The organism is Sorangium sp. So ce375 (assembly GCF_051473855.1).
Lineage (GTDB): Bacteria > Myxococcota_A > Polyangia > Polyangiales > Polyangiaceae > Sorangium.
Genome location: NZ_CP150335.1, coordinates 4,224,560 through 4,339,902, shown reverse-complemented (window position 1 = coordinate 4,339,902; position 115,343 = coordinate 4,224,560). Strand labels below are relative to the sequence as shown.

The window sequence follows — 115,343 nt, the reverse complement described above, 5'->3', positions numbered from 1 at the left end:
CGCGCGCGGGCGCGGAGGATCCAGCTCCACCCGGGCTCGTCGACGAAGGGGACGGGCACGCGCGCCATGGCGACGCCGGCCGCGTCGGTCGTGACCACGGCCGTGTGCCGCGCGACGCCGCCCTCGAGCAGGCTGACCTCCACGGGGACCCGCGGCGCCGGCTGCCCCGAGGCCTGGCTCTGCACCGTGATCCACGCCGACATGGCGCTGCCCGGCACCACGCGCGTGTCAGGGACGTGCAGATCGACCTGGAGCGGCGCCTGCCGCTGCACGGTGATCGTCCGGGTCCGCTGCCGGTCGCCGGCGCGCACGCCGAGCAGCAGGTGGAGCTCGCGCTCGGGCCCTTCGGGGATCGGGACGTCGAGGTGAGCGCGCCCCTTCGCGTCGGTCGTGACCCGCACGGGCGGCGGGACGGCGCTGACCTTGCCGAGGTGCTCCGGATCCCAGGTCGCCTCCACGGTGGCCGCCTCGAGCGGCCGGAGCGTGACCGCGGAGGGGAAGCCGAGCGCGAGGACCTGGACCGGCAGGGTGGCGCCGGGCGCGCCGCGCTCGGGTGCGTGGACGAACAGGTCGAGGCCGCGGGCGACCGCGTCGCGGCCGACGGTGGCCGCGTCGGAGGTCGCGGCGGCGCCGAGGGCGGCGACGATGAGGAGACCGGCGAGCCGAAGGGAGGGCCTGGGCATGGTGCCTTTCGACACGGCAAAGGGGCGCAGGTTCCCCCCGGCCGCCTGGCAACCGCGCCGGCGAGATCGTGGGCACACCGCACAATTAGTTGCATTGACAATTAAATGCGTCGCGCTACGCTCGGCCATCATGCGCGACCAGTTCACCGCCGACGGGGGGATCGTCCTCGACAATGCGCTCGGCTACTGGGTGGCGCGCGTCTACCTCGCCTCCCGCGCCGCGATGTACCGGCGCTTCCGCGCGCACGGCGTCGAGATCACGCCCGAGCAATGGATGGTCCTCGTCCGCCTGTGGGAGCAGGAGGGCGTCACGCAGACGCACCTGGCCGAGCGCACCTTCCGGGACGTGCCCACGATGAGCCGGATTATCGGGCTCATGGAGCGCGACGGCCTGGTCGAGCGCCGGCTCGACCCGACGGACCGGCGCGCCCGGCTCGTCTACCTCACCGCGCGCGGGCGAGCGCTGCGCAAGGCCCTGTCGGGCGAGGCCATGGCCCTCGTGGAGGAGACGCGCGCCGGCATCCCGGAGGACGATCTCCTCACGACCCGACGCACGCTGCAGCGCATCCTCGCGAACCTCGAGCCGGAGGGCTGAAGATAGCCCTGCCCTCCGGGCGGGCCTTTTCATCGCCAATTAGTTGCATAGACAATCAATTAAGGAGACCACCGAATGAGCCAGACCGCGGCTTCCCCTCACTTTCCTGCGCACACGCTCGACACGGCGCCCGCGGCGGCCCGCCCTGCGCTGGAGCAGGCCTCGCAAAAGTTCGGCTTCCTGCCGCTGCCCTTGGCGCGCTTCGCGACCTCGCCGCTCCTTGTGCGCGCCTTCGACGAGCTCCTCTCGGTCTTCGAGGGGGCCACGCTCTCGCCGGTGGAGCGCGAGGTCGTGGTGATGGTCGTCGCCGGCGAGAACGGCTGCGATCTCTGCCGCGCGATGCACCGCGGGCTGCTCCTCCGCGCGGGGGCCTCCCCCGAGGTCGCCGCGGCGCTGTTCGAGCGAAGGCCGGCGCCGGACGCGCGCCTCCAGGCGCTCGCGGCGTTCACCGAGGCGACGCTGCGCGAGCGGGGCCAGGTGCCGGACGAAGATCTCGACGCCTTCCTCCGCGCGGGCTTCACCGCCGAGCAGGCCCTGGAGGTGATCGTCGGTATCGGCACCTACACGCTGTCGACGTTCGCGAACCGGATGACCCGCACACACGCGCTGCGCTGATGCGCCCGCGAGCGCGGGGCCGAGCCCGAGCCGTCCGGGGCAAGGTGCTGCACCGCCGAGTCGACGACCTCAGGGATGAATTCAATTCTCCAGGGAGGGTGCCGACAAGCTAATCATACACGGGCGACCCGCGCTGTCAGCCATGACAGCGAGTGTCCCAGCCGCGCAGAAACGCCGGGAATATTGCTCAAAATTGAGCACTACCGCCCCACGGCGGGCGAACTCAGGGTGTCGAGATTTCGTTGCACGTGAAGAGGGGGCTGGGGAGGCAATCGCCGCTCGCGCAATCCTCGTCTGCGTCGCACTCCTCGCCACCTACCAGCTTGCAAAAGCCCTCGCCATCGCAGACGTTGATGCCGCTGCAGTCCGACCCGTCCTCGCTGCCGAGCGGGACGTTCGAGCACGTGCCCTCCGACCCCTCTACGTTGCAGGCCATGCACGCCGTGTCGCAGGCGGCGTTGCAGCAGACGCCGTCGACGCACAGCCCGCTGGCGCACTCGCCCGCCGCCTCCGTGCACGCCTGACCGTTCGCGGGCTTGCACTCGCCCGCGGCGTCGCACGCCTGGCCCTCGTCGCAGCCCAGGCCCTCCGTGCCGGCCGCGGCCAGCGCGCAGGCGCCGTCGTCGTTGCACTCGTGGCACCGCGCGCAATGCGCGTCCTCCGCGCACTCGGTGAAGCAGGCGTTGGCTTCCGGATCGCAGGCAAACTCCTCGCACTCCGTCTCCTCGCCGGGCGCGCACTCCACGCTCGCCCCGTCGCAGGCGCCGCGGCTCGTCGCGACGCCCTCGGAGCACGTCGCCTCGCCGCACTCGGCCTCGGCCTTCGAGGGGCCGCACGTGCCGTCCTCGTCGCCCGACTCCTTGAGCGCGGCGGTGCAGGCGTCGCAGTCCGCGTCGCAGGCGGCGTTGCAGCAGACTCCGTCGGCGCAGAAGCCGCTCGTGCAATCCTCGGCCGCCGCGCACGCCTTGGCGATCTCGCACTGCGGACAGGTGGAGCCTCCGCAGTCGACGTCGGTCTCCTCGTTGTTCCTCGTGCCGTCGTCGCAGGCGTCGCCGCCTCCGGCCCCGCCGCCGCCGCCGTTCGCTCCCAGCACGTAATAGCCGTCCTCCAGCCCGGCCAGCGCGGCGCATCCGCCGGACGCGGAAACCACAAGTCCGACCACGCCTATTGCCATCCACGCACACACCGCCGCTTTCGAGCCACCCATGGCGATGGACGGTCATGGGTTAGCCCGCCAGGTGTCAAGAAGGCTGCGACAGTCCGCCGTAGGCGGGACGTGACCATCGGGCGACCGTTCCCATGGCGGCGCGATGGGTGACGCGAGAACGGGACGGAGTTGCGGCGCGGCTCCTGCACTGGATCGGCCGTCGAGACCACGGCAGACCGGTTGCTCGAAATTGAGCATCACCTTCGGCGGCTACACGTGGACCTGGTTCGCCATGCTGCGCCCTCACCCCGGCGCCACGACCACCACCGCCGCGCGCTCCCCGCCGTCGCTCCCGGCGAGGGAGACGGCGCACGGGTGCGGCGCGAAGCCGCGCGCGAACGCCTCCGACGCGATCGCGAGGTGCAGCGGCATGGCCGCTGCGCCCAGCGCGCCGATCCGCTGGGCGGGGCACTCCAGCTGCTGCGGATCGCAGAAGAGCTGCTGCGTGCGCACCGACGCGGCCTGGAGCTCGAAATGGCGGAAGGTCTCGAAGGTGAGATCGGTGAGCACCCAGCCGGCGCGCACCCCGCGGTCGGCCATCGGCGCGAGCGCTGCGCGGAGCGCGGCGGTGAGGCCCGCTGCCTGGAACGCGGACTCGTCGTTGTCCGGGCGGGCCCGCTCGTGCGCCGTGGAGACGCCGACGATCTGCCCCAGATCGCGGAGGAGCGCGCGCCGCGCGATGTCGGGGCGCGCGAGCACCACGAAGGCCGCGCACTCCCCTGGGACGAGGGCGTCGAGGTTGTCCGACCGGAAGAGCCGGCCCGCGGCGTCGAGCGCGGCGATGCGCGCGGGGTCGTAGTCCGTGTGTACGCCGCCCAGCAGCGCCGCGTCGATCGCGCCCCGCGCGAGCGCGTCGCACAGCTCCGGCAGCAAGTACCCCGGCGCGGCGGGGCCGCGCGTCGAGACCTTGACCACGATCTCCGGCGCGTACGCCTGAGCGCGCGCGGCGAGCTCGGCGGCGACCCGCTGCGCCGGGGCCTCGCCCCCCAGCGGGCGCTGCCCGAGGTGCTCGTCGAGGCACAGGCCCATCTGCATGCGCAGCCCTTGCGCCGCGGGCCCGAGCTTCTCGAGCGCCTCGCGGAGCGCCCGCTCCGCGAGCAGGACGGCGCGCTCCGCGCCCGTGACCCGCGGATCGAGCGTGGGCAGGAAGCACATCGTGACGGGCTCGCCCTGGCCGTCCACGAGCGGCGACTCGCGCATCGCCGCGGCCGAGGCGCGGTGCGAGAAGGCGGTGTCGATCGCGCGCAGCCCGATGGGCGTGACCGCCCCCGCGGCCACCATGACGGCCAGGGGCCTCACGCTCGCCCCCGCTCGCGCACGATCACGCGCGCGTCCTTCATCCGCCGCGGCGCCTTGACGTGCGCGCGCCAGACCATCTCGACGGCCACCGGCTTCTCCGGGCCGGTGGCGTAGAGGTCGACGAGCACGGTGTCGAGGTGGGGCGCAAAGGCGACCGGCGCGCGGTCCTTCACGTGGAACTCGATCTCGACCTGCACCTTCGGGAGCTCGAAGCTGAGCGCCCCGTCGGGCGTCAGGTTGAGCGCCCGCACCGGCTCGCCGCCCGTGAGCGGCGGATCCGCGATGAGGCCGGGCGAGGCGCAGAGGTTGAAGCGGTGGTCGAAGTCCTCGGGCAGGAGCGGCGCGCGGAGCTCTCGCCACGCGGCGTCGTACGTCCCGGCGTACGCGCGGCGCGGCTCCCAGTGCCGGCCGATCGCCCCGATCCCCGCGGGCGGCGGCGCGGTCTTCGCGGTCCTGATCGGGTACGAGGGATCCTCGATGGCCGGCGCCGGCTGGTGCGTCAGCGAGGCCGGCGCGCGCGTGACGCCCGTGCCGATCGGGTTGCGCGGCTCCTCGAGGGGCGCCGCGGGATCCTCGTCGTCCCGCCCGCCCCACGCGTGGTCGTAACGCATGTCGATCTGCTCGATGGGCGTCGGCGCGGTGAGGGCCGCGCCCTTGTCCACCCAGAGCCGCTTGCCGAACACGACCAGCGATTTCCTGAGCGGGCCGACCTCGACGCGCACGTCGAAGGAGGGCGCCGCCTTGCCGTTCGGCGCGTACGCCGTGGCCACGAAGATCACGTCGGTCGCCGGCTTGAAAAGGCAGATATCGGCCGGGTACGCGACGCTCTCGGGCTTCTTCTCCTCCCAGGGCAGGTCGGCGAAGCGGACCCCGCGCGTACGCTCGGGCGGCGCGACCTCGAGGCTGCCGTCGTCCTGGAGCTCGAAGCTCGCCTTGACGATGGTGACCAGCTGCTCGCCGTCGCGGTCGATGAGCAGCTGGGGGTGCGCGGCGAAGTCCGTCTTGTTGTCGAGCGGGGGCTGGCTCATCGCGGGCGCATTATCGACAGGATCGGAGCCGATGTCTCTTCGCTCGCGACAAAGACGCGCGCGATCACCCCGCCGGCGCCGCGTCGGCGGCGTACACGTCGAGGCCGTGGCCGCGCAGCGCCGCCTCCACGAGCGCGATCGGCTCGGCGCAGGCCGGGTCGTCCGCGCCCGCCCCGGCGACGACCGCCGGCAGCGCCCGGGCCACGACGAGCCGCACGGCGCGATCGCGCAGCGCGAGCGAGAGCGGCACCGCCCCGAGCAGGAGGCGGTGGCCGTGCAGCGCCGCGCGGAGGTAGAAGCGCTCCCGGTCGGGGGCGCGCGCGGGCGAGAGGAGCAGCGCGGCGAGCACGTCGTGCTCGGCCAGCGCCAGGGTCGCGTCCGCGATCCACTGCGTCGCCCTCCGGGCGAGGTCCAGCTCGCTCCGCCAGGCGGCGTCCTCGCGCGCCCGCCGCGCCGCCCGGCCGTGGAGCGCCGCGAGCCACGGCGCGAGCGCCGCGGGATCCAGCGGATCCGGCCGCTCGAAGCGCGCGATCGCCCCGCCGGTGAGGCCCTCGGACTCGAGGGCGGCGGCCAGCGAAAAGAGGCCCGCGGCGACGTCGGACGGGGGCGCTGCCGCAGCGAGGCGCCGCGACCAGGCGACGACCTCGGCGCGGGCCGCGGTCGCGCCGGGCGCCACCTGCGCGCGGTCCGGCAGCCGAGCGATGTCGATGCGCTCGTCCAGATCTCCCCGCGCGACGAGCCGCGGATCGAGCAGCGGCGCGCCGCCGGGGCGGCCCACGCTGGCCAGCACGCAGGCGCACTCCACGGCGACCGAGACCCGCACCGACTCGCCGTCGTCGGCGAAGCTGGTCGGGAAGGTGCGGCACCCGAGCGGCTTGGCCTCGGGCCCGCCGCTCGCGTGGAGCGAGCAGCGCCCCTCGCCCTCGAGGTACGCGCACCGGCCGTCCCGCATCGCCACGACGGAGGCGGCGCACGGCCACGTCCCGCGCTCCGGCGTGAAAGCCCGCTCGTGCCGCGCGCCCCCGCTCAGCACGTCGGGCCGCAGCGCCCGCGCCCGCGCGGCCTCCTCGGGGTCGAAGAGGATCGAGGCGTAGATCCGGCAGCAGCTCCCGCCGCCGTCGCAGTGCAGGCCGAAGTCGGGCAGCACCTCCAGCGGGCGCTCGCGGGGATCGCGCTCCCCCGGCTCCAGCGCGGGCGCCGCGGGCATCGCAGGCCCCCAGGGCGCCGCGTCCTCGCCGCCGTCGTCCGCTCCGAGCAGCCCGGCGGCGTGGAGCTCCGCGAAGAACGCCTGCGCCGCGGGCACGCGCGCGTGCGCGCCCTCGCGGGCGGCCGCGATCACGATGCCCTCGACGTCGCGCGTCCCGTCGGCCGCGGAGAGCAGGACCCACTCCCGCGCGCCGAGCTGGAGCAGCTGCCCTGTTCGGACATCGTGGAGGATGACGCGCTCCTCCTGGCCGACCAGGTGGCGCCGCGCGAGCACGTGCGCGGCGAGGCGAGGGCGCGCCGGCGGCGTGCTCGGGCTCACCCGGGCACGCTATCCGACGCCGGCGGCCGCGCGCCACCGAAACGAGCCGCGCCGGCCATCGCCGCCGGACGCCGCCCGCCGCGCTCCCGGGCTCCGCTGGCGGGGCGCGGAGGCCGCGGCAGCCTCCTCACCGCACGCACTTCACCCACGCTGCCGTGAAGTAGTTCCACTTGCCGCTCTCTCCGGCGTTGAACCCGGTGAAGCCGTCGTCGAAGTTGAGCGCCCAGGCCGCCGAGGCGTTCCCTGCGGCCGCGTGAGAGCCCCAGTACCAGTCGTTGCTGCGGGCGCCGTACTGCGTGTCGGGGAACATCGTCCGGTTGATCGACGGCGCCACCTGCGCTTCGTCGACAAGGGTCGCGAGCTCCCGGATGCTGGGCAAGCGCCACGTGTGGCCGTTGAGATCGAGCGTCGCGCAGTAGCTCGCCGCCTCGGCCCAGGCCAGCGTGGCCGGCGAATACCCCTTCTGCCAGACGAGGCCTGTGTACTTGTCCATCACCTCGCCGGGCGACACGACGGTGTACTGGTCGGGCGGGGCCACGGCCGGGCTGCTCGGCGCCTCCCCCTCGCCGTTGCCTCGCACGCAGCGCAGGCTCGCCGCGGTCGCCTTGGAGTAGGCGTTGCTGACGATCCCGTCGCTCAGGTTGAAGGCCCAGGCATAGTCGCGCCCCGCGCCGGCGCCGGCCTGGCGGATCGTGAGGATCCAGTCGGACGAGGTCTTGTGGAAGCCCCCGCGCGCCCCCGGGAACGCGCCCCTGTCGATGGCCGGGCTCCGGGTGAAGTCGACGATCGACGTCATCTCGATGCGCGTGGGAAGGCGCCAGTCGGAGGACCCGCCCAGCGTCAGCTCATCGCAATAGCGGATCGCCTGCTCCCACGTGTACGCCTCGGAGGGAGGCGTCTCCTGCCATTCGAGGCACGTGACGTTGTCGCGCACCACGCCGCCCCCCACATCGGTATAACTCGCGGGGTTGGGCAGGCCGCTGCCCGCCGGGTTGGGCATGGGCCAGCACGCCCACTTGTGCGTCCCGCAGGCAGCGGCCCTGCTGCATGGTTCGGGCGCTCCGCCCGCCCCGCCGCTGCCCGGGCCACCGCCCTCCCCGGCTCCTCCGCCTTCCCCCGGCGCGCCGCCGCTCGCGGTGCTCTCCGCGCCGCCGCCCTCCCCGGCCCCTCCAGCGTCCCCCGGCGCGCCGCCGCTCGCGGCGCTCTCTGCGCCGCCGGCCCCGGCGCCCGTCTCCGAGGCTCCGCCCGTCGCGAGCGCGCCGCCCGTCCCCCGCCCGCCGCTCCCCGCGATCGCATCGCGGTCGCCGCCCTCCTGGCCGCACGCCGCGGCCGCGAGCACCACGCCGAGCGCGACCCCCGTCCGGGCACGCGCCGCGGGGACCGACATCACCCAGGTCGCGTCAACGACCCACCGCTTGCTTCGATTCACAGGCACCTCCGCGCGCTCAGGCCAATGCCACAAGATAAATATGTTCGAACCGCACCAACCTATCACACGCTGCGCCGGGATCGTCAACGCACGTACCGGAAGAATGTATATTTCCTGCCAATCGACAGAAGACAGAAAATTCCCAGCGTCGTCATCTCAGCTCATGCTCGTTGTGCTGAGTGCTGAGTCGCAAACCCTACCCGCCTCCGGCAGGCGCAACGCCCCCGATCGCACCGGGCGACCGCGCGTTCCCGTGGCCTGACAATTCTTCGATCAGCCTTAACCCGTGACGTCCCGCGCGCACACCATCCGTCGATCGGAGTTGACACAGAAAATGTGAACGCTCACAATGAATTCCAGCGGGCATTATTTGTCCTCCAGATCCATTCGCGCGCATCGGCTTGTCGGAGGTGACGCGCGAGGGTCCGATGGTGGAGACCAAGGAGTGGTTCGGCCTTTGGGGACGCGGAGGGTGGACCCCAGCCACGGGGGCGCGCTGTGGAGAGATCGCGCCGCCAGCTTTGCGGCAGATCACGGGGACAACGGCCGGGGACGGGCGACGCCACGCGTGATGTCAACACGTTCTTGAAAGTGAATAAGCAAGGAGACCAGCCGTGAAAGAGACGAAGTCCTGGGGCAAGGGTTGGGGGGTCGTAGCGCCCTTCCTGTTGGCGCTGCTCGCGATGGCGGGGTGCGACGAGAAGAGCGAGGGGACGGGCGCCGCGCCAGCCGAGGGCGGCGGCTCGAAGCCGAAGATCGTCAAGCTCGCCTTCGTCACCAACAACGCGTCCGAGTTCTGGAAGATCGCTCAGGCGGGCGTCCGGAAATACGAGCAAGAGAGCAAGGTTCAGGTCGACGTGAAGATGCCGTCGAACGGCACCACGGAGGAGCAGAACCAGATCCTCGAGAACCTCTCGAGTCAGGGCTACGACGCCATCGCCGTGAGCGCCATCGCGCCGGCCGATCAGGTCCCGGTGCTCAACAAGGTGGCCGAGAAGAGCAAGCTCATCACGTTCGACTCGGACGCCCCGGCGTCGAGCCGGCTGCTCTACATCGGCACCAACAACCACGAGGCCGGCAAGGCGCTCGGCGCCCATATCGTGAAGCTCCTCCCGGACGGCGGTAAGATGGCCGTGTTCGTCGGCACGCTCTCCGCGGACAACGCGAAGCAGCGCCTGCAAGGCATCCAGGACGCGATCGCCGGCAAGAACATCGAGATCGTCGACAAGCGTGAGGACAACACCGACCGCGCCAAGGCGCGCTCCAACGTGGAGGACATCATCAACGCGCACCCGGACCTGAAGCTCGTCGCAGGCCTGTGGTCTTACAACGGCCCCGCCATCGCGGCGGCCATCGAGGCGCTCGGGAAGAAGGGCAAGGTCCTCGCGGCGGTGTTCGACGAGGAACAGGAGACGCTCACGGCCATCGAGAACGGCACGATCTCGGCCACGGTCGTCCAGAAGCCGTTTCAGTTCGGTTACCTGGCGAGCAAGTGGGCGCACGAGCTCGCGACCAAGCCCGACACGGCGAAGGCGCAGATCCCGGCCAACAAGAGCATCGACACCGGCATCGACGTGATCGAAAAGACAAACGTGGCGACCTTCAAACAGCAGCTCGCCGAAATGAAGAAGTGAGCGTGACCGCGTCCGCTCCGGATCTGCTCTCGATGCGCGCGATCACCAAGCGGTTTCCCGGCGTGGTCGCGCTCCAGGGCGTCTCTCTCTCGCTGAAGCCGGGCGAGGTGCTCGCCCTCATGGGCGAGAACGGCGCCGGCAAGAGCACGCTCATGAAGATCCTCGGGGGCGCCCTGCAGCCCGACGAGGGCGAGATCCGCATCGATGGGAAGAGCGTCGCCATCGAGAGCGTGCGCGCCGCCAAGCGACTCGGCATCGCGCTCATCCATCAAGAGCTGATGCTGGCGCCGAACCTGGACATCGCTGCCAACATCTTCCTAGGTAACGAAGGCGGCGCGACAGGGCCGCTCCTCCGTCCGCTGCCGAAGGGCGACATGGTCGCCCGCGCCCGGGAGCTGCTCCTGCGCGTGGGCTTGCCGCTCCCGCCCTCGACCCCGGTGTCCGCCTTGACCGCCGGTCAGATGCAGATGGTCGAGATCGCGAAGGCGCTCGCCCTGAGCGCGCGCATCCTCATCATGGACGAGCCGACTTCGTCGCTCACGAGCGGTGAGTCCGAGCACCTCTTCGGGATCATCCGCAAGCTCCGGGCGGACGGCATCGGCATCGTCTACATCTCGCACCGCATGGAAGAGGTCATGACGCTGGCGGACCGGGTGACGGTCCTGCGCGACGGCCGCTTCGTCGGGGACCTCACGCGCGCAGGAGCGACGCGCGAACAGATCGTCTCCATGATGGTGGGCCGCGAGCTCAGCGCGCACTACTTCCCGGAGAGACGGCCTCGCAAATCGACCGAGCCGGTGCTGGTGGTCGAAGGGCTCGTCGTGCCCGGCGCGCCCACGCAGATCTCTTTTTCGGCCCGACGCGGGGAGATCCTCGGCTTCGCCGGCCTGGTCGGCTCGGGCCGCACGGAGCTCATGCAGACGATCTTCGGGGTGACGAAGGCGCTCGGGGGGCGCATGACGCTCGAAGGCAAGGAGTTTGCGCCTCGAAGACCCAGGGACGCCATCGACCGCGGCGTCTACCTGGCGCCGGAGGATCGCAAGCGCCACGGCCTCGTGCTGCCGCTCAGCATCGCCGAGAACACCTCCCTGCCCAACATCGGGAGCTACAGCCGCTGGGGCTTCCTGAACAGGGAGAAGGAGCGCCGGGTCGCCGAATCAGAGGTGGAGCGCTTGAGGACGAAGACACCCGGCATCCGTCAGCCCGTCGTGAACCTCTCCGGCGGAAACCAGCAGAAGGTGGTGCTAGGGAAATGGCTGGCCATGAACCCGCGCGTGCTCATCCTGGACGAGCCGACGCGGGGCATCGACGTCGGCGCCAAAGCCGAGATCTACCGCCACATGACCGCCCTCGCGGATGAGGGCATCACGATCTTGATGGTCAGCTCGGACATGGAAGAGATCATCGGAATGAGCGATCGCGTCGCCGTCATGCACGAGCGACGCATCAAGGGCGTGTTGCCGCGGGAACGGCTCAGCCAGGAGCGGATCGCGACCTTGATGACGGGACACGCCGACAAGGAGGCTTTGTCGTGAGGCGCGAGCTCGGGATGACCATCGCGCTCGTCGTGATGTGTCTGGGCCTCTACATCTCGAACCCGGATTTTCTCGGGCAGTCGAACTCGATCAACACCCTGCGGCAGATCTCGATGCTCGGGATCTTCGCGATCGGCATCGGGTTCGTCATCATCGCCGGCGGCATCGATCTGTCGATCGGGTCCGTGATCGGCCTGACGGGCGTCCTCATCGCCAAGCTCTCGTCGAGCCAGACCGGCGGCCTGGGTTACCCGTTGTGGATCGGCATTCCGGTGGCGCTCGGCGTGGCGCTGCTGATCGGCCTCGGCCAGGGCTTGTTGATCACGCGGCTCAAGCTGCAGCCGTTCATCGTCACGCTCGGCGGCATGTTGTTCTTGCGCGGCCTGTCGCAGACCATCGCCCAGGGGGGCACGCTGAGCCTCGGTGGCTCGCCGCTGCTCGCCCTCGCGAACGGCGGGCTGCTCAAGAGCGGGAGCGACGCGCTCGTCCCGTACCCGCTCCTGATGTTCCTCGCCGTGAGCGGCGTGGCGACCTACGCGCTGCACTTCACGGTGTTCGGCCGTTACGTTTATGCGATCGGCGGCAATCGAGACGCGGCCGAGTACTCCGGCATCAACGTGCGGCGGGTGGAGACGTCTACCTATGTGATCTCGGCGGGCCTCGGCGGCGTGGCTGGCGTCTGTTACGCGTCGTACATCGGGCAGATGTCGCAACAGGTCGGCATCGCGTACGAGATGTATGCGATCGCCGCGGCGGTGCTCGGCGGCTGCTCGCTCCGCGGGGGTGAAGGCACGGTGCTCGGCATCATCATCGGCTCCGCGGTGATGCGCGTCATCGACAACGGCATCAACATGTTTCAGCTGCCGTACGAGGACGCTGACCGCATTCAACGCATCTGGCGCCTGGACCCGAACTGGACCTTCATCATCATCGGCGCCGTGATCCTCGTCGCCGTGATTCTCGACCAGATCGTGCACATGGTGCAGACGAAACGGCGCATCCGGCACGCCTCCGCGGCCGCCGCCGAGGCGGCGCCGAGCCTACAGGCGGCCGCGGCGGTCAGCGCAGCGGAGTCGCCTGCCGCGCGAGCGCCAGATCACGAAGGCGCCTGAGCTTTCCGGCGATGGGGGACGAACCGGCAAGTCGCCACGAGCGCCCCGCCCTGACCGTCAGGGAAGTCGTCGCCTCCTCGGCCCGGCGGTCCGGCCTGAGCAGCGCCGGAGCTCGTGACCCCTGTCGCCCGCCCTGACTCGGCGCCATGGATGGGCGCATGTCATCACCTACAAAGAAGACGTCTATCGGCAGCTCCAGCAACAGCAGGCCGAAGAACAAGAACAAGCGGCATCACTGGAAGCGCTACCGCGGCCAGGGCAAGGCACATCACGGGTGATCGCCTTCACAGGGAGGTGAGCCGACGAGCGCAGCCCGCCGCCCGACCCACGAGCGCGGCGGCCGCGACCACGCCGCGCGACCGCAGCGTCGCCGGCGGCAAGCGCGCCTCGGGCGGCGGCGCCAGTTAGGCCTCGGCGGATGGCGGCGCCAGCACCCCGCCGAGGTCGAATAGCGCCAGATCGGAGACCCCGGCCGCCGCCGCGACGGCCACGTCCTCGCGACGCTCGGCGACCAAGCGGTAGACCGGCTCGTCGCCAAGCGCGCCCTTCCCGACCGCCCGCGCTCGGCTCGAGCGGCCGCACGGCCTCGCGCCGCGCCCAGGCGAGCCGCGCAACCGCACCCTACCAGCCGAGCACGCCGCGCGCCCCGCCCGCGCGGCGTCCCCTGCGCTCTCCGCGGGCGATCGCCGAGCGGATTGAGCGCGCCGCGCGCTCCCGCGAGCGCCCGACGCACCGCCGCGAGCGGCCGGTCGAACGAGCTCCTCCGCACCGCTCCCCTGGCGCCCACCAGCCGCCGGCGCGCCCGCGATACCTTCGGACTCACCGGGCTCGCTTGCGGACCGCCGACGTCGCTCGCCACCCGAAACCGCAGCGACGGAATCCGCATGCCGCCGTGAGCAAGGGGCGGCTCGCGGCGCTATTGCATGGCGCGAAGCGCCCGAGCGCGTGCGTCCCGCGCTAGACACACAGCGGGACACATGGGTATCATGGCGAGAGTTTGCACTCACAGCCCACGTGCCGCGCGAGCATCGCGCGGGAGGAGCTTGTCGCGCATCATGGAAGCGCCGGTTCGTCCAGGGGATTTCCTGCTCGGCAGGTACCGCGTGGAGCAGGTGATCGGACAGGGGGGCATGGGGGTGGTGGCAGCGGTCCGCCACCTCGAGCTCGGCGAGCTTTTCGCCATCAAGTTCCTCCTGCCGCAGGCGCTCACCAACGCCGAAGCCGTCGAGCGATTCCTGCGCGAGGCACGTGCGGCGGCACGCCTCAAGGGAGAGCACGTCGCGAAGGTCTATGACGTGGGTCGCCTCGAGACGGGGGCGCCGTACATGGTCCTTGAGTACCTCGACGGCGCCGATCTCAAAGCGGTGGTCCGAAGCGCCGGTCCACTGCGCTGGGAGGACGCGGTGCTCTACCTCCTCCAGGCCGCGGATGCGATCGCCGAGGCCCACGCGCTCGGCATCGTTCACAGGGACATCAAACCCGCCAATCTCTTCCTCATCCGGCGGCCCAACGGCGCGCCCTGCGTCAAGGTGCTCGACTTTGGCATCTCGAAGCAGATCGCGCCGGACAACGTGGATCTCACGAGGACCGGGACCATGCTCGGCTCCCCCCTGTACATGTCGCCCGAGCAGATGATGCGGAGAAAGGACGTCGATCTCCGCAGCGACATCTGGGCGCTGGGCGTCGTGCTCTACGAGCTTGTCACGGGCAGGGTACCCTTTCCGGCTGAGACGTTGACAGAGGTCGTCGGCCGCGTACTCCAGGAGGAGCCGCCGCTGCCGAGCCAGCTGCGCCCGGGCCTTCCGTTGGAGCTCGATCGAATCGTCGAGCGCTGCCTGCAAAAGCGGCCGGAGCTCCGCTTTCAGCACGTCGAGGAGCTCGCCGGGCATCTGAGGGCGCTGCTCGGAACCTCCGGTGCCTTCGAAGGCGTCGCCCATGCGTCACGGCCAGATGCCCGTGCGTCACGGCCAGATCGTGCCAGCCATCCAGGCATGATGCTGCTTCCGGGCGCCGTGGTGCCTTCGCAAGCGTCACAACCGGGTCAGGGGGCACAGCCAGGGGGCACCCCCGCCGAGTTCCATTCACCTGAGCGCGTATCTGCCCCGGGGGTCACGCCCGCCGTGAGCGCGCCGTTCCCTATGGCGAGCACCGGCGCCTCGACGTGGTCGAAGACAGGCGCTTCTAGCGGCGTATCCCGGGGCCGGAGAGTTGCCGGAGCCGGCGCCGCCGCCGTGCTGAGCGCGGCGATGATCGCAGCCGGTGCCGTGTGGCTCACGCAAAGGCAGGCCACACCGAGCTCCGGTGCTGCGACGTCCGTCAGCCCTGCGGCCCCCCCGGAGGCACCCTCCACTGAAACGCCGACGCGCTCGCCTTCCACAATGAACGTGTCGGATGCGCCCGACACGCCAACCGTCCGTACCACCGCAGCAGAGCCCGTTGCGTCGGTGGTGTCACCGTCGGCTGCGAGCGCTTCTGCAAGCGCTGCCGCGTCACCGCCGACGGCGCTCCCCTCGACGCAGCCAGCCGCCCCCCTAGCGCCTCGACCGCTGCGCGGGAGCAGGCCGGCCAGCACCGCTACAGCTGCGCGCGCCCCTGCGCCTACCGTGACCGCGACACCGCCGTCGACGGCTAGCGCTCCTGCCCCGCCGCCGATCACCACCGCGCCGAGGAGAGAAGGCGTCTTCTAGCGCCGGCGCCCGGAGGACACGAACAGAATGGGAAGGTCTTTCAGTTGTCGAGCGACGACGATGCGAGCGCTCGTCCTCTGGCTCGTCATGCTCTCTCCAGCCGCGGCTCACGCGCAGTCGGTGGATCCTCAGACGGCGTTGGCCGCTCAGGCGCTCTACGAACAGGCGTCCGCCGAGATGGACGAAAAGAACTACGTCAGCGCCTGCCGCAAGCTCGAGGAGGTGACCCGGCTCGTGCCGGAGGGGCTCGGCGCCAAGCTGACGCTCGGCGAGTGCTACGAGGCGCTCGGCAAGCTCGCAAGCGCCTGGTCGCAGTATGCGCTCGTCCAGGCCATGGCGCCGAAGGCGGGTCAGATGGAGCGCGCGGAGCGGGCCGCGGCCAAGGCGGGGGCTCTGAGGCCAAAGCTCGCCACCTTGACGATCGAGGTGCCCGAGGCTGTGGCGTCGACGCCTGGGCTCGCGATTACCCGCGACGGAGTACCGGTCGGAGCGGCGCAGTGGGCTGCGCCGCTACCCATCGACGCCGGCGGACACGAGATCGTGGCCATCGCGCCGGGCCGCAAGACGTGGAAGAAGCAGGTCGAGATCGTGGCCGATGGCGCCCAGGTCAAGGTCGCGGTCCCGCCGCTCGATCCCGAGAAGATCGCGGGCACCGCAGGGCCCGCGCCGAGCGCCAGGCCCGAGCGGCCCTGGCAGCGGCCGGCGGCCTTCGTAGGGATGGGGCTCGGCGCGGCCGGCCTCGCAGCTGGGGCGGTGCTCGGAGGTCTCGCGGTGGCAAAGAACGGCGAAAGCAACGAGCAGAACCACTGTGACGCGCAAAATCGCTGCGATCCCACGGGGATCTCGCTGCGACACGACGCTGTGGGGCTCGGGAACGGCTCGACGGTAGCCTTGGTCGTCGGCGGCCTGCTGGCGGCGGGTGGCGTCGTGCTCTTCGTGACGACGCCTTCGGCTGGCGCGAGCGGTGAGCGGGCGGCATCGCGCGAGGCGCCGCTGACGGCCAGCATCGCACTCCTACCAGGCGGCGTCGCGCTGCGAGGGATCTGGTGATGAAGAGGAAGCTGATACGCGCGGGCGCGGCGGCCACGGCGCTCGCCATCATGGTGGGCTGCAACCAGATTGCGGGCATCCGCGAGGGGATCCCGCGGGACGAAGAGGTGGTGGCCTGCTCCACGGTGGATGACTGCAGCGTTGCGGAGCCGGAATGCCGCGCGGCAGTGGCGTGCGAGCAAGGAAGCTGCATCTTCGACGATGCCATCGACGGGACGCCGTTGCGCGAGCAAATCGAGGGCGACTGCGCTCAGGTCGTCTGTGACGGCGCCGGGAAGACGAAGCTCGTCCCGCTAGAGAGCGATGCGCCCGACGACAGCAACGTCTGCACGCTCGATACGTGCGAGGGCACGCTGCCGAGGCACACGTCGCAGGGCGAGCTGCCGTGCTACTCGGGCCCGCGGGCGACAAAGGGCAAAGGCATCTGCAAGGACGGGCTGCAGCGCTGCGACGAGGCAGGCAACCCAGTCGGCGGATGTGAAGGCGAGGTGCTTCCCCAGGCCGAGACATGCGTCTCGCTGTTCGATGAGGACTGCGATGGCGAGGTCAACGAAGAGGGCGAGGCATGCGTGTGCCGACCTGGAACCATCGAGCGATGCTACACGGGTCCCCAGGGCACGGAAGGCGTCGGCGTGTGCAAAGGCGGTACGTGGACCTGCACCACCGACGGGCGGGCCTGGGGCGCCTGCCTCGGCGAACGGACGCCCGAGAGAGAGACCTGCGACGCCGCGGAGGCGGACGAGGACTGCGATCGCGAGGTCAACGAAGAGGGCGAGGCGTGCGTGTGCCAGCCTGGCGCCATCGAGCAATGCTACACGGGCCCCAAGGGCACGGAGGGCGTCGGCGTGTGCAAAGGCGGTATGAGGAGCTGCAACACCGACGGGCGGGCCTGGGGCGCCTGCCTCGGCGAACGGACGCCCGAGAGAGAGACCTGCGACGCCGCGGAGACGGACGAGGACTGCGATGGCAAGGTCAACGAAGAGGGCGAGGCGTGCGTGTGCCAGCCTGGCGCCACCGAGCAATGCTACACGGGCCCCCAGGGCACGGCGGGTGTCGGGGAGTGCGCGGGCGGTACGAGGAACTGCAACACCGACGGGCGGGCCTGGAGCGCCTGCCTCGGCGAACGGACGCCCGAGGCAGAGACCTGCGACGCCGGTGAGACGGACGAGGACTGCGACGGCGAAGTCAATGAGGAGGGGGCGGACTGCCGGTGCGGCGACGGGTATGTATCGAACGGCGAGGAGTGCGACGACAACAATACGAGCAGCGCGGATACATGCGCGGAGTGCGTGATACAGCAACCGGTGCAAGTGGCCACTGGTACCTACCATACGTGTGCCGACATCGGGCGCGGGAAGCTGAAATGCTGGGGGAGTAACGACTCTGGCCAGCTCGGCCTCGGGGATACCGGAAATCGTGGCGATCAGACAGCGGAGATGGGCGCCAACCTCCCCATCGTAAATCTCGGCGTGGGCGCTGCCGCGGTCGTCATCGCCGCAGGTAATAATCACACATGCGCACGCCTCAGCGACAGCAGCGTCAAGTGCTGGGGCAGTAACGACTCTGGCCAGCTCGGCCTCGGACGCAGCGACGCCTACGTAGGCCGCGCCGCATCCGACATGGGCGACAGCCTCCCGCCTGTCAATCTCGGCACCGGGAAAACGGCAGTCACCATCACCGCAGGCGATTATCACACATGCGCAATCCTCAACGACAGCAGCGTCAAGTGCTGGGGATACAACAACTATGGCCAGCTCGGCCTCGGACGCAACAACACTAACATGGGCCGCTCCGCATCCGACATGGGCGACAGCCTCCCGCCTGTCAATCTCGGCACCGGAAAAACTGCAGTCGCCATCGCCGCAGGCGGCTCTCACACATGCGCGCTCCTCAACGACAGCAGCGTCAAGTGCTGGGGATACAACAACTATGGCCAGCTCGGCCTCGGACTCGCCAGCACCTACGTAGGCCGCGCCGCATCCGAGATGGGCGACAGCCTCCCGCCTGTCAATCTCGGCACCGGGAAAACGGCAGTCGCCATCGCCGCAGGCGGCTCTCACACATGCGCGCTCCTCAGCGACAACAGCGTCAAGTGCTGGGGATACAACAACTATGGCCAGCTCGGCCTCGGACTCAGCAGCACCTACGTAGGCCGCGCCGCATCCGAGATGGGCGACAGCCTCCCGCCTGTCAATCTCGGCACCGGGAAAACTGCGGTCACCATCGCCACAGGCGGTTCTCACACGTGCGCACTCCTCAACGACAGCAGCGCCAAGTGCTGGGGACACAACATCTATGGCCAGCTCGGCCTCGGACGCAACAACACTTACATAGGCCGCGCCGCATCCGACATGGGCGACAGCCTCCCGCCTGTCAATCTCGGCACAGGTAAAACTGCATTCGCCCTCGCCACAGGCGGTTCTCACACATGCGCACTCCTCAACGACAGCAGCGTCAAGTGCTGGGGACACAACATCTATGGTCAGCTCGGCCTCGGACTCAGCAGCGCCTACGTAGGCCGCGCCGCATCCGAGATGGGCGACAACCTGCCAACGGTCAAGCTCTTCTCCGATGTCTGGTAATGCACATCTACACAGGACGAGCTGACGGCGATAGCCGATGCTCGACTCGGCGAGTGCTCACCGTCATCGAAGAAGCGGCGTAAATCACACGCACCCCATCCCGACACGCGGGAGGAGGTCGCGCTGGCATGCCGCTCCGCATCCGAACCTGAGAAGCCACGACGATACCTGCGACACTCTCCGACACGCCTGTCCGATTAGGCCACTCCTATCGAGCCGGGGCGAGCGCTGGTCCGTGGATTCGTGCGGTGGCAGGTGCCTCCCAGCGCTCGGGGAGGCGCCTATCTCCCTCCAGTTCACTAGACTTCGGGCACAGACCAGCACTGGGCAGGCGCTCCATGCTTGAGCGATCAAACCGATCTTCGCCGTCGAGGAAGCGCGCCGCCCCCTCACACCCAGCCCGCCGCCCGACCCACGAGCGCTGCTGCCGCGACCACGCCGCGCGCCCTCAACGTCTCTCGGGGCAACCGCGCCTCGGCCGGCGGCGCCGTGAACGCCTCGAGCCACGCCTCCGCCGGCGGCCGCGCCAGCACCCCGCCAAGGTCGAACAGCGCCAGATCCGACACCCCGGCCGCCTCCGCGACGGCCACGTCCTCCCGGAGCTCCGCGACCGAGCGATAGACGGGCTCGTCGCCGAGCGCACCTTTCCCCACGGCGCCCAGCGAGACGCCCGCCCTCGGACCGAACCGCCGGGCGGCGGCGCGACACCCCCAGGCGAGCAGCGCCAGCGCGTCGTCCCGACCGAGCGCGCCGCGCGAATACCCCGCTATCAACGACGTATACAGCATCGCGCTGACGCGCCCCCACGGCGGCGCCGACACGGGCGTGCCGAGCAGCCGCTCCCAGCCGCGCGCCGGCCCGTCGACCAGGACGAGCGGCACGATCGCGGCCGACGTCGCGACCCCACGCGCGTGCAGCGCACCGGCCAGCTCGGAATACGTGCGCTGCGCGTCATTCCACCGCGCGCCCCGCCCGTGCGCTGTCTCCCGCGCTCCCGGGGCCGCGCCGCCGAGCAGCTCGAGCGCGCCGCGCCCCCCCGCGAGCGCCTGCCGCACCGCCGCGATCGGCGGCTCGAGATCGAACACGATCTCCGCCGCGGCGAGGCGCCGCGCGTCGAGCGCGTCGAGCAGCCGCGCGACGAAGGCGCCGAACGCCGCCGCGTTGCCGGCGCTCGCCCAGCGCCCGTCCTCGTCCGCGATCATCGGCCACACCGCGACCGCCACCCCCGCGTCCGCGCACGCCGCCACGAGATCCGGCAGCCCCGCCGCCGTCTCCGGCCGCACCGCGATCGAGAGCTCCAGCGCATACCGCCGCAGGAGCGCGAGCGTCCCGGGCGCCCGCACGACGTCGAGCGGCAACAGCTCGCTCCAGATCCGGCGGCGCGACGTCACGCCCGCCGCCCGCGCCGCGGCGCCGCCTGCGCCCGGCCGCCGCACGCGCCGCAGCGGCGCCGTTTCCTTCCGAATGCGACAGGGCCCCCGCTACACTCGCGCGTCATGAAGATCCTCTATGGCGTCGTCGGCGAAGGGATGGGGCACGCCATGCGCTCGCGCGTCGTGATCGAACACCTGCTCGCGCAGGGACACGAGCTCGAGATCATGGCGTCGGGCAGGGCGACCGACTTCCTGTCGAAGCGCTTCGCTGGGGTGAACCGCATCCACGGGCTCCACATGATCTACGAGGAGAACCGGGTACGGCGCGGCAAGACGCTCTGGTCCAACGTGCTCTCCGGCGCGACGGGCACGCCGAAGAACATCGCCGCGTACTTCGAGCTCATCAAGGACTTTCGCCCCGAGCTCACCGTCAGCGACTTCGAGTCGTGGACGTACCTCTACGCCAAGCTCCACCGGCTGCCGATCCTCTCGGTCGACAACATGCAGATCATCAACCGGTGCACCCACGACCCGGAGATCCTCGCCGGTCACGAGGCCGGTTTCCAGCTCACACGCGCGTTCGTGAAGAGCAAGCTGCCGTTCTGCAACCACTACGTCATCGCCACGTTCTTCCGGCCGCCGGTCCGCAAGCAGGAGACGACGCTCGTGCCGCCGATCCTCCGCCCCGAGATCATCGCCGCGAACCGCCGCCCCGGGGAGCACCTGCTCGTCTACCAGACCGCCGAGGGGAACGACGCGCTCTCGGAGACGCTCGCGAAGACCGGGCTCGAGTGCCGCATCTACGGGATGCGCCGGAACATCACGGAGGAGCAGGTCGAGGGGAACCTCCGCTACCGCCCGTTCAGCGAGGAGGGCTTCATCGACGACCTCGCCTCGTGCCGCGCCGTCATCGCCGGCGGGGGGTTCACGCTCATGGGCGAGGCGGTCTACCTGCGCAAGCCGATGCTCGCCGTCCCCCTCGGCCGCCAGTTCGAGCAGGTGCTCAACGCGCGCTACCTCGAGCGCGAGGGGTTCGGCCGCGGCGCCGATTCGCTGGACGACCCGGCCGTCGTCGCGGATTTCGTGAAGGCCATCCCGGCCTGTGAAGAGAAGCTCGCGGGCTACTCCCAGGACGGCAACCGGCAGCTGTTCGAGGTGATGGACGGCCTGCTCGATCGCGCCCACGCCGGCGTGCTCTGAGCGCAGCGGCCTGCACCGCTGCGCCGAGCGCCGCGGCCTGCCCCGAGCACGCCGGCTGGCGCTGAGCGCGGCTCGCCCAGCGCGCGCCGCGGGAGGCGTCCCCTACTTCGGCCTGCAGCCCTTGAGGTCCGAGCTGGAGACGCCGTTGCACTCCTGATCCGCGGGGCAGTCCGACTGCTCGACGCACGTCTTCAGGCACTGGAGCTCCGCGCTGTCGTCGGGCTTGCCGCAGACCGACCCGCCCTCGCACTCGCCCTCCGCGCCCTCTTCCTCGCACGCCTCGCCGAGCGCCGCCTCGCCGCTACAGCCCCACACGAGCAGCGCGCCGACGAAGAGCCCCATCCCGATCCACCTGGTTCGCATGCATGACCTCGCTTGTCTTCTGCCCAGCTGCACGCGGCAGGGGCGCAGCGGCGCCGCTCACGCGATGGCGCGGCGTGCTCTCGGCCCCCTCCGCACGTCTCCAGATGCTACCGCGCGTTGCGGCTCTTGACGCTCTGGCGTTGGCTCCACGACGCCGATGCGGTCTCCTCGATCCGGATGAGCACGGCGGTGATGTTGTCGCGGCCACCGTTCTCGTTGGCGCAGTCGATGAGCTTGCAGCAGGCGTCGGCGAGCACGGCGTTGTCCTCGACGATGCGCGCGATCTCGCGGTCGTCGACGAGCCCGTGGAGACCGTCCGAGCAGAGGAGGAACACGTCGCCCGCCTCGACGCGCTCCGCGCGCAGGTCGACGTCGACGCTCGGGCCGATCCCGAGCGCCCGCGTGATCACGTTGCGGGGCAGGTAGGCGAGGTCGCGCTCGGTGAGGTCGGGCCGCTCGAGGAGCGCGTCCGCGATGAGCGAGTGGTCCCGGGTCAGCTGCGAGAGTTCGCCGTTCCGGAGGAGGTAGCAGCGGCTGTCGCCGGCGTGGGCGACGTAGAACTTCCGCTCCCGCGGCGAGAACGCCGCCGCGACGACCGTGGTCCCCATCCCGCGGTAGAACCGCGAGTCGTCGGCGTGCGCGAAGATGCGGGCGTTCGCGTACGTCACGGCGGCGCGCAGCCTGTCGCCGGTCGACGCCTTGCGTCGCTTGCCGTTCCCCTCGCGGAAATAGCCGGCGATGGCGCTCGCGGCGATCCGGCTCGCGACCTCGCCGGCCTCGTGCCCGCCCATGCCATCCGCGACGACGTAGACGTTGAACTCGGGGAGGAGGATGTATCGGTCCTCGTTGTGGACCCGCTCCCTGCCGACGTCCGATAGACCTGCCGCGGTGGCGCGCATTCGCCCCGAGTCTAGACGACGCTTGGCCCCTCAGGGAACTAGGTTAATCTCCCCGCCATGTCCGACCTTGTGATCGACAACCCCTATACCCTCGACGAAGCCGTCCGCCGGCCTCTTGCAGACGAGACCGCCGTGGACCGGCTCCTCGACACCGCAGCCGCGGCCGCGCGGCGCTTCTCGCGCACATCCATCGCCGAGCGCGCCGCCCTCTGCTTGCGCGCGGTCGAGCACATCGAGGCCAACGCGCCGTCGATCGCCGCCGACATCACCCGGATGATGGGCAAGCCCCTGCGTCAATCCCGCAACGAAATCGCGGGGATGGCCAAGCGAGCCCGGCACATGGTCTCGATCGCCGAGGGCGCGCTCGCCGACGTGATCCTGCCGGAGCTGCCTGGGCTCGAGCGGCGGATCGTGCGCGCTCCGCTCGGCGTGGTCTTCAATCTCCCGGCCTGGAATTATCCGCTCCTCACCGCCGTGAACGTGGTCATCCCCGCGGTGCTCTCCGGCAATGTGGTGCTGCTCAAGCACTCGCCGCGCTCGCCCCTCTGCGGAGAGCACTTCGCGACGGCGTTCGCGGAGGCGGGCGCGCCGCCCGGCGTCGTCCAGGCCTTCCACTGCGACCACCCCACGTCCGAGCGCATCGCGTCGGACCCTCGGGTCAACTTCGTCGGGTTCACCGGTTCCGTCGAAGGCGGACGCCGCATCTATGCGGCCACATCGAAGAAGGTCGCCGTCGACGCCGGCCTGGAGCTCGGCGGCAAGGACGGCGCCTACGTCGCGGCCGACGCGGACCTCGAGAAGGCCGTGGACGGGATCGTCGACGGCGCCTGCTACAACGCCGGACAGAGCTGTTGCGCGGTCGAGCGCGCGTATGTCCACCGCGATCTGTATCCGAAGTTCGTGGAGGCGGCGCTGGAGCTGATGAAGCGTTACGTCCTCGGCGATCCGACCGACGAGCGGACGAACCTGGGTCCGATGGCGCAGCCGCAGGCGCCGGCGTTCCTGGAGGCGCAGGTGAAACAGGCGCTCTCTCGGGGGGCGCGGGCGCTCTGCGGCGGTCGGGCGACCCAGGTCGACGGCCGCGGGCGCTTCTTCGAGCCGACGCTCCTCGTGGACACGGCGCCCGACCTCGACGTGATGCGCATCGAGTCGTTCGGGCCGGTGCTGCCGATCGTGCCGGTCTCATCCGACGAGGAGGCGCTCGCGCTGATGAACGACAGCGATCTCGGGCTCACCGCGTCCGTCTGGACGCGTGACCGCGAGCGCGCCGCGCGGCTCGCGCGCGAGCTCGACGTCGGCACGGTCTACATGAACCAGTGCGACACCCTGGATCCGGCGCTCCCCTGGACGGCCGCGAAGAACAGCGGCAAGGGCGCGACGCTCTCGACGCTCGGGTTCCTGCACCTGACGCGGCCGAAGTCGATCAACTTCAAGATCGGCTGAGGGATCGAGCGCGCGGCCCTCGGCGCGGCGCCGCGCGTGGCCGCGAGCGGCTGAGCTCGAATGAGCGGCTTGCGCCGCGGGCGATGTGCGGTATCCCGAGGCGATGGAAATACGAGAGATCTATCGCGGGCGCCTCATCGATCACGTTCAGCTCGTCGTGGCTGATCTTGCGGCGAGCAAGAGGTTCTATCGGGCCGTCTTCGAGGCGATCGGGATCCCGATAAGCGGCGAGGCCGACGATTACTTCTGGGCCGACGAGCTCTTCATCTCGAGCGTGGGCTCACCTTCCGCGGCAGGCGTCCCCACCGGCCGGACGCACCTCGCTTTCCAGGCGAACGACCGCGCGACGGTCGAGCGGTTCCACGCCGCCGCGGTCGCCGCGGGCGGCAAGGACAACGGCGCTCCGGGCAAGCGCCCGTACCATCCCGGCTACTATGCGGCGTTCGTGCTCGACCCGGATGGGAACAACATCGAGGTCGTCCACCACGGTCGGGCCGACAGGTCGGCAGACGCGATAAAGATCACGTTCTGACCGCGAAGGTGTCGCGAGATCGTTGAAGAGCCGACAGAGAATCGATTGAAATCGGCACGGGCGCCAGCGCACCACCGCTGATCCTCCCGCGCTTCTTTTCCTGCTTCCCTCTCGGCGCCTCCTCGCTTCTACATCGGTTTCCGCCCACCTCTGCACCATGCAAAGCAGAGCGACGGTCTCCCGCACAGGAGACGGGCCCAGATCGGCGTTTTCGGCGCGGAAGCGCACTCCGGTGCGCTGAGCACCGAAAACGTCGAGGTGGGCCCGTATCCGAAGCGGGAGACCGTCGCTCTAGACGGACTGCCCCGCTGGCTCATCGACGCAGATCCGCTTCCTGGCGACGGGCCTCGGCGCGACGTCGTTCAGGACCACGCCGAAGATACGGCGATCCCCGAGCTGCTCGGCGGCCCTCGTGAGCGACGACGCCCGGGTCAGCGAGGCGCGCGCGACGAGGACGATGCCGTCGCAGGCGTCCTCGATGACGTTGGCGTCGCCCGAGCCAAGGACCGGAGGGCCGTCGATGACGACGTAGTCGTGATAGCGCCGCAGCGTGCGCATCGCGGCCTCGAAGTGGACCGAGTGGAGCGCCGCGGGGTAGCTCGCCTCGAGCGACGGCTCCGCGAGCACCGAGAGCGACTGGCTGACGGCGATGACGCCGAGAGGACGGGTCTCGCCCGCCATCCGCCGGCGGAGCTGCTCCGAGAAGCTCGCGTGCGCGGGGAGCCGCAGGCCGAGGGTCGCCGCGACGCGGGGGCACGCGAGGTGGCCTTCGACGAGCAGGACCCGCGCGCGCTCGGCCTCGGCGAGCGTCATCGCGAGGCGGACCGCGAGCGCGGTCTTGCCCTCGGCCCGGCCGGGGCTCACCACCGCGACAGCGAGCGGCTCGCCCGCCCGCCGCTGATCGAGCCGGTGCCGGAGGACCCGGAGCGCCGCGAGGGCGGGCGCGGGCGCGCCCCGGAGCAGCTCGAACACCCCGTGCCCGTCGGGGTCGAGGTCCGCGCCGATGATCTCCACCTCGGGCCCATCGAACGCGGGGCTGCTGGCGCGCGCGACCGAGCGCACACCCACGCGAGCGAGCGGCGCTTCGGGCGCGCTCCACGACGACCGATCGACCACCTCGCCGTCACCGGGGTCGAGTCCGTCCCGGGGCGCGTCCTCCGCGGCGGAGCCGGCCGGAGCGCCCTCTGGCGACGCGCCGGGGGGCTCTGCGCCGTACCCGGCCGCGCCCGGTGGCTCCGCCCCGTACCCCGCCGCCCCGGGGGGCTCTGCGCCGTACCCCGCCGCGCCGGGCGGCTCCGCGCCCCCGGCCGCCCCGGGGGGCTCCGCGCCGTACCCGGCCGCGCCAGGTGGCTCTGCCCCGTACCCGGGCCCATCGAGCGGCTCCGCGCAGTACGCGGGTACGACGGCGCGCTCCCGGAGCGGCGGGCCCGCCGGGAGCTCCGGCATCGCCGCCAGCAGGGCGGGGCCGCCGAGCGCGTGGATGTCGCCGCCGTCGTAGAGCGTGTCGTTGAGCAGCACCCGGGCCCCGGCGACCCCGAACACGAAGAAGAACGTCACCGCCGCGCCGGCGAAGAAGACACGGCCCCGCCCACGGTCGGGGCGGCTCGGCAGGTAGGCGGGGTCGAGGACGTCGAGCTCGGTCTCGCTCTTGTTCTCGGCGGCGTCCGCGGACAGATCCGCGGCCCGCTCGTTGGCCTGAACCGACTTCAGGTACTCGCGCGCCCGCTCCAGATCGAGGCGGAGCCGGTGCCACTCGGTCTCGAGCTCTATCACGCGCTCCTCGGCGCTCCCGTCAGCGGCCCACGGCGCGCGCGGCGCCTCGCCCCTGGCCGCGCTCTCCGCCGGCGCGCGCGGCGCCTCGTCCCCCGCCCTGTCGCCTCCGGCGCGCGCGCGCAGGCCAGCGATCTGCCGGAGGAGCGCGGTCCGCTCCGCCGCGAGCGCCGCGCGCCGCGCCGGCGTGAGCGCGCGCGCCTCGGCGGTCGGCGCCTCGGTGACGCCCGCGCGGACGAGCCCGAGCGCGCTCTCGGCCGCGGCGAGCTGGCTCTTGGCGGCCTCGACGCGGCGCTTCGCGGCGACGGCGTCCGGGTGGATCGGGGTCACGGTCGTGAGCTTCTCGGCGAGCGCCGCCTCGGCCGACGCGACCGCGGCGACGGCGGCGGCGCGGGCCCGCTGCGCCTCGACGACGCTCTGGGGCAGCGGCTGCCCCGGCGCCGCCGCCGGCGACCGCGCTGCCCCGAGCAGCGCCTCGACCCGGGCGAGCTGCCGCTCGAGCGCCGCGAGCTGCGGGTCGACCGGGCGGGCCGGCAGCGCTGGCAGGGCGCGCGCTCCAGCCGCGGGCGCGGGGGCGCCGGGCGAGCCGAGCGGCTGGGGCGCCGGCGCGTACGGCGAGTCGTTGAGCCCCCACTGGAACTGCGGGTTCCTGGCGAGGAACGTCGCCAGCGCGCGGCTCGCCTGGTCGACCTTGGAGCTGGCCTCGGCGAGCTCCTTCCGGAGGAAGTCGCGGGTCATCGTCGCCGTGCCGAGGCTGTCGCGGCGGTAGTCGTCGAGAAGGATCTGCGTGAGCCGCGCGGCGACCTGCTGCGCCACGTGCGGGTCGTCATGGGTGAAGGAGATGACGTACGTATCGCTGCTCTGCGCGCGGAAGCCGACGTGGGTCTTCATCTCCTCGACGGCCTCGACCATCGAGCGGGCGGACTTCTCCGGGTAGAGCCCGAACGCCTCGACGACGCCGGCGAGCATCCCGCGCGCCGCGAGCGCGTCCTTCAGCTTCGACCCGAGGCGCGCCGCGCGCGCGGTGCTGCTCTGCGAATCGCGGCCGGTCTGGATGGTGTCGCGGTAGAGGATGGTGGCCTCGCTCCGCCACACCCGCTTCGTGACGAGCGCCAGGGCGAAGGAGATCGCGAGCCCGACGGCCATCATCGCGGCCGCCCCGCGCCAGTACATCCGGACCCGGCCGAGGATGCTTATCGCGCGATCCAGGCGCTCCCGGGGTGTGCTCTCCGTGCTCAGGCTGGCCATGGTGTTCCTCGCCCCGTGGGCAGCGCGTCCGGCGCCGCGCGGCGCGGAGGGCGCGCGCGGGGACGCTCCGCCCCCGCACGGCAAGGCGCGTGCTCACGGGCGCGTCACCCCGGGACGCACCCGGCTCGGAGCGACTGCGCGCGCTGACCGAGGGAGAGAGGGCGATGGTGACGAACGCCATGGACATTCCGCGTCCGGCGAGCGCGACCCGCTTCACGGACGCATCCGGGGAAACGGGGCGCCCTCGCCGGGTCGGGGGAGGCCGGCTCGCCGGCGCGGCGAGCCGCGGTCCTCGTCACAGCCGCTGGGAGTAGTACTCGATGATGAGCTGAACCGCGATGGGGAACGGGATGCTCGTCTCGTCCGGGAGCGTGGCCACGCGCGCCTGCCGGGCGTCCTTGTCGACCGCGAGCCACGCGGGAGCTTCCATGTCCGTCCTCGCGAGTCCCTCCACGACGGTCCGGTGGTCACGGCGCTTCTCCGTCAGGCTCACCGTCTCTCCGGTGCTGACGCGGTAGGACGGGATATCGACGCGCTTTCCGTCGACGAGCACGTGCCCGTGCGCCACCAGCTGCCGCGCGGCCGGGATGGTGCGCGCGAAGCCCGCGCGGAAGACGACGTTGTCGAGCCGCCGCTCGAGCAGCTCGATGAGCTTCATCCCGGCGGCCAGGTCGCTCCTTCGCGCCTCGAGCATGAGCGTTTTCAGCTGCGTATTTGTGAGGCCGTAGTTGAGCCGGACCTTCTGCTTCTCGCGGAGCCTCAGGGCGTACTCGCTGAGCTTCTTGCGGGCCTGGCCGTGCTGCCCGGGTGGGTAAGGCCTCCGCTCGGTCTTCTTGGCCGAAAGCCCGGGGAGCTCGACCCCGAGCGCGCGCATCACCTTGACGCGAGGTCCGGTGTAACGGCTCATGTCCGGGCTCTCTTCAGGGACGCGCGCGCGTCGCGAGGGTGGAGCGCGGCGCCGTCCAGCGCCGGTGCGTCAACGTATTCCTGGAGTTTCATCGAGCTTCACTGTCCTTGTTCATGGGTCTTGCGATTGCCTGTTACCGAGGCTGCTATCGACGGCTCACACGCGCCGGAGGTGGCGGAGGATCGGGAACTGCGCTCTGCGGAAGAGGCGCGCGAGCCCGTTCGTGGCCCGGATGCGGGCGCCGAGCGGCTCGGGATAGTCGTTGTCGTCGAGGATGCGCAGCCATGGGAACGTCTCCACCACCCCTCCCTCTCGGTGGAGCTCCGCGTGACGCGTGCCCCTCGCCGCAGCGGGACGGAGCTCCAGGCGCGGGCTCGCGTCGAGCAGGAGCTCCACGCCCTTGGCGAGGCGCAGGGAAACCTGGGTCAGGAAGGCGGCGATCCGCTCGGGGCCGAGCTGGGAGAAGAGGCCGAGGCCGAGGATCAACGTGGGCCACTCCTGCGCATCGGCGAGCTGATCGATCCAGTGATCGCAGCCGGGGGACGCGGTGGCCAGCGCATACCGCGGCGTCTGCGGGGCGCGCCGGGACTTCCACGCGACCACGCGGGGAACGTCGATGTCGATCCAGTGGAGCAGCCCGTTGTCGACGCGCGAGAATCGGGTGCACGGCCCGGAGAAGAGCCCGATGGCCAACCCCTCCGGGTGGCGGCGGAAGAAGTCGTCCACGACGTCGTCGACCAGCCGCGTACGGGTCGCGAGCGGACGGAGCTCCTGTTCCGTGAAGCCCGCGCGCTCGACGTCGAGCACGCGGGCGAGCTGGCGCGCTTCCTCGTCGTGGAGCCCGAGGTCAGGAAACGCGTCGGAGGCGTACGCGCACGCGGCGACACCCGCGAGCTCGCGTCGAGCAAACGAAGGAGCGGCGTCGATACTGAAAATCATTTTCAGTTTCATTACAGATACGTTCGTCCTATGTCAAGCGGCGAACCGCGCGCGCGACCTCACCCAGGTTGAGCCGGGCCGGGCCGACCCCACCCAGGTTGAGCCGGGCCGACCTCACCCAGGTTGAGCCGGGCCGACCTCACCCAGGTTGAGCCGGGCCGACCTCACCCAGGTTGCCCTCAGCGCCCTCCCCCGCCGCTGCCTGGTGCGGCCCGCGAGGCCCCCCAGCTCGCGCTCATCCGCCCGCCCCCTTGACGGTCGACAGTCGCGAGCTATCGTTTAGATATATCTTTTAGAATATCGACCCGGCCGCCGCAGGGCTACCGGGCCGGGAAGCCGGGGTGGTCTGCGCACGAGCGCGCGGCAGCTGAGTGCTCGTCGCCGTGGCGGTCCACCGCCGAGCCAGAGAGGGATTTTGTCTATGTTTTGGGGACATGAACACCATCACTGCGCGGGTCCGCGAGGGCCGAGGGGTCCATTCGGGAGGGGTCGGCACGGCATGGGCGGCGGCCCGCCGGGCTGGTGGGGCGACTGGTTCGGAGGGCCGCCGCTCCGCGCCGATCGAGGCGGCGTGCGCTACCTCGTCCTCGACGTGCTCGCCGAGCGAGCTCGCCATGGATACGAGGTCATCCAGGCGATCGAGCAGCGCAGCGGCGACAGCTACCGGCCGAGCCCCGGCGTCATCTATCCGACGCTGCAGCTGCTCGAGGAGCTCGGCCACGCGCGCGTCATCGAGGCCGAGGGGCGGAAGATCTACGAGATCACCGACGCGGGGCGCGAGGATCTCAAGGCGAACCGCGAGTACGTCGACGAGTTCTACGAGCGCTTCGTCGAGACCTCGTGGGAGCGCTTCGCCGAGGATTTCGGCGACGTCATGAAGCGCATCGGCTCGCTCATGAAGATGCTGCGCCACGCGATGCGCCGGGGGCGCCTCACGCCGGCCGTGCTCGCGCGCACCGTGAAGGTGCTCGACAAGGCGGCGGCCGAGATCGAGGAGCTGCTCGCCGAAGATCCGGAGACGCGCGGCGGCCGGCGCCCCTGAGCCGCGCCGTCATGAATCAGCGTGTGACGCGCTCAGGCACGCTCTCGAAGCAGAGCACCCGCCAGGCGTTCGGCTGGCCGGGACGCTCGAGCTCTGTCGCGGCGCCGTTCGTGAACTCCGCGACGACGCCGCGCCAGAACGCCAGAGCCCCCCGGTTCCCCTCGGACACGCGCACCGTCCACTTGCCCGGAAGACCCTTCCATAGGAGGAACGCCGCCTGCCGGCCGACGCCAGAGCGGCGATAGCGGCGAAGGACGAAGAACTCGGCCACATCGAGGACGTCCGGGTCCTCTACCGCCGGCGAACCGCGCGTCGCCAGGACGAACCCCGCGACGCGCCCGCCGCATCGAATGAGGAACGCGAACCGCCGCTCCCGCTCCGACCAGTAGAGAGGGAGCTTGGGATAGCCGAAACGCCCGTCCTGCCCCAGCTCGATCGCAGGGAACACATCGCTGAGATCGTGAATGTACAGCTCGAGAAGGTTGGACAGGAGCACGGCATCCGCTGGCGTCGCCGCATCCAGAGAGACGGTCTGCAACTCTGCCATCTCCACTCCTCCCGTCCGTCCGCCAGCGCCGAACCTCGGGCGCTCCTCGGCGGCGCGCAATACCTCATCGCCCATGCGCCGGTCCGTGCCGCTAGACCCCCTCGCTCGCCAGCCGCGCGCCGCGCGCGGTGCTCCTGGGCTCAGCCGAGGAAGCCGCGCGCACGGGCGATCGCCTCGATCGCCGGCCTCCTCCGCTCCAGCTCGTCGACGTCCTTGACGGGCAGGAACCGGGCCTCGATGCCGTCCCGCGGCACGCGCACGAACCGGGCCGGCAGCCCGAAGGTGATCTCGTTCAGGATGCGCTCGAACTGGATCGCCTTGCGGTCGTCGACCTTCTTCTCGACCTCCACGTAGATCCAGTCCATCGCGAGCGCGCTGAGCGCCTCGGCGCTCGCGATGAAGGTGTTGGTGTTGAAGACGGGCACGACCTTCGGGTCGAAGTCGACCGGCAGGCGGAAGTCCTCTGCCATCACCGGTCTGCCGTTCCATCGCAGCGGCCCGCCGCCCTTGTCGCCGCCCTTGTCGACCACCTCGACGGAGAGGGGTCCGCCGTGCCCGAGGTGCCAGCCCAGGAGGACCGGGTCGACCGTCGCGCCGAGGTTGTCGAGGTTGGCGATCCAGACGATCTTCCCGCCGCGGGCGATGAAGCGGCTGAGGAGGCCGCTCTCCCGGAGGGCGTCCGGGAGATCGCCATGGCCGGTGGCATAGACGCTCGGCTCGCCCGCCTCGTCCAGGAACAGCCCGCCTTCCGGGGTCAGGCGCAGCGAGACGTGCTGCTCGAACGTGGCGCAAAGATCACCCGGCTCGTCGAGGCGCGCGCCGAGCGCCTCGCGGATCGGCCCGTTCGTCGCCTCGCTGGTCATCAGCCACAGCGGCACCGGCACCCCGGTCGTGCGCCGGAGGTGATCGCTCTCGGCGAGGCGCAGATCGAGGAAGGTCCGACCGGGCAGCACCTCGACGAGCGCCTTGACCACGCCGCCCATCCGGGTGGCCATCCCGCCCGCGAGGACGCAGAGGGCGACCTCGCCTCGGCGTAACGCCGCCAGACCGGCTTCGCGGCAGCGAGCGTGCTCGGGCGTGCCTTCGGCGGGCAGCTCGGCGACATCACCCGGCGCAGGCGGCTCGACCGTGCCCTGGAGGCGGTTGCGGGCGTCCCGGTCCTTGCCGATGGACGCGGCCCACCGGGCGACGCGGTCGGGGTCGAACCCGCGAGCCAGGAGGCGAGCGAGGAGCGGGCCAGGGAGCGCGGCGATCTGCTGAGCGAGGGAAGACACGGTGTCCTCAAAAGACCACGATGTGATGCTCAAAGCAATGGCATCGTGCAGCCGGTCACGCCTGCACGCCGGTCACGGAGGAGGTCACGCACCAGCCCCGGGCAAAAGGTGGCACCCAGCCAAATGCGCTCACCCTGATCTCGATCATCTCGTATCTCGCCTTCCGGGAGCACCCCGTCGATCTGTAGATCTGCGATTCCATTCCAAGAACGGACCATCTCCAGGAACGAGGAAGGACAATCTCCAGGAAATCACGTCGACCGCATCGCCCGGTCAGGCTTCTGTCAGCCGCTGGCCAGCTCGCTGAACAGCTCTTCCGCGGCCGCAGCGGTCGCCGCCCGCTGGAGCCAGCGTCCCAGGACGTCGACATCCGTCTCACCGAGGATCCGGCCTCTCGCCTCATCGCTCGCCGGGACGCCGCGCGCATCCAGCAGCATCAGGATCGCCGCCGACAGCCGTCCCACCGCCTGCTCCGCCCGCGCCTGCTCCTGCTCGATACGGGCCTCCGCGGCCTCGATCATCCCCTCCAGCTTGCCCACCAGCTCGCTGGCGGTAACGAGCTCCGCAGTGTCCGCGTAAAAGCGGAGACGCCCGGCCTCCACCGTCAGATCCAGCTCGAGGACCTCCGATCTGTACCGCCCGGCGCGCGACGGGATGCTCTCGTAGCGCCGCACGCCGGTGGGCGGCAACCGATGAGCTTTGAGGTGCCCACGCGGGATGTCGTAGATGAAATACTCGCGGATCCCGAGGGACGCGTACCGCACGACGTTGTCGACGAAGTCCTTCCGCCAGTTGCCCGCGTAGTGCACCTCGATCGCGAGGTCGATCCCCTTGCCCTCGGCGCTGACCATCCAGCAGAGGCGCGGGCTGGGCTCGACGTCGGTCACCGCGATCACGTCGGGCGTGAAGCCCTTCTCGCCCGGATAGTGGACCTTCATCTCGGAGCCGATGTAGATGCGCCGCCCGCGCCGGCCGAACCAGGCGCGGAGCGTGTCGCGGGCTTCCACCTTGGCGTCGAAGTGCGGGTCGCCTTCAGCCATGGCCAGGCGCTCGTCGATCTCCTCCTGGGACACGGAGTCGACGAGCGCCGCGATCGCCTGCTGGCGCTGAGCGGGCGACATCGCGGCCCACTCTGCCTCGGTCGGGGCGCGCGGCGCCTCGGCGGGGATCGGCGCGGCGGTGGGGTCGACGGGCTTGCGGATGGGAGCCGACATCCCGCCCAGCATACCACCGTTCCAGGGCGCTCCCGTCGCACGACCTGCGAGGCCGCGCCGCCGCCGCCCCGGGGCGCACGGCGCCCGCAGGCGCGCTCACCCGAGGAAGCGGAGCAGGACGTTGAGCAGCGCGAGCACCACGAACATCCCGCCGCACACGAGCGCGACTTCCCTCCCGGACACGCGCACCGAGACCCGGCTGTCCTCGGCCCGCGCGGCGCCGTACAGCGCGGCGGAAGCACCGAGCGCCATGTAGAGGATGTCCTTGTAGGCCCACGAGAGGAAGAAGATGCCGATCAGCGCGCCGCACAGGCTCACGAAGATCGCCGGCGCGAACCGCCTCGCCGTGGGGCCGACATCGACGTCGCCCAGCCAGATCGACAGCGGCACCTTGATCGACGCGTACAGGACGAGCGCGAACAGGCACATCCCGAGCAGGCCCGTCTCGGCCGCCGCGAGGAGATACGAGTTGTGGGCCGTCAAGCCGAGCGACGACTCGTCGCCGAACTGCCCCGCCCCGACGCCGATCCCCTTGGTCCGCCGGATCATCTCGAACGCTTCCCGGAGCAGCTCGACGCGCTCCTCCGAGCTCTCGCTCGCCTCGTCGCCGCTCCGGCCGCCGAGCAGGAGCATGGGCGGCCCGACGAAGCAGGCGGCGATGACGCCGAGGGTCCCGATCCGCCGGATGAAGCTGATACCGAGGACCGCCAGGTACACGATGACCCCCGAGCGCGAGCGCGACAGGACGACCATCGCGCCGATCGCCGCGATGACGACCGTCACGGGGAGCGCGCGGAGCGCCGCGGCCACGCGCGAGAGCAGCCGATCCGTGAGCAGGACGGGCAGCGTCGGCGCGCGGCGCGCCCCGGCGGGCCTCGTGCCGCCCGGCGCAGCGTCAGCGCGCGGCGTACCCCCCAGCGCAGCGTCAGCGCGCGGCGTACCCCCCAGCGCAGCGTCAGCGCGCGGCGCGGGCCGCGGAGCAGCGCCGCCGGGCGGCTCGCCGTCCGACGGCGGCCCGCCGCCGATAGGCCGGCGCTGCCGGCGCGGGCCGGCGCGGCGCTCGGCGAGCGCGATCGCGAGCGGGATCGCCATGCCGGCCATCAGGGAGAGCTCGTTGGGATCGGCGAGCGAGCCGCGGTAGCGGACGCGGCCGTCGATTGTCGACGTGCCGAGCGGCCCGGGGCGCTCACACCGGTAGTTGCCGTCGGGCACGGGCGCGTCCACGCGGCAATCGAGGTTGGTCTCGCACGGCCGTCCATCCGGCTCGAGCTCGCCCTTGCCTTCCCAGTCATCGGCCGCGGCGATCATGCAGCCGTGGGGCTGGAACGACTGCACGATCGCGACCACGGTGGTGAGGACGGCGCAGCCGACGAGCGTGATCGCGAGCGCGCGCAGCCCACGCGGCGAGGCGGCGGCGACGGCGATGGCGACGAAGATGCCCGCCACGGTCGCGAGCTGCATCCCGCGCTCCTCGAGCGCGTCCGGGCGCTTCAGCGCGGTGGTCAGCGCCGCCCAGGCGAGGAACGCGAGCGCATAGACGACCTGCGGCGCGAGCGACGGCTTGAGCCGCCGCCACAGGACGTCTAGGGCGACGCAGAGAAGGGTGAGCCCGAACGCCGCGTGAACGAGCGGAATCCCCGCGAGCGCCGGGATGAACTCCTGCGGCTTGATGATGACGAGCGCGCACAGCGCGCACACGACCCACGCTGCCATGGTGTGGCGCGCCGTTCTCGTGGCGCGCGCCGCGCGCGGCGGCCCGCGGCGCGCCCTCGTGACGGCCGCGGAGAGGCGCCTTGCGCGAGCGCGATGAGGCCCGGCGCGCATTCCCCCCTTCCGCGCGACGGATCTAGCACCGCGGGTCCGACCGGCACGCGGGAAGAGCGCCAGTGCGCGCGCTAGGAGCAGGCGCGGAGCGCGGCCGCGGGATCGGCGCTTGCTGGAGCGCGATCGCATCAAGGAGGCTGGAAACCGCATGTGCTCCCGCTGTGTCCGGATTGCCCTGCTCTGCTCCGCGCTCACGGTCCTCACGGCGCTCCCGGGCTGCGGCGGCGCGCGCGCCCCGCGGGTCGATTTCGAGGCAGAGCGCCGCGCGACGAGCGCCTATGCGGTCGGCCCCGGCGACGTGCTGGAGGTGCGCGCCTGGAAGAACGAGGCGCTCAGCCAGCGCGTCACGGTGCGACCCGACGGGTTCATCACGATCCCGCTCGTCGGCGACGTCATGGCGTCGGGGCGCACCGTCATGGGCATCGCCGAGGACATCGCGACGCAGGCGGCCAAGTTCTATCACGAGAAGCCGGTCGTCAGCGTGGAGGTGGCAGAGCTCCACAGCTACCGGGTCTATGTGATGGGCGAGGTGTCGCGCCCTGGCGAGTTCACGCCGAGGGCGCAGATCACCGTGCTCCAGGCGCTCGCCCTCGCGGGCGGTTTCACGCGCTTCGCCGATCCCGACGACGTGGTGATCGTCCGGCGCGACGCCGTCGGCGAGCGCAGGATTCCGTTCGCGTTCGATGAGGTCGTCGGGAAAGGCGATCTCCGCGGGGATCTGCCGCTGCAAACGAACGATACGGTGGTGGTGCCCTAGCGCCTCGCACCGGGGACACGCCGAGCCGGAAGCAGGCTTATCCGCATGGGGCAGAGCCGCGCGCGGGCAGGCAGGTAGGCAGAGCTCACGTCGTGGAGAGCCCATTGCACCTCGCCGCGCATCTTCCCCTGCCCTGACGGATATCGCTTGATGATCGTTGCACGATATTCTGGCATCCTGGGCAGGATGCGCTCCGAGGCCACGCCGCCGCTCGTCGCCGTAGTGACCCTCGCGTTGCCGATGCTCGTCGCCGCAGCGTGCGCCCCCGCGAGCCCCGGCCCCCCTGGCCCCGCCGGCAAGGCCGCGGCCCCGCCGGGCTCCCAGGTCCTCGCGGCGGCCAGCGCGCCTTCCGGCCCGGGCGGCCCCGTTGCCGGCGCGGCGTCCGCGGGGACAGCGCGGGCCGATGGCACCGCGCCCTCCCCCGCTGCGGCCGAGCCGCCCCCGGCCATCTCGGCCGACGAAGCCGAGGCGCTCCTGTTCCCGGACGACGCCGCCGCCCACGAGGACGGCATCGACGCCTGCCGGCGCGGGAGCGCCGGGACGACCGCCGCGCCCACCCCCGGGCACGAGCGCGTCCGCTGCCTGCTCGCGCTGCGCTATCAGGGCGACCCGCAGGCAGCAGCGAGCGCGACCGCGCTCTTCGACCAGCACGGCAGCGTCGCCGGGCTGGAGCGGGAGCACATGATGGACGGCGGCTACCGAGGCATGCTCCACCTCGTCCCGGAGCTGCCGGTGCGCGCCGAGCGCCGCCACCTCGAGTGGACGGCCTCGGCCATCGCCGACTTCGACGCCTTCGTCGCGGAGCTCGCGGCCACGGCCAGCTCGCCCGTGCGCTACCGACACCGCGCCCTCGCGCTGCGGTACTTCCGGTCCGTGCGGGCACGGACGCCTTCCGCCTACGCCTCGGGCTGGACGGTCGCGTACAACCTGTCCGGCTCGCTCCACCGCTCCGCGGACGCGGTGCGGGAGACGCTCTTCCACGAGATCTTCCACCTGAACGACGCCGCGCACGGCGGGTGGTCCCAGGCGGCGCTCTCGCCGATCTACGACGGGATCGTCGCGCGCTGCGGGACGAGGATCTCCTGCCTCACGCCGTACTCGCCGAACGAGACCATCGTGAAAGGCGGCACCTACTACTCGTTCCAGCCTGGCAACGGCGTGGTGGAGTACGCCGCCGAGCTGGCGATCCGCTACTACCGCGAGCAGCGAGCGGCGCTCCGCGGCAAGCGGCTCGCGAAGGCGCCGTTCAAGTGCGGCCCGCCCGAGAACGCGCGGGCGTGGTCGCTGCTCGCGCGAGAGTTCTTCGGGGGCGCCGATCGGGTGGCGCCTTGCCAGGGCGCGGCCGCGCAGCCCTGAGAGCGCCTCCGGACGCGATGTCGCCGTCCCGCGCGCCGCGGACCGTCATGATGGAGCGCACTCTCCGCGGGGCGCTTCATCACGCGCGGGCGCATCACCCCATCTGCGGCCGGTGGACGGTCGGGGGTCGCGGCAGATCGAGCGGCGGCAGGGGATCGAAGAGCGAGCGCTCCGCGTCGGCCAGCTCCTCGGCCGAGAAGGGCCGGAGGGTCTGGCAGAACTCGACCATGATGCCATTGGGATCGATCGTGTAGATCGAGCGGTAGAAGTCGTGATCCCTCTCGGTCACCTCGAGGCCGTGAGAGAGCCACCGCGCGAGCATCCGACCATAGAGCTCGCCCGTCGGGGCGCTGAAGGCCAGGTGGTTCATCCACACCGGCAGCCCGAGCCCTGTCGAGAGATCCGTCCTGAAGCGCCCCCGCAACGTCTCTTCGTGCAGATCCCAGAACACCAGCAGCGGACCATCGGGCTCGCTGGTCCGATAAAAGACGTGCCTCGCCCAGCCCCCATTGCGACTGCCCTCGTACGGCACCGCGGTGGCCTTCACGAGACGGAACCCCATGACCCGGGTATAAAACCGGTGTGTGGCGACCAGATCGCTGGTCGCCAGCGCGATGTGATGCACGGCCATCGTCCCCCCCTTTGCGTGCATGATGAGGATGCCACGAGCCGGAGCGCTCGTTCAAGCTGGATTCCGCGCCATCGGTCGAGCGATCGCCAACCGAGGCGCAGGCGGTGACCTCGGTTAGATCGGTTACGTCGGGTCCCGGTGTCCCACCCCATCGCGCGTGAAGGACCCCGGCGACAGGCAGTCCACACCCATGATGTCGGCCCGGCGCTCCTTGCCCTGGACGCTCGAGGGACCCTGGTCAGCGGGGCGGCAGGTGCCCCAGACGGCCCGGAGAGATCGAGCTCGGCGGGATCGGCGCCGGGTCCACGGGCGGCTGCGCTATCCTCGGCGCACGCCATGTCCGACGGCGATCTCGTGTTCGCATCCATGCCTGCGGGGCTCATCGCCTTCGCCTCGTCGTGCGGAGTCCCGCCGGAGGATCTCCTCCAGGCGGCCGGCGTCGCGCCCGAGGTGCTCGCCGCGCCCGACGAGCTCGTGCCGTATGCATCGCTCTTCTCGCTATGGGAGCTCCTGCTCCAGCGCCTCCCCGGCGAGCCGCTCGGGCTGCGTTATGCGCGCTGCATCCCGGTGTCGGTCGTGGGCATCATCGGGCACGTCCTTCGCCACAGCGAGACCGTGCGGCAGGGCGTCGCCGTCTACGGCCGCTTCTGCCGGCTGATGGACCCGTACCTCCGCATCACGCTCGAGGAGCGCGGCGCGGTCGCACGCTTCGCGCTCGAGCACGAGCCGCGCGTCGTCGCCATGGCCGAGCCGATCGAGATGATGATCGCGACGCTCGCGCGCTTCATCGCGCTCTACCTCGGCGGCTCCGCGCGGCCGATCGAGGCGCTGTTCCGCCATCCCCGCCGGCACCCGCCGTCGCTCTACGAGGAGGCGATCGGGGCCCCCGCCCGCTTCGAGGCGGGCGCGACGGCCCTCGTCTACGACGCGCGCGTGCTCGACGCGCCCCTCGTCGGCGCGGACCCGTCGGTCCGCGATTACCTCGTTCGCCACGCCGAGCAGCTCCTCGCCGCGCGCGCCGCGCCCGCCGGCGCCGCGCCGCTCGACGCGCGGGTGCGCGCCCGCATCGACGAGCGGCTCGACCGCGGCGACGTGGACCAGGAGGGGATCGCGCGCGCGCTGGGCATGAGCACGCGCTCGCTCCAGCGCGCGCTCAAGGACCTCGGCACGTCGTTCACGGCGCAGCTCGACGAGGCCCGGAGGGAGAAGGCGCTCGACCTCGTCCGCCGGCGCGATCTCGCGCTCCAGGAGATCGCCTTCCTGCTCGGCTACGGCGAGCCCCGCCACTTCTACCGCAGCTTCCGCCGCTGGACGGGCACGACGCCGGGCGAGTACCGGCGCGCCCGCATCCGCTAGCGCAAGCCGGAGCCGAGCCTCGCGGGTCGGTCAGGATGCAGTCGCCGTACCCGCGATCGCCCTGGATCCCTGCGCCCGATCCGAAGTACAGGATCGCTCATGAGGAACAGGCCTCGGGCTGCAGGTGATCACCGCGTTTCCTCCCGCCGTCGCGGCGCGCTCGGCGCCGCGCGCGCGGCGTCGTGCGCCCTGTTCGCGGCGCAGATCGGCTGCGGCGCCTCCATCCCGCAGGCCGCCGACACGGTGCTACGGAATGGCTTCGTGTACACGGTCGACAGCGCGGACTCGGTGCATCAGGCCGTCGCGGTGCGCGCCGGCAGGATCGTTTATGTCGGCACCGACAGCGGCGCACAGACGTACGTGGGCGCTCGCACCGAGGTCATCGATCTGGCGGGCCGTATGCTGATGCCCGGCCTGGTCGACGGCCACATGCACGTGATGTCCGGCGGGGTGCAACGTCTGAAGTGCAGCCTCGACTACAAGACGTGGACGATCGCGCAGATGCAGCAGAAGATCCAGGCTTGCCTCGACAGCGAGCCGGCCAAGGAGCCCGATCGCTGGCTCGAAGTGACGAGCTGGGATCGGCAGGGCACGGTGTCGGTGGACGCCGATCCGACGCGGGCCGCGCTCGATGTGCTCAGGACCAAGCGGCCGATCCTCGTGCACTCCACCGACCACCACAGCGTGCTGACAAACTCGCGCGGGATGGCGCTGGCGGGCATCACCGCCGCCACGCCCGATCCGGCCGGCGGCAAGATCATCCGCGACGCAGGCGGTCAGCCGACGGGCATCTTCGAGGACGCCGGCAGCACGCTGGTGTCGGGGGCCATCCCGGCGCCGACCCACGAGGACGATGTGCGCAGCGCCAAGGCGGCGCTCGACGCGATCCGCCGCCAGGGCGTGACCACCTTCATGGACGCGTCTTCGGACGAACGTACGCTGAGCGCGTTCACGGCCGTGCAGCGCGGCGGCCAGCTGACGGCGCGGGCGTTCTTTGCCATTCTGCTCGATCCTGAAAAGGTCGGGAAGGATCCGGAAAAAGCGATCGCCGCGGTCCGGGCGCTGGCGGCCTCCCACGACCAGGGCGCCGCGGTGCCGACCCCCGGCATCGGCGCGCGCCACGTCAAGCTCATGCTCGATGGTGTCTTGCAGGCGCCGGCCCAGACCGCGGCGATGCTCGCACCTTACAACGACAACGTCGGTACCGACGGCGCGCCGAAGTGGGTCCCGGGCACGAAGCGCGGTGACGTTTACTTTCCGCCGGACGTGCTCGATTCCCTGGTGCTCGCCGCGGTCAAGGCCGGGCTCGATCCGCACGTCCACGCGATCGGCGATCGCGCCGTGCGGCAGACGCTCGACGCCTACGAGCACCTGCGCGCGCAGCTCCCGGGCAAGGACGTGCGCCCGGCGATCGCGCACTGCGAGATGGTCGATCCGTCGGACTTCGGCCGGTTCAAGGCGCTCGGCGTGATCCCGGTCATGTCGTTCCAGTGGGCGCAGGAGGCGCCTTATTCGGTCGACGCGATGAAGAACCAGCTCGGACCGGAGCGCTACGCCCGCCTGGAGCCCGAGGGCAGCCTGCTCAACGCTGGAGCGAGGATCGCCTATGGCAGCGACTGGCCAGTCGATCCGTTCGCCGAGTTCTTGGCGTTGAAGATCGGCGTCACGCGCCGGGGCGACCCCACGCACCCGGGCAGCTTCGGTCCGAAGTATGCCGGCCGGCTCAACGACGACCCGCTGCTGCCGCGTGGCGCCGCTCTGCGCGCGATCACCATGGGCTCGGCGTACCAGCTGCGGCTGGAAGAGGTCGTGGGCTCGATCGAGACGGGAAAGCTCGCCGACATGATCGTGCTGGACCAGAACTTCCTTCAGATACCCGAAGACGATCTCGGCAAGATCCAGGTGCTCATGACCCTCGTCGGAGGAAAGGTCGTCTTCTCCGCCGACTCACCGCGGCCAGCGCGGGCACGAAGGCCATGATCGTGGCGTTCAAAGCGACTTCAGGTATTCCACGAGGTCGTGCCTCTCGGCGCGGTTGAGCCCCAGTCCGAAGCGGACGTTGTAGCTCCGCACGACGTCCATCAGCGTCGCGAACCGGCCATCGTGATAGAAGCGCCCCTTGTTCTCCTCCTTCATGAACAGCCCCAGCTCTCGGACGAAGAGGGCGGATAGGTTCATCGTCTTGTACGAGTTGCCAGGCGCGCGGTCCGCCTGGAACGAGTCGATTTTCATCTCCTCGGGCGTGTGCAGGTTCCAGCCCGCATCGGTCCAGAGCGGCTTGTTGTGGCAGTCGGTGCACTTCGCCTTGCCGGTGAACAGCCTCGCGCCGCGCTCGGCGGCCTCTCTGTTGAAGTCGACCCCCGGCTTCGGCTCCGGCGCCGGGAGCGCGAGCTGGTAGAAGTGCAGCGCCGGGAGCTTCGGCGTGACGAGATCTTCCTCCGGATCCACCGTCACGTTCCAGATCCCGGTCTCCGCCGCGTTCGGGTACTTGACAGGATCGCTGAGCCTCGGATCGAAGAAATTACCCCTCCCATGCATCTGGGTCACGGCGACAAACGCGTTCCAGTAGGGGACCGACCCCCAGTTGCCCGTCCAGGTGTGCTCGTTGGTTCCGGCCATGTTGAACGCGTTGGGGAGCAAGGTCGCGCCGGGGGTCTCCTTGTCACACTGGAACGCCTTCCCGTCGAGGAGCAGCTGGGCGTCGTACTTGCCCGGCCCCCAGCTGCGCAGAATTTTCCTTAAGCCTTCCTCGGTGATGCCCTCGGGCACACGCGGCAGCAGGCTGACGATCGGCAGGAGCGTCGGGGCCGTAGCGATGATGGCGCCGACATCCAGATCGCGGTTGGCCCAGCCGTCGAGGCGCCTGCCGATGCCTTGAGCCACGGAGTCGTCGACCGTGGAGTGACAGAACGCGCACTGGAGCCCGATCGAGATCAGCTTGTCGTGGTCGTCGAAGAAGCCCGTCACCCCGAGGATCGCGTCGAACAGCAAGAGGCGCAGCGTGACGGCGGGCTCGTCGAGGTCCACCTCGCCGCGCGCGATCTGCTCCCGTAGCCGCCGCGGGAGCGCGTCCGCGTCCACTTTCAGCCCGAGCGCCAGCGCCTGAGCCGGCGTCACGCCGGCGATGCTCTCGTGCAGCCGGAGCTCGCCGCCCCAGAACGCCTCGTCACCGAAGGTGTCGAATCGGAAGATCTCCTGCCCTCTCCGGAGCAGGTCGCGCGTATTTCGCTCCGTGAGCTCGTCGAAGTCGCGGAATCGCCCGCGGCGGGGCAGTTCGTCCTCGGCAGAGGCGACGTGCTCTGCCCCCTCGCCCCCGTCGGTCGAGTTGCAAGAGAGCGCGGCGAGGCCGAGCGGGACCGTCAGTCCAGCGAGCACGAACAGCGTGGTGAGATGTGTCGTCATGGCAAGACCTTTCGGCGTCTTCACGTCATACCGCGAATCCAAAAGTGGTTTACCTGCCTCCATGAGCAAGTAAGAGAGTCCATGATCATCTCATCGGGCGAATCGCCCATGTGCAGATCGCGAGCCGGCAACACGCATCGAAGGCAGAAGCCTCGCGGCGCTCTCGGGCGTTGTTCCCCGTTCGTGCCGACCGGGGATTCGACGAAACTGGGAGTTGGCGGATTGTCCTTCAGGCGATGGACGTCTTGCGCCCTGCACAAAAGGCGCTGCGTCGGGCGTGACATCGGCGGCCTCGACCCCTGCTCGACGGGCCGGAGCGAGCGCTCCACCTGGCGCCATCCGTCGCAACATTGGCGCCCGACGCCGCTGCCGGGGCGGCGCGCCGGGCCCATCGTTCCATCGATCCCGGCGAGGCGCCGCGCGCCCCCGGGATCGAGCTCCTGCCGAGGTACGCCATGAGCAAGTTGCCGCGAGGCCCGCGTGGCCGCATTCTGACGACCTACAAGTTCCTTACACGTCCGTTCGAGTTCCTGTCCGAGTGCGCCGCCACCTACGGCGATGTCTTCAACGTGCCCGTGGTCAACGGCGATGTCGTGATCGCCGGAGACCCCGGCTCGGTGCAGGACGTGATGACGGCGCCGGCCGAGACGATGGCCCCCTACGCCACAAAGGCCATCGCGCCCCTCGTGGGGGCGCACTCGATCCTCATGCTCTCGGGCGAGCGCCACAGGCGCGAGCGGAAGCTGCTGACACCGCCGTTCCACGGCGATCGCATGCGCGCCTACGCCGCGGCGATGGCGGACACCGCCGCCCGTCGGCTCACCGAGGCGGCGCGCGCGCCCCGCGCCGTGGCCCAGGAGATCACGCAGGCGATCTCGCTCGACGTCATCATCCGCGCCGTCTTCGGGGTGGAGGAGCCGTCTCGAGCGAGCGCGTGCGCCCGCGCCGTCATCGCCATGACCGACGCGCTCACCCCGGCGCTGACCTTCCTGCCGTTCTTGCAGCGGGACCTCGGCGGACTCGGCCCGTACGCTCGCTTCCGCCGGCGCGTCGACGACCTCGAGGCGCTGTTCCGCGGGCAGATCGAGCGGGCGCGCGCGGCGCCGGGCGACGACATCCTGAGCCTCCTGGTCTCGGCCCGCTACGACGACGGATCGACCATGAGCGATCAGGCCATCTTCGACGAGCTCCGGAGCTTGCTGTTCGCCGGGCACGAGACCACGGCGCTCGCCCTCGCGTGGGCTTTCGATCACGCGCACCGCAACCCCGGCGTCCTCGCGCGCCTGCGCGACGAGATCGACGCCCTCGGCCCGGAGCCCGACCCGGAGCGCCTCGCCGCCCTGCCCTACCTGGACGCCGTGTGCAAGGAGGCGCTGCGCATCTATCCGATCGTCACCGAGTCGCCGCGCCTCCTGGCGCAGCCGTTCCGCCTCCGAGGGCACGAGCTCCAGCCGGGGACGGGGGTCGCCCCCTGCATCCTGCTCGTGCACCACCACCCCGATCTCTACCCCGAGCCGTCCCGGTTCAGGCCGGAGCGCTTTTTGGAGCGCAAGTTCTCCCCGTTCGAGTACCTGCCGTTCGGCGGCGGACACCGTCGCTGCATCGGCGCGGCCTTCGCGATGTTCGAGATGAAGATCGTGCTCGGCGTGGCGCTGTCAGCATGGGAGTTCCGCCTGCTCGACGAGCGGCCGCCCCGCCCCGTGCGCCGGAACTTGACGCTGAGCCCCTCGGGCGGCGTCCCGCTCGTCGTGCGCGCCCGCGGCCGCAGCCGCCTCCACGCCGCTGCCTGATCCTGGCGCGAGGAGGCGCAGAGAAAGCCCCAGCACGGGAATGCGCCGCCCCGGCCGGCACGACACGGCGGACATGGAGGAGAGAGAGAAGATCACGACATAAAAGCTCCGTGCTCTCTTCGCTTCGGCGATCGCCAGGGGTGGATCTGGAATAGAGGGGCTCCCCCGCTTGCCGCACCGCCCCCCATGCTGAGACGCCTCCTCCGCGCGACCGCCGCCTCCTCTCCCTGTGCATCTCCCTCTTCGCCGGTCGTCCCGATCGACGCGAGCACGGGCGCCCCAGGGCAGCGCGCCGCAAGCGCATCGCGCCGCCCGCGGCGGCTCTCCCGGCTCGGATGGGCCGCCGCGCTGCTCCTGGCGGCGTCCTCGTGCGAGTCGGTCACCACCGCCGGTTCGCCGCGCCCGTCCGGAGCCGCGCGAGCCCGGCTGGAGCTGCACGCCGGCGATGCCGAGGTCTGGGCCTTCAGCGCGCGCATCCAGGGCGCCCTCGCCGGCGCGGGCACGCTCGAGGAATGCGCGATCCGGGTGGGTGGCGACGTGTTCCCCGCCGCGATCGAGCAGCAGCGGTTCTTCGCGGACGTCCCGCTGCTCGAGGGCGAGAACGAGATCGTCGCGCGCTGCCGGGAGGCGAGCGCAGGCGACCTGGACTCTCCGCCCGTCACGTACCGCCTCCGGCTGGAGGACACGCCCCGCGCCCGCGCCCGCTCGGCGCTGGCAGGCGGCAAGCTCGTCCTCGACGCGACGAGCAGCGAGCCCAGCGAGCGCTCGCGCGCCGAGATCGTCGCCTTCGAATGGTTCCGCCTGCGCGACGACGCTGCGCCGGAGCCGCTCGGGCAGGGCGCTCGCATCGAGCTGCCGGCGCCGGACGCGGGCAGCCAGGCGCTGTACGAGCTCAGGGTGCGCGACGATCGCGGCCGGGGCGACGCCGCGCGCGTCGCGCCGCCGGTCGCAGCGTCCCCTGGCGCGGCAGCACCGGCGTGGATCGACGATGCGGTCCTCTACGGCGTCGTGCCGCCCTTCTTCGGCGATCCGCCGCTCCAGAGCGTCCGCGCCGCCCTGCCCGCGATCGAGGCGCTCGGCGTCACGGCGATCTGGCTATCACCCATCTTCGCCGCGCCAGCGGGCGACTTCGGGTATGCAGTCACCGATTACCTCAGCGTGCGCTCCGATTACGGGACCGAGCGAGATCTCCGAGAGCTCGTGGACGACGCGCACCGGCGCGGCCTGCGCGTGCTGCTCGATCTCGTGCCCAACCACACCTCGGCCGAGCACCCGTATTTCCGGGAAGCCGAGCGGCGCATGCGCAGCGCCCACAGCTTCGGCTTCTACGATCGCGACGACAGCGGGGAGCCGACGCACTACTTCGACTGGGAGCACCTGCCGAACCTGAACTACGACAGCGCCGAGGTGGCGCGCTGGATGCTCGAGGCGTCGCTGCACTGGGTGCGTCGGTTCGATATCGATGGTTACCGCGTCGACGCCGCGTGGGGCATCAAGCAGCGGCGGAGCGGGCTCTGGTCCCCCTGGGCCGCCGAGCTCCGGCGCGTGAGCCCCCGCCTCGCGCTGATCGCCGAGGCCTCGGCGCGCGATCCGTACTACCTGCAGCACGGGTTCGATGCGGCCTACGACTGGACCGAGGAGCTCGGACACTGGGCCTGGAAAGACGTGTTCGGCGCGCCGCGCGGCATCGCGGCCCGGCTCGGCGCGGCGCTCGCCGCCACCGCGGCGCGCGCCGAGCGCCCCGAGCGCACGCTCAGGTTCATCAACAACAACGACACAGGCGCTCGATTCGTCACCCGCCACGGGCCGGGGCTGACGCGCGCCGCCGCGGCGGCGCTGCTGACCCTGCCGGGTATCCCGTGCGTCTACACGTTCGACGAGCTCGGCGCCGAGTACGAGCCTTACGGCGGCCTCGCCCCTGTCTCACGGCCTCCGCCCGGCCAGCTGGCGCGGCACTACGAGCAGCTGATCCGGCTCAGGCGCTCCGTCCCGGCGCTCCGCTCGCCGGGGCTCCTCACGGTGCACGCCGGGGGGCCGGACGACGAGGTCTTCGCCTATGTCAGGCACGGCGACGACGCGTCCCGCTTTGCCCTCGTGGTCCTGAATTTCAGCGAGCGACCGGTGAAGAAGCGGCTCACCGTCCCCGAGCCGTTCGCCGGCCACGCGCGAGGCGGCCTGCGCGACGCGCTGAGCGGCGCCGGCGCGCACCTCCGGGCCGGCTCCCTCGCGCTGGACCTCGCGCCCTGGGACGTCCGCGTCCTCGTGCCGCGGTAGGCGCGGTCCAGCGTCTGCCAGGCGCTCCCCGCGCCCTCCCGCGCCGGGCCACAAAAAACAGAGCGCCCATTCGACGGCGGGGGGGGGAAGCCGTCACGGGCGCTCTGCCCTGGTCACCTAGCAGGACACGGGCCAGGGCTTTCCGCACTTCCTTTCATGGACTTACCCGACAGGGGGCTCCTGAAGCTTTCGATCCTGAGATCCTCGCTTGCAGACCTGACGGATGCACTCGCGCCGCAGCCCTAACCCGCCCAAACACCGGTCGATGGCGAGCGGTCGCCGGAACAGCGGAAATTTTCATGGTTTCCGCCTGTCTCGCCGCGGAGGGCGGCCCCGGTGTGGCCCAACGGGGCGCCCTCCGCCGTCTGACGCCGAGAGGTTCGAGGGAGCGATTGGCCGTTCTTGTCGCGGCGCCGCGCGCGCGTGGCGAGATGGGCCTGTGTCCGGAGAGAGTGAGCTCCGCTCTAAGGCACCGTGTCCCGGCGGGAAATCGACGAAGAGCGGAGGCCAGCTATCTTCGCGTCGACCTCGGCGGACGACAGGATCGCGTCCTCGGCGAAGTAGACCCAGTCGACATCCTCGTGGTACGTCCGCGAGCTGCCCTGTGCGGCATCGAGCTCATCGAACCAGAGGTTGAAGAAGATGAACTGATCCACTTCTGGGACGTACATGGAACCGTGCGTCGCGCGGTGCAATCCATCGATGTAATAGCTGATGGACGCGCTGGTGACCTGGACGACGAGCGTGTGAAAGCCGTTGAAGTTCGCGGAGACCGAGTCTGAGACGTTCACGTCCGACGTCTCCCACGAGGTCAGCCACATCGTGCTCGTGTTGCCCTGTCCCCAACCGCCGTTGGGCATGTACTCGAAATCCTGCTCCGAGTAGTCCGGGTCGCCGGCGGCCCACTCGGTCAAGGTGAAGAAGGTCTCGACGGGCTTGTCGGCGTAAAAACGCGCGCCGGACAGCGGGGTGTCGTTGAACTTGACCTTGGCCGCGTAGGTGCCGAAGCGGAACTTCTGGGCATTGGTAATCACCTCGGCCTGCGAGGTGGTCGCTCCGGTGCCGCTCGTGCTCGCCTTGAGACGCATCAGCTTGTTCGTGGAGCTCTGCGGATCAGCGACCAGCGAGACGTTGGATTCCAACCACGCCGCGCCGCTCACCCCTGGCGCCCCCGACCAGCTCCGCAGCGACCACCAGCTCCTGAAGTTGGCGTCGCCGGTCCCGTTGTAGCTGAAATCGTCGAAGAACTCGGCTGTGACCGCGCTGCCGGCCCGGGTCGTCGCGCTCGCCTGATTGGAGGCGGCAGACGCGCCGCCCGCGTTCAGGGCCGTGACTTTGTAATAGTAGGTGGTCGACGCGGACAGGCCGGTGCTGTTGTGGCTGGTAGAGGTCACGCCGCTGGCGATGCGGTTCCCCGTGCCAGGCGTGAAACCCGACGTGGTCGATCGGTAGACGTCATAGCTCGTCGCACCGCTGCTCGCCGCCCAGCTCAGGGAGATCGCGCTTGCGCTCGACGCCGTGGCCGTCAGGGAGATCGGCGCCGGAGGCGGCGACACACTGCCGCTCGGCGGCGTACCGCTGCGCAAGCCGCCCGTGGGCGCGGAGCCGGCGTCGTGCACGGTGATACGGCCAGAGTTGGAGAAGGTCGTCTGGTTTCCATACGAGTGATCGTCGGTCTCGACGACGTTCGTGTCGAACTCGATCCCGAGGTCGATCGGCTGGGTCGTCGCCCCCGCAGCCAAGCTCCCGGCGGCGCTGGTGAATCCGATCTGCACGTAACGGTCGGCGCCCGTATAGGACACTGTCCCGGTTGTCAGCGTGATTCGGCTGCATCCCGGGCTCCACCACCAGCACGCCGGGGTCACGGTCGTCGCGCCGTTCTTCGTGAACCAGTAGCGTATGACGATGCTGCTCAGCGGTATCGAGGCAGCGGTGTTGTTGCGAATCTTTATCCCGGCCTCGATGATGGTGTCGTTCGGCGCGGCGGCGTCGTAGTTGCTGTACTGAACGGTAAAGTCGGTCGTTCCGGCGAGACTACCGCTCGAGTGGCCGCAGGTCGAGAGCGCGACGAAGAGGCTCAAGCACGCGAGGCGGAGGGCACGAGTCCGCAAGAAATGGGCCATATTTTCGAGGAACGTCGCGCGTCTGCGTCGACCGGTCCGTCTCGCCTGCTCGACAGCATGTAGAGATCTCGAGTTCATGATTGTCAATCGTGCTCCTTTCACGCCCGTATCGCGCGACATCGCCGAGCCGCGGTCGACCCCGCTCCTCGCGTCGAGCGGCGTCCGCTGCGCGCAGAGATCCAGAGCATGGACACTCCTGCTGCGCCGCGTGGCGCGTGCTCCTGTGCCAAGTAAAAAGAAACGTGGCGTCGAGCTGCGACCCCGGGATGATCGCGGCCGCGCTGGGCGCGACGGCCGACATCAAGCAGGACGTGTGCCAGCGCTGAGCAGCGCCCGGTTGGGCTTCGGAGCGACAGGATCAACGGATCATCGCCGGGAGTGCGTACCATGGTGATCCCGGCGATCCTCCGGGTGCGATCTCCGGGGCAAAGGCGCGATCGACGGGATCGCACCCGCCGTCGATGGCGGTCGCCCAGCGACTCGGGGGTCCCAAACGCTGGATAATTTCAATGATGCTGCCAAACCACGCTCCGCATCGCGCGGCGCCGCGTGACGCCGGCGCGGAGGCCTGCTGAGATGGATGGATGCTCCCGCTGAGCGACAACGACGCCGCCTCCACCGAGCTCCTTCCCGGGCCGGTGCGCCCCGCCGCGGCCGCGGCCGAGAGCTTCGCCCTCTCCATCATGGCGGGCCCGGACGAGGGCCGCCGGTTCACCGTGGCGCCGGGGCTGCCCGCCCGCGTGCTCGCCGGCACCAGCCCCGCCTGCGACATCGCCCTCACCGACCGGCTCGTATCTCGCCGCCACGCCGCCTTCGAGCTCGCTGGCGCCCGGCTGCGCGTCACCGATCTCGGCTCGACCAACGGCACCTTCGTCCAGGGGCTCCGCATCGGCGACATCTACCTCCAGGGCAGCGAGCTCATCCGGATCGGCGAGACGGTGCTCCGCGTCGAGGCGCTCGGCGTCACGCAGGCGCCCGACCTCTCGCCCGCCGTGCAGTTCGGCAGGCTCGTCGGCGCCAGCGAGGCGATGCGGCTGCTCTACCCGCTGTGCGAGCGCCTCGCGGCCTCGAGCGTCCCCGTGGTGATCGAGGGCGAGACCGGGACCGGCAAGGAGGTGCTCGCCGAGGCGATCCACGAGCAGGGGCCGCGCGCCGCCGGGCCGTTCGTTGTGTTCGACTGCACGGCGGTGCCGCCGACGCTCGTCGAGTCGGTGCTCTTCGGGCACGAGCGTGGCGCCTTCACCGGCGCGAACGAGACCCGCCGCGGCGTCTTCGAGGAGGCGCACGGCGGCACGCTGCTGCTCGACGAGATCGGCGATCTCGATCTCGCGCTGCAGGCGAAGCTGCTCCGCGCGATCCAGCGCTCGGAGGTGCAGCGCGTCGGCTCGAACAGGTGGATCCGCGTCGACATCCGGGTGCTCGCGGCGACGCGGCGCGATCTGGAGCGCGAGATCCAGGCGGGGCGGTTCCGGGACGATCTGTTCTTCCGGCTCGCGGTGGCGCGGCTCGAGCTGCCGCCGCTGCGCGAGCGGCGGGGGGACGTCACGGTGCTCGCGCACCACTTCTGGCGGCAGCTCGCGGGCCGCGGCGCGCCCTTCCCCCAGGGGTTCGGCGAGCGGCTCGAGGACTACGACTGGCCGGGCAACGTGCGCGAGCTCTACAACGCCGTGGCGCGCCGGGTGGCGCTCGGCGAGGCCGCGCCGATCGAGACGACCCGGGCCGGGCTCGCCTCCCCGGGCGCGCCGGCTCCGCCCTCCACGCGCGGGGGCGCAGAGCCCGGGACATCCGGCGACGTCGTCGAGGAGATCCTCGCGCTGAACCTGCCCCTGCCGCGCGCGCGGGAGCGGATCGTCGATCACTTCGAGCGGCGCTACGTGCAGCGCGTCCTCGCGCAGCACGGGGGCAACGTCAGCAACGCGGCGGCCGCGTCGGGCATCGCGCGGCGGTACTTCCAGATCCTGCGCGCCCGGCGCTCCACCTGACCCCCGCGGCGCCGGCGCGCGGGACGACAGGCGCGCGACAGGCGCGCGGCAGGCCGCGGATGAGCTCCAGGCGGCGCGAGAGCGCCGGATCGCCGGGGGCGATCCAGGAGTTCCCACGCTCGCGATCGAGGCGATCGCGGTGCGATCTCCCCGATCGCCCACGCGCCCCTGGCTTGCCGGGCGCGATCGCCGCGCTTCGGCACCAGGAAGAGCTCAGCGACGGGCTGCCGCGACGCCGTGCGCCCCTCGTCGGAGCCATGATCACGACTGGTACATCGCTTGCTCTTCTCTGAAGCAGCAGAAGCAGCGCAGCTGCATCGGGCCACGACGACCCGGCCGCGCTCGGTACCACGATGTCCCCATCAACGGGTGGTGATCGAGGTCGAGCCCAGCGGCGAGTCACGGCCCAGCGGCGCCGGATCGCAGCATGGCAATGCTGCGTTCGGCGAGACCACCATCGGCGATCGTTCATCTCTCGTCGAAGAAAGGCCACCATGTCTCTCCATCTCTCTAAGATTGCTCCCAAGCTTTCACTTCTCCTCGTCGCCTTCACCGCGAGCGGGCTCGGATGCCTTGCTTCCAGCTCGTCGGAGGAGCTCGAGGTGGATCAGAACGAATCCGCCGCGTGCGCAGACTTTCCGGAGTGGCAGGAGGGTCAGCCGTATGCCGCGGGGGACATCGTGAATTACGAGGGGTCGGCCTACATCGCCAAGTACGACAATCCCGGCTACATCCCGACCGTCAGCACGTACTTCTGGGAGCCGTACTCCGGCTGCAGCGACAGCCCCGAGCCCACCGAGGGCTCCAGCCCCGAGCCCACCGAGGGCTCCAGCTCCGAGCCCACCGACGGCTCGTGCAACTATCCGCAATGGCAAGAGGGTCAGCCGTATGCCGCGGGGGACATCGTGAATTACGAGGGGTCGGCCTACATCGCCAAATACGACAATCCCGGCTACATCCCGACCGTCAGCACGTACTTCTGGGAGCCGTACTCCGGCTGCAGCGGCAGCCCCGGCGACGACGGCAGACCCCGCGCGGGCGGTGGGCTCCCCGCAAAGATCGTCGCTGGCTACTACCCCAACTGGACGGAAGCGCCCGTCCGCATCCGGGACATCAACAGCAATTACAACGTGATCTATCTCTTTGCCGCGAAGCCCTTCGGAGGATCGCCCGGCACCACGGGCGCCGTCTACTGGGAGGCGCCGGGTGATGGCAAGGGAGCAGCGACGAACCTGAACGCCGACATCGAGTACGCACGGACGATCCAGGATCGCAGGATCATCCTCTCCGTCGGCGGCGCCCACAATGGTATGAGCTTCCCGACGCGCGCGAAGTCGAAGACGTTCGTCGATAGCGTGATCGGGATCTACGACAGCCTGGGTGGGTTCGACGGCCTCGACTGGAACACCTTCGAGGCCGATCAGGCCCCCGACACCTCCGAGATGATCTGGATCAGCCAGGAGCTGAAGCGGCGCATCCCCGGCTTCATCATCACCGCGCCTCCGGCCCCCTGGAACAGCCGCGACAAGACGTTTTGCCAGCAGATGGTGGACGCCGGCGCCTTGGACTACGCGGCCCCGCAGTACTACGATGGCCCCGATCTCGCCGAGCAGTCTTACATCGTGAACAGCGTGAACGAGTGGGTCTCGCTGCTCGGTCCGACGCACGTCGTCGTGGGGTTCGGGATCTCGGACCGGCAATACTACATGTCGATCGACGACGCGATCCCCACGTGGAATCAAGTCGAGAGCAACCACCCGGCGCTCCGCGGCGTGTTCGACTGGGAGATCCACATGGACGAGAGCAAGGGGTGGCAGTTCGCCAACGGCGTGGGACCTCTCGTCACGGACTGAAGCGGGATCGCGTGGAGCGCGCGGCGATTCCGCCCGCCGATCGCGGACAGCGCGCGCTCCCCTTGATTGAAGGAGATCTGCGCCTATCGGTAGAAGGCGACGTCGTCGATCCAGATATCGAACGCCAGCTCCTTGTCGAAGAAGAACTCGATGGCCCAGAGCCGGTCCAGGGCGGGCGCCAGCAACTGGTTACCGTAGGGCTCCTGCTTGAGGCACTCCACCGGAATCTTGAAGTGCTTCCAGTCGGTCTCCAGCATGACCGGCTTGTGGAAGTGATTGTTGCATCCCTCCTCGGCTTCGTTGCAGATGCCCCCCAGGTGATAGGTCTGCTGATCGATGAACATCACCTTCATCTTCCTTGTGGAGCCCTCCTCGGCGCGGGCCCAGAACGTGAGGCCACGGTACTCGGATGCGTCGTAGTAGCCCTCGTCGTCCAGATGGAAGCCGACGCCGGCTCCCCAGAGGACGAAGCCGTCATCAGCGCTCGTGTGCAAGGCCTTGATGCTGGCGCCGCGCGGAGGGTCAAGGGTGCTCACGAGGTCCGCCGGGTCCGCAGGATCCTGCTTTCCTTGCGGTGACTCGTCGTTGTCCTCGAACCAGAACCCTGCCCAAGGGTTCGCCCCGTTCCCTTTGGAGATCCGGGTATCTCCGTCTTCCATGTCGTCGATCATCGACCAGGCGAGGGTCTCCCCGGGCAGCACCGCGAGGATCTCGCATGGATTCCCCGCGCCGCCGCCGCTCCCGGCCGCTGAGCCCGCTGCGCCGCCGCCTCCGGAGCTCTGGTCCTCGGGCTCGTAGATCTTGTCGAAGCCGAAGATCTGCGCACATCCGAGCCCGAGCAGCGCCATGGCACATCCGCCGGCGCACCGGACGAGAGCCAGCATCGTCTTCATTTTCATGGGGAATTTCGCGAGTTTTTGGTCACGGAGGATATGAGGTTGGCCGCCGAAATGGAATGATGCCCCCATCAAGTCACACGTCGGTCACCGATCAGTCACCGAGCGGCCACCGGCCATTCCGCCGCGCGATGGCGCAGACCGACGGAGCGCGCCCTAGATCTTTGCTGGGACATTGTAAACAGCGCTCCGATCCGTCAGTTCCTGAGTGCAGGCGTCGCGTACGCTGGTGTATAAGTTCGCCTGCTGGTGGAACCCATGTCGCTGAGTCTGGACGACGGGAGGCTGTTTGCTGGCAGGTACCGCGTGGTGCGCGGAATCGCCAGCGGCGCGATGGGCGCGGTCTACGAGGTTCTGCACATCGAGACGGAGCGCCGGCGGGCGCTCAAAGTCATGCACTCGCACCTCGCCGCCAACCCCGAGTTCCAGGCCCGGTTCAAGCTGGAGGCGCGCGTCGCCGCGCGCATCGAGAGCGACCACATCGTGGAGGTGTTCGACGCCGGTATCGATGCCGAGACCGGCAAGCCGTTCCTCGTGATGGAGCTGCTCCGCGGCACGCTGCTCGACGAGCGCCTCCGCCACGCCGGGCGCCTGCCGCCGGAAGAGGCCGTCGCCTTCCTGCGCCAGACCGCCATCGCCCTCGACAAGACACACGCCGCGGGGGTGGTCCACCGCGACCTCAAGCCCGCCAACCTCTTCCTGGCCGAGACCGACGACGGGGCGCCCAGGATCAAGGTGCTCGACTTCGGCATTGCCAAGCTCGTCGTCGAAACGGCGACGGACTCGGCGGCGACCGCCGTCCTCGGCACGCCGCTGTACATGGCGCCAGAGCAATTCAGCGGCGAGTCGGTCTCGCGGGCTGCGGACATCTTCGCCCTCGGCATGATCGCGTACACGCTCCTCGTCGGCAAGGCGTACTGGCTGAACGACAGGCGGAAGTACGACAGTGCGCTCGCGTTCGCGGCGCTCGCCGTGCACGGCCCGCAGGAGCCCGCGTCCGCGCGCGCGAACGCCGAGGGGGTGGAGCTGCCTCCGGCCTTCGACGCGTGGTTCGCCAAGGTGACGGCCCGCGCCCCCGAGGCGCGCTTCGCCGCCGCTTCGGCCGCAATCGAGGCGCTCGCCGAGGTCTTCGACCTGCCCGCCGCGCCGGTGCGATCCTCGCGCCTGCTCCCCGCGGAGACGCCGAGCGGACGTGGATCCCCGAGCTCCCGCTCGTCGCCGCCAAGCGGCATCCAGCTCCCGACCGCGGCCGTGGTGACCGCGCTGCCCCCCACGAAGCAACGGAGCCGAGCCGCGATCACCGTCGCGGTGCTCGTCCTCGTCGGCGGCGGCGTTGGCGCCTTCGCCTCGCTGAGCCGCGGCGCGCTCCTCGCCGACGGGAGCGCGAAGACCGCGCAGACCGCGGGGGACGCGCGCTCGCCCGCCTCCGCGCCCCCTGAAGTCCATCCGACGCCGCCTCTCCCCGACGCCTCGGCGACAGCCACAGCGCCGGACGTCGCGGCGCCCGCTCCCACGCCCTCCGAGCCGCTGGGCAAGGGCAGCCGCGCGCTCGCCCCCGCGACGGGGGCGGCGAGCGCGTCGCCGCCGCCAGCGCTCGGCTCACGGCGCAGGGTCACGCCAGCCCCGTCGGCCGCAGAGACGAGCCCTGAGTTGCTGTACAAGCCGGACTGAGCACGATGGCAGGGCGGACACTTCTTCGCCGGGAGCGAGCGGGAACGATGGTATTTGGCGGCTCACTCATGCGCTTCTCTTGGTTCCGGTCCATCGGTCTTGGTGTGCTGGGCGTCGCCGTCGCGACGCCGGCCGGCGCGCAGGCGCTCGCCGTCGCGGAGTCGCACTTCGACCGCGGGCGCGCCGACATGCTGGCAGGCCGGTACGAGACCGGCTGCCCTGCCCTCGCCGAGAGCCAGCGCCTCGATCCTCGCCCGGGGCGGCTATTCACGCTCGCCGAGTGCGAGGCCAAATGGGGGCGTATCGCGACCGCAATCGCGCGCTACAACGACTATCTCGCGATGGTTGATCGCATGAGTGAGTCCGAGCGGGTCAAGCAGGCGGCGCGACACAAGATCGCGCTCGGGCAGCGCAGCGCGCTCGCGCCGCTCGTGCCGCAGCTCACGCTGTCGCTGCCGCCGGGCACGCCGGCGGGGACGCGCGTGCAGTGCGACGGCATCACGCTGGAGCAACCCTCGCTTGGCGTCGCGCTCCCCGTCGATCCCGGAGAGCACGTCGTGACGACGCAGGCGCCGGGAGGGGCCATGGCCGAGACGCGGTTCACGATCGACCGGTCGGAGTCGAAGGCGATCGTGCTCGAGGTGAAGCCCCCGGCCGCCGCCAAGCCGCCGGCGCCGCCGCGCGCCAAGCCGCCGGCGCCGCCGCCGGATCAGGGGCCCAGCGGCCTGCGGGTGGCCACCTATGTGGCGGGCGGGCTCGGCGTGGCCGGGCTGATCGTCGGATCGGTGACCGGGTGGATGGCGCTCGACGCGAGCGGCGTCGCGGCCGACAACTGCAGGGACGTGAGCCCCGACCGGGCGCGATGCCAGCCCGACGGGCTCGAGGCTGGTAACCGCGCGAAGCAGCTCGGGCTGGTGAGCACGGTCGGCTTCGGTGCCGGCGTGGCGCTCGTCGGCGCGTCGGCGCTGGTCTTCCTGCTGGAGCCATCCCCGCGCCGCCAGCCAGCACCCGAGGTGAGCTGGGAGCTGACGGCGGGCCAGGCCGGTGGCGGCGTCGTGGTGCGTAGCCGCTGGTGACGCGGCTCGCGCGCGCCGCCGGCCCATGAGCCGGCCAGCACGCCATGCCCGGGATAGGAGATCACTGCGATTGCCTTCTCCCCTGCCCCGCCACTTGCGGGCAGCGGGGCAGGCGGCGTCTGTGGACGAGGGGGGCCCTATCGACGATATCGCCTCTCCAGGCGCTCGACACGCTCGCTCATCCCAGGCCCTGAGCGGCGGTGCCAGAACATCGATCACATTAGAATCTCGAAAAATCAGCAGAAGAGAAGAAACCGCAAGGGCGCGAGGGGCGCAAGGGAAGAGAGGAAGCCATCTCATCTCTCATCTCTCATCTCTCATCTCTCATCTCTCATCTCTCATCTCTCATCTCTCATCTCTTGCGTCCCTTGCGCCCTTGCGGTTATTCTTTCCCGCATTCCCTTGCCTTGGAGCTTGGTCCCAGCAGATCGTTGGGTTTTGCAAGCCATTAAAATTAGACGACTTTCAACCTGTTCGGCGTTTTAGGGCAAGGTGTCCACGAGGGCGATCGAGGACGCTCGGAAACCGGTCACTTGCGCGTCGACCTCGGCCTGCGACAGGAGGACGTCCTTCGCGAAGTAAACCCAGTCGACGTCCTCGGCGTACGTCCGCGGGGCGGTCTGTCCGGCGGCGAGCTCGTCGAACCATAGGTTGAAGTCGAGGTGCTGGTCCGTCTCGGGGACGTAGGCGGCGTCGTGCGTGCAGAGCAGCGCGCCGTCGATGTAGTAACGGATACCGGACGCGTCGACCTGGAGGAGGAGCCTCTTCCAGCCCGACTGGTCCCTCGCCACCTGGTTCGACTGCGTATTCTCGAGCGTGGCCGTCTCCCACGAGGTCAGCCACAGCGTGCTGGTATCGCCCTGCCCCCACCCGCCGTTGGGCATGTACTCGAAATCCTGCTCCGAGTAGTTGGGATCGGTCTCGGGATCGTTGATCCATGGGCTGATCGTGAAGAACGTCTCGACCAGCTTGTCGCCGAGGTGCCGGGTCCCGGTCAGGGGCGTGTCGCGGAATCTCACCCTGGCGGAGTAGGTCCCGAGGCGGAACCTGTCGTCGTTGGACTGGATCTCCGCGTGCGAGGTGCTCGCGCCCGATCCGCGCGACGTCGCTTCGAGCCGCAGCAGCCTGTTCGAGGCGAGATCGGGATCTTCGATGAACGACACATTGGACGAGAGCCATTGTGCGCCGGCGACCCCCGGCGCTCCGTCGGTCGTCCGTACCCACCACCGGCTCTTGAGACCGTCGTCGGCGATGCCGGTGTAGCTGAAATCGTCGAAGAACTCGGCCGACACCGTGACGCCGCCGCCCTCGCCGCCAGCGCCCCCGCCCTCGCCGCTGCCGCCGACGCCCTCGCCGCTGCCGCCCTCGCCGCCGACGCCCTCGCCGCCCTTGCCGCTCCCGCCCTCGCCGCTGCCGCCCTCGCCGCCCTTGCCGCTGCCGCCCTCGCCGCTGCCGCCGACGCCCTTGCCGCTGCCGCCCTCGCCGCCGACGCCCTCACCGCCGCTCCCTCCGCCAGCGCCGCCGCCGCCATCGCCGGCAGGGGCGTCGAGCTCGCTCGAGCAACCCACCAGCGCGTGCACCGCGAGGAGCACCGCCCCCGCGGTGTGGATGAAGCGCGCGCCGCGCGGCGCCTCGTTCAAAGCAGCGATCCTCTGACCTTCGCGATCCGTTTTCATCGAGACCGTTCCTTCCGGGACGAGCGTCCCATCGCGGGCGGCTCCGAGGAGACCATGATGATGCTCCACCCCCGCTCCGCGAGGTCCGCGATGATCGCATAGATCTCGCACCTGGCGCCGACGTCGGCCCCGCAGATCGGCTCGTCGAGGATCAAAACGTCGGGGCTCGAGAGGAGCCCGCGCGCCACGACGACCAACTTATCTGTGCATCGAGGGGGCCGCGTTCACTCCACAGCCTGCGGCCCGCAGAGGAGGCGCGACGAGGATTCGCGCGAGCGCGTCGGCGAGGACGTCCTCCGGCGCCGCGCTCGCCGTTCGCGCGCGGAAGGCGATGAAGCCGTCAGGCCGAACGAGGGCGGCGCCGTCGCGCCCTATCCCGTACGCGCCGCGGAGCGCGCCGCTCGGATCCTCCACGTCGCCGCCGGCGCGGTGCGCGGAGAGCGGGATCCCCGTCCGGCGCGCGAGCTTGCGCGCCGCCTCGCACCACGCGTCGCCGCGCTCGGCCGCCAGCAGCACGAAGCCGCGCCCGAAGAGATCGAGCGTCGAGATGCGCGCGTCCTGCCGCGAGAGCCACACGTGCGGCGCGCGCGTGCCCGGGCGCCCCCGGAGCTCCGTCGCGCCCGGGCCGGGAGGCGCGCCCGGCTCGAGGATCACAGCCTCCGAGGCGTAGCCGTACCCGACCACGAAGTACGGGAAGGCGCGCCGCATGGTCCAGAGCATCGCGAGCCCGGACCTTCCGGTCATGAGCCCGCGCTCGTCGTTCATGTCCCCCGCGATGTCGGCGACGGCGCGCGCTACAGGCCGCCGCTCGACGTCATACGTGTCGAGCAGCCCTTCGCCCGCGCGCCCCGCGAGCACGGCCGCGAGCTTCCACGCGAGGTTGTGCGCGTCCTGAATGCCCGTGTTCGCGCCGAAGCCGCCCCACGGCGGCATCACGTGGGCCGCGTCCCCGGCGAGGAAGACGCGCCCGTGGCGGAACCCGTCTGCGACGCGGACGGCGGACTGCCAGGGCATCACGCCCTTGAGCTCCACCGCGAGATCCGGGATGCCCGTGGCGCGGCGGATGATCTCCGCGCAGCGCTCGCGCCCGAAGGCTTCGGCGCGCTCGCCCTTGTCGGGATCAAACGGGATGTGGAGGACCCAGAGGTCGGCGTTGTTGACCGACGCAAAGAGCCCACGGAGATCGCCGTCTTCGACGAGGCACATGCTGAACTCACGCCCGCGGACGAGCTCGGTGAGATCGGCGCGAAAATAGAGGTTGAGCTGGTGCGTGAGGACGCCGCGGCCGCTCTGGCCGACGCCGAGGGAGGTCCGCACCGGGCTCCGCGCGCCGTCGGCCGCGATCACGTAGTCGGCGCGAGCTCGCCGCCGCGCCCCGCTCGCTCGATCCAGGAGGGTCGCCGTCACGCCCTCGGCGTCCTGCGTGAGCTCGACGAGCTCCGTCGAGAAGCGCGCGTCGACGCCGCGCGCCCTGGCCGCCTCGAGGAGCACGGGCTCCAGGTGGTCCTGCGTGACGCGGCAGGGCGAGGTCGGGCTCTTGGCCGATCCCTCGCCGCGCATCATCCGCGCGCGGAGCCAGCGGATGAGGAGCCCGTTCGAGCGGCGCGCCGCCATCACCTCGGAGAGCGTCCGCCCCTTGTAGACCCCCATGCTCGGCGCGATCACCTCTCCGGCCTTTCGCACCGCGGCCTCGAGTCCGAGCTCGCGGAGGAGCTCCATCGTCCGCCCGCTCACGCCGCGCGCGCGGGGGTGGATGCTCGTCCCGGAGTGGCGCTCGACGAGCATGGACGGGACGCCGTGCTGCGCGAGGAAGAGCGACGCGGACAGGCCGACGACGCCGCCGCCCACGATGAGCACCTTCACCCGCTCCACCTCGTCACCGTCGATTTGCGTCATTTGCGTCATGAGCCTCGCCTCCGGCCGGTACATACTAGGAATAGACACAAAATTGGAGTGAGTTCAATTTTTATGTCAGTACAATCTTCGAGAGACCGCAAAATCACGGCGACCAAGCGCGCCCCGGCGCGGACGCGCGCCGAGCCGGAGGCGCCCCCGCCGCCGGCCGGCCTGCGCGAGCGGAAGAAGCAGGCGACGCGGCTCGCGATCTCGGACGTGGCGACGCGCCTCTTCATCGAGCGCGGCTTCGATCGCGTGACCGTCGCCGAGGTCGCGGAGGCCGCGGGCGTATCGGTGAACACGATCTTCAACTACTTCGCGACGAAGGAGGATCTCTTCTTCGATCGCGGCGAGGAGGTCGGAGGAGAGCCCGCGCGCATGGTCCGAGCGCGCCGCCCGGGCGAGCCCGTGCTCGCCGCGCTCGAGCGGGGCCTGCGCGAAAAGGGGGCGATGTCGGCCTACGAGGGCGCGAGGGTCCTGCCGTTCCTCGCCACGATCGAGGCGAGCCCTGCGCTCAAGGCGCGCGAGCGCGCGCTCTTCGATCGCAGCGAGGAGCTCCTCGCGGGCGCGCTGCGCGAGGCGGGGGGCGCGCGCGGCGACGACCCCGCTCCCCAGATCATCGCGGCGCTCATCACGGCGCTCGAGTGGACGATCATCCAAGAGCACCGCGCGCGGCTGCTCCGCGGCGAGCCCGACAAGAAGATCCGCGCCGCGCTCGGCCGCATCGCCAAGCGCGGCTTCGCGCTGCTCCGCGACGGCGTGGGCACCTTCGGCGCGCAGGAAGCGTGAGCCGGCGCGCTTGCGCCGGCGATGGCTCAGCGCTTGAGCCCGGTCCGCGCGAGCCCCTCGACGAAATACCGCTGCGCGAACAGGAAGAGCACCACGAGCGGCAGCATCGCGAGGGACGCGCCCGCCATGAGCACGGCCGGCTCGCCGCCGTAGGCGTTCTGGGTGCCGGCGATCATCTGCTGGATGTTCATCTTCTGCGGAGAGCTGATGTAGATGAGCGGCCCGAAGTAGTCGTTCCAGGCGGCCTTGAGCCCGAGGACCGCGAGCGTCGCGACGGCCGGCCCGGCGAGGGGGAAGACCACCCGCGTGAACGTCTGGAGAGGGTTCGCGCCGTCCAGCGTCGCGGCCTCGATGAGCTCGTCCGGGATGCTCGCGAAGTACTGCCGCATCAGGAAGATCGCGATCGCGCTGCCCGTCGCGCCCGGCACGATGAGCGGATAGTAGGTGTCGATCCAGCCGATCCAGGCGAAGCCCACGAACTGCGGGATCAACGTGACCACGCTCGGCAGCATCATCGTCGACAGGAGCGCGGCGAAGATCGCGTCACGCCCCGGAAAACGGAGCTTCGCAAAGGCGTAGCCGGCGAACGAGGCGGTGAGGAGGCCGCCGAGGGTGGAAGGGACGGCGATGAGGAGAGTGTTCCAGGTGCCGCGGAGGATGTCGATCTCGGCGAAGGCTTGCCGGTAGTTGGCGAGCGTCGGGCGGGACGGGATCCAGCGGATCGGGACGGCGTAGATCTCGTCCGCCGGCTTCACGCTGGTGCTGATCATGAACGCGAAGGGCGCGAGCACGAAGACGGCGACCAGCGCGAGGACCGCATAGGAGAGGAGCCGGAGCGCGCGGCGCTCCTTGGACCTCCGGCCGCTACTCATCGTGCACCCAGCGCCGGGCGAGGCGGAACTGGAGCACGGTCACGATCATCACGAGCACGCCGAGCACCCAGGCCATCGCCGACGCATAACCCATCTGGAAGTGCTGAAAGCCGCTGAGGTAGAGGTAGAGCATGAACGTCGCCGAGCGGAACTCCGGGCCGCCGCGCGTCATCACGTACACCTGATCGAAGCTCTGCAGCCCGCCGATGACGCTGGTGACGGCGATGAAGAACGTCATCGGGCTGATGGCCGGCAGGGTCACGTGCCGGAAGCGCTGCCAGGCGTTCGCCCCGTCGAGCTCCGCGGCCTCGAGGAGCGATCGCGGCACGCCCTGGAGCGCGGCCAGGAAGAGGACCATGTTGTAGCCGAGCCCGCTCCAGATCCCCATCACGACGAGCGCGGGTTTGACCAGGTGCGGGTTCGAGAGCCACGCGGGCGGGTCGGCGACGCCGAGGGCGCGGAGGTACGTGTTGATGAGCCCGTAATCGGCGCTGTAGATCCACTTCCAGAGCAGCGCCGCGGCCACGATCGAGCACACGGAGGGGACGAAATAGATGGTGCGGAAGAACCCCTCGAGCCTGAGCTTCTGGTTCAACAGGAGCGCGAGCAAGAGGGAGATGGCGATGCCGACCGGGATGCCGAGGAGGTAAAAGGCCGTGTTGGCGAGCGTCCGCCAGACGAAGAAATCCCGGGCGAAGAGGCGAGCGTAGTTATCGAGGCCGACCCAGCGCGGCGGCGTGAGCACCTCGAAGCGGGTGAAGCTCAGATAGAGCGACGCCAGCATCGGCCCGAGCGCGAATACGATGAAGCCGAGCACGGGGATCGCCACGAACGCACAACCCCAGCGCGCCTCGGCGCGGGCCCGCGGGATCCGCTTCTTCAACGCGCCGCCTCCGGCCCGGGGTTGTTCTCCCGCAAGGTTTGCTCGATGACCGGCGCGAGGGCCGGGAGCAGCGCGCGCGCGGGCCGTTCGCCGCGCCAGACCTCGGGGATGAAGCTCGAGAAGACCTCGTGCCAGAAGGCGTTGGGCGTCGCGGTCTCGGGGCTCGGACGGCTCGTCTCGGCGGCGCGCAGGAAGACCTCGGCGTGGACCGGCCGCTGCCCTGGCTGGAGGAAGGCGGCGGTCGCGGCGACCGATCGCTGATTGGGCACTTGGAGCCCGGATCGGGCCAGCTCGCTCTGTCCCTCGGGGCCGGCCAGGTACTCGATCAACGTGAACGCCTCGGCGGTGTGCCGGCTCGCGGCGCTGATGGCGAGCCCCACGGAGCCCGACCAGCTCACCGACGTCATGCCCGGCTTCGGCACCGGCACGGGCGCGACGTCCCAGTCGAAGCGCATCCGGCGATATCGCGGGACCATCCAGCGACCGTCGATGTGCATGGCGACGAGCCCGGCCTCGAAGAGCTCGCTCTGCCCGGCGCCGCCGCTGCGGGCGAGGTTGGGCGCCACGTGATGGCGGAGGGCCAGATCCGCGCACCACTGCACCGCGTCCATCGACACGTCGGAGGCCATGAGCCACCGGCGCCGCTCCGCGTCGACGATCTCGCCGCCCGCTGACCACACCGCGGCTTCATAGGGATATCCGGTGATCCCCCAGTGCTGGACATAGCCTTCGCGGTAGGTGAGCGCGCGAAAGGCAGCGATGGCCTGGTCCCAGGTCATAGGCACCTCGGGATCCGGCGCGGGGACGCCGCGGCGGCGGAGCACGTCCTTGTTGTAGTAGAGCACCGTGGGGCCGATGTCCTTCGGCAGCGCGTAGAGGCTGCCTTCGTGGAGGACGCGGCCATTCCAGCGATAGCGGGCCAGGGCGGTCGGCCAGATGTCGGCGAGGTCGAGGGTCCGACTCTGCTGCGCGAGAGCGTCGATGTCCCGCAGGGCGCCCTGACTGACCATCTCGCCGAACGCGCCGTCGGGCACATAGAAGACGTCGGGCGCGCGCCTCGCCACGATCATCAGACGGAGCTTGTTGAGGTAGTCGTAGCCGACGCCGGGCACCTGCGTGTACTCGACGTGGATCTCCGGGTGGATCCGCTCGAACGCGGCGAGCGCCGACCGCATGATGGCCCGCTCCTCCGGCATCCCCCAGCCGACGAAGGTGATGGTGGTGCGAGCGACGTGCGAGGGGGGATCGGCCTTCGAGGCGCACCCGGCGGGCGAGATGGACGCGCACCAGACCACGAGCCAGAGCGCGCGACGGGCCATCTCAGACCCGCTCCTCGGTGCGCGGATCGAACAGGTGGACGTGCTCCGGCGAGACGGCGAGCGTCACGCGCGCGCCGAGGGCCGGCGTCGTGCCACGATCCAGCCAGCGGGACACGATCACGGCGTCGCCGACGCGCAGGTGGACGTACGACTCGAACCCCATCGATTCGACGATCTCGACGTCGCCCGTCACGCCGAGCGGAGCGCCGGCGGGCGCGGGGCCGAGGTGCTCGGGCCGGACGCCGGCGATCACCCGGCCCTCGTGGTGCTCCGGCGTCCTCGGCAGCGCGAGCCGCACGCTTGGCGCCGAGAGCACCGAGGTCGAGCCGTCGAGGAGGAGCTCGGCGGGGATCAGGTTCATCGGGGGCGCGCCGATGAACGTCGCGACGAAGACGTTCGCCGGCCGGTCGTAGAGCTGCTGCGGGCTGTCGTGCTGGAGGAGCTCGCCTCCGTGGAGGACGGCGATCCGCTCCCCGAGGGTGAGCGCCTCCGTCTGATCGTGGGTCACGTACACGAGCGTCGTCCCGAGGCGTCGGTGCAGGCGGCGCAGCTCGGCGCGCATCGAGCTGCGCAGCGCGGCGTCGAGGTTCGAGAGCGGCTCGTCCATGAGCAGCACGCCCGGCTCGCGCACGATGGCGCGACCGATGGCGACGCGCTGCTGCTGGCCACCCGAGAGGGCCCGCGGCTTGCGATCGAGGAGGTGATCGATCGCCAGCGCGCGCGCCGTGGCCTCCACGCGGCGCTTCACCTCGTCGCGCGGCACGCGGCGGAGCGCGAGCGCGAAGGCCATGTTCTCGAAGCACGTCATGTGCGGGTAGAGCGCGTAGCTCTGGAAGACCATGGCGATGCCGCGCTCCTTCGGGGGCACGTCGTTGACCACGCGGCCGCCGATGGAGAGCGTCCCGCCGTCGACGTCCTCGAGGCCCGCGATCATCCGGAGCATGGTCGACTTGCCGCACCCGGAAGGCCCGACGAGCACGAGGAGCTCGCCGTCCTCGATGCGCAGCGACAGGTCCTCAACGATGGGCGCGCCCCCTTGGTAGCGCTTGGTAACATGCTCGAACGCGATCGCGGCCACGCTTCCGCCTCCTCGGCGCCGCTGCTCCTGAACCGCGGCGTGGGCGAGATCAAGCTGCCGGGCGAGCGCCGCCTCGGCGTCGCCGGGCGAGCATCCAGTCGAACGCCGAGCCAATGATCTCGGCCAGATCCTGGTGCCTGGGGCGGAAGCCGAGCTCGCGCTCGATGCGCGTGGAGCTCGCCACGAGCACCGCCGGATCGCCGGCGCGCCGCGGGCCGACGCGCGCGGGAATGGGTCGTCCGGTGACGTCGCGCGCGGCGTCGATGACCTCGCGCACGGTGTAGCCGCGCCCACCGCAACCGAGGTTGTAGACGCGGCTCTTCGCGCGGCCGGCGCCGATGGCCTCGATCGCGAGCACGTGGGCGTGGGCGAGATCGCGGACGTGGATGTAGTCGCGCACGCAGGTGCCGTCCTTCGTCGGGTAGTCGTCGCCGAAGATCACGACCTCGCCGGCCTCGCCCAGCGCGGCGCGCAGCACGAGCGGGACGAGGTGCGTCTCGGGATCGTGGCGCTCGCCGCAGCGATCTGTCGCGCCGGCGGCGTTGAAGTAGCGCAGGCTCACGTGCGAGAGGCCGTGCGCGCGCTCGTACCAGGCGAGGGCGCGCTCGAACGCGAGCTTCGTTTCGCCGTACGGGTTCGTGGGTGCGAGCGGATCGTCCTCCTCGATCGGCTGCTTGTTCGGCTCTCCGTAGACCGCCGCCGTCGAGGAGAAGACGATCCGCCCCACGCCGGCGTCGCGCATGGCGTCGAGCAGCGTGAGCCCGCCGACCACGTTGCTCCGGTAGTATTTGCCGGGGTTGCCCACAGATTCGCCCACCAGCGAGTCGGCGGCCATGTGCACGACGGCCTCCACCCCGTACGTGCGGAAGGCGCCGCGGAGCGCCTCGCCGTCGAGCACGTCCCCCTGGAGGAACGCGGCGCCCTCGACCACCGCGTCGCGATGCCCTTTGGCGAGGTTGTCGAAGACCGCGACGTCGTGACCGCGCGCGACGAGCTCTTCGGTGATCACGCTGCCGATGTAGCCGGCTCCGCCGGTGACCAGGATGCGCATGAGACCTCCTAACTTCGTGGCCGGGGCTCGCGCTCCGCGACGTAGCGCGCGAGCGCGTCGTCGAGCGAGGGCAACAAGAGCCCGCGGCCGCTCCCGAGCGCGCTGTACCGCGGGCGCGGCGCGGCCAAGCCGAGCGCGCGGCTCGGGCAGCGCACGAGCCGCGTCGCGGAGACGCGCGCGAGCGCCGCGCTGCGCGAGGCGAGCTCCGCCCAGCTCGTGGCGTCGCGGTTGGCGAGGTGCCAGATGCCGCGCTCGCCGTCGATCAGCAGATCGAGGGTCGTGTGCACGAGATCCGGGACGTAGGTCGGCGAGACGATCACGTCGTCGGCCGCGTGGAAGCTCCGGCCCTCGCCGAGGGCGCGCAGCGCGGCGGCGACGAAGCTCGCTTCGTCCCAGGGACCGAAGAACGCGGCGGTGCGCACCACCAGCGCCTCCGGGAGGATCGCGAGGACGTTCCACTCCGCCGTCGCCTTGCTGCGGCCGTAGACGTTGAGCGGGCGCGCGGGATCGGTCTCCACGTACGGCGAGCGCTGCGCGCCGTCGAAGACCAGATCGGCCGAGAAGGTGACGAGCCGCGCGTCGCGCCGGCGACACGCGATCGCGAGCACGGCGGGCCCCAGCGCGTTCTCGCGCTCGCAGCGGTGCGGCTCGCGCTCGGCCTCGTCGACACCTACGAACCCGGCCGCGTTGATGACGGCCCACGGGGCGAGCCGATCGAGGGTGCGCTCGACCGACGCGGGATCGGCGATATCCATCTCGTCGCGCCCGATCGAGCGGCAGGGCAGGCCGCGCAGCGCGCACAGGCGCGCGAACGCGCGGCCGAGCGTCCCCTTCGCGCCGGTGATCAGGATGGGCGGGCCGTCGGCCGCAGCCTCGGGCGCGGGCGCGACGGCCGCGTCCGGACCGTAGGTCAGCCGCTCCGGGCGCCGCCACCAGCCCGGCGAGGCGAGCACGGGATGATCGAAGCGATCGCCGCGCGCGAGCGCGGAGACAAGCCGCGCGAGCGCCGTCGATCGCGGCTCGGGGCCGCGCACATCGAACACGCCCGGCTCGTAGTGCCCGCGCTCCTCGATGACGAGGCAGCTCCAGTCGAAGCAGCCGAGCAGCGACCACGCGGTGACCGCGCGCACGTCCGCGCCCGCCGCGCGCGCCGCCTCTGCGGCGCGGAACGCCTCGACCAGCCAGCGAAGCTGCTCCTCGCGCGGCCCGCCGAGGTGCACCTCGCTTATCGCCACGGGCCGGCGGTAGCGATCCCAGACCTCCTGGAGGCACGCGCGGTGCCCGTCGATGCCTCCGGCGACCGCGCGCACGGCCTCGACATCGGCATAAGCGTGCTGGCCATTTCCGCCGTGCGACCAGGCGGGGTAAGAGGTCAGCCGCTCGTCGAGGAACCGCTCGCTCGTGATGTAGTAGTTGACGCCGAGGATGTCCGGCGGACAAGGATCCTCGACGAACCACGCGAGCTCGGCAGGCGAGGCGCCCCACCCGAGGAGCAGCGGGAACAGCGGGTGATCGCCGTCCACGCGCCCCGTGAGCAGATCGAAGCTGAGCCAGCGCCGGTGATTCTCGTGCTCGGCCTGGTAGGCGAGCAGCGGCGTGCTCGTCGTCTTGCCGAGATCCTCCGTCTGGATCAGGCGCGCCCGGGGGATCACCTCCCGGATGGCGCGCATGGCGAGCGCGATCGCGCGGCACTCGGTGAGCAGCGCGCGCACGAACGTGCGCGGATCGCGGCCGTGCGGGTACCAGTGCCCGTAGAGGCCCGAGAAGCGGGCCGTCGTGAGCGGCTCGTTCACCGGCGTCCAGTCGATGACCCACGGATAGCGCTCGGCCGCCGCGCGGGCGAAGCGGGCGAGCCCCTCCGGGAAGCCCGGATCGACGAGGCTCGTGTAGCGCGGGCCGCTGCCGTGGTGGACGAGCCCGATGATGGGCCGGACATCGAGCGTCCGGAGCCGCCCGAGCCGCGCGTCGGCCCAGCCGAAGTCCAGGCGCTCCGGCCGGTCGGGGGCCGTCCGCTCCCAGAGCACGGGCGTGCGCAGCGCGTGGATCCCGAGCGCGGCAAAACGATCGAGATCATCGAGGCGGCGCGCGTGCCCGCTCCGGTCGAGCTGGTGGTGATACACGTCGCCGACGCGGTTGACGGTGCACTCCACGCCGCCCCAGATCTCGAGGGGCGCCCTCGCCTCTCCCGCCATGATCAAGCCGCCTTGGCCGAGGCGAGCAGTCGATTCGGCACGCCGGCTAGCCTCGCATAGAGGGTGAGCGCCTGGGCCACCACCTGGTCCATGTTGTAGTAGCGATAGGTCCCGAGCCGCCCGGCGAAGTGGACGCCGGGCGTCTCCTTGGCGAGATCCTCGTACTTGCGGTAGAGGGCCGCGTTCTCCGGCCGCGGCACGGGGTAGTACGGATCGCCCTCGCCCTTCGGGATCTCGTAGACGATGGTCGTCTTCGGGTGCACCTGGCCCGTGAGGTACTTGAACTCGGTGACCCGGGTATAGGGGTTCTCGTTCGGATAGTTGATGACCGGCGCGTCCTGGTACCTCTCTTGATCCTTGGTCTCGAAGTGGAACTCCAGGGATCGATACGGCAGCTTTCCGAAGCGATAGTCGAAGAAGGCGTCGACGGGGCCTGTGAAGATCACCTCGCGATGAGGGATCTCGCCCTGCACCTCGCGAAAAGGGGCGTTGAGCAGGATCTTGATGTTCGGGTGATCGACCATCCGCTCGAACATGCGCGTGAAGCCGTGGAGCGGCATGGCCTGGTAGGTGTCGGTGAAGTACCGATCGTCGCGGTTGCTCCGCACCGGCACGCGCGCGGTCACGGCGGCGTCGAGCTCGGATGGGTCGAGTCCCCACTGCTTCCGGGTGTAGTGCTTGAAGAACTTCTCATAGAGCTCGACGCCGACCTTGCTGACGATCACGTCCTCGCTGGTACGGATCTGCTCGCGTCGCTCGGCCCGGGAGGCGAGGAACGCCTCCACCTCGGGCGCGCTCAGGCGCAGGCCGTAGAGCTGGTTGATTGTGTCGAGGTTGATGGGGATGGGGACGAGCTGCCCGTCCACCCAGGCGCGCACGCGGTGCTGGTACGGGCGCCACTCGGTGAAGCGCGAGAGGTACTCGAACACCTCCCGCGAGTTGGTGTGGAAGACGTGGGGGCCGTACCTGTGCACCAGGACGCCGGCGGCGTCGTGGTGATCATAGGCGTTGCCGCCGATGTGCGGGCGGACATCGCAGAGCACCACCCTCTTGCCCGAGCCGCGCGCGAGCCGCTCGGCGAGCACGCAGCCGGCGAAGCCGGCGCCGACGATGAGATAGTCAAACATCGGCGCCCTGCCGCGCCGCCGGGCGCTGGCCCGCCATCAGCACGCCGTCGAGGAGCTTTTCGATCTTCGACCACGTCGCGTCCCACGATCCCTGTGCGAGCAGCGCGTCGGCCCGCGAGAGGCGCGCGGCGTGATCCTCGGCGAGGTACGCCTCGACGGCGGCCACGAAATCGCCCGCGGCGTCGGCGATGCGCGCGAGGCCGAGCTCGCCGTAGGGCCGGACGACATCGCGGATCGACGTGGAGACGACGGGCTTGCCGCCCGCGAGGTACTCCGGCGTCTTGGTGGGGCTGATGAAGCGCGTGGCCTCGTTGCGCGCGAACGGTAAGAGCGCAACGTCCCAGCCCGCGAGGTAGGAGGGCAGCTCCTCGTAGCTCTTCTTGCCGAGATAGTGGATGTTGGGCGCGCGTGGCAGGCTCGCCGGATCGATCTTCACGACCGGACCGACGAAGACGAGGTGCCACCCGGGCCGGGCGGCGGCCACGCCGGCGATGAGATCGAGATCCATGCGCTCGTCGATGACGCCGAAGTAGCCGAGCCGCGGGCCCGGAATCGTGGCCTGATCGTCGGGCGGCGCGAGCGGCCGGCGCGCCGCCGCGAAGTGGGCGATGTCGACGCTGCTCGGGAGCAGGTGCACGTTCGCGTGAAGCGCGCTCTTGGACTCGTAGAGGCTGCGCCCTCCCGTGAAGACCACGTCGGCGCGGCGGAGCAGCTCGGCCTCGTGGTGCTTGAGCGCGGGCGGCGCGCCGGCGAACGCGGAGAGCTCGTCCATGCAGTCGTACACGACCGCTCTGGCCGCGAGGTGCCGCGAGAACAGGAGCGCCATTGGCGTGTAGTACCAGAGCACGTGTTCGTCGATGCCGAAGCGATCGAGCATGTCGTCGACGAGATCGCGCTCCAGCGCGTGGATCCGCGCGTCGTCGAGGCCCGGCGGCAGGTGCGGCGTGACGACGCGCACGCCGTGGCGATCGACGGGCGCGGCCTCGATCCGCGGCGGCCCGTCGCTCCACACCGGCTCCTCGAAGAAGAACACGCGTCGCGTGCGCGCGCAGCGCGAGAGGAGGTGCTGCGGGCGCTGGAAGACGAAGCTCCAGCGCAGGTGCGAGAAGCAGACGACGTCCGGCCGCCGTTTGTGGCTCATGCTTGTCCTCCTCGATGGCGGCCGCGGCGCGGCTGATGTGCACGAGCGTGCCGCCCGGGAGGGCCAATACAAGGAACGTACCTGACAGGGAGTACGTGTCACGAATAGCAGAGCTCGCGAGCGCTCACGCCATCGGGGTGAGCCCCCTCGGGGTGAACCCGGATCGGGCTTCGTACGCCCGCGCGACGCGCTCGGCGACGGCGCGACCGGATCCGCGCTTCGCGAGGATCACCACCGCGCCGCCGGAGCCTCCACCCGTGAGGCGCGCGCCGGCGATATCGGGCTCGGCGCGCGCGAGATCGACCAGCAGATCGACGGGTGGCACCGAGACCTCGCAGTCATCCCGCATCGACGCGCGCGACGCGTCAAACAGCGCTCCTAACCTCGCCACGTCGGCCGGGAGCGCTCGCCGAGACGTCCGGATCGCGCCCGAGGAGATCACGAAAGCTCGGATTGCCCGCTCGATCACCCGGGGTCCACCACCCCACCGCGGAGCTCGGCCGCCCTTCGCCTGTCTGACGAGGCTCCGTTCGAACCTCACTCCCCGCCGGCGATCACCTCGACCGCGATGATGCCTTCTTGGCGGGGGCCGACGCGCTCGGCGATCTCCATCGGATCGGGGTGCACCTGCCCGGCGGCCCGGCCGCGCGTGGCGGCGGCGATGGCGTCGATCAGGAACTTCGGCGTCCGATCGGCGTAGAGCAGCCCGTTGGCTTCCTGATAGGTATCGGTGAGCTGCGTGTAGCAGAAGCCGGCGAGCAGCGGCGCCGCGCGCACAACGGCGAGGAGGCGCTCGTACGCCCGCTCCAGCGCCGCTGGGCTATCAGCGGAGGTGTATCCCCACGTGCCGGGGCGGCGGAGCGCGATACCGCCCATCTCCGAGAGCACGATCGGGTGCTCCTGCCTGCGCGAGTGGCCGTCGAGCACGAGCACGCGGCCGCCCGGGCGCTCGCGCCGGAAGAGCCGCGGGCGAGACTCGCCGCCGTCGTAGCGCTGGGCGATCCGGGCGGGATCGGGATCGTAGTCATGAATACCGATGATGTCGGTGGCCACGGCCTCCCAGCCGTCGTTGCCGATCACCGGGCGCGTCGGGTCGAGCGTCTTCGTGAGGTGATAGAGCGCTTTGACCCCGTGTCGCTCGCGCGCGCTGTCCGGCAGGTTGGGCACGCCCCAGGACTCGTTGAAGGGCACCCAGGCGATGATGCACGGATGGCTGAAATCGCGGTCGATCGCCTCCGTCCACTCGCGCGTCAGGCGCTCGATCGAGAGGGGCGTGAAGCGGTAAGCGCTCGGCATCTCCTCCCACACGAGCAAGCCCAGCCGATCGGCCCAGTAGAGATAGCGCGGATCCTCGATTTTCTGGTGCTTGCGTGCGCCGTTGAACCCCATGGCGCGCGTGAGCTCGATGTCACGCCGGAGCGCGTCGTCGTCGGGCGAGGTCATCCCGGTCTCGGGCCAGTAGCCCTGATCGAGCACCATCCGGAGCGTGATGGGCCGCCCGTTGAGCAGCACGCGGTCGCCCTGCACCGCGATGGATCGGAGCGCGGTGTAGCTGTAGACGCGATCGATCGTCTCGCCGTCGCGGGTGACGAGCTCGATCTCGGCGTCGATGAGCGTGGGTGACTCCGGGCTCCAGAGCAGCTGGTTGCGCGAGTCGTCGATGCCCGGATCGGAGAGCGCGATCCGGCGGTGGACCTCGCCGAGCACGACGGCGTAGCTGTCCTCGGCGAGCAGCGCGCCGTTCGCGGTGAGGCGCAGGCGCAGGCGCAGCTCGTCCCGGCGCTCGCCGCCGATCCGGGCGTAGAAATCGAGCTCCCACCGGTCGAGGCTCGACTGCCAGCGGAGCGCCACGATCGAGCTCGCGGGCACGCGCTCCATCCACACCGTCTGCCAGATGCCGGTCGTGCGCGGGTACCAGATGGAGTGCGGTTCGAGCTGCCAATCCTGCTTGCCGCGCGGCTTGGCGAGATCGAGCGGATCGTCCTCTGCGCGCACGACGATCTCGACGGCGCGCGACGAACCGACGAGATCGGTGATATCGACGCTGAAGGGGGTGTAGCCGCCGGTATGATGCGCAGCGCGGCTCCCCGCGACCCAGACGGTCGCGTCGTAGTCGACGGCTCCGAAGTGCAGCATCAGCCGCTCTCCACCGCGCAGCTCCGGCACCGCGACGGTGCGCCGGTACCAGACGGCGCGGAAGAGGCCGCGCGCGCCGACGCCGCTCTGCGCGGTCTCGGGCGCGAAGGGTACCTCGATGAAGCCCTCCCAGCCGACGTCGGCTGGCTGCCGGAAGCGCGCCTCGGGGTCGAGCGCGAAGCTCCAAGTACCGTTGAGCGATTCCCAGCCGGCGCGCCGGAGCTGCGGCCGCGGGTAGCCATGCGCGCGCCCGCCGGCGATGGCGAGGTCTGCTCCGGGGGATGGCTCGGCGGCGACGGACGGGTGGTTCATCCTTCGAGGTGCTTCCTTTGCTGTACGGCGGGGCAGACCTTACAGCGCCTCCAGCGCCACGCCATGCCGCCAGCGCGGGTTTTGATCCGCGCGGAGGCGCAGCTTTCATCGAAGCACGAATCACCGGACAATCGCTGTCTCCCCATGAGTCCGGGTATTCCGGCTATCGGAGCGGGCCCAGCCGTGATCACCTCGAGTGGAGCCTGCCGCGCGTACGACTCCATGCGCGGGGACGGCTCGCCATCGCCATCATCACCGCTGATCCGTCGCCGCAGCGGCCCGGCGTCTGCCGGGCGCTCCTCGCGCCCTCCCGCGCCGGCGCACAAAAAAACAGAGCGCCCATTCGACGGCGGGGGGGGAAGCCGTCACGGGCGCTCTGCCCTGTTCATCTAGCAGGACACGGGCCAGCGCCTATTCGTAAATTTTTCAAGGACTTACCCGTCAGGGAGCTCCTGAAGCTTTCGATCCTGAGATCGTCGCTTGCAGACCTGACGGATGCGCCCGCGCCGCGGCCCTCGGCCGTGCGGCGGGTGTGCGCGCTGCAGGGCTCGAGCACCGATCACGCTGGCGCCGCGAGGAAATCAACAGAAGGGAAGAGCAACCGCAAGGGCGCGAGGGGCGCAAGGGGAAGGCAAGAAAATATCTCGTCTCTGGTCCCTTGCGCCCCTTGCGCCCTTGCGGTTGCTCTCCTTCCCGCATTCCTTGCCTTTGGAGCTTGCTTCCCGGCAGAACGGTTGTGTCTCGCAACTTGTTGAATTCAGACAACTTCCAACCAGTTCGGCGCTCTGGCGAGGCCTGCCGGCGCGGCGCTGGCCACGGAGGCCGCTCGGGGCGCGGGCCTCCGCATGCGGCTTTCGTGCTGGCGAGGATCGGGCTGGGAGGGGTGATGTATATGCGAACGAGGCACCGCGGCGGACGCTCCCCGGAGACGCGGGACTCGCGGTCTCCTGCAGGAGGTGAAGCATGTCGACGCGCGCGAAAGGGATAGTGCTCTTCATCATCGGGCTCGCCTGCGCGAGCTGTGCCCGGAGCGAGGAGGAAATCCGGGAGGATTTCGACGTGATCGTCGCCGACTCGAACGCGTGCAACGACACCTCTGAGTGCGTCTATGTGTCGCCCGGCTGCCCGCTCGGGTGTTTCGTGCCCGTGAACAGCGCCAAGAAAGCGTATGTGGAAGGGGAGGCGCGCGAGCTCATCGATGACTACGAGCGCGGTGGGCGGTACTGCGCGTACGAGTGTGTCGCGCCAGGCCCGATCGAGTGCACCGAGGGCCGCTGTCAGGACGGCGCCTCACCCTGACGCGCGGGTCGCGGGTGCGGCTTGTGTGTACGAGCGTCTCCCATCGCTCATGACGACAGGACAGCAGATAACCCGGCGCGACGTCGGTCAACCGCGGTTGACCCGAGTCCATGACGGCTGAGTCACGAGCCTGCAGCCACGCCGTAACCCGCGCGTGCCTTGCCGGGCGGCACGACGCCGCGCTGGGCCCACAGGCGGAGCCCGCGCACGTGCGAGCGTTGCCATAGATCCTCCGTCTGCTTGCGGAGGACGAGGTCGCGCACCTGGATCGCCAGCGCCTGTTCGACGGCATAGGTCCGCACCGCGGCGGCGTCGCGGACGTCCACCTCGCGCACGAACGCGAGGACGTCGCGCAGCACCTGCAATGTGTCGCGCCGCGCCTCGACGCCCACGCGCATCGCCGCCTCCGAGAACGCGTCGGTCGCTGGACCGGGGAAGAAGCGCTCGTGGATCTGCCGCGCGAACGAGAGGCTGATGAGGCGGTTGAGCAGGCTCTCGCAGGCAAGGCCGCGCTCGTGCAGGCACACGCGCAGGATGCGGAACATCACCTCGGCGCGCGGGTCGCGCATGCGGTAGCCGTAGCTGCGGTAGTCGCCCTCGAGGCGCCCCTCGGCTGCCAGGCGCGAGCGCAGCGCCGTGCCCGAGTACACCTCGGTGCGGCACACGTTCCAGGGCAGATCGAGGTGCTGCTCCGCGAGATCGAGCGTCGCGTCGATGTCGTCGATCGAGCAGTCGGGATCGAACAGCATGAAGTTGAACGAGGGGGTGATACCGTGGTCCCTGCAGATCTCGATGGCGCTCCTGTTGTGCTCGGGCAGGTGCGTGCGGCCCAGGTAGCCGAGGCGCGCCGCGGAGGCGCTCTCGACGCCCAGGAACATGTGGATCGCGCCCATGTCGCGGAGCGCCGCGCACGTGCCGGGCGAGATCGTCTCGGGGCGGCCCTTCACCCAGAACACCACGTCGCCCACGCCGCGCGCGTCGAGCCCCGCGCGCAGGGCGGCGCAGCGCTCGACCGTCTTCTTCTCGCGCGGCAGCACGAACAGGTCGTCCTGCACGAACACCACGCGCGCCCCGCGTTCGTGGTACGCGGCGGCGATCTCCTCGGCCACAGGATCCGGCTTGCGCAGGCGGAACGCGACGCCCATCTCGGAGGTGAAGGCGGCGATGCTGCAGTAATTGCACTCGCCGATGCAGCCGCGCGCCGTGATCACGAAGTCGACAACGGTGCCGCCCACCATGTACGGCTCGGCGCTCTTCGCGGCGGGCGGCAGCGCGTCGAGGTCCATGACCGGCTGGCGCACGGGGCCCTCGACGATCGCGTCGCCCTCGCGCCACACGAGGCCCGCGACGTCACGCACGGGCTCGCCGGCCGCGAGGAGAGCCAGCATCTCGACGAAGGTCTGCTCGCCCTCGTGGCGCACGGCGGTGTCGAGATCGGGGATGTCGCGGAGCAGCTCGTGATGACAGAACGTCGGCACGTGGCCGCCGCACGTGAGGTGCCCCCGAAAGCCCCGCGGGCGCAGCGCGCGCAGGAACGCCACGTAGTCCTCGATCGCGTTCTGGAACGCGAGGCCCACGCCGATCACGTCGGGCGCCGCGGAGAGCGCGCGCTCCACCGCGACGTCGAGCTCGGCGCGATCGTTGTACGCGATGACCTCGGCCTCGTGGCCCGCGCGCCGCGCGGAGGCGGCGAGGTACTGCAGGGCCAGGTTCTCCTGCTGGATCGGCCCGACCAGGACGGCCTTGATCCGCCGTGTCGCGCGGGGTCCCGCGAGATCGGAGGCGCCGGAGCGCGCCGCCGAGCGTTGCGCTGGCGCGACGGCTCGCCCGGCGCCGCCGGAGCCCAGCACGGGCAGCGCGCGGCTCACGGCGCCTCCAGCATGTACGACGCCACGCCCGCCGTGTGCTCGCCGGTCACCGCCGCCTGCACGAGGTGCGGCCCCGCCCCCTTCGGCGGAGTCCACACGACGACATCGGCCGCGAGCTGCTGCAGGTCACCCGCCGACGCGCGCCACGCGTAGTCGACGCCGGGCCCGCCGTCGTTCTCCGCGAGCAGCACCACCGATTGGCCGACCTTCACGATCGGCCGAACGCGCAGCCGCAGGGCGCGCGCGAGGGGGAGCTCGTCCTCGCTCTTGTCCGGCACGATCGGGCTCGGCGCCATCTCCGCGATGATCTCGCACACCTTGCATTCGTCGCCCGAGCTGACCCACGCGAGGTCGGCGCCGCCTGGCTGGTTATCGTCGATGCAGAGATGGACGACCGTGAGGGCCTCGACCGTGCGCACGTCGCTCGGGCTCGGCCCGCACTGCGACGTGAACGTCGTCTTCACCGTCATGCTGACCCATTGCTCCGGCGGCAGCTCCAGCATTTGCGGCCACTCGGCGTGGAACGAGAAGCCGCCCTGCACCGGCTGGACATCGCTCACCACCATGCCGAGCAGCGCGTCCGCCTGCGCGGAGACGACCTCGATCGTCGGCGTGCCGACGACGGTGCTCTGGAGCTCCTGCGCGATCGCGACGAGGCCCATCGCGAGGTTCAGCGCCTGCGAGTACTTTGTGAGCGTGACGCGCGCGGCGGTGTTGCTCACCACCGAGGGCGGGTTGTCCGCGCAGATCTGGCCCGGCTCCGCGGGCACGCCCGCCTCGGGCATCGCCACCGTGAAGGTGGTCTCGCTCAAGAATCCGCCGCACAGCTCGGCGCCGCCCGTGCCGCCGAATCCGCCGAGCCCGGAGCCGGCCGTACCCACGGTCGCGAATTCGCCCGTGCCCCCGGTCCCGGTGCCGCCCGTGCCCCCGGTGCCGCCCGTACCTCCTATGCTGGTGCTGCCGCTGCCGCCGCCCCCCGTGGGTGTCGTCTCGACGTGCCCGCCGCACGCGGCGGGCAGGATGGAGGCGGCGACGAGGAAGGGCACCGCGCCGGAGGTGCGCGACCAGGAAAGGCGGAGGATGCGCATGCACGAAGGATATGCCCGCCGGTGCCCGCTATGGCGTCAGAAATTGCTGGCTCCTGCGTGGCGCGCAACGGCCCGCGGCCCGTAAACGCCCGACCAACGCCGTCGTGAAAGTGCATTGGCCATCGTACGATTGAAGTGCTCGAGTGCGTTCCGGCGCAGTCGGTCGGCGACGCAGGCCGAAGCCACCTCGCCGGGCCGTCTATCAGGATCGCCTGTGCCCCGTCGAGTCGTCGGCTTACGCCGCCCCGCGCCAGATAGCACTGTTTCATTTCTCGAACGCCGCCGTTCCATCCCGCTGCCTGGCGTCGCCCACCGTGTTGCCGCATACTCTGGACGTGATCCTTGCGCGGTTGCGGGGCGGGTCGGATGCGCCTGTCTCCGGACCTCGGGCTGCGGCGGGCCCATCTTGTGGCCCGCCGGTACAGAGGGCATCACGGCGGATGGAACCTGGCCTCGATGAGCCGCCGCGGTGATCCAAATGGGCTCTCCACTGCGGAGCCCACAGCGCATCTCACGGCGTGACCGAGATGCACCGATGAACCCCTGCGCCCGACCACGCGTCAGGTCTGGAACATAACCTACCATAACGAAATATTGGCGAACAAATGAAACACATCTATCACACGACGTCCATGCGCGCGCTGTTCTTCGGCCTCGTCGCCGGAGGTATTTCGCTGAGCGCACCCGCTCAAGCTCAGGCGGCTGAGTTCGGAGTATACGAAGGAGAGACTTGCCCCGCAGGATACACACCGTTGGCCGCGGTCGACGCCTTCTGGACGTTTCTCACCCGCTGCGATGAGCTCCCCTATTCAGGGGTCTTTCGTCTCGCAGACGGATCTTCGATCGACGGCCCGTGGAACAACTGCCAGCAGCATGCCAACGATACCCGCGAGCTGGACTACACGCTCTGCAAACCCAACTACGAGCTCTTTGACATCGGCGGGACCACCTTTGCGGTGGTGAGAGGCGGAGAGCAGTGTCTAGAGGGCTTCGAGCACGTGGACTTCGCCACCGCCTCCGCCTACTCGGAGGAGATATGCGCTCACGTCGGACTCTGGGGGATCGCGAGGATCGGCGGAGGGGGCTCCATCGACGGTGCAGGGTACGGTTGCGGCATCCGCGCGAGCGACTCTCGCGAGCTCGGTGACGCGATCTGCGTACAGATCGAGTAAATATCCAGAATCAGCGGCAGCTTGCGCGATCCCCACCAACTTGGCAGCCAGGGTGCGCAGGAGCCGAACCAGCTGCTTCAAAACGTCCCCCTCGGGCCGCGCGGACTTCTCGGCGCTGAAATCCGTGCGGCCCAACAAGCCGCTGCTGCCGGCGGCGCTTCGCACCGCGGCAGAGCGGCCAATCGATCGACGACTCCTGCTCCCGGCGCGCCTTTCCCCCTACCCGGCTGTTGCAAGGAAGTCCTGGCTCTTCTTCGTCGACGACGACCACGCCTCTGCCGCAGGCAACCTCTTCTCGCTGGTGGCGAGCTGCGAGCTGCGAGCTCCACGGCCTGGACCCCGAGGCCTACCTGGCCAACGTCTCCGTATTCCGAGCCTACGGTTCACTCGAAAGAAGAGGGCTTATCTTCATCGTCAGGAAGGGGATAATCTCTCGGATCTTGGGGAGTTGCGTTGTATGCGCCGGGAATACGAGGTGGACCGGAATAGGGCCGCTTGACCAGTCCGTGAGGACTTGGGTGACTTTCCCGCGGCTGATGGTCTCCCGGATGAGGCTCTCGGGGACGAAGCCGATTCCTTCGTGGGCCTTCATCAGCTCTTCCATCGCTACGAACGAATTCGTGCTCGTGGTGATTCTTGGTTTGGCTTTGGCCTTCAGGCCCGAAGCCGTCTGCAGCTTCCAGACGGTTTCGGAGCCGGCTTTGTCCGAGGAGAGAAAACCCAGGCACGAGTGCGCGCGCAGATCCGCCGGACCGGTGATCGGGGCGGACTGCCGCAGGTATCTCGGGCTCGCCGCCAGGATCATACGGCCGAGGCCCAGCCTCTTCGCCTTGAGGCTCGAGTCCTTCAGGTGGCCCCCGCGGATCGCGATGTCGACGCGGTCCCGATGAAAATGGACGAGATCGTTCGCGAAGAGGATTTCGACGTTCATCTGCGGAAATCTCCTTCGGTACTCGGCCACGGCCTCGGCGATTTCCCGCGAGGCGAACTCCGCGGGACAGGCGAGGCGCAACGTTCCGCTCGGCTGCGCCTGCGCTCCGGACGTCTCATCGAACGCGTCGACGAGCTGACGGACCGCACGCGCGCTCTTGTTGAAGTACGCTTCGCCCGCATCGGTCAGGCGCAGGCTTCGCGTCGTCCGCGTGAGCAAGCTCACGCCCAAGGCCTTCTCCAGGGCGGCGATCCGGTCGCTCACCGTGGAGGCGGGCATTTCCAAGCGCTTCGCGGCCTCGATGAAGGAGCCGGCGGTGACGACTTCGACGAAGATTCTCGCGGCATTCAGGTCCAAGCTCATCATCCGCGTATCCGTACAGTCTATCCGGATTGACCGGCCTAGTCAACTTCGTTCGCCGCAACGATAATGGAGCCAACGGGAGATGACACATGAAGAAGGTCTTGGCACCTGAGGCCCTGAAGCAGCTCTTCACCGAGGCGCGCTCGTATCACGACTGGACGAACCAGGACGTGACAGAGGACGATCTCAAGACAATTTACGAATTGTTCAAATGGGGACCGACATCGGTAAACTCGATGCCGGCCCGTTTTCTCAACATCCGTTCGGAAGAAGCGAAGGAAAAGCTCTACCCCGCTCTGATGGAGACGAACAGACCTCAGGTCAAACGCGCCCCCGCGACGATCATCATCGCCTACGACGAAAAGTTCTACGAACGGCTCGATGAGCTGTGGCCTGCGTTTGATGTCAAACCGTACTTCACGTCAAACCTCCAGATGAGCCACGAGACGGCTTTCCGGAACAGCTCGCTGCAAGGGGCCTATCTCATGCTGGCCGCACGAGCGCTCGGGTTCGACGTCGGCCCTCTCTCGGGATTCGACAATGCGCTCGTCGACGAGATCTTTTTCAAGGGCACCTCGCTGAAGTCGAACTTTATCTGCATGATCGGCCATGGAAAACCGGAAGGGCTCTACCCGCGCGGCCCCCGGCTCAATTATGACACGTCAGTAAGAACAGCTTGATCTTCGATTTTTTCGCGCGCGAGCTGGTCAGTGTGTAGATGGGCGCGTAGCCCGCCGGAAGCTCGGCCCGACGCGGAAGCCGAACGCGCGAAAGCAAAACGCGATCACCCAGCCAGCAGGCGAAGGTACTCATCGAGCTCCTCGGCCGTGCCCGGAGACGCGAACCTTCCGATATAGCCATCCGGACGGACCAGCACGAGCGCATCGCCGTCGACGCCGTAGCCGGCGCGCGCGTGCCCCTCCGTGTCGACGACGGCGCGCGGGCCAGCTGGCTCCCCAGGCTGCACCACGGCGCGCGTGCACGGCGGCGCCGTACCGCGCGTTCACCCGGGCGACCGGGTGGTGCACCAGGCGATCGTCGAGCGGCGGCCCGACGACGTGCGCTCCGGCGCGCTGGCCGAGGAGCTCGTGCAGCTGCTCGAGCGCTACCTCCGCGGGAAGCAGACCCCAGGGCCCCGCGCCGGCGCGGGGCGGGAGGACACGTGATCTCGCCGAGGGCGCCGAGGACAGCTGCCCCGCGTGACCTCCGCGCGCTCAGCCCGGCGTGGCGATCTCGTCGTAGCCGCCGCCGGTGAACTGAAGGAGGCAGACGCCGTGGCCGAAGGGATCGGCCAGGCGGAGCATGCGCCCCCACGCTGCCACCTCGAACTCGGCTTCGGGGACGGCGCCAGCCTCCTGCGCGCGACGTGCGGCGGCCTCGAGATCATCGACGACGAAGTCGAGGTGGACCGGCGTCCAGTGACGCCGGTAGTCGCGCGGGGACGCGCCGGCGGCTGGCGCGCTGCCGGCCGGCTTCACCAGGAGGTAAATCGGGGCCGCCGCGCCGAGCAGCTCGACGAAGGAAGCGCCAAAGCGCCGCCCGACGCGCAGGCCGAACGCACGCGTGTAGAACGCAATGGCAGGCTCGAGCGCCGGCACATCGATGTTGACGAGCAGATCGGACATGCGCTCATTCTAGCTCCTGGGCACGTCGTCCCCAAGCCAGGACGCTTCGCGGCGGTGCGGCGGGCGCTCGGCGCGGACCGGGAGCGCTCCGGTCAGAGCGTCTCGAGGTACGCGACGAGATCGTCGATCTGGGCCGGCGTGAGCCCCGAGGTGACGCCGTGCTGGTCCCCTCCGCCGCACGGGCCGAAGCGGTCGTGGAGCGTCGCGGCGCAGCCGTCGTGCATGTACGGGGCGCGCGCCGCGAGCCCGCGCAGCGAGGGCACCTGGAAGGGCCTGCCCGTGCCCACGTCGACCGTCTTGTTGTTCGTGAGCTTCTCGCCGGAATGGCACGTCGCGCACGCCAGGGTCTTGTCGTTGAAGAGCGCCTCGCCGCGCGCGACAGCGTCCTCGTCCGCCGGCTTCGACCGGGGCAGGTGCTCGATCGTGTCGAGCCACTCCGCGAACGCGTCGAGGTGCTCGACGTCCGGAAGCGAGCTGCCCATCCGCTTCTGGAGCACCTCCTCCATGAAGCCCCTGAAGTCTTGCAGGTCACCGTCCCAGTGCAGCGGCATCGTCGCGAGGACGCCGCCTGCAACCGATTGCGTGCGGCGCGGTCCGGCGGGCTGGAAGTTCCATACCCGACCATCTTCATGCCCCTCCGGGTGGCAGGACGCGCAGGTGACGGAGAGGGCTCCACCGCGGTTGCCGTGGAAGAGGGCATGGGCATCGTCGAGCCGGCTCTCGCCGGGAAGACCGAGCACGCCGAGCTCGTTGCCGCTGAGGGCCGCGAAGCGCATGATGCTCGGCGGCTCCCGTAGCTGAACGAGCAGATTTCTCTCTCCGTCATAGCCGACGGCGATGGGCTCGCCGCCGTCGCGGACAACGAAGTGGCGCTGACCGGGGGCGAGCGCGCAGGGTTCGATCCCGTCCTCCCGCTCGATGGCCTCGAGCGGCGTCTCGATGAGATCGCGGCTGCCCGCCTGCACGATCGCCGCGCTGAGCCCATCCGGCGACACAGCGATGTCGACCGGGAGCAGCCCCACCCCGATGCCGCCCACACCATGCCTGGAAAGCACAGGATCCCACGGTTGGCCATCGCTCGGCAAAGGTCGCGTGACGGTCACCGCCGTATGGATCAGGCTCTGACGGCAATCGCTCGAATAGTAACGGACGAACCCCGCAGTGTTGACCGGCGTGACGAGGGCGCGCTGGTGCGCCATGACCACGCCGCCCCCGGGCAGCGGGACCGTCCTCCACGCCACCGCCGGCTCGAACTCGCGCGTGTCGTTCTCGTCGTCGTACAGCTCGCCCGGGATGTACGACAGCGGCCTGATGCGCTCGGCCACGGTCCCGTCCTTCGCGACCACGAGGAGCTCGGCGGACCGGAAACGACTAACCAAGAGCGAGTCCCTCTCGACGACCACGTCGCGCAGGTCGCGGTCGAGCCGGAGCTCGCGGACCGGCGGGGCAGCGAGGTCCGAGGAGAGCGTCACGAGCTCGCCGCCCGCGCACGCCACGTGGAGCAGGTCTGTCGAGGCGTCGTACGCGATGCCGCGGGGCGCCGGGCAAACGGGCCTGCGGTGCATCTCCTTGGTGGCGAGATCGATCGTGACCACCGCGCCCCCGCGGCGGAGCGCCACATGAACGGTGCCAGCCGCCCCCTCGGCCACGCGCCCCGGCTCGTCGTCCTGTTCCAGGCGGAGGATGGCGTCCACGTCGAAGGTGACGAGATCGACGATGGAGATCCTGTCGCGGTCCGGATCCGCTGCAATGGCTAGCGCCTTGTCGGCGGTCACGAGGAGCGTCCCGCCGCTGATCGGGGGAGGCGGCACCGCGGAGACGCGGGGGGGCGGAGGCTCCGAGGGACCCGAGGACGGCGGGGGCGGGTCCCACGACATGCCCTCTTTATAGTCGGGCACTTTGTTGCACCCAGCGGTGGCCGCGATCATGGAGATGAGCGCGGTGAGTCGCGCCCCGGAGAGAGATTTCATTGTGCCTCCTGCGATCGGCGGCTATGCAAAAAGATTGCCGGGGTCGTGCATCGAGCCGCTGACGACAACAGCGCTCCTCCGAGATCGAGAGATCGCTGCGGGCGCACCCGAGCTCACGGGGCGCGTCCGTGCAGCAGTCTCCGCCCGGGGCACTGACTTCCGGCTGCCGGAATCGTGCTGGAAGACGCAAAATGTATACGCTGAAAAGGCCAGGTGTTGCTGTCGTTCTACACGCGGCGATCAGGCTGGCGCCTCGTCCACGGCCGGCTCCGCGATCTCGGCGGAATACGGCTCCGCGAGCGCGGCGAAGCCAGGCAGACACGCTTTCATCCGGGAACGATGTCGCCCCGAGCGTGCTGCTGTGCCCCACAACGATGCTGGGGCGAGAGATACGAACGCGCCCGTTCGCCGATGATGTGACGAGCGTGTCGGCGTCGTTCTCGCTTTGCTCGTCATGGTTGTTTGTCCCAAGGCGAGCGGAAGGGCCCCTCCCCTCAACTCGCCATCGCGCTCAGGGTCGCTCCGTCCCCGTGCCCACTCAGGAGCAGCCTTGCCGCTGGCCGCACGATCTCCTCGATGGCGCGCGCGGCCGCCTCGCCCCGCGCCGCGGCGCCGAACCGCCCGTGCGCCGCGAGCAGCGCGCCGCCTTCGCTGTCGTCTCCCCCGAGCTCGGCGCGCCCCAGCCCCGCAAACACCTCTTCCACCGCCGCGCGCACCCGCTCGCCACCCGCGCGGATCGCCCACGCCACCGTGCCCCACGCGAGCTCTGCGTGCCGCGCTTCGTCCGCCGCGATGATCGCGAGCGCGCTCCGCACCGCCGGGTCCTCCGCGGCGCCGAGCTCCTCGGCCGCGACCACCGCCGCGATGGTCTCGCCGATGCAGCCCTCCTTCGCGGCGCGCGCCGCGATCGACGCGAGATCCGCCTCGACCTCCACCCGCCCGTCGAAAGGAAACGCGCCGGGCGCGATCGCCTCGCCCGCATAGGCGCTCGCGAGGGCGAAGCAGAGGCGCGCGTGGCGGGCCTCGTCGAGCGCCGCGCGGTGCGCCTCCTCCACGAGATCGGCCGGCGCGCCAGCGGCGAGCAGCTCGAGCGCAAAGCGACCGAACGACGCCACGGACGCGTGCTCGAAGAGCGCGTCGCGCGCCCACGCCGCGGCCAGCGACTCCCGCAGATCCGTGGTCAGATGATCGATCCGCGGCGTCATGGCCTCCTCCGCGCCCCACCCGGCGCTGCCGCGGGCGCGGACGAACGGCGCCGTCCGCGCCGCCTCGTCGACGAGGAACGGGCGTCCCTCGCAAATATAGAAGAATTCCGCCTGGTAACAGCACTGCCCGTCCTCGAGGGATCCATCGCTCTTGACGTGGTAAGACGTGGCGCCGGGTTCACTGAGGATCTCCTGCGCTTCCAACCGCGAGGGGCAAACGACCGGTTCGCCCCCGCCTCCGCCGCCTCCGCCGCCGGCTCCCCCCTGGCCGCCGGCGCCTGCGCGGTCCTGCGGCCACGCGAAACAGGCCACCTCGGAGAAGAGCTCGGGATCGTCGGGACAGCTGCTCGTGCCGAAGCAGCCGGCGGTGCCGCCCGCGGCGGGGAGCGCGAGCAGAGCAAAGAGACGATGGGCAAGCGTGCGGCGAAAAGCATGTGCGTTGTTCATCAGGCACCTCGTCGAGGAAGAGCAGGTCTGGACGCGCCTCTGCACGACGCATGCCTCTCTTGTATTCAAGCCGAATGCGCGCCCCCGCGCCGGCGAAGTATGGTCGGACAGTCATAGCTGGGGGTGACGAGCACGATGACGGCCCCCTTCCCGGGCGGGTCCCCTCCTATCCTGTTCACGCGCCGCCTGCATATCCGCCTAAACACCGCGTGGCTCCCTGGCGAGCCGCCGGAGCGCCCCCGTCCACGCGGCGTCCATGCGGCTTTACGCCCTCTCGCGGATAGGGCACGTCCTTTCCATGGAGGAGCCTCGAACCCCGACCGACGCGCAGCCCCCCGCCCCCGAGGCCGAGCCGCCGGAATCGATCGAGGCGCTCGTGCCGAAGCGCAGGCTCTGGCCGGTCTTCGCGGTGCTCGGCCTCGTGATCGCGGCGGCGGGCCTCGTCGCCTTCCGATCGATGACGGCGACCGATCCGCTGCGCATCCTGGTCGCGATCGATCTCGACGGGTACTGGTGGGAAGGGTCGCAGCCCGCGGCGAGGCTCTCCGACGAGCTCGGCGAGCACCTCGCGGAGCTCGGGTTCGATCCCGTGAAGGGCGGCGATCCCAAGGTGATGAAGGCGCTCGAGAGCGCCAAGGATCCGAAGGAGGCCGCGAAGGCGCTAGGCGCCGGCTTCATCATCGAGGCGCACCTCGCGCCCGAGATCGTGGAGCACCCGATCAAGGAGGGTTACTTCGAGCTCCGCGCCGACGCGCCGGTGACGCTCACGTTCCTCGACAAGGGCACGTCGACCGAGGGGCGGCTCCGCGGCTATTCCGGGGCGACGAAGAAGGACCGCGCCATGGCGCTGCTCGCGAACTCCATGGCCTCCCAGGCGCTCGACGCGGTGATCGCCCAGCTCATGGACCACCCCTCGGTGCGCGAGATCACGGAGGGATCGGACATCAAGCTGCTGGAGCGGCTCGCGTCGGCGAGGAGGTTCGTGAAGGACCGCGCCGCGAACCTCGACCGGGCCGCAGGCGCGTACGCCTCCCGCGCGAAGGAGGTCGAGGCCGAGGAGCAGGGGCGCGTGACGTTCCTGTCGCCCCCGGCCGCGGAGGACCTGCTCGTGGGCACGGCCGAGGGCGGCTATTTCGTCAAGACGGCCGATGTCTCGGTGTTCCACTCGGTGAGATCCAGGGACCTCGCCCGCAGCGAGGCGCTGGAGACGGTCGAGTGGCGGCCGCTCGATCGGCAGGCCGCCCCGACGACGGACCCCGGCGCGGTCAAGCCGATGTGGAGGGGCTATCACGTGTACTCGTATCCGTCGTCGCAGCGCGACGGTGACCGGGTCGCGCTGGTGGAGGACTTCTTCGGCTGGGCGAAGACGATCACGGTCGTCGACCGATCCGGGCAGAGCAAGCGCGTGCGCGTCGACCCGGAGCACCGGTTCGTCGATCCGAAGCTCGCGCCCGGCGGCAGGTTCGTGGCGGTCTACGATCGCCCCGAGGCCGGCGCGCAGGCCGATCTGATGGTGCTCGACACCGACGGCGGCAAGGAGGTGTTCGGCCTCCACACCGAGAACCAGTCGCTCGGCGGGTTCGCGTGGCTCGACGAGACGAGGCTCGCGTTCGTCTACGTGCCCGACGCGTCGGAGGACGACGCGCCGCACCTCGCCGTGGTCGACGTGAGCAAGCAGCCGCTGTCGATCGAGCGCCCGTTCCGCGCGAAGCCCGGGGAGGACCTGCGCAACCCGGCGGCGTCGAAGGACGGGACGAAGATCGTGTGCGTCGTCGACGGCGACGAGCCGGGGATCGCGGTCATCGACACGGCGACGTGGCGCCGGAAGGTGTACGCGGCCCCGGGCGGCGCTTCGTGGCCCGCGTTCTCGCCCGACGCCGCGCGCGTCGCGTTCGAGACGCGGGGCGCGGGCGGCACGGACATCGCGGTGCTGGCGCTCTCCACGGGCGAGATCAAGAAGCTGACGGCGGGCTCCGCGACGGAGCGGGTGCCTCGGTTCTCCGCCGACGGGAAGCGCGTGCTGTTCGAGGTGCGGTACCGCGACCCGGTGTTCCCGCAGAAGCGGTCGATCTCGCGCGTCGCGAGCGCGGCGGTCGAGCCGTGAGCGCGCCCCTCCTCCCTCCGCAGCACGGCGCCGGCGCTCCGCGCGCCGCGGGCCCCGGCGCCGCCCCCCAGGGCGCCGGCGCGCCTGGCGCCGCCCCCCAGGGCGCCGGCGCGCCTCTCCCCGAGGAGAGCGCCGCGACCGCGATGTTCTACCGCATGTCGGCCGAGCGCCTCCGCGCGCGCTGCCTGTGGAGCGGCCTCGCGCTCGCGCTGTCGGCGCTGGTGCCGTACGAGGTCGCCTACGGCCACGGCATCTTCGTGTGGAGCGTTCTCCCCGAGCTCGCGCCCGCAGCCCGGGTCGCGGCGCTCGCGCCGGCGATCGCCGGCCTGTGGCTGCTCGCCCTCGGCGCGCGCACCGAGCGGCGCGCGGGCCTGCTCATCGAGCGGCCGACGTCGCGCGCGATCGCCGTCCTCGCCGCGTTCGTGGCCGTGAACGTCGCCACGTGGATCGGCCGCCGGAGCTCCGCGTGGGACATGCTGCCGCTGCCGGACAGCCTGACCACCCGGCCGGCCCCGTTCCTCGCGGTCTTCGCGTTCACCGCGGCGGGCGTGGTGCTGCGCTTCCACGCGCGGGCGCGCAGGGGCGGCAGCGCCCTGCTCGTCGCGTCGGTCGCCGCGGCGCTCGTCTTCTACCTGTGGCCGTCCCGCGGCGAGATCCCCGCGCAGACGATCGCGCGCGCGGCCGTGCTCGTCGCGACGCTGCCCGACGCGCGCTTCCAGCTCGGGTACGGCATGGTCCTGCTCTTCGTGCTCGGCCCGCTCGTCATCGCCCTGCTGGGCCTCGCGTACGTGCGCCGCGTGCCCCGGCGCGAGCACCCGGGCCTCGCGATCGCGGCCGTGTGGGCCATGCCCGGCCTCATGCTGCTCTTCGTCTACCGCGCGTTCCTCTCGGGCGGCTGGGGCGTCGAGACGGGGGCCGTCGCCTTCTTCGCGCTCCTGCTCGTCGCGGTCGTGGCGGTGCTCGCCTCCGCGATCGAGGTGCTCGCGCTCGGCGTGATGGTGCCCGAAGCCGAGCTGGAGCCAGGCAGCGCGGCCGGCGGCGCGCGGCCGATCGTGGCGGCAGGCGCGGCCGCGGCCTCGATCGCCGCGCTGCTCGGCGCGCTGCTCGTGCTCGGCCGCCCCACGCCGAAGGGCGTCGACTGGAGGCTCGGCGCGCCCACGGCCGAATGGGACAAGGTGTTCGGCGAGCTCGTGCCGAGCTGGGAGCGCGCGCGCATCGCCCGCGACGCGCACGCGCGCGGCGCGCAGGGCACGGGCGCGGAGGCGCAGGTGCTGACCAAGGCGCGCAGCCGCGAGATGCTCGCGCTCGCCAGGGCGCAGCCCGACGGCAAGGACGTCGCCGAGGCGCTCGCGACGCTGGCCGGCCAGGTGGACGATCTCGAGCTCTCGGGCCGCGCGTTCGGCCGGCTCGTCGCCGAGGCCAACGACGCGGCGCGACGCGCCGGGCTGGCGTACTACCTCGACGCGTCCGTCACCGTCGGCGTCTCGACCGAGGGCGCCGCGCGGCGGTTCTACACGACGCCTTACCGGGTGAAGGAGGTCCACGCCTTCCGCGTCGGCGACGACCGCTTCGCGACGCTCCTCGTCGAGCCGATGACGGGCGAGCGCCGCGTCCACCTCGGCTTCTCGCGCGACCAGGATCCCTTCGCGCTCGTCCTCGGCTCCGAGGTCCGGTCGTATGCCGAGCGGTTCGGCCAGGAGGGCGCGACGTGCCACGAAGGGGCGGGCGGCGCGGCCGGCGCCCTCTCGCGCTGCGACGCGGCGCTCGCGAAGCTGCGCGAGCGCCTGGGCGGGGCGCTGGAGCGGGCCGTGCTCGCCGGCACCGAGCGGCACGAGCTCCAGCACCAGATCGACGGCCCTCACCTGCCCCTCTCGCCCGCCGTCACCGAGCTGCTCGCCGGCTTCTCCGACGAGGCGCAGGACCGGGTGAGCCGCGAGCTCTCCGCGTACATCGCCGAGATGACGGCGAGCGACGCGCCGCCGCAGCTCACGCTCGTGCACCTGTTCCCCTTCGGCGTCGTCGCGCGCGGCGGCGCCGAGCACCGGGTGGCCACGCTCCTCCTCGAGACGCTCGCCGGGAAGAAGCTGCGGCTCGGCGCGCGGGAGGTCGATCCGGAGACGTACGCGCAGGCCTTCGAGGAGCAGGTCAGCCGCGGCGACGACGAGCTGCGCGAGGCCGCGCGGCGAGGCTATCGCGAGCACTTCGGGGTCGACCTGCAGGAGCCCGTGCGGGAGTGACGTCCACGGACGCGTGGGACCGCCTCCCTGTGGAGCCAGCGCCGATCGCCCTCGCACCTCAGCGCAGGACGCGCGCCTCCCGCGCCGCCGACAGCGCCGCGCCGCCGGCCCACGGCTCCAGCCTGTCTCCCAGCGAGGCGCGCACCTTCGCGACCTCGTCGCGCGTGATGGCGGGCGCGCTGTTCCCCCAGCTCGCCCGGACGTAGGTGAGCACCAGCGCGATGTCCTCGTCCGACAGCGTGACGCCGAGGTTGGGCATCACGTCGTTGTAGGTCGCGCCGTTCACCTCCATCGGACCGGCGGCGCCGAGCAGCGTGAGCCGGATCGGCGTCTCCTTGTCCTCGAGCAGCCACGAGGATCCGACGAGGGGCGGATAGCGGCCCGGCTTCCCCTCCCCCCTCGCCTGGTGGCAGTTGGCGCACGAGCGATAGTAGATCTTGCCGCCCTGGGCGAGGTCCTCGTCCGGGACGCCGGAGGCCGCCACGCCGCGGGTCTGCGCGCGGGCGTCCAGCTTCCGGAGGACCATCCACGGCAGCGCGAGCACGCCGAAGGCCACGATCAGCATGATCACCACGACATGCGCCGTGTTCTGCGCACCGTCTCGAGCGTCGTCGCGCTTGCTTGTTGGACCCACGGGGGCACTCCTCCGCCGCAGGTGAAGCGCACGTGTCCGCGGCCGTCAAGGATCCCTTGACGCCCGCGGCCGCGCCTCGACGCCTACGCGGTCGCCGTCGCCACGGCGACGGCGGCGCTCTCGCTCCTCGCCGCGGGGGCGCGCGGCGCCTTCTTGCGGGTGACGCTGCGCCGGCCGTCGATGCTGACGGGCGCGTCCCCGTCCAACGTCACGCGGCGCACCACGCGGACCTGATCGCCGTAGTCGTTGATCGCGTAGTGCTGCGTGGCGCGGTTGTCCCAGACCGCCACGTCGCCCGCGGCCCAGCGCCAGCGGACGGTGTTCTCGAGGCGCGTGACGTGCTCCTGGAGCACCTGGAAGAGGTGCGCCGAGTCGTGCGACGAGACGCCGACCAGCCGCTTGACGAAGTGGCCGAGCACGAGCGACCGCTCCCCGGTCTCCGGGTGGACGCGCACGACGGGGTGCTCGGTCTCGTACACGGTCGACGTGAACACCTCCTGGTAGCGCCGCACGTCGTCCGCCGACGAGTTCGGCTTCCGCGCCTGGTAATCGTACTCGTTGCTGTGGACAGCCCACAGCGTGTCCGCGAGCGCGCGCAGCGCGGGCGGCAGATCCTGGTAGGCGGCGACCGTGTTGGCCCAGACGGTATCGCCGCCGTACGACGGGATCACGAGCGCCCGGAGGATCGAGGCCTTCGGGTAGGCGTCGACGAACGTGACGTCGGTGTGCCAGGAGCTCGCGCGGCCGCCCTCCCGCGAGTCGAGCTCATGGATGTAGTCGGTGCCATGGATCACGGGCACCGTCGGGTGCGCGACGGGCTTGCCGTCGAACAGCGTGGTGAGCGCCTCCTGCGAGCGGTCGTCGAGGTGGTGCTGACCCCTGAAGAAGATGACCTTGTATCGCAGCCACGCCTTCCGGATCTCGCTCACGGTGGCGGCGTCGAGATCGGCGCTGAGGCGCACGCCGCGCACCTCCGCGCCGATCCGGCCGGCGATGGGGACGATCTCGAGGTCATTGCTGCTCTGTTTCTGTGTGGCGCTCATGTGGAGTTCTCCTCGTGGCAGAGAAAAGCGATAAGGATGCAGGAATGGCGTCGCGGTGCGGTGGTCGGCTATCGACCTGTCAGCTCAGTGCGACGCCGGCTTGTGCGCGATGGCGAAGAGCCGCTTCCCCTCGAGCCGGACGACGTCGAAGCTGCCCGAGGGGAACCCGTCGAGCGCATAGGCATTGCCGACCTGGAAGGCGAGGTTCGCCTTCGCCTTCTGCTGGGCGATCTCCACGCGCAGCGGCAGCGGGTCGATCCCGAGCACCTTGCCGGTCGGCCCGACGAGGCCCGCCACGTGCTCTGCGAGCAGCCCGGTGCCGCTGCCGATGTCGAGCACCTGCTCGCCAGGGCGGAGGCCGAGCTCGGCGATCAGCCGTTTTCCATGGCGGAACTGCCGATCGGCGCTGCGCACCTCGTAGTCCTGCGCGAGCTGGGGCGTATCGAAGACGAGACTGAGACCACTCATGCGACGGCTCCGTGAAAAGGTGGTTCTCGGGCGCTCTCGGCGAGGCGATGGCCCATACGGCGGCCGCCGCGCCCGCCAGGCCGCGTCACAGCTCCGCCGCGCGCCGCATCTCGCACGCGCCGTGCCAGGCACTTTCACGCGCTTCGGCCGGATTTCGCGCGTGGGGTGCTGCGTCACGGGCACGCGGCCAGCAGCGCGTGCTGCCGGGGCCACATTTCGCCCCCGAGCACGGCGCAAGAGCGCGGCGGAGAGGCCGTGCCGTGCCGTCAATCCCTGAACGATCCGGCGCTGGACGCACAATGTACAGCGAGAGTGGACCATTCGAGTGATTCACCGTTTCAGACGGCTCCCTGGCTCCTTGGACGCTGTCGCACCGGCCGTTGTACTGCCCGCTCGATCGGTCGATACACACCTCCCTCCGGCGGCAGACGACCGGTGACCGGATGAAGCGCGCGGCGCCGGCGCGATGCGCGATGCGGCATGACGAGGGCGTGAATCCACGCTCCCAAGCGCTGCTCTCCTGTGGCAGACTGCGCGCATGCTTTTTCATGTCGTGAGGAACGGATCACTCGTCGGCGCGCTGCTGCTCGCGGCGGGATGTGGCTGGGGCGGCGGAGGGGGGCAGCCCGAGGGCGAAGGGGGGTCGGGCACCTCCGTGGGCCACGGCGGCTCGGGCGGCGGAGGGGGGCAGACGAGCGGCTCGGGGGGCTCGGGGAGCGCGACTTGCACGGAGTTCGCGATGCCCACCGACGCGGACTGCGCTGCACCGCTCGACGGCGTGCTGCCTGTGGATCTGCGCTGTACGGGGCTGTACGGAGACTTCGATCAGCGCGAGCTCGCGTGCGGCGTGCTCGAGTACAAGCCTGCCGTGGAGCTCTGGAGCGACGGCGCCAAGAAGCGGCGCTTCGTCTCCATCCCGAAAGGGCAGCACGTGGACACGACCGATCCGGACGCGTTCGTCTACCCCGAGGGGACGCAGTTCTGGAAGGAGTTCAGCGTGGTGGGCGCGGGCGGCGCGCTACGGCTCGCGGAGACGCGCCTCCTGAAGAAGACGGCCGCCGGCTGGGTCTACACGAGCTATGTCTGGTCCGAGGACGAGAAGCAGGCCATCCAGATGCAGAACGACCTCGGCGTGGCCGATCTCTACGGCACCGGCCACACGGTGCCGAACCGCGATCAGTGCAATGAGTGCCACGTCGGGCGAAGCGATTTCGTCCTCGGCTGGGACGCGCTGATGCTCGGCGCGGGCTCCGAGGGGCTCTCGCGCGAGTCGCTGGTCGAGCTCGGCGTGATCGCGGACGCGAGCAATCTCGCCCTCTCGATTCCGGGCAATGACGTGGAGCGCCAGGCGCTCGGCTACCTGCACGCCAACTGCGGCGTGAGCTGTCACAACGACCTGCCCGAGTCGGCGGCCCACGATACGGGCCTGTACCTGCGGCTGGAGGCGAACGAGCTCGGCAGCGTGGTCGACACGGATGCCGTCCGGACGGGCATCAACAAGCGCCCTGCGGAGAACGCGAAGTACGAGGGGCTCACGAACACCGACCCCGCCAACTGGTACGACATCCGCCCGGGGGACCCGTCGCGCAGCTTGCTCATCGCCCGCCAGGTCCTCCGCGGCTTCGAAGGGCAGATGCCGCGCATCGGGACGCACAAGGTCGACGAGGCGGGCGTGCAGCTGGTCACGCGCTGGATCGAGGAAATGAAAGGCGACACCTACCCGCCGCCCGATCCCTAGAGCGAGAAACGGGTTGAGACCACCAGAAGAGAGCAGAATTTCGAACCGCCGAGGCGCCAAGGAGACAGAAGCATCTTGGCGTCCTTGAGGTCATCCATGGTCATTGCGCGATTCCTGGGCGGCGCGCTCGCGGCGGCGACGCTGGCGGGCTGCAGCGATCCCGATTCCATCATCGAATACCGCTACGGCGCTTACAAGGGCGACCCCTATCCGAACCGGCGTCCGGAGATCGTGATCCCGGACGGCGGAATGGGCGTGGTGACCGATAGCCTCTCTGATACGATCTCCCTCATCGCGCTCGAGACCGGGGAGCGGCTCGGCGTTCACCCCGTGGGCCGCGATCCCGTGACGATCGATGGACCTCACCGCGCGGCCGCGGACGCCGCGGGCGGCGCGCTCTACATCACGCTGTCGTACCCTTCCGACGCGGACGCGATCGGCCCCCATGCGGTGCACGGCGGGAGCGCGGTGGCCGGCTATGTCCAGAAGCTCGCGCTCGACGACCTGCGCGTCCTCGGGCAGGTGCGCGTCGAGGCCAACCCGGGCGACCTCGCGATCTCGGAGGACGGCAGGCGCATGGTCGTCTCCCATTTCGATCTCAAGCGGGCGCTCGACAACCCGGACGACCCCGAGGCGGCGCGCTCATCGCTCGCTGTCGTGGATCCCGACACGGTCTTGCCTCAAGGCTCGGCCGCACCGAGGCTCATCCCGGTCTGCAAGGCCGCGAACGGGATCGCCCTCTCGCGTCCGGACGGCGCGCGGGCCTACGTCGCCTGTTATGGCGAGGACGCCCTCGCGATCGTCGACCTGACGGACCCGAATGCCGAGGTAAAGCTCGTCCCTGTCGGGCCGCCGCTTTCGTCCGACGCCCACTCCTCAGGTTACGGGCCCTACGCCGCCGTCATGTCGCCCGATGGGAAGACGATCGCCGTGAGCAACACGGATAGCAGGGATGTGCGCTTCTTCGATGTCGCGTCGGGGACGTTCGACGAGTCCAAGACGATCCTCACGATCGGCGCGCCCTACTTCAGCGCGTGGACCGCCGACGGGAGCGCCATCTACGTGCCGACGCAGGTGCCCGATACGATCGTGCGGATCGGCGTGAGCCCGGACGAACGCGACGCCGTTTCCCGGAACATCCGCGACGAGTGCGTCAGGCCACACCTTGCGGAGTTCGACGAGGAGCACGGGCTCTTCGTCGTCTGCGAGGGCGACCGGACCGAGACGCCGGGCAAGGTGCTCCGGCTCGATCCCGAGACGCTGGAGACGCTCAGCGAGGCCGAGGTGGGCCTCTTTCCCGCCTCGTTCGCGCGCGTCGCGGCGGGAGCGCGATGACGGCGCGAGCAGGTCACCCGGCCGCGCTCGCCTGAGCGGCGCTTCAAACCTGCTCCCCGCCAGAGAGGCCGGCGGATCGGATCCCGCCGGCCTCATGCGTTCGCCAGGATCAGGGAGGTCCTTCGGCGCCGTCCGCGATCCATTTACGCAGGATCTCGAGCTGCGCCGGGCTGACGGTCGGCCCGCCCGTGCTGGGCGGCATCACGCCATCGATGCACTGTGCCGTGGAGGTCTGCTGGCACCCCGCGGCCGCCGCTTTGCCGGCGGCCTTGAGGTAGAGCCAGCTGTGGTCGGGGTCACCCGGGACGACGAGCTTGAACTGGCCGCCGTCGCGGGAGGGCACGTTGACAAGGCCGTCGACGATCTCCCTGGAGCTGAGGTGGCCACCGAGCGACAGCCCCGCATTGGGGCCCGACTCGGCGTGGCAGCCGCTGCACAGGTTCGTCGCGCTCTCGAAGATGGGCCGCACCTTCTCGTGGAAGTACCCAGATTCGTCCGGCAAAGGCGCGTTGGGATCCCTGACATCCTCGGGCTTCAGGTTGTCCTTGATGATCTTGATCTCGGTGTCCATCTCGCGGCACTGCGCGATGAGATCGTCCTTCAGCTTCTTGTCCGTCGGCGACATCCCCTTGGCGCGCCGATACTTCTCCCACACGTTGTCGATCCAGCCGTGGAGCTTCCAGAACATGTAGTTGTCGATGTTCGCGCTTGTGTTGTTCACACCGTGCGTCGTGTTGCCCGGCCGCGCCCACTTGGCGTGCAGCACGAAGTGGAGACCCACCCACGGCATGTTGCTCGCCCCCGCCAGCTTCTGCCCCACGTTGCACTGGAGCCAGAAGCCGAGCTCGCCTTCGTCCTTGAACCTCGCGAGGTTCTCGGGCTTCTCGATCTCGTCGCCGATTTTCCCTGCCGCGAGGGCCTCCGCGTCCCAGTTCTTCCACGCCGAGCGCCACTGGGGCGGCACGTCCTCCGCCTTGGTCGGGAACTTGGAGAAGCCCTCGAACTGCTCGCTGTGATTGGGCCAGAGCTGCTTCAACGCCTGGATCATGTGGCGGTGGAACACCAGGAACTGATAGCCGTCGCCGGCGGACTGGCAGTTCTGATCCTGAGGGACCAGCTGCTCGAACCTGCAGATGTTCACCTTGCTCCCGGCGCCCCCGAAGTTGCAGGCGCGGATCGCGTGCCACTCGACGTGGGCGTCCTGCCACTTGTTGGCATACATCCAGTCCAGGACCTGGGGCTGCACCGTCGTGTCAACGATGTTCGGATCGTTGTTGCCGGGCGGGAAGAACTCCGCCGGGCCATCCTTCATGGCGGGGTCCGAGTCGGTCGGGTGGGGCATGTACCCGAACTCGCAGTGGTCGTACGCGGGATGGTCTTCCGGGCCGCCGCCGACACCAGCGCCGCCGGCGCCCGACCCCGCGCCCGCTCCGGATCCCGAATCCGCACCCGTGCTCGATTGCGAGCCCGCGCCCGACCCCGAGCCTGAGCTCGCGCTCGATTGCGAGCCCGCGCCGCCCGTTCCGCCCGTCGCCTCGGGGCCTCCCGCGCCGCCCTCAGACCCGGTTATCGAGTTGCCGTCGTCACCGGCGCACGCGCTGAGCGACAACGCGGACAGCGCCACGAGCGTGGCCAGACACCGTCGGGCTGTACGGATGTCGGTTGCAGATACCTTGTGCAGGCTGTTGAATTGCATGTCGCTCTCTCAGGCTCTCAGGCCGCTAGGCTCAGTCCGTCAGGCGCAACCCGCCTCACGTCGGGCAGGTATCCCAACTCTACCCACGGCACGCGAACTTCGTCAACGGAGTTAACGAAGGTTACTGTGCCTGTGTATTTATCAACCTTGGACGAGCACTCACATCCATATTGTGAGCGTTCACAATCATATTGTGAGCGCTCACGGTCAGGTTGTGCAGTGCGGGCGGCGCTTTCGACGTATGTAGATTCGGTGCCCAGGCGGCGGCTTCAGATATCGAGTCGACGGAGGCGACGTGCTGCGCCGGTGTCTCAGCGGACGTGGATGTCCGGCTTCGGCGGCGCGGCCATCCCCTCCCCGATATGGAAGCTCGGGTGAGGCGGCTGGTTGTAAGCGCCGTTTTGCCACGAGATGGCCACGCGGTACTGCGGATCGTGCATCAGGGTGTAAATCCGGTTCTTCGCGACCTTGTTCGTCGTGAAGATGCGGATCGAGTCCCCGCAGCGGAAGATCACCTCTTCACGCCAGTCGCCCAGGATGTCGGCGCTGAGCGTCGGCGTGCTCTTCGTGCCGTTGTTCGAGGTACACCCGGCGGCCGTGAAGCTCTCGCCCTCGCCGTCGTACTGGCGGACGCCGTTGCCGTCGAGCAGCTCCCGGCTCAGGTCCGCGTCCCACCAGATGAGGAAGTTGGACGATGAGGGGCGGTTGCCGGTGCCGTCGCCGTCCGAGCCGCGCAGCAGCTCGCTGTTGTTGACCCACGCCTCGCTGCCCGGGCTGCGCGGATCGACGTCCGCCGCCACGCCCCGGCCAGGGCCCTCTTCGCCGCCGTTGTTCGGGCCCTTCCAGAGGACCTCGCACGTGCGGGCGTCGCGCATGGCGTAGGCGGGCGACTCGCCGCCCTCGTACGGCTGGAACACCTCGAGGCCGGGGCGCGACGGGATGTGATCCGTGACGTGCAGCGCGTCGCCGTGAGCGTAGTAGTCCACCGCGCAGAGGCCCGTCCCGTCGTTGTCGAACGTGGCGCCGCCGTTGATGATCTCCTGCTGCGGATCGTCGTCCACGTTCGCGACGCTGATGGAGTGGCAGCCCTTGCCGCCGAACTTGCCGTTGTCGCGGCTCGAGCTGGAGTCGAACGTCCAGAGGTTCGAGAGCTCGCCGTCGCGGTAGTTCCAGGCCGAGAGCGTGGTGCGCGCGTAGTAGCCGCGCCCGAACACCGCGCTCGGGCGCCCCGTGTCGTCGAGGAACGCGATCGTGCCGACGAACCTGTCGACCCGGTTGCCGTAACACTCGTTGTTGCCCCAGCTGCACGGGTCGTCGCGCCCCACCTTGAACTCGGTCGTGGCGAGCTCCGCGCCCGTCTCGCCGGAGAACACGGTGAGGTACTCCGGGCCGGTGAGGATGTAGCCGTCGTTGTTGCGGTAATCCTTGGCGTCGTCGTCGCGTGCCGCCGGCCCCTTGCTCAGGTACTCGCCCCGCCCGTCGCGCGTCCCCGGCGCGGTCTTGACGACCACCTCCGCTTTGCCGTCGCCGTCGAGATCGTACACGAGGAACGGCGAGTAGTGCGCTCCGGCCCGGATGTTCACGCCGAGATCGATGCGCCAGAGCCGCTCGCCGTCGAGCGTGTAGGCGTCCAGATAGGTCTTGCCGGTGCGGCCGGCTTTCGAGTTGTCCTGGAGGTTCGACGGATCCCACTTGAGGATGATCTCGTATCGCCCATCGCCGTCCACGTCTCCCACGCTGCCATCGCCGCTCGAGTACGTGTAGCCGTCCCCCGCGGGCGGCGGCGTCGTCGGGATGGACAGGTATCCATCCTTCCACACGGCCGCAGGCTCCGAGGCGCCCTGCTCGCCTCCGCCGACGACCGGGCGCACGGTGTAGACCGAGCTCGGAGCGCCGCCGCGGTCCACGAGGTTCGTGGAGCCCGTGAGCGGCGCGTCGTTGACCTTGGTGCCGTCGCGGTAGACGTTGAACGCGATGTCGTCCGGATCGTAGCCGAACAGGCGAAAGCCCACGTAGATGCCGCCGTCCCCGGGAACGGCCACGACGCCGCGGTCGAGGTCCTCCATCTGCGCGAACCCCGTCGGCCCGCCCGCGCCTGCGCCGCCGCCCGCGCCGCCGCTGCCGCTGCCGCTGCCGGACGCGGCGCTGGTGCCCGCGCCGCCGCCGCCGCCGGACGCGGCGCTGGTGCTCGCGCCGCTGCCGCCGGACGTCGCGCCGGTGCCCCCGCCGCTGCCCGCCCCGGCGCCCTCCCCGCCTGTGCCGGCCGCGCCGGCTCCGGAATCACCGCTCGATCCGCACGCCAGGTGCGCGGCGGCGAGCGAAAAGCAGATCAAGAAAATAGGTCGTCTCATGCATACCTCGCGCGGCCCTCCTGGTCCGGTCGGCAGCTCGCCTCCCGGCCGTGAGCGGAGTGGTGGCCTCGTTTCTCACGTTGCTCACCAGGTTGTTCGAGCCGCGCGAAGTCGGTCACGTCAATCGTGCAGGCCGCACGATTTCTCGACAGACTAGAAATATGCCATCCCACGACACCCCGCCTGGGCCTCGCGAAGGCGACGAGGTCGACCGGCCCCGAGCGCCATCGGGCAGCAGCGACGCGCCGTCAGGCCGGCTCACCGCGAGAGTGCATGTGGCGGAGATCGGGATAGGGGCTGCTGCGGTGACGTCGCGAGGAGACGCGCACGGCGCGCCTAACGCACCGATCACGTTGGAATTCCGAGGAAATCAACAGGAGGGAAGAGCAACCGCAAGGGCGCGAGGGGCGCGAGGGGAAGGCAAGAAAATATCTCGTCTCTGGTCCCTTGCGCCCCTTGCGCCCTCGCGGTTGCTCTCTTTTCCGCATTCCTTGCCCTTGGAGCTTGCTCCCTGACAGTGCGGTTGGGCTCGCAACCCATTGAATTCGGGCAAGTTTCAACCTGTTCGGCGCGTCTAGCCCTGCCGGGCGACCGTAAGGACGCGGAACGTCTGGTCGGCGGCGGCGCCCGGCTTGCGCCGGGTCCCCCACCCCACCGCGGCGCGGTAGCTCCCGAGCAGACCGGACGCCGCGAGCCGGTCCTCGTCGACCGCGACCGGCCGCTCCGCGTCCGCGGCCACGTAGAGCGCGTCCACCGGGCAGTAGGCCTCGCACATGAAGCATGTCTGGCAATCGCCCTGCCGGGCGATGACCGGCGCGCCGCCCGGGACGCGGTCGAACACGTCGGTCGGGCAAACCTCGACGCAGAGATCGCACCCGATGCACCGGGCATCGCTGACGAGCTCGATCATGGCGCCTGCACCTCCGCGGCGACCGCGCCGATCGACGAGGGCGCGGGCGACTCGGGGCGCACCCACACCCGGTCGAGGCCGCCGGTGATAAGCCGCCGCTGCTGCGCCGGATCGAGCCCGGGATGATCCTTGTGCTTGTGCATCCCGCGCGTCTCGGTGCGCGCGCGCGCCGCGTTGAACATCCAGCGCGCCGTGGCCACCATGGCGGCGCTCTCCCGCGCCCGCACGGCCTCGCGCACCTCCGCCCCCGGCCCGGCCTGCCGCACGTCCCGCCACAGCCCATCGAGCCTGTCGAGCGACGCAGCGAGCCCCCGCGCGGTGCGGAACAGGTTCTTGTCGTACGGGAACACTTCCTCTTGGACCGACCGGATCACCCCCTCGGCGTCGAGCTGCCTCGTCCCGCCCGCCGCCGGGAGCGCGGCGCGGCCGGCCCCCTCCACCGAGCGCCGGCCGGCGCTCGGGCCGACGCTGCGCGCGAACAGGGCTGCTCCATCGCCGGCCCACTGCCCCGAGGAGATGGCCCACGCGGCGTTGTGGCTGCCGCCGCCGGTGAACCCGCCGCAGATGAGCTCTCGCGTGGCCGCGTCCCCGGCGGCGTAGAGCCCCGGCGCCGACGTGGCGCACCCGTGGCTCGTGATGCGGATCCCGCCCGTGCCGCGCACGGTGCCCTCGAGGCGCAGCGTGACGGGGAACCGCTGCCGGAACGGGTCGATGCCGGCGCGATCGAAGGGCAGGAAGAAGTTCGGCTGGGCCGTGCGCATCCACGCCTGGAGCGCCTCGTCTGCCTTGTCGAGCTGGGCGTACACGGGCTGCGTGAGGAGGGTCTCCGCGATCACGGACCGGCCGCGCTGCGAGCCGGCCCCCTCGATGACGCGGCCGTCCTCGTAATAGAACGTCGCCCAGTTGTAGAAGAGGGTCTTTGTTACCGACGCGAAGGCCGGGGCGATGGCATAGGCGTTCGAGAACTCCATCCCTGACATGTCGGCGCCCGCCTCGGCGGCCATCAGGCCGCCGTCGCCCGTGAGGACGTTGGTGCCGAGCGCCTTGCTCAGGAAGGCGCAGCCGCCGGTGGCGATGACGACGGCCCCGGCCCTCACGACCCACCTGTGGCCGAGCTGGCGGCAGATGCCGGCGGCGCCGGCGACCACGCCGCTCGAGTCGACGAGGAGCTCGAGCGCGGGGCTGTGGTCGAGGATGCGGACGCCCGCGAGCTTCACCCGCTTGCGCATGAGGCGCATGTACTCGGGCCCTTGCAGGCTGCGGCGGACGGGCTGCCCGCCGTCGTCGACCGGAAACGGATAACCCCAGGTCGCAAGGTCGTTCACGCTGGCCCACGTCTTGTCGAGCACGCGGTCCATCCAGCCCCGGTCGGCGAGGAAGCCGCCCAGGCCCTCTCGGCTGGCCTTGGCCGCCTCGCGCATCTCGGGGACCGGCGGCACGTACCACACGCCGACCCCGGACGGCGCCGTGGCGCCGCTGCTGCCGCAGTACCCCTTGTCCGCGAGCACGACGCGCGCGCCCTTCGCCGCCGCGGCGAGCGCCGCCCAGGTCCCGGCGGGCCCGCCACCCAAGACCAGGACGTCGGCCTCCAGCGCCAGCGTGTCGCTCCCGTCGAGGACACGTCCGACGTCGCCCTCAGGCTCAAGTACCTCGCTCATGATGGGACGGCTCCCTTGCTCAGACCAGCTGCCTTGTCGGCCGCTCTTATCGGCTTTGCGGCGTCACTGGTTCACTGGTTCACTCCTTCCACTGCAATTGCAGCCGACATGCCATGGCCTGTTTCCCCGCGTCGATACGGCGGGCGGCTCCCTGGTTGCTGGCAAGGCACCACGGGCTGCTGCCCGGGTGCTGCTCCGGGCGCACCCCCGCGCCCTCTCGCGCGCGCCTCGACGGCCCGGGCCCCGGCTATTGCAGCCGGAACCCCATCGCCTGAAGCGCCGCGCGCAGCTTGTCGCGCCCGCGCAGCGCCAGGGCCGACTCGACACGTGCGGCCGAGTGGCGGCTCCAGCTCCCCTGCACGCCCATGCGCTCCTTCGCGTAGAAGCGCTCCATGAGCTTGTCGTACGTGTCGAGGGCGCCCACACTCCGCTCGAACGCGCCGTACTGCTCGCGGTGCAGGACCACCTCCTGCGGGAGCCGCGGCTTGATGCTCGCCGGGGTCGCCGGGTCGGGCCAGCCCACGCACAGGCCGAACGTCGCGAACACCTGGGGCGGCAGGCCGAGCTCGGCCGCGACCGCTTCTGGGTGGTTCCGCAGCGCGCCGATGTAGACCGTGCCGAGGCCGAGCGACTCGGCCGCGACGAGCGCGTTCTGCGCGGCGAGCGCCGCGTCGACCACCGCCATGACGAACATCTCGAGGTAATCGAGCCCCTCGTGCCCCACGCCGCGGTGCTCCGCGAGCTCGCCGAGCCGCCGCAGATCGGCGAGCCAGACCAGGAACAGCCCGCACTCGCGCACGTGCGCCTGGCCGCCGGCGAGCTCCGAAAGGCGCCGCCGCCGCTCGGCGTCCTGCACCGCGAGCACGCTCCAGAGCTGCAGGTTCGAGGAGCTCGGCGCCGACTGCGCCGCGGCCACGAGCAGCTCGAGCGTGCCCTCCGGCAGCGGCCTCTGCGCATAACGCCGCACGGAGCGATGGCCGAGCAGCGCCTCGATCACCTCGTTCCACTGCGTGAAGCGGGGCGCTGACCCCTCGCTGCCGTACCGCTCGCCGAAAAACGCCAAGCTGCGATCACTCATCTGTCTGCTCCTTGCCATCCTCGCAATCGATCGTCTCTCGCAGCGCGGGGCGCGCTCCCCTGCCGCGATGCCAGGCCGTTCCTTGCGCGCCTCGGTGCCGCGAGCGCACGGCGCGACGATCCCGGGGAGCCGCGCCAGCCAGGCCAATATCCGTTATAACGGACACATCATCCGTCATAAAGAACAAAACCGATCTGCGCTACGGCGAGCGGAACGCTCGCAGCTCCACGGCGCGCGCCGGACCGCTTGCGGTGGGCCGATTGTGGCCCAACGCCGGGCTTATGAAGATTTCCGCCATCGCTCTAACCGGGCTCGGCCTCGCCGCGCTGACGATGGGGTGCAGCAAGGAGGAACGTGCGCTCGCCGAGGAGCAACCGGGACAGCCCGCGATGATGGAGCGGCGGTCCGTCGAGCCGCCCCTCGCGGCGAACGAGGTGCCTGTGCCTGGCGATCTGCCGGCGTTCGTCGTCACCGGGCCTCTCGGCGCGTGTCCACGGATTGTGTTCCTTCACGGCATGTGCGGGCACGGCCTTGGTTACGTGCAGGCGTTCGCGAGGGCGGCGCGGGAGCACGGCGGGGTGCTCGGGCTTCAGGGCAACGTGCCCTGCGGCGCCGACGGGGTGTTCAGCAAGTACTCGCCCGACGCCGAGGAGCAGGACGGCCGCATCCGGAGCGCGCTCTCGGCGTGCGGCGGCGAGGCGGAGGACCTCGTGGTCATCGGCTACTCTCAGGGGGCCTACATCGCGGAGCGGCTCGCGGAGCGGTGGCCGGATCGGCACTCGCGGCTTGTGCTGATCGGCGCCCCGACGACGCCGTCGGCCGCGCGCCTCCGGAACATCCGGGGAGCGGTGTTGCTCAGCGGCGAGCACGACGCCACGTACCGGATGAAGGACGGCGCGAGCGGCCTCATCGCTGCGAAGATACCGGCGGTCTACCGGGAGATGCCGGGCGCGCGCCACGGGGAGCTGCCGGACGCCGAGCGGGTGATGGACGAGGCGCTCGACTGGCTCGACGCGAGCGCGCGGCCCCGCCCTGAACCGAGGTGACGGGCGAGCCGCTGCTCGATAGCCGCCGGGGCGGCGAGCGTCGCGCCTGCCCGGGACGGCGTCCGGCCCGCGCACGTCGCGTAAGAAAAGAGAGCGGCCTTGTCAGACGCCGACGCCACTCGGCGTACGAAGGGATAAGGGCAAACAGCGAGATCCGGACCGCACCCGCGGGCCCCGGTCGGCAGGATGCGCGCATGGGGCGCGCACCGCGCGGCCGGGGGCAGGAGCTCCTCCGATGCCCTCGAGGCGTCGCTCCGGCGGGCGCCTCGTTGCCGCGCACCTGCGCTCCCAAGGAGTATCGCATGAAGATGAACTGGAATCTGCTCGTCCTCGCGGCTGCACACGCTGTCCTCGGTTGCAGCGCGGGAGGCGAACCCGTCGCGGATGTCGCTCTCGAGGGAAGCCGTGAGGCGCCTGCGTCCGCGCTGCGCCACGGGATCGCCCACTACACGGCCCGAGGCGGCGAGGGCACCGTCGAGCTCACGCTCCTCTCGGACCGGGGAGAGGCGCTCGGGACGCTGTCCGCGGTCAAGGACGTCGAGAAGGAGTCGCTCGAGATCGCGCTCGCCCTGTCCGGGCACCACCTCACGGTCTCCCGGTCGAAGCGCGAGGGGGCGATCACGCTGAACGGCCGCGCGGCGTCGTTCGACGAGGCGAGGCCGGAGCTGGAGACGGCGCGTGAGCTCCTCGTCGCGGAGGGCTTCCTCCCTGAGCTGGACGCGCCGGCCGGTCAAGAGGACGACGGCGCGCCGGCGCTCCAGAGCCTGGCGTCGGCTCCAGCGCAGGAGCGCGGTGCGTGCGCCAACCCGCTGCGGTCGGGTTGCTACAGGTCGTCCAACCAGGCATGGGCTTGCGCCCAGGCGGTGCCGGGGAGCTGCCTCACCGGTTATTGCTACGAATCGTGCAGCTGCCAGGACGACACGCAATGGTACGAGTGGCCGTGGACGGCGTACGTCTGCTGCTCGTACGAGCGCTGCAATTGAACACTGAACGTCGATTGAACGTCGATTGACGTTCAATCGATATCACCGCGGCGCTCGCGCAACTGTCCGCTCCGACAGCTCCGCCGGCTTCCTCGCGCTGACCTTGACGTTCAGGAGAGGCGCCCGCGGGGCATGGCGCCGCGTCACCCCGGACGCGCCGCCTCGACCGCCTGGCACCTCTCGACGTCCTCCCAGAACGTCGGGTACGTCTTCGCGACGCAGGCCGGATCCTCGATGGTGATCCCTGGCCGGCACAGCCCCAGGATCGCGAAGCTCATCGCCATGCGGTGGTCGCTGTAGCTGCGCACGAGCGCGGGCGTCAGCGGCCGAGGCTCGACGCGGAGCCAGTCGTCGCCGTGGGTCACCTCCTGCCCCAGGCGGCGGAGCTCCGCGACCGTGGCGGCGAGGCGGTCCGTCTCCTTGATCCGGATGTTCGCCACGTTCCGGATCGTCGTCGGCCCCTCGAGGAGCGGGGCGATCGCCGCCAGCGTCATCACCGTGTCGGAGATGTGGTGCATGTCGACGTCGATGCCGCGCAGGCGCCCGTCGCTGCGCACGGTGGTGGCCCCCGCCTGCCGGCTCACGCGCGCGCCGGCCTGCTCCAGGAGCTCGACGAAGCGGTAGTCGCCCTGCAGCGCCCCGTCGGCGAGGCCGGGCACGGTGACGGCGCCGCCCGCGGCCGCGGCGAGCGCGAACGGATAGCTCGCGGACGACGCGTCGGGCTCGATCGGGTACGCCCGCGGGCTGTACGCCGCGGCGGGATGGACCGTGAACCCGCCCTCGGCCTCGTCGATGCGGCCGCCGAAATCCGCGACCATGCGCCGGGTGATCTCGACGTAGGGGCGGCTCACCAGCTCGCCGGCCACGCGCAGGTCGATGGCCCCCTCGGCGAAGGGGCCGGCCATCATCACGGCCGAGAAGTACTGGCTGGAGCGATCGCCGCGCATCGTCAGCGTGCCGCCCTTCAGCCGGCCGCCCCGGATCCGGAGCGGCGGGCACCCGGTCGCGCACTCCACGTCCACCCCGAGCTGCCTCAGGCCGTCGACCAGATCGGCGATCGGCCGCTTGGCCATGTGCTCGTCTCCGACCAGCACCACCTCGCCCGGCACGAGGCACGCGAGCGCCGCCAGGAACCTCACCGTGGTGCCGCTGTTCCCGACGAACAGCTCGCGCCCCGGCGCGCGCAGCCGGCGCCGCCCTCCCTTCACCACCAGCGTGTGCGGCCCCGCGTCCTCGATCCCGATCCCCAGCGCTTCCAGTGCGGACCGCATGTGCCGCGTGTCGTCGCTGTGGAGCACCCCCTCCAGCGTGCTCTCGCCGTCGGCGAGCGCCGCCAGCACGAGCGCGCGGTTCGTGATGCTCTTCGAGCCAGGGACACGCCAGATCAGATCAGGCGGCGAGGACAGCGGGACGATCGGCAGGGGACCGGCAGGGATCATGAGGGCGGCGGACTATAGCGGGCCGCATCTTCGTGCGCCACGGGCTCAGCCGCGTCGATTGGCTCGCGGCGCCGCCGCGCCTCACTGCGGCGCGTACGCCTTGAACTCGCCGCTGACGTGCAGCAGCGACATGAAGTACAGCATGCCGTCGTAGTAGCGGTACTGCCCGCTCGGGGGATCGAGGTCCCAGAGCGCCTGGACGAAATCGGCGGACCGCGGATCCGTGGCCGCGAGGCTGGCGACCGCGTTCGTCGCGACGAGCCCCGAGGAGTGGTCGGCGCTCAGCTCCTCGCCATCGAGGCTGAACTGGTTCCCGTACTCCGGCCCTTGCCCCTCGAAGAACGCCTGAATCTTGTCGCTGAGCTCCTGCTGCCGCTCGTCCTTCGCCCACCACGCCCAGTCGACGGACCAGTTCATCGCGGTGCGCCACGCGTCGAAGCGGAAGTCCACGGACTCGGGCTTCCAGGACGCCGCCTTGGGCGTGCCGTCGAAATTCGCGTAATCGGGCGTGAGCCCCGTCTGCGGGTGGGCCGCGAGGTGGAAATAGCCGCGGCTCACCTCGGCCGCCTCGCTCCAGAAGGCGCGGTCGGCCTCCGGACCGTACTTGGCCCAGATCTCGTAGAAGGCGGGCAGGTGATACGACGGATCTGTGTGATCCCCGTTGGTCCCGAAGTTCCCCGTGTCCGGCGTGAAGCGGATCTGGTGGTTCTCGGTGTTGAAGAGCGTCGACCCGGTCGTCGTGCGCGTCTCCCCGTTTCCGAAGGACTCCCCGGTGACGTCCGGCCGGTTCTTCATCAGGTCGAGCAGGCGATCCGCTTCCGCGCGGTAATCGTAGATGCCCTCACCGTTGCCCCAGCGCCCCGACGCGAAATAGAGCGCCGTCGCGAAGTACTCCTCGCCGTCCGGCGCCGGCATCTCGTCCAGCGGGGTGCCGTCGAAATTCATTTGCCACGAGAAATACCCGTACGCCGGGTGCACCTCGTCGGCGTGGAACATGTATGTCTTCGCCCAGTTCCAGAGCGCGTTGAACTGCGCCTGATGGTCTGTCTGGACGGCGATCATCATGCCGTAGCTCATGCCCTCCGAGCGCACGTCCTCGTTCGCGATGTCGCGGATCTGCGCGAGAGGGCCGTTGTCGTTGGCGTCCTGCTCGAAATAGAGCGACTCCTCGGCCGGATCGCCCTTGAAGAGATGGTCCCAGGCGGCCGCGATCTTGGCGTTCACCTCGTCCTGCGTGCGCCCGCTCTCGACGAAGAGGTTGCGGTACACCCCCGTATCGACAGCCCCGTTCCCGCCGGGCGTCGACGCGCCGCCTCCGCCGTCGCCACCACCGCTCCCGCCCCCGCCGTCGGCAGAGCCGCCGGTCCCTGCCCCGCCCGTGCCGGACGACACGCTCCCTGCGCCGCCGGAGCCACCCTCGTCATCCCCGCACGCGACGGCCGCCAAGAGCAGCCCCACCGAGAGAAACCGCAGCGAATTCCGATTCATAAGATGGACCTCCACCAGACGGAGCCCAGGATGATCCCCGTGGATCGGGCACCGATCAGGCCGCCACGCCGCGCATGACACGCAAGGGTCCGACGCCAGCGACAGCGCCGCGGCTTGGTTGCGAACACCCCAGCTCAGGACGAACGCGGTATGGCCGTAATGCTCAACACCGCACACGCGAGAGCGCCCGGGGCGCCATGCGATGAACAGTGACTATGGAATAATGGAGGCGCCCTGTAAAGCCAATTCAAACCCCGCTCTCCTCACCCCAGTCGCCGACCGCCGCCCATGACATGGTCTCGGTCGACCGCGCCAGCCCGAACCGCCCGGCCTGATCCAGCGCGATGATGCCCCCTGTCATGTCGAGGCGCTCCGCCAGGTGCGCGATGATCGCCCTCGCCGCGTCGGCGGCGCCGATGCCCGCGCGCATCCGCTCCACGGCCGAGTGCGCCACGGCGAGCCGGATCATCCCCTCGCCGTGGCCGGTCGTCGACACGGCGCCGGCCTCGTCGTCGGCGTACGTCCCGGCCCCGATGAGGGGCGAGTCCCCCACCCGCCCGACCCGCTTGTTCACCGTGCCGCCCGTGCTCGTCGCCGCGGCGGTGAGCCCGCTCTCGTCGATTGCCACGGCGCCGACCGTGTTGCCCGCCCACGAGGTCGCGCGGATGCCCTGCTGGGCCGCGGCGAGCGCCTCCCGGGCGGCGTCCGTGATGAGCGCGGCCTCGCCCACGGGCGAGAACCCCTTCAGCCGCGCGAACCGCGCGGCGCCGTGCGCGGCGTACAGCACGTGCCGGCCGTCCTCCAGGGCGGCGCGCGCGATCGCGATCGGCTCGGCGAAATCCGAGAGCGCGCAGACCGCGCCGGCCCGCAGCCCGCGGCCCTCCATGATCGACGCGTCGAGCTCGATGTGGCCCTCCTCGTTGAGGACCGCGCCCGTGCCCGCGTTGAAGAGCGGATCGTCCTCGAGGACGCGCACCGCGCGCTCGACCGCGTCGAGCGCGCTCCCTCCCTCGGAGAGCACGCGCGCTCCCTCGCGCGCCGCCCGGAGACACCCCGCCGCATGGAGCGGCCGCCGCTCCGGAGCGACGTTGCCCGCGCCGCCGTGGACCACGACGGAGCGCCTCCCGCCGCGCCCGCCCAGAGAATGGATGACGTACTTCACGATCGCGGCACCCTACCCTGGCGCGCGCCCGGAGGTCCACGCCGACCCGACGCTCACTCGGGCGGCAGGCTGCGCCGCTTGGCCTTGAGCTCGTAGGCCATCCCGCACGGCAGCGCCGCGAAGACCGGCGCGACGCTGAGCTCTCCGGCGACGAGGTCCCCGCACCGCGACCCTGCCGTGGGCACGAACTCGTACGACAGCCTCGCCTTGAACCCCGCGACGTCGTCCCCTTCGCCGCCGAGCTCCCCGAGCGCCCGGTCGCGTCGCTCGACGGAGCACGGCGGCCCCGGCGGGGCGTCGCCGGCGCGCATGTCCACCACCAAGCGCCCGTCGATCGAGAAGCTCACGAGGTCCTCGTCGATGACGCCTTCGATCACGCTGGCGCCGTTGTCCCAGTACAGGGCGCCGTCGCCGCGCGCGAGCTCGACGTCGAACTCCCACAGGCGCAGCGCGCCGAGCGCCCCCTCTCCGCACGTGTTCGCCGTCTGCGTCCCGACCACGTGGAACGCGCCGAGCGCGGTCCCCAGCTCCGGCGCCTCCCGATCCCCGAAGACGTCGGCGCACGCCGGGAGCAATGGCAACGCCGGCAGCAGCGCGAGCAACAGCATCCGCATCGCCCCCGCGTACCAGACGGGCGCTGCGCAGGACAAAAAAGCGCTCGCAGGCAATGGAAATAAAAACGGGCCGGGTGCTTTGCTCGCACCCGACCCGTCCCGTGGGCCTCTACCGGAGGCCTTCTGGACCCCGCTTGATCCCGCCTGTGCGGCGCCTCCCCTGCCCCATCACGACGATCATTGCACCCCGGAGCACCGGTGAGAATCGTTGCCGGAAGACCTGAGTCTCCCACGATTCCCTCTCTGCCGGCCTCGCGGAGGTCGCGATGGCAATCAACAGGTTGTTGGGCGCCGGACCTGGCCGAGCGCGGACGCGTCTTGCAAGGCCCTGATGACCCTGCCTCCACGCTCCACGAGGGTCAGCTGTTCCCAGCCTCCGGTATAGAAGAGCCACTGGTACTGTGCATGGTGTCCATCCCTCCTCCGGCGCGCCGGCACCCTGCGCCGGATCGAAAGAGATCGTCCGGCATGGCAAGGGTGTTCGATTGCGGATCAGCGGAGAGCCCGCCGATCTGGTGTCGACCCCAGCACCGTGGTGCTCCACGGCAGGACCATCCTGGAGCTGATGCTCCGTCCGAGGCCGAGGACCAGCGTATCACTGCTGTTCAGGCGAGCAAGGGGCTCACGCACCGAAACATCGAAAGCGATTCTCTTCCAGTCCATCCATGTCTTGTGCACCCACGCCCCACACACGCCACGGCGTCTGTTTTGTGCGCATGCCTGGCTGCGCGCGCGCGCGCACAGCCAGGCCATGCGTCGCTCGACGCGGCCAGGCGGGCGTCGCGTCACTCGCAGCGGCCAGGCAGGCGAGGCGCACGGCGCCTCGGCAAGACAGGGCGCTGCGCGCTTCGGCGATGGCGACGTGCCGGACGCAAGCGCGCGGTCACCGGATCACGTCCGACGGAACGCCGGCGAGGACGGTCGCGCGGCGGGCCTATTCCCCTTGACCTCCGCTGCTGGCGCCGTCGCCCGAGGCGGGCCGCGCGCCCGTCAGACGTGCGCGAACCAGCTCGCCTCTTCGCCCTCCGGCAGCGCCGTGGCGAGGACCGCGAGCATCGCTTCGATCTCTTCCTTCGTGTGGACGCCGCTGCGCAGGATGGCCGCCGGGCCGTCGCCCCCGGGCACCACGACCGACTCCACGGCGAGCGCGGTGTTGACCCCGTAGCCGTAGGACGCCAGCGTCACGACCGCGGTGGCTTCCCGGTCGTCGAGCAGCCTGCGGATCGTCATCGTGCGCCGCACCCGCTCGCTGTCCTCGGCCCACGACGCGAGCCACGCGCGCGCCGCCTCGTCGAGGCCGACGAGCACGAGCTGCGCAGGAGGCATCGCGTCAGGATCGGCCGCGGCTACCGCGGCGCGGTGGAAGCCCCGCACCTCGCGGCACCAGAGCGGCGGCGCGCCGTCAACCCGGACGAGAAAACCGTAGGGGCCACGGGCCCCCTCTCGCTCCGAGCCCCCCGGAGAAGCGGAAGAGAAACTGTCGTTCGACACGAGGGGAGACGATACACGAGCTCTGCTCGGCGGAGGAAGCCCGCTCAATTGCGCAGCACGTCGAGCCGACATGGCTCCGCCCAGGTCACATGCGGCACCTGGGTACGCTCGGCGATGTCCATGGTGCCCACAACGAGAGCGCCACACTCCCGGGATTTCGGCTAAGGTGGCCCCGCCTCCCCCTGTGGAGCCCGTCCGGGACGGGGTGCGCCCTGCACCTACGGCGTTGCCCCGGCCGACGGACTCCAGCCCGCAGCGGCGGGTCAGGGCGGCGGCAGCCGCGCTCGCCGCCGGGCGCGCTGCCGCAGCGGGCCGAAGCAGAGGCCCGCCGGCGCATCCCGCTTCACTTCGATCCCGATCCCGAACCGCAGGCAATGAAGCTCACGTCACAACAAGTCATCGAGATCGTCACCGCGCTCTGCGCCTACTTCGGCGCCGCGTACGCGGTCAACTCGTTCGCCCCGGCGCGGTACCGCCTGATCGCGCGGTACGGCGCGGTCGTCGCGGGCGTCGCGCTCTTCTTCTATGGCCTGGACCGGTACATCGACGAGCACGCCCGCGCCGTCGACATGGCGAAGGTGCTGATCGCGATGGGCGCCGCGCTCTGCGTCTTCTACGAGACGCACCGCGAGGGGATGCGCCGGCCGATCGCGGAGCGCTGGAAGCGGTTCGCCGGCGTGGCGCTCGGGGTCGCCGCCATCATTGCGTACTTCAACGGCTTCCGCTTCGGCTATCCCAAGTATTACCACCGTTGGGATCAGTTCCATTATTACATGGGCGCCAAGTACTTCCCCGAGATGGGGTACGACGGCCTCTACAAGTGCGCGCTGATCGCGCAGGACGAGCTCGGGCTCGTCACGTACACGAACGAGGACACGGGGCGGCCGGTCAAGCTGGACATGTCGAAAGAGGTCCGCCACCCGGATAAGAAGATCCGGAACCTCGGCGGCGACAACCTCCTCATGCCGGCGAGCGAGGTGCTCGGCAAGCCCGAGATCTGCAAGGCGCACTTCTCCCCGGAGCGCTGGGATTTGTTCAAGGCGGACGTGCAGTTCTTCCGGACGGCCTCGGACAAGGGCTACTGGGAGGACATGCAGAAAGACCACGGCTACAACCCGCCGCCGGTCTGGACGATCATGGGCAAGTTCTGGGCGGAGCTCCAGCCGGCCAGCACCCGCTACCTCCAGTTCCTCGCCAGCTTCGATATTTTCTATCTGCTCGGGATGTTCGCCGCCCTCTACTGGGCCTTCGGGTGGAGGGTCTTCGCCGTCGCGGCGATCTTCTGGGGCTGCCAGTCGTCGGCGCCGTTCTACTGGACGGGCGGCGCGTTCCTCCGGCAGGACTGGCTCTTCTACCTTGTCCTCTCCGCCTGCCTGATCCGGAAGCGCTACTTCAAGCTCGCGGGCGCGAGCATGGTCTACGCGGGCCTCCTGCGCATCTTCCCGGGCCTGCCGGTGATCGGCTGGCTCACCGTCGCCGGGATTCACCTCGTCCGCCACAAACGCATGGCGAGGTCGCACGTGCAGGTGCTGATCGGCGGTGTCCTCGCGGCCGCCGTGCTCGTCCCGGTGAGCATGAAGGTCTCCGGCACGGACTCGTACCGCCAGTTCTACGAGCACACGCTCAAGGTGCACGATCAGACGCCACTGACGAACCACATGGGCCTCCGCGTGCTCATCAGCCATGAGCCCGGCACGGGCGTCGAGTCCGGCCGCATGAAGTACACGAAGGACACGAAGCTCGTCGATCCGTTCGAGGTCTGGAAGCGGATGCGCAACGAGCGCTACGCGAAATACCGCTGGATCGCCTACGGCGTCATCGCCGTGACCCTGGCGGGCTTCGTCTACGTGTGCCGGCGGGTCCGCTCGCTGTGGGTGGCCCAGTGCCTCGCCCAGATCTTCGTCATCCTGCTCTCGCAGCTCACCTGTTATTACTATTCATTCATGATCCTGAGCGCGCCGCTCACCCGGGTGAAACGCCAGATCGAGGTGCCCCTGTTCGGCCTGGCAGCGCTCAGCCAGTTCATCTGGATCACGTTCAACTACAACGACGACAAGTACACGGTGCTCACCGCGGTCTCACTCGCCTTCTGCTATTACCTGCTCTGGATCTTCTCGGGTAAGACGATGCCGTGGGCGCGGCAGCCCGAGCCGGCGAGCGAGGAGGGCGGAAAGCCGACGGCCCAGCAGGCCTGAGGCGCTCGCCCCCGCGCTGGGCCACCACGGCAGCGCCTCCCATGCCTGGAAGCGAACGATGACAGAAGTAGAGCGAGAGCATCCTGAGGAGCGAGACGACCTCCACGGGGACAACGCCCGTCCCAGCGATCCCGGTGCGGCGGCCGACCGGGGGACGCCGCCGCCGCCGCGCGGCGACGAGCGGGCGGTCCACGCCTTCCGGAAGGTCCCGCGGACGGGCGTCATCTACGTGACGACCGAGGCCGCGCGCCTGGGGTTCAAGCCAGGAGCTGAAGAGGGGCCGGACGGCTGGTGCAACCTCGGGCAGGGCCAGCCGGAGACGGGCCAGCTCCCGGGCTCGCCCGCGCGCTGCGCCGCGGTGCCGATCGCCGGAGACGACCAGGAGTATGCGCCGGTGGCCGGCCTCTGGGAGCTGCGCGAGGCGATCGCCTCGCTCTACAACCGCGCGTACCGGCGGGGCATGCCGTCGCGCTACACGGCCGAGAACGTCGCGGTGTCGGGCGGCGGCCGCATCGCCCTCACCCGCGCCGCGGCGGCGCTCGGGCAGATCAACCTCGGCCACTTCCTGCCCGATTACACCGCGTACGAGGAGCTGCTCGACGTCTTCCGGCTGTTCTCGCCGATCCCGATCCTGCTCGAGGGCGAGCGGGGCTACTCGTTCTCTGTCGGCGACCTGCGCCGCGAGATCCTGGGCCGCGGCCTGAGCGCGATCCTCGCCTCGAACCCCTGCAACCCGACCGGGAAGCACGTGCGCGGCGAGGAGCTCGCCGCCTGGGTCCGAACCGCGAAGGAGCTCGACTGCGCGCTCTTGCTCGACGAGTTCTACTCGCACTACGTCTACGGGATGGGCGGCGTCGCCCCGATGGAGAGCGCGGCGCGCTACGTCGAGGAGGTCGACCGCGATCCGGTCGTGATCTTCGACGGCCTGACGAAGAACTGGCGCTACCCCGGCTGGCGCGTCACCTGGACGCTCGGGCCGCGCGAGGTCATCGAGGCGGTGGCGAGCGCGGGCAGCTTCCTCGACGGCGGCGGCTCCAAGCCGATGCAGCGCGCCGCGGCAGAGCTGCTCACGATCGAGCACACCCGCGCCGAGACGACGGCCATCCACCGGACGTTCTCGCGCAAACGCGAGCTCATGATCGACGGGCTGCGCAGGATCGGCGTCACCATCGACGCGGAGCCCGAGGGCACGTTCTACGTCTGGGGCTCGGTCGCGGACCTGCCGCCGGGGCTCTCCGACGGCCACGGCTTCTTCCGGGCGGCCCTCGGGGAGCGGATCATCGTCGTGCCGGGGGAATTCTTCGACGTCAACCCGGGCAAGCGCCGGGCGGGGCGGCCGTCGCGGTTCCGTCACCACGTCCGCTTCTCGTTCGGCCCGAGCGAGGACGTCCTCGTCCGGGCGCTCGGGCGGCTCGAGCGCATGGTAGGCGAGCGTCGCCGGGCCTGACACCGGCGGCGCCCCGCAGGAGAGCAGGAAGACGGGGCCGAGCGCCAGGTCTTGTCGCGCTGCACGTCTTCCGACATGGTGGGGGAGCGCGTGGCCAAAGATCCGTGGAGTGATTGGAACGACGACGACCCCGGTAACTTCCAGCCGGGCGATACGATCGGCCCCTACGAGCTGCTGTTCCCTGCAGCCGTGGGCGGCATGGCCGCCGTGTGGGCCGCGCGGCTCAGGCGGCCCAACGGCTCCGTCCAGATCGTCGCCGTCAAGCTGCTGTCGGACGCGATGCGCGGCGATGACGACGCGCGGGCGATGTTCCTCGACGAGGCGTGCACGGCGTCGCGGATCCTCCACCCGAACGTTGTGCACATCCTCGCGTACGGCGAGGTCCGCGATCGACCTTACCTCGCGATGGAGTGGATCGACGGCGCCCCGATCGCGAAGATCTTCTCGAACCAGAAGGCGAAGCGCGCGCTCCTGCCGCTCGGCTGGGTGCTCCACGTGATGATCGCCGCGTGCGCCGGGCTGCACGCGGCGCACGAGGTCCGCGACGACACGGGGGAGCTCCTCAACCTGATCCACCGCGACGTCACGCCGGAGAACGTGATGGTGACGTTCGACGGCATGGTCAAGGTCGTCGACTTCGGCGTCGCGAAGACGCGGGCCCGCGCGCAGACGAGCCGCGTCGGCGCGATCAAGGGCAAGACGGGGTATTTCTCGCCCGAGCAGGTCATGGGCGGGACGCTCGATCGCCGCAGCGATCTGTTCTCGATGGGCGTGCTGCTCTACCTCCTCGTGACGGGCCACACGCCGTTCCGCGGCAAGGGCCCGCTGGAGGCGATGCAGCAGATCGCCAACCGCAACCCGCAGCCGCCGCGCGAGATCATGCCCGAGGTCCACCCGGAGCTCGATCGCATCATCATGCGGGCGCTCGCCAAGAACCCGAACGAGCGGTACCAGACGGCCGCAGAGCTGCGCCGCGATCTCGAGCAGGTGAGCGCCGCGGTCCGCGAGAGCTACACCGACAAGCAGGTGGGCCAGCTCGTGCGCGATCTGCTCCCCGGGGTCG

At 70.5% G+C, this 115,343-nt stretch carries 89 protein-coding genes (2 of these 89 running past the window's edge); 36 read left to right on the top strand and 53 right to left on the bottom strand.

Annotated features, from left to right (window positions below):
• Positions 1-683, bottom strand: partial view of an alpha-2-macroglobulin family protein gene (locus WME90_RS16200; RefSeq protein ID WP_437282025.1) — the 5' end (the start) only. Its footprint begins 4,141 nt before the window's first position; only the first 683 of its 4,824 coding nucleotides appear in the window; it begins with the start codon at positions 681-683; its stop codon lies beyond the left edge, outside the window.
• Positions 684-813: 130 nt separating this feature from the next.
• On the opposite strand from WME90_RS16200, the gene WME90_RS16195 reads away from it, so the two are divergent.
• Positions 814-1,278 carry a MarR family winged helix-turn-helix transcriptional regulator gene (locus tag WME90_RS16195; protein ID WP_437282024.1) on the top strand — a complete coding sequence of 155 codons (465 nt, stop codon included), beginning with the start codon at positions 814-816 and terminating at the stop codon, positions 1,276-1,278.
• 75 nt (positions 1,279-1,353) lie between these two features.
• Positions 1,354-1,893 carry a carboxymuconolactone decarboxylase family protein gene (locus WME90_RS16190; RefSeq protein WP_437282023.1) on the top strand — a complete coding sequence of 180 codons (540 nt, stop codon included), beginning with the start codon at positions 1,354-1,356 and terminating at the stop codon, positions 1,891-1,893.
• Positions 1,894-2,116: 223 nt separating this feature from the next.
• Here WME90_RS16190 and WME90_RS16185 read toward each other — a convergent pair whose 3' ends face one another.
• The 5 genes from WME90_RS16185 to WME90_RS16165 form a co-directional block, all read right to left on the bottom strand.
• A complete protein-coding gene (locus WME90_RS16185) occupies positions 2,117-3,043 on the bottom strand; it encodes a hypothetical protein (protein ID WP_437282022.1) in 927 nt (308 codons plus the stop codon).
• A 300-nt stretch (positions 3,044-3,343) separates the two neighbouring features.
• Positions 3,344-4,399: a beta-ketoacyl synthase N-terminal-like domain-containing protein gene (locus WME90_RS16180; protein WP_437282021.1), complete on the bottom strand. Its 1,056-nt coding sequence runs from the start codon at positions 4,397-4,399 to the stop codon at positions 3,344-3,346.
• Complete coding sequence (locus WME90_RS16175; protein WP_437282020.1) at positions 4,396-5,427, bottom strand: DUF2169 family type VI secretion system accessory protein; 1,032 nt, start codon at positions 5,425-5,427, stop codon at positions 4,396-4,398. Before WME90_RS16175 ends, WME90_RS16180 begins: the two co-directional genes overlap by 4 nt.
• A 64-nt stretch (positions 5,428-5,491) precedes the next feature.
• Positions 5,492-6,952, bottom strand: a complete 1,461-nt coding sequence (locus tag WME90_RS16170) for a YkgJ family cysteine cluster protein (protein ID WP_437282019.1) — start codon at positions 6,950-6,952, stop codon at positions 5,492-5,494.
• Between the two features lie 127 nt (positions 6,953-7,079).
• Positions 7,080-8,381 (bottom strand): DUF1566 domain-containing protein, encoded by a 1,302-nt coding sequence (locus tag WME90_RS16165; RefSeq protein ID WP_437282018.1) that lies wholly within the window; start codon positions 8,379-8,381, stop codon positions 7,080-7,082.
• Between the two features lie 614 nt (positions 8,382-8,995).
• On the opposite strand from WME90_RS16165, the gene WME90_RS16160 reads away from it, so the two are divergent.
• From WME90_RS16160 to WME90_RS16135, 6 genes are all read left to right on the top strand, one after another.
• Positions 8,996-10,015: a sugar-binding protein gene (locus WME90_RS16160; protein WP_437282017.1), complete on the top strand. Its 1,020-nt coding sequence runs from the start codon at positions 8,996-8,998 to the stop codon at positions 10,013-10,015.
• A 32-nt stretch (positions 10,016-10,047) separates the two neighbouring features.
• On the top strand, positions 10,048-11,550 hold the full coding sequence (locus WME90_RS16155) for a sugar ABC transporter ATP-binding protein (protein WP_437283618.1): 1,503 nt from the start codon (positions 10,048-10,050) through the stop codon (positions 11,548-11,550).
• Positions 11,547-12,662, top strand: a complete 1,116-nt coding sequence (locus tag WME90_RS16150) for an ABC transporter permease (RefSeq protein WP_437282016.1) — start codon at positions 11,547-11,549, stop codon at positions 12,660-12,662. The genes WME90_RS16155 and WME90_RS16150 overlap by 4 nt, the downstream gene beginning before the upstream one ends.
• Positions 12,663-13,717: 1,055 nt before the next feature.
• Positions 13,718-15,349, top strand: coding sequence for a protein kinase domain-containing protein (locus WME90_RS16145; RefSeq protein WP_437282015.1), 1,632 nt, complete (start codon positions 13,718-13,720; stop codon positions 15,347-15,349).
• 60 nt (positions 15,350-15,409) lie between these two features.
• Positions 15,410-16,399 (top strand): hypothetical protein, encoded by a 990-nt coding sequence (locus WME90_RS16140; protein WP_437282014.1) that lies wholly within the window; start codon positions 15,410-15,412, stop codon positions 16,397-16,399.
• Positions 16,400-16,449: 50 nt separating this feature from the next.
• The gene (locus tag WME90_RS16135; RefSeq protein WP_437282013.1) at positions 16,450-18,981 is read left to right on the top strand and encodes a hypothetical protein; all 2,532 of its coding nucleotides are present in this window, start codon (positions 16,450-16,452) and stop codon (positions 18,979-18,981) included.
• A gap of 389 nt (positions 18,982-19,370) precedes the next feature.
• Here WME90_RS16135 and WME90_RS16130 read toward each other — a convergent pair whose 3' ends face one another.
• On the bottom strand, positions 19,371-20,372 hold the full coding sequence (locus WME90_RS16130; RefSeq protein WP_437282012.1) for a hypothetical protein: 1,002 nt from the start codon (positions 20,370-20,372) through the stop codon (positions 19,371-19,373).
• Between the two features lie 105 nt (positions 20,373-20,477).
• Here WME90_RS16130 and WME90_RS16125 point away from each other — a divergent pair, with 105 nt between their 5' ends.
• Positions 20,478-21,554 (top strand): MJ1255/VC2487 family glycosyltransferase, encoded by a 1,077-nt coding sequence (locus WME90_RS16125; RefSeq protein ID WP_437282011.1) that lies wholly within the window; start codon positions 20,478-20,480, stop codon positions 21,552-21,554.
• Positions 21,555-21,656: 102 nt separating this feature from the next.
• Here WME90_RS16125 and WME90_RS16120 read toward each other — a convergent pair whose 3' ends face one another.
• Entirely contained in the window at positions 21,657-21,917 is a 261-nt protein-coding gene (locus WME90_RS16120) for a hypothetical protein (protein ID WP_437282010.1), read from the bottom strand.
• A 107-nt stretch (positions 21,918-22,024) separates the two neighbouring features.
• The gene (locus WME90_RS16115) at positions 22,025-22,816 is read right to left on the bottom strand and encodes a Stp1/IreP family PP2C-type Ser/Thr phosphatase (RefSeq protein WP_437282009.1); all 792 of its coding nucleotides are present in this window, start codon (positions 22,814-22,816) and stop codon (positions 22,025-22,027) included.
• Between the two features lie 57 nt (positions 22,817-22,873).
• Between WME90_RS16115 and WME90_RS16110 the strand changes: the two genes are divergently transcribed.
• Positions 22,874-24,259 (top strand): aldehyde dehydrogenase family protein, encoded by a 1,386-nt coding sequence (locus WME90_RS16110; protein ID WP_437282008.1) that lies wholly within the window; start codon positions 22,874-22,876, stop codon positions 24,257-24,259.
• A 103-nt stretch (positions 24,260-24,362) separates the two neighbouring features.
• A complete protein-coding gene (locus WME90_RS16105; protein ID WP_437282007.1) occupies positions 24,363-24,791 on the top strand; it encodes a VOC family protein in 429 nt (142 codons plus the stop codon).
• Positions 24,792-25,082: 291 nt separating this feature from the next.
• Here WME90_RS16105 and WME90_RS16100 read toward each other — a convergent pair whose 3' ends face one another.
• The 3 genes from WME90_RS16100 to WME90_RS16090 form a co-directional block, all read right to left on the bottom strand.
• Positions 25,083-27,809 (bottom strand): hypothetical protein, encoded by a 2,727-nt coding sequence (locus tag WME90_RS16100; RefSeq protein ID WP_437282006.1) that lies wholly within the window; start codon positions 27,807-27,809, stop codon positions 25,083-25,085.
• A 295-nt stretch (positions 27,810-28,104) separates the two neighbouring features.
• The gene (rpsD, locus tag WME90_RS16095; protein WP_437282005.1) at positions 28,105-28,716 is read right to left on the bottom strand and encodes a 30S ribosomal protein S4; all 612 of its coding nucleotides are present in this window, start codon (positions 28,714-28,716) and stop codon (positions 28,105-28,107) included.
• 156 nt (positions 28,717-28,872) lie between these two features.
• A complete protein-coding gene (locus tag WME90_RS16090) occupies positions 28,873-29,655 on the bottom strand; it encodes a class I SAM-dependent methyltransferase (protein ID WP_437282004.1) in 783 nt (260 codons plus the stop codon).
• 499 nt (positions 29,656-30,154) lie between these two features.
• Between WME90_RS16090 and WME90_RS16085 the strand changes: the two genes are divergently transcribed.
• Entirely contained in the window at positions 30,155-30,697 is a 543-nt protein-coding gene (locus WME90_RS16085; RefSeq protein ID WP_437282003.1) for a PadR family transcriptional regulator, read from the top strand.
• A 16-nt stretch (positions 30,698-30,713) separates the two neighbouring features.
• Here WME90_RS16085 and WME90_RS16080 read toward each other — a convergent pair whose 3' ends face one another.
• The 4 genes from WME90_RS16080 to WME90_RS16065 form a co-directional block, all read right to left on the bottom strand.
• A complete protein-coding gene (locus WME90_RS16080; protein WP_437282002.1) occupies positions 30,714-31,244 on the bottom strand; it encodes a GNAT family N-acetyltransferase in 531 nt (176 codons plus the stop codon).
• A 140-nt stretch (positions 31,245-31,384) separates the two neighbouring features.
• Positions 31,385-32,518: a UTP--glucose-1-phosphate uridylyltransferase gene (locus WME90_RS16075; protein WP_437282001.1), complete on the bottom strand. Its 1,134-nt coding sequence runs from the start codon at positions 32,516-32,518 to the stop codon at positions 31,385-31,387.
• 284 nt (positions 32,519-32,802) lie between these two features.
• Positions 32,803-33,732: a Uma2 family endonuclease gene (locus WME90_RS16070; RefSeq protein WP_437282000.1), complete on the bottom strand. Its 930-nt coding sequence runs from the start codon at positions 33,730-33,732 to the stop codon at positions 32,803-32,805.
• Between the two features lie 96 nt (positions 33,733-33,828).
• Entirely contained in the window at positions 33,829-35,445 is a 1,617-nt protein-coding gene (locus WME90_RS16065; RefSeq protein WP_437281999.1) for an O-antigen ligase family protein, read from the bottom strand.
• A 259-nt stretch (positions 35,446-35,704) separates the two neighbouring features.
• Between WME90_RS16065 and WME90_RS16060 the strand changes: the two genes are divergently transcribed.
• Together WME90_RS16060 and WME90_RS16055 are read left to right on the top strand one after the other, a co-directional pair.
• A complete protein-coding gene (locus WME90_RS16060) occupies positions 35,705-36,313 on the top strand; it encodes a polysaccharide biosynthesis/export family protein (protein ID WP_437281998.1) in 609 nt (202 codons plus the stop codon).
• A 150-nt stretch (positions 36,314-36,463) separates the two neighbouring features.
• Positions 36,464-37,669, top strand: a complete 1,206-nt coding sequence (locus WME90_RS16055) for a hypothetical protein (protein WP_437281997.1) — start codon at positions 36,464-36,466, stop codon at positions 37,667-37,669.
• Between the two features lie 94 nt (positions 37,670-37,763).
• Here WME90_RS16055 and WME90_RS16050 read toward each other — a convergent pair whose 3' ends face one another.
• On the bottom strand, positions 37,764-38,300 hold the full coding sequence (locus tag WME90_RS16050) for a VOC family protein (RefSeq protein WP_437281996.1): 537 nt from the start codon (positions 38,298-38,300) through the stop codon (positions 37,764-37,766).
• A gap of 336 nt (positions 38,301-38,636) precedes the next feature.
• Here WME90_RS16050 and WME90_RS16045 point away from each other — a divergent pair, with 336 nt between their 5' ends.
• Positions 38,637-39,656: an AraC family transcriptional regulator gene (locus WME90_RS16045; RefSeq protein ID WP_437281995.1), complete on the top strand. Its 1,020-nt coding sequence runs from the start codon at positions 38,637-38,639 to the stop codon at positions 39,654-39,656.
• A 99-nt stretch (positions 39,657-39,755) separates the two neighbouring features.
• The gene (locus WME90_RS16040) at positions 39,756-41,636 is read left to right on the top strand and encodes an amidohydrolase (protein ID WP_437281994.1); all 1,881 of its coding nucleotides are present in this window, start codon (positions 39,756-39,758) and stop codon (positions 41,634-41,636) included.
• Between the two features lie 9 nt (positions 41,637-41,645).
• On the opposite strand, the gene WME90_RS16035 is transcribed toward WME90_RS16040, so the two are convergent.
• Entirely contained in the window at positions 41,646-43,058 is a 1,413-nt protein-coding gene (locus WME90_RS16035; protein ID WP_437281993.1) for a hypothetical protein, read from the bottom strand.
• Between the two features lie 455 nt (positions 43,059-43,513).
• Between WME90_RS16035 and WME90_RS16030 the strand changes: the two genes are divergently transcribed.
• The gene (locus tag WME90_RS16030; RefSeq protein ID WP_437281992.1) at positions 43,514-44,848 is read left to right on the top strand and encodes a cytochrome P450; all 1,335 of its coding nucleotides are present in this window, start codon (positions 43,514-43,516) and stop codon (positions 44,846-44,848) included.
• Positions 44,849-45,034: 186 nt separating this feature from the next.
• On the top strand, positions 45,035-47,122 hold the full coding sequence (locus WME90_RS16025; protein WP_437281991.1) for an alpha-amylase family glycosyl hydrolase: 2,088 nt from the start codon (positions 45,035-45,037) through the stop codon (positions 47,120-47,122).
• Between the two features lie 464 nt (positions 47,123-47,586).
• Here WME90_RS16025 and WME90_RS16020 read toward each other — a convergent pair whose 3' ends face one another.
• Positions 47,587-49,233 (bottom strand): cellulose binding domain-containing protein, encoded by a 1,647-nt coding sequence (locus tag WME90_RS16020; RefSeq protein WP_437281990.1) that lies wholly within the window; start codon positions 49,231-49,233, stop codon positions 47,587-47,589.
• Between the two features lie 596 nt (positions 49,234-49,829).
• On the opposite strand from WME90_RS16020, the gene WME90_RS16015 reads away from it, so the two are divergent.
• Positions 49,830-51,227, top strand: a complete 1,398-nt coding sequence (locus WME90_RS16015) for a sigma 54-interacting transcriptional regulator (protein ID WP_437281989.1) — start codon at positions 49,830-49,832, stop codon at positions 51,225-51,227.
• A gap of 602 nt (positions 51,228-51,829) precedes the next feature.
• Complete coding sequence (locus tag WME90_RS16010; protein ID WP_437281988.1) at positions 51,830-53,080, top strand: glycosyl hydrolase family 18 protein; 1,251 nt, start codon at positions 51,830-51,832, stop codon at positions 53,078-53,080.
• 83 nt (positions 53,081-53,163) lie between these two features.
• On the opposite strand, the gene WME90_RS16005 is transcribed toward WME90_RS16010, so the two are convergent.
• Positions 53,164-53,979, bottom strand: coding sequence for a hypothetical protein (locus WME90_RS16005; protein ID WP_437281987.1), 816 nt, complete (start codon positions 53,977-53,979; stop codon positions 53,164-53,166).
• Positions 53,980-54,234: 255 nt separating this feature from the next.
• On the opposite strand from WME90_RS16005, the gene WME90_RS16000 reads away from it, so the two are divergent.
• Positions 54,235-55,647: a protein kinase domain-containing protein gene (locus tag WME90_RS16000; protein ID WP_437281986.1), complete on the top strand. Its 1,413-nt coding sequence runs from the start codon at positions 54,235-54,237 to the stop codon at positions 55,645-55,647.
• A 68-nt stretch (positions 55,648-55,715) separates the two neighbouring features.
• Positions 55,716-56,723 (top strand): hypothetical protein, encoded by a 1,008-nt coding sequence (locus tag WME90_RS15995; protein WP_437281985.1) that lies wholly within the window; start codon positions 55,716-55,718, stop codon positions 56,721-56,723.
• A gap of 482 nt (positions 56,724-57,205) precedes the next feature.
• Here WME90_RS15995 and WME90_RS15990 read toward each other — a convergent pair whose 3' ends face one another.
• From WME90_RS15990 to WME90_RS15980, 3 genes are read right to left on the bottom strand one after another with little or no spacing between them, the layout of a single operon-like run.
• Positions 57,206-58,399 carry a glycoside hydrolase family 16 protein gene (locus tag WME90_RS15990; RefSeq protein ID WP_437281984.1) on the bottom strand — a complete coding sequence of 398 codons (1,194 nt, stop codon included), beginning with the start codon at positions 58,397-58,399 and terminating at the stop codon, positions 57,206-57,208.
• Positions 58,396-58,587 carry a hypothetical protein gene (locus tag WME90_RS15985; RefSeq protein ID WP_437281983.1) on the bottom strand — a complete coding sequence of 64 codons (192 nt, stop codon included), beginning with the start codon at positions 58,585-58,587 and terminating at the stop codon, positions 58,396-58,398. Before WME90_RS15985 ends, WME90_RS15990 begins: the two co-directional genes overlap by 4 nt.
• Before the next feature lie 10 nt (positions 58,588-58,597).
• Positions 58,598-60,304, bottom strand: a complete 1,707-nt coding sequence (locus WME90_RS15980) for an FAD-dependent oxidoreductase (protein WP_437281982.1) — start codon at positions 60,302-60,304, stop codon at positions 58,598-58,600.
• Positions 60,305-60,367: 63 nt separating this feature from the next.
• Between WME90_RS15980 and WME90_RS15975 the strand changes: the two genes are divergently transcribed.
• Positions 60,368-61,084: a TetR/AcrR family transcriptional regulator gene (locus tag WME90_RS15975; RefSeq protein WP_437281981.1), complete on the top strand. Its 717-nt coding sequence runs from the start codon at positions 60,368-60,370 to the stop codon at positions 61,082-61,084.
• Positions 61,085-61,110: 26 nt separating this feature from the next.
• Here the strand turns inward: WME90_RS15975 and WME90_RS15970 are convergent, their stop codons facing one another.
• From WME90_RS15970 to WME90_RS15925, 10 genes are all read right to left on the bottom strand, one after another.
• Positions 61,111-61,956 (bottom strand): carbohydrate ABC transporter permease, encoded by an 846-nt coding sequence (locus WME90_RS15970; protein WP_437281980.1) that lies wholly within the window; start codon positions 61,954-61,956, stop codon positions 61,111-61,113.
• The gene (locus tag WME90_RS15965) at positions 61,949-62,839 is read right to left on the bottom strand and encodes a carbohydrate ABC transporter permease (protein WP_437281979.1); all 891 of its coding nucleotides are present in this window, start codon (positions 62,837-62,839) and stop codon (positions 61,949-61,951) included. Before WME90_RS15965 ends, WME90_RS15970 begins: the two co-directional genes overlap by 8 nt.
• A complete protein-coding gene (locus WME90_RS15960) occupies positions 62,836-64,158 on the bottom strand; it encodes an ABC transporter substrate-binding protein (RefSeq protein ID WP_437281978.1) in 1,323 nt (440 codons plus the stop codon). Before WME90_RS15960 ends, WME90_RS15965 begins: the two co-directional genes overlap by 4 nt.
• 1 nt (position 64,159) lies before the next feature.
• Complete coding sequence (locus WME90_RS15955) at positions 64,160-65,236, bottom strand: ABC transporter ATP-binding protein (protein WP_437281977.1); 1,077 nt, start codon at positions 65,234-65,236, stop codon at positions 64,160-64,162.
• 49 nt (positions 65,237-65,285) lie between these two features.
• Entirely contained in the window at positions 65,286-66,287 is a 1,002-nt protein-coding gene (galE, locus tag WME90_RS15950; protein ID WP_437281976.1) for a UDP-glucose 4-epimerase GalE, read from the bottom strand.
• A gap of 8 nt (positions 66,288-66,295) precedes the next feature.
• Complete coding sequence (locus WME90_RS15945) at positions 66,296-68,479, bottom strand: sugar nucleotide-binding protein (protein WP_437281975.1); 2,184 nt, start codon at positions 68,477-68,479, stop codon at positions 66,296-66,298.
• Between the two features lie 2 nt (positions 68,480-68,481).
• Entirely contained in the window at positions 68,482-69,606 is a 1,125-nt protein-coding gene (glf, locus tag WME90_RS15940; protein ID WP_437281974.1) for a UDP-galactopyranose mutase, read from the bottom strand.
• The gene (locus WME90_RS15935) at positions 69,599-70,747 is read right to left on the bottom strand and encodes a glycosyltransferase family 1 protein (RefSeq protein WP_437281973.1); all 1,149 of its coding nucleotides are present in this window, start codon (positions 70,745-70,747) and stop codon (positions 69,599-69,601) included. The genes glf and WME90_RS15935 overlap by 8 nt, the downstream gene beginning before the upstream one ends.
• Positions 70,748-70,871: 124 nt before the next feature.
• Positions 70,872-71,138 carry a hypothetical protein gene (locus WME90_RS15930; RefSeq protein WP_437281972.1) on the bottom strand — a complete coding sequence of 89 codons (267 nt, stop codon included), beginning with the start codon at positions 71,136-71,138 and terminating at the stop codon, positions 70,872-70,874.
• Positions 71,139-71,284: 146 nt separating this feature from the next.
• The gene (locus WME90_RS15925) at positions 71,285-73,195 is read right to left on the bottom strand and encodes a glycoside hydrolase family 2 protein (RefSeq protein WP_437281971.1); all 1,911 of its coding nucleotides are present in this window, start codon (positions 73,193-73,195) and stop codon (positions 71,285-71,287) included.
• Positions 73,196-74,158: 963 nt separating this feature from the next.
• Here WME90_RS15925 and WME90_RS15920 point away from each other — a divergent pair.
• Positions 74,159-74,494: a hypothetical protein gene (locus tag WME90_RS15920; RefSeq protein ID WP_437281970.1), complete on the top strand. Its 336-nt coding sequence runs from the start codon at positions 74,159-74,161 to the stop codon at positions 74,492-74,494.
• A gap of 122 nt (positions 74,495-74,616) precedes the next feature.
• On the opposite strand, the gene WME90_RS15915 is transcribed toward WME90_RS15920, so the two are convergent.
• The gene (locus WME90_RS15915; RefSeq protein ID WP_437281969.1) at positions 74,617-76,362 is read right to left on the bottom strand and encodes a B12-binding domain-containing radical SAM protein; all 1,746 of its coding nucleotides are present in this window, start codon (positions 76,360-76,362) and stop codon (positions 74,617-74,619) included.
• Positions 76,359-77,450: a hypothetical protein gene (locus WME90_RS15910; protein WP_437281968.1), complete on the bottom strand. Its 1,092-nt coding sequence runs from the start codon at positions 77,448-77,450 to the stop codon at positions 76,359-76,361. The genes WME90_RS15915 and WME90_RS15910 overlap by 4 nt, the downstream gene beginning before the upstream one ends.
• Positions 77,451-78,055: 605 nt before the next feature.
• Between WME90_RS15910 and WME90_RS15905 the strand changes: the two genes are divergently transcribed.
• Positions 78,056-78,622, top strand: coding sequence for a hypothetical protein (locus WME90_RS15905; RefSeq protein WP_437281967.1), 567 nt, complete (start codon positions 78,056-78,058; stop codon positions 78,620-78,622).
• Positions 78,623-78,998: 376 nt separating this feature from the next.
• Here WME90_RS15905 and WME90_RS15900 read toward each other — a convergent pair whose 3' ends face one another.
• Entirely contained in the window at positions 78,999-79,919 is a 921-nt protein-coding gene (locus tag WME90_RS15900) for a LysR family transcriptional regulator (protein WP_437281966.1), read from the bottom strand.
• A gap of 86 nt (positions 79,920-80,005) precedes the next feature.
• Between WME90_RS15900 and WME90_RS15895 the strand changes: the two genes are divergently transcribed.
• Positions 80,006-80,596: a malonic semialdehyde reductase gene (locus tag WME90_RS15895; protein ID WP_437281965.1), complete on the top strand. Its 591-nt coding sequence runs from the start codon at positions 80,006-80,008 to the stop codon at positions 80,594-80,596.
• A 104-nt stretch (positions 80,597-80,700) separates the two neighbouring features.
• Here the strand turns inward: WME90_RS15895 and WME90_RS15890 are convergent, their stop codons facing one another.
• Entirely contained in the window at positions 80,701-80,886 is a 186-nt protein-coding gene (locus WME90_RS15890) for a hypothetical protein (RefSeq protein ID WP_437281964.1), read from the bottom strand.
• 7 nt (positions 80,887-80,893) lie between these two features.
• On the opposite strand from WME90_RS15890, the gene WME90_RS15885 reads away from it, so the two are divergent.
• Positions 80,894-81,082: a hypothetical protein gene (locus WME90_RS15885; RefSeq protein WP_437281963.1), complete on the top strand. Its 189-nt coding sequence runs from the start codon at positions 80,894-80,896 to the stop codon at positions 81,080-81,082.
• Between the two features lie 48 nt (positions 81,083-81,130).
• Here WME90_RS15885 and WME90_RS15880 read toward each other — a convergent pair whose 3' ends face one another.
• The 3 genes from WME90_RS15880 to WME90_RS15870 form a co-directional block, all read right to left on the bottom strand.
• Positions 81,131-81,541 carry a VOC family protein gene (locus tag WME90_RS15880; RefSeq protein ID WP_437281962.1) on the bottom strand — a complete coding sequence of 137 codons (411 nt, stop codon included), beginning with the start codon at positions 81,539-81,541 and terminating at the stop codon, positions 81,131-81,133.
• Positions 81,542-81,633: 92 nt separating this feature from the next.
• Positions 81,634-83,316, bottom strand: coding sequence for a c-type cytochrome (locus WME90_RS15875; RefSeq protein WP_437281961.1), 1,683 nt, complete (start codon positions 83,314-83,316; stop codon positions 81,634-81,636).
• 689 nt (positions 83,317-84,005) lie between these two features.
• A complete protein-coding gene (locus tag WME90_RS15870) occupies positions 84,006-85,163 on the bottom strand; it encodes a ferritin-like domain-containing protein (RefSeq protein WP_437281960.1) in 1,158 nt (385 codons plus the stop codon).
• A 298-nt stretch (positions 85,164-85,461) separates the two neighbouring features.
• Here WME90_RS15870 and WME90_RS15865 point away from each other — a divergent pair, with 298 nt between their 5' ends.
• Together WME90_RS15865 and WME90_RS15860 are read left to right on the top strand one after the other, a co-directional pair.
• Complete coding sequence (locus WME90_RS15865; protein WP_437281959.1) at positions 85,462-87,267, top strand: hypothetical protein; 1,806 nt, start codon at positions 85,462-85,464, stop codon at positions 87,265-87,267.
• Entirely contained in the window at positions 87,264-89,504 is a 2,241-nt protein-coding gene (locus WME90_RS15860; protein WP_437281958.1) for a hypothetical protein, read from the top strand. The genes WME90_RS15865 and WME90_RS15860 overlap by 4 nt, the downstream gene beginning before the upstream one ends.
• A gap of 58 nt (positions 89,505-89,562) precedes the next feature.
• Here WME90_RS15860 and WME90_RS15855 read toward each other — a convergent pair whose 3' ends face one another.
• The 3 genes from WME90_RS15855 to WME90_RS15845 form a co-directional block, all read right to left on the bottom strand.
• Positions 89,563-90,138, bottom strand: coding sequence for a c-type cytochrome (locus WME90_RS15855; protein WP_437281957.1), 576 nt, complete (start codon positions 90,136-90,138; stop codon positions 89,563-89,565).
• Between the two features lie 83 nt (positions 90,139-90,221).
• Entirely contained in the window at positions 90,222-91,181 is a 960-nt protein-coding gene (locus WME90_RS15850) for a TauD/TfdA dioxygenase family protein (protein ID WP_437281956.1), read from the bottom strand.
• An 84-nt stretch (positions 91,182-91,265) separates the two neighbouring features.
• On the bottom strand, positions 91,266-91,649 hold the full coding sequence (locus WME90_RS15845) for a methyltransferase domain-containing protein (RefSeq protein WP_437281955.1): 384 nt from the start codon (positions 91,647-91,649) through the stop codon (positions 91,266-91,268).
• A gap of 553 nt (positions 91,650-92,202) precedes the next feature.
• Between WME90_RS15845 and WME90_RS15840 the strand changes: the two genes are divergently transcribed.
• Together WME90_RS15840 and WME90_RS15835 are read left to right on the top strand one after the other, a co-directional pair.
• A complete protein-coding gene (locus tag WME90_RS15840; protein ID WP_437281954.1) occupies positions 92,203-93,387 on the top strand; it encodes a hypothetical protein in 1,185 nt (394 codons plus the stop codon).
• A 96-nt stretch (positions 93,388-93,483) separates the two neighbouring features.
• Positions 93,484-94,722, top strand: a complete 1,239-nt coding sequence (locus WME90_RS15835; RefSeq protein WP_437281953.1) for a YncE family protein — start codon at positions 93,484-93,486, stop codon at positions 94,720-94,722.
• 109 nt (positions 94,723-94,831) lie between these two features.
• Here WME90_RS15835 and WME90_RS15830 read toward each other — a convergent pair whose 3' ends face one another.
• From WME90_RS15830 to WME90_RS15810, 5 genes are all read right to left on the bottom strand, one after another.
• Entirely contained in the window at positions 94,832-96,064 is a 1,233-nt protein-coding gene (locus WME90_RS15830; protein ID WP_437281952.1) for a hypothetical protein, read from the bottom strand.
• 665 nt (positions 96,065-96,729) lie between these two features.
• The gene (locus WME90_RS15825) at positions 96,730-98,769 is read right to left on the bottom strand and encodes a rhamnogalacturonan lyase (RefSeq protein ID WP_437281951.1); all 2,040 of its coding nucleotides are present in this window, start codon (positions 98,767-98,769) and stop codon (positions 96,730-96,732) included.
• Positions 98,770-99,343: 574 nt separating this feature from the next.
• A complete protein-coding gene (locus tag WME90_RS15820; protein ID WP_437281950.1) occupies positions 99,344-99,679 on the bottom strand; it encodes a 4Fe-4S binding protein in 336 nt (111 codons plus the stop codon).
• Positions 99,676-101,337, bottom strand: a complete 1,662-nt coding sequence (locus tag WME90_RS15815) for an FAD-dependent oxidoreductase (RefSeq protein WP_437281949.1) — start codon at positions 101,335-101,337, stop codon at positions 99,676-99,678. Before WME90_RS15815 ends, WME90_RS15820 begins: the two co-directional genes overlap by 4 nt.
• A gap of 247 nt (positions 101,338-101,584) precedes the next feature.
• Positions 101,585-102,415 carry an NADPH-dependent oxidoreductase gene (locus WME90_RS15810; protein WP_437281948.1) on the bottom strand — a complete coding sequence of 277 codons (831 nt, stop codon included), beginning with the start codon at positions 102,413-102,415 and terminating at the stop codon, positions 101,585-101,587.
• 332 nt (positions 102,416-102,747) lie between these two features.
• Here WME90_RS15810 and WME90_RS15805 point away from each other — a divergent pair, with 332 nt between their 5' ends.
• Positions 102,748-103,461, top strand: a complete 714-nt coding sequence (locus WME90_RS15805) for an alpha/beta hydrolase (RefSeq protein WP_437281947.1) — start codon at positions 102,748-102,750, stop codon at positions 103,459-103,461.
• A gap of 302 nt (positions 103,462-103,763) precedes the next feature.
• Positions 103,764-104,444 carry a hypothetical protein gene (locus WME90_RS15800; protein ID WP_437281946.1) on the top strand — a complete coding sequence of 227 codons (681 nt, stop codon included), beginning with the start codon at positions 103,764-103,766 and terminating at the stop codon, positions 104,442-104,444.
• A 143-nt stretch (positions 104,445-104,587) separates the two neighbouring features.
• Here WME90_RS15800 and aroA read toward each other — a convergent pair whose 3' ends face one another.
• From aroA to WME90_RS15775, 5 genes are all read right to left on the bottom strand, one after another.
• Positions 104,588-105,883 carry a 3-phosphoshikimate 1-carboxyvinyltransferase gene (gene aroA / locus WME90_RS15795; RefSeq protein ID WP_437281945.1) on the bottom strand — a complete coding sequence of 432 codons (1,296 nt, stop codon included), beginning with the start codon at positions 105,881-105,883 and terminating at the stop codon, positions 104,588-104,590.
• 81 nt (positions 105,884-105,964) lie between these two features.
• Positions 105,965-107,371 carry a glycosyl hydrolase family 8 gene (locus WME90_RS15790; RefSeq protein WP_437281944.1) on the bottom strand — a complete coding sequence of 469 codons (1,407 nt, stop codon included), beginning with the start codon at positions 107,369-107,371 and terminating at the stop codon, positions 105,965-105,967.
• Between the two features lie 247 nt (positions 107,372-107,618).
• A complete protein-coding gene (locus tag WME90_RS15785) occupies positions 107,619-108,533 on the bottom strand; it encodes an isoaspartyl peptidase/L-asparaginase (protein WP_437281943.1) in 915 nt (304 codons plus the stop codon).
• Positions 108,534-108,586: 53 nt separating this feature from the next.
• Positions 108,587-109,147 carry a hypothetical protein gene (locus WME90_RS15780; RefSeq protein ID WP_437281942.1) on the bottom strand — a complete coding sequence of 187 codons (561 nt, stop codon included), beginning with the start codon at positions 109,145-109,147 and terminating at the stop codon, positions 108,587-108,589.
• 990 nt (positions 109,148-110,137) lie between these two features.
• Positions 110,138-110,473 (bottom strand): hypothetical protein, encoded by a 336-nt coding sequence (locus tag WME90_RS15775; RefSeq protein WP_437281941.1) that lies wholly within the window; start codon positions 110,471-110,473, stop codon positions 110,138-110,140.
• A 539-nt stretch (positions 110,474-111,012) separates the two neighbouring features.
• Here WME90_RS15775 and WME90_RS15770 point away from each other — a divergent pair.
• From WME90_RS15770 to WME90_RS15760, 3 genes are all read left to right on the top strand, one after another.
• Positions 111,013-112,833, top strand: a complete 1,821-nt coding sequence (locus WME90_RS15770; RefSeq protein ID WP_437281940.1) for a hypothetical protein — start codon at positions 111,013-111,015, stop codon at positions 112,831-112,833.
• A gap of 58 nt (positions 112,834-112,891) precedes the next feature.
• Positions 112,892-114,280 carry a pyridoxal phosphate-dependent aminotransferase gene (locus tag WME90_RS15765; RefSeq protein WP_437281939.1) on the top strand — a complete coding sequence of 463 codons (1,389 nt, stop codon included), beginning with the start codon at positions 112,892-112,894 and terminating at the stop codon, positions 114,278-114,280.
• 90 nt (positions 114,281-114,370) lie between these two features.
• On the top strand, positions 114,371-115,343 hold the 5' end (the start) of the coding sequence (locus WME90_RS15760) for a protein kinase domain-containing protein (protein WP_437281938.1). Its footprint extends 1,217 nt past the window's final position; 973 of the gene's 2,190 nt are visible here — the first part of the coding sequence; it begins with the start codon at positions 114,371-114,373; its stop codon lies off the right edge, out of view.

Bases quoted from the DNA above. Each gene is read 5' to 3' on its own strand.
- WME90_RS16195 (WP_437282024.1), top strand. From the start codon at position 814: ATGCGCGACCAGTTCACCGCCGACGGGGGGATCGTCCTCGACAATGCG.
- WME90_RS16190 (WP_437282023.1), top strand. From the start codon at position 1,354: ATGAGCCAGACCGCGGCTTCCCCTCACTTTCCTGCGCACACGCTCGAC.
- WME90_RS16175 (WP_437282020.1), bottom strand. From the start codon at position 5,427: ATGAGCCAGCCCCCGCTCGACAACAAGACGGACTTCGCCGCGCACCCC.
- WME90_RS16155 (WP_437283618.1), top strand. From the start codon at position 10,048: ATGCGCGCGATCACCAAGCGGTTTCCCGGCGTGGTCGCGCTCCAGGGC.
- WME90_RS16145 (WP_437282015.1), top strand. From the start codon at position 13,718: ATGGAAGCGCCGGTTCGTCCAGGGGATTTCCTGCTCGGCAGGTACCGC.
- WME90_RS16140 (WP_437282014.1), top strand. From the start codon at position 15,410: ATGCGAGCGCTCGTCCTCTGGCTCGTCATGCTCTCTCCAGCCGCGGCT.
- WME90_RS16135 (WP_437282013.1), top strand. From the start codon at position 16,450: ATGGTGGGCTGCAACCAGATTGCGGGCATCCGCGAGGGGATCCCGCGG.
- WME90_RS16125 (WP_437282011.1), top strand. From the start codon at position 20,478: ATGAAGATCCTCTATGGCGTCGTCGGCGAAGGGATGGGGCACGCCATG.
- WME90_RS16120 (WP_437282010.1), bottom strand. From the start codon at position 21,917: ATGCGAACCAGGTGGATCGGGATGGGGCTCTTCGTCGGCGCGCTGCTC.
- WME90_RS16115 (WP_437282009.1), bottom strand. From the start codon at position 22,816: ATGCGCGCCACCGCGGCAGGTCTATCGGACGTCGGCAGGGAGCGGGTC.
- WME90_RS16110 (WP_437282008.1), top strand. From the start codon at position 22,874: ATGTCCGACCTTGTGATCGACAACCCCTATACCCTCGACGAAGCCGTC.
- WME90_RS16105 (WP_437282007.1), top strand. From the start codon at position 24,363: ATGGAAATACGAGAGATCTATCGCGGGCGCCTCATCGATCACGTTCAG.
- WME90_RS16100 (WP_437282006.1), bottom strand. From the start codon at position 27,809: ATGGCCAGCCTGAGCACGGAGAGCACACCCCGGGAGCGCCTGGATCGC.
- rpsD (WP_437282005.1), bottom strand. From the start codon at position 28,716: ATGAGCCGTTACACCGGACCTCGCGTCAAGGTGATGCGCGCGCTCGGG.
- WME90_RS16090 (WP_437282004.1), bottom strand. From the start codon at position 29,655: ATGATTTTCAGTATCGACGCCGCTCCTTCGTTTGCTCGACGCGAGCTC.
- WME90_RS16085 (WP_437282003.1), top strand. From the start codon at position 30,155: ATGGGCGGCGGCCCGCCGGGCTGGTGGGGCGACTGGTTCGGAGGGCCG.
- WME90_RS16080 (WP_437282002.1), bottom strand. From the start codon at position 31,244: ATGGCAGAGTTGCAGACCGTCTCTCTGGATGCGGCGACGCCAGCGGAT.
- WME90_RS16070 (WP_437282000.1), bottom strand. From the start codon at position 33,732: ATGTCGGCTCCCATCCGCAAGCCCGTCGACCCCACCGCCGCGCCGATC.
- WME90_RS16065 (WP_437281999.1), bottom strand. From the start codon at position 35,445: ATGGCAGCGTGGGTCGTGTGCGCGCTGTGCGCGCTCGTCATCATCAAG.
- WME90_RS16060 (WP_437281998.1), top strand. From the start codon at position 35,705: ATGTGCTCCCGCTGTGTCCGGATTGCCCTGCTCTGCTCCGCGCTCACG.
- WME90_RS16055 (WP_437281997.1), top strand. From the start codon at position 36,464: ATGATCGTTGCACGATATTCTGGCATCCTGGGCAGGATGCGCTCCGAG.
- WME90_RS16050 (WP_437281996.1), bottom strand. From the start codon at position 38,300: ATGGCCGTGCATCACATCGCGCTGGCGACCAGCGATCTGGTCGCCACA.
- WME90_RS16045 (WP_437281995.1), top strand. From the start codon at position 38,637: ATGTCCGACGGCGATCTCGTGTTCGCATCCATGCCTGCGGGGCTCATC.
- WME90_RS16040 (WP_437281994.1), top strand. From the start codon at position 39,756: ATGAGGAACAGGCCTCGGGCTGCAGGTGATCACCGCGTTTCCTCCCGC.
- WME90_RS16035 (WP_437281993.1), bottom strand. From the start codon at position 43,058: ATGACGACACATCTCACCACGCTGTTCGTGCTCGCTGGACTGACGGTC.
- WME90_RS16030 (WP_437281992.1), top strand. From the start codon at position 43,514: ATGAGCAAGTTGCCGCGAGGCCCGCGTGGCCGCATTCTGACGACCTAC.
- WME90_RS16025 (WP_437281991.1), top strand. From the start codon at position 45,035: ATGCTGAGACGCCTCCTCCGCGCGACCGCCGCCTCCTCTCCCTGTGCA.
- WME90_RS16015 (WP_437281989.1), top strand. From the start codon at position 49,830: ATGCTCCCGCTGAGCGACAACGACGCCGCCTCCACCGAGCTCCTTCCC.
- WME90_RS16005 (WP_437281987.1), bottom strand. From the start codon at position 53,979: ATGAAAATGAAGACGATGCTGGCTCTCGTCCGGTGCGCCGGCGGATGT.
- WME90_RS16000 (WP_437281986.1), top strand. From the start codon at position 54,235: ATGTCGCTGAGTCTGGACGACGGGAGGCTGTTTGCTGGCAGGTACCGC.
- WME90_RS15995 (WP_437281985.1), top strand. From the start codon at position 55,716: ATGCGCTTCTCTTGGTTCCGGTCCATCGGTCTTGGTGTGCTGGGCGTC.
- WME90_RS15990 (WP_437281984.1), bottom strand. From the start codon at position 58,399: ATGAAAACGGATCGCGAAGGTCAGAGGATCGCTGCTTTGAACGAGGCG.
- WME90_RS15980 (WP_437281982.1), bottom strand. From the start codon at position 60,304: ATGACGCAAATGACGCAAATCGACGGTGACGAGGTGGAGCGGGTGAAG.
- WME90_RS15975 (WP_437281981.1), top strand. From the start codon at position 60,368: ATGTCAGTACAATCTTCGAGAGACCGCAAAATCACGGCGACCAAGCGC.
- WME90_RS15970 (WP_437281980.1), bottom strand. From the start codon at position 61,956: ATGAGTAGCGGCCGGAGGTCCAAGGAGCGCCGCGCGCTCCGGCTCCTC.
- WME90_RS15960 (WP_437281978.1), bottom strand. From the start codon at position 64,158: ATGGCCCGTCGCGCGCTCTGGCTCGTGGTCTGGTGCGCGTCCATCTCG.
- galE (WP_437281976.1), bottom strand. From the start codon at position 66,287: ATGCGCATCCTGGTCACCGGCGGAGCCGGCTACATCGGCAGCGTGATC.
- WME90_RS15945 (WP_437281975.1), bottom strand. From the start codon at position 68,479: ATGGCGGGAGAGGCGAGGGCGCCCCTCGAGATCTGGGGCGGCGTGGAG.
- glf (WP_437281974.1), bottom strand. From the start codon at position 69,606: ATGTTTGACTATCTCATCGTCGGCGCCGGCTTCGCCGGCTGCGTGCTC.
- WME90_RS15935 (WP_437281973.1), bottom strand. From the start codon at position 70,747: ATGAGCCACAAACGGCGGCCGGACGTCGTCTGCTTCTCGCACCTGCGC.
- WME90_RS15925 (WP_437281971.1), bottom strand. From the start codon at position 73,195: ATGAACCACCCGTCCGTCGCCGCCGAGCCATCCCCCGGAGCAGACCTC.
- WME90_RS15920 (WP_437281970.1), top strand. From the start codon at position 74,159: ATGTCGACGCGCGCGAAAGGGATAGTGCTCTTCATCATCGGGCTCGCC.
- WME90_RS15910 (WP_437281968.1), bottom strand. From the start codon at position 77,450: ATGCGCATCCTCCGCCTTTCCTGGTCGCGCACCTCCGGCGCGGTGCCC.
- WME90_RS15905 (WP_437281967.1), top strand. From the start codon at position 78,056: ATGAAACACATCTATCACACGACGTCCATGCGCGCGCTGTTCTTCGGC.
- WME90_RS15900 (WP_437281966.1), bottom strand. From the start codon at position 79,919: ATGATGAGCTTGGACCTGAATGCCGCGAGAATCTTCGTCGAAGTCGTC.
- WME90_RS15895 (WP_437281965.1), top strand. From the start codon at position 80,006: ATGAAGAAGGTCTTGGCACCTGAGGCCCTGAAGCAGCTCTTCACCGAG.
- WME90_RS15880 (WP_437281962.1), bottom strand. From the start codon at position 81,541: ATGTCCGATCTGCTCGTCAACATCGATGTGCCGGCGCTCGAGCCTGCC.
- WME90_RS15870 (WP_437281960.1), bottom strand. From the start codon at position 85,163: ATGAACAACGCACATGCTTTTCGCCGCACGCTTGCCCATCGTCTCTTT.
- WME90_RS15865 (WP_437281959.1), top strand. From the start codon at position 85,462: ATGGAGGAGCCTCGAACCCCGACCGACGCGCAGCCCCCCGCCCCCGAG.
- WME90_RS15850 (WP_437281956.1), bottom strand. From the start codon at position 91,181: ATGAGCGCCACACAGAAACAGAGCAGCAATGACCTCGAGATCGTCCCC.
- WME90_RS15845 (WP_437281955.1), bottom strand. From the start codon at position 91,649: ATGAGTGGTCTCAGTCTCGTCTTCGATACGCCCCAGCTCGCGCAGGAC.
- WME90_RS15835 (WP_437281953.1), top strand. From the start codon at position 93,484: ATGGTCATTGCGCGATTCCTGGGCGGCGCGCTCGCGGCGGCGACGCTG.
- WME90_RS15830 (WP_437281952.1), bottom strand. From the start codon at position 96,064: ATGCCCCACCCGACCGACTCGGACCCCGCCATGAAGGATGGCCCGGCG.
- WME90_RS15825 (WP_437281951.1), bottom strand. From the start codon at position 98,769: ATGAGACGACCTATTTTCTTGATCTGCTTTTCGCTCGCCGCCGCGCAC.
- WME90_RS15820 (WP_437281950.1), bottom strand. From the start codon at position 99,679: ATGATCGAGCTCGTCAGCGATGCCCGGTGCATCGGGTGCGATCTCTGC.
- WME90_RS15815 (WP_437281949.1), bottom strand. From the start codon at position 101,337: ATGAGCGAGGTACTTGAGCCTGAGGGCGACGTCGGACGTGTCCTCGAC.
- WME90_RS15810 (WP_437281948.1), bottom strand. From the start codon at position 102,415: ATGAGTGATCGCAGCTTGGCGTTTTTCGGCGAGCGGTACGGCAGCGAG.
- WME90_RS15805 (WP_437281947.1), top strand. From the start codon at position 102,748: ATGGGGTGCAGCAAGGAGGAACGTGCGCTCGCCGAGGAGCAACCGGGA.
- WME90_RS15800 (WP_437281946.1), top strand. From the start codon at position 103,764: ATGAAGATGAACTGGAATCTGCTCGTCCTCGCGGCTGCACACGCTGTC.
- aroA (WP_437281945.1), bottom strand. From the start codon at position 105,883: ATGATCCCTGCCGGTCCCCTGCCGATCGTCCCGCTGTCCTCGCCGCCT.
- WME90_RS15790 (WP_437281944.1), bottom strand. From the start codon at position 107,371: ATGAATCGGAATTCGCTGCGGTTTCTCTCGGTGGGGCTGCTCTTGGCG.
- WME90_RS15780 (WP_437281942.1), bottom strand. From the start codon at position 109,147: ATGCGGATGCTGTTGCTCGCGCTGCTGCCGGCGTTGCCATTGCTCCCG.
- WME90_RS15775 (WP_437281941.1), bottom strand. From the start codon at position 110,473: ATGCCTCCTGCGCAGCTCGTGCTCGTCGGCCTCGACGAGGCGGCGCGC.
- WME90_RS15770 (WP_437281940.1), top strand. From the start codon at position 111,013: ATGAAGCTCACGTCACAACAAGTCATCGAGATCGTCACCGCGCTCTGC.
- WME90_RS15765 (WP_437281939.1), top strand. From the start codon at position 112,892: ATGACAGAAGTAGAGCGAGAGCATCCTGAGGAGCGAGACGACCTCCAC.